We start from the raw sequence: 115,343 nt of genomic DNA, 5'->3' as shown, positions 1-115,343 counted from the left end.
AACCAGTTCGGGCGATTACGCCGGGGCAAGCGGTCGTTTTCTATGACGGTGAAGAATGTATAGGCGGCGCCACGATTGATACGGTTTGGAAAGCGGACGAACAATTGGATTATGTTGGCTAAAATAGAATTTTGAACGGGAAAGTTGCAAGTTAAGCGGCTTTCCTGTTTTTTATGTGCATCTCGTTATTTTTTGGCGAAAATATGGTAAAATATGAAGCGAACGTATGAAATGAGGGTGATTATGAAAAAGATAATTGGTTTTTCAAGTGTGGTCATTGTCGTGCTTCTCGCCATATGGGGCTATTTTTATTTTAATACAGCGCCAAATGAAGTGGCTGAAGAGGCGGCTAATCCTACCCAGGCCGTTAATGTGTTTGAGGAAAACAATACGCTCATTTTTGAACCGAAAAAGGAACAGGCGAAAACAAGCGTGATTTTGTATCCAGGCGCTTTTGTGAATGCACTTAGTTATGCGCCGCTTGCGAAAGAGCTTGCCGATTCTGGATATAAAACGTATGTCGTTGAAATGCCTTTAGACCTCGCGGTATTTGGAAAAAATAAGGCGGAGGCGATTATGAATGAAAATGCCGATGAACAGTTTGTAATTGGTGGTCATTCACTTGGCGGCGTGATGGCGGCTAGGTTTGCCCATGAGCATGCGTCTGATTTACGCGGCGTATTTTTCTTGGCGAGTTATCCAGATAAAAAAGGTTCTTTAAAACAAAGCGGTTTGCCTGTTTTATCGATAACGGCTTCTAATGATGGCGTTTTGAACTTTAAAAAGTTTGAGGAAAATAAAAAGTACTTATCAAATGAAGCGACTTTTCTTAACATAAACGGCGGAAATCATGCGCAGTTTGGTTCATACGGGAAACAAAGTGGAGACCATGATGCGAGCATTTCTGCGGCAAAGCAGACGGCTGAAACAGCAGAAGCGATTACGAATTGGCTTCAAAATTCTGTGAACTAGAAGGAGATATAAAATGGATAAAAATCAGCAAGGTATTGAGTTTATGCAGCAAGGGAAATTGGAAGAGGCTGTTCAAATGTTTACGGAGGTCATTGAGGAGCACCCGACTGATCCGGTTGGCTATATTAATTTTGGTAATGTACTCCTTTCGATGGATGATTTTGAGCGGGCGGAATTGTTTTTTAAACGTGCTACTGATTTAGATGCAACAGTTCCTGCGGCGTATTATAGTTTAGGGACGCTATACTTTGAGTTGGAACGTTACGGGGAAGCGATTCAGGCTTTTGAAAATGCCATCAGCCAAGGCATGGAAAATGCGGATGTGTTTTTCATGCTCGGAATTAGTTTTGTAAATGCCGACCAAAATTCGCTTGCACTTGCTTATTTGCTTCGCAGTACGGAGTTGAATCCGAAAGACGCGGAAAGTGTTTTCCAGTACGGGATTGCGCTTGCTAAGGAAGGGCTTTACGAAGAAGCGGAAATTCAATTGGAGCGTGTGCTGGCGCTAAAACCTGACGATGCGGATGCGCTCTACAATTTGGGGGCGGTGTATTTGGCTTGGCAAGGCGATATTGTCATCGCCAAAAATTATTTTGAGCGTGCGGTAGCCGCTGATGCCAATCATGTGCTGGCTCAAAACGCGCTTGTCGCAATATCGGATTTGGAGGAAAACGCGGAATAGGCGTTTAAACAGAAGTGGGGTGAAAAATATGGCGACACAGGAATCGCTTGCGCTTTTTCAACCAGAAAATGAAGAGTGGTTTATGAAGGGCACGGTGCTGTCGACGATTTTTCATAACCCGGACAATTTATTTTCGGTTGTGCGCTTGCTTGTGAAGGAAACGAATACGACTTGGGATGAAAAGGATATTATTGTGACGGGTGTTTTCCCGAAACTGCATGAGCAGGAAGTGTACATGTTTTACGGGAAAATCACGGAACATGCGAAGTTTGGGGAGCAATTTAAGGCGGAAAAATTTCGAAAAGAGATGCCGCAGACGAAAGCGGGCATCGTTCAATATTTATCAGGCGAGCTGTTTAAAGGTGTTGGGAAGAAAACGGCGGAAAACATTGTCGAGGTGCTCGGGGAAGACGCGATTTCGATTATGATGGCGGATCCAGATAGGCTTTCTGATGTGCCAAAACTTCCTAAAAATACGGCGGATACGCTGATTGCAACGTTGCGGGAAAATCAAGGCTTAGAGCATGTTATGATTGGCTTAAATGAATATGGTTTTGGTCCGCAACTTTCGATGAAAATTTTTCAAGTGTATAAAGAGAATGCGTTAACTATTTTGGAACAAAGTCCGTATAAGTTGATTGAAGACGTAAAAGGGATTGGTTTCCAGCGGGCAGACGATTTGGGGAGGAAACTTGGTCTTGGCGGGGAACATCCGGAACGAATTCGCGCCGGCTTATTGTACGTAATTGATACGGAATCAATTCGAAATGGTGACGTATATTTGGAACGTGCGGACTTAATTCGTGCGGCGCAAAGTTTGCTTGAAGAAAGCGACCCGTTACCGATTCACGAGGAAAACGTGGAGCGCGAAATTGAATACTTAAGTGATAGCGATAAAATCATTATTGAAAATTCGCGCGTTTATATGCCGTCTTTATATTTTGCTGAAAATGGTTTGGCGCACCATGTCAAACGACTTATGGGCCAGTCTGAATATGCGGAACAATTTCCAGAGTCGGAATTTTTGCTTGCGCTAGGCGATTTGGAGGAGCGCATCAATGTGTCCTACGGGGAATCGCAAAAAGAGGCGCTTCAAACGGCGCTCGAGTCGCCCATGCTCGTTTTGACGGGTGGACCGGGAACAGGGAAGACGACGGTTATTAAGGGCATTGTGGAGCTTTACAGCGAATTAAACGGCGTAAGTCTTGATCCGCATGCGTACAAAGATGGGAACAAATTTCCGATTTTGCTCGCGGCACCAACTGGACGGGCAGCGAAACGAATGAGTGAGTCAACTGGTCTCCCGGCGATGACGATTCACCGCTTGCTCGGCATGAATGGGCAGGAGCAGATGGACGATGATTCGGAGCGCTTAATTGATGGGCGGCTCTTAATTGTCGACGAGATGTCGATGGTGGATATTTGGCTTGCGAACCAATTGTTCCGCGCGCTTCCTAGTCACATTCAAGTCATTTTAGTTGGCGATAAAGATCAGTTGCCATCTGTTGGGCCGGGGCAAGTGTTAAAAGACATTTTAGAATCGAAAGTGATTCCTACAGTGGAATTAACGGATATTTATCGTCAAGAGGACGGCTCTTCGATAATCGAAATGGCGCATGATATTCGGGAAGGCTTCTTGCCGCAAGACTTCGCAAAAAATCGCAAGGATCGCTCGTTTTTCCATTGCCACGTCAACCAAATCGCTGACGTCGTGGAACAGGTTGTGCAAAACGCAAAATCAAAAGGGTTTCGCGCGAAGGACATCCAAGTTTTAGCCCCCATGTACAGAGGGCCTGCGGGTATAAATGTGCTAAATAAAAACTTGCAAGAGATTTTCAACCCTAACGATACGGGGAAAAGAAAGGAACTGACTTTCGGGGATATAAAGTACCGTGTGCACGACAAAGTGCTTCAACTGGTCAACCAGCCCGAAAAAAATGTGTTTAACGGCGATATTGGTGAAGTGGTTTCGATTATGTACGCAAAGGAAAATACGGAAAATCAAGATATGATTGTCGTACAGTTTGATCAAACGGAAGTGACGTATTATCGCCAAGAATTCAATCAATTGACGCACGCGTACTGCTGCTCGATTCATAAAGCCCAGGGGAGCGAATTCCCAATTGTGATTATGCCAGTTGTGCGCAGCTATTACCGCATGCTTAGGCGCGATTTGCTTTACACGGGCGTGACGCGAAGCAAGCAATTTCTTATTTTATGCGGCGAGGAAGACGCATTTCGAATGGGGATTGAGCGAACGGATGAAACAGAGCGACAAACGACGCTTTTGGAACGATTAACATCTGACGAGGCGCTTGAACTTGTGAGCAGCGTGAAGCGGCTTACGGAAGAGAATATGGCAGAAATTGATCCAATGATTGGAATGGACGATGTGACACCATATACGTTTATGTCAGCATGAAAAAAGCATACATTCAGTAATCAGGCCATTTAAAAATGGATTTTACTGGATGTATGCTTTTTTTATTTAAAGCTTATTACCTAAAAAGTGTGTCAACGAAATTTTTATTTAATGTGTAGATAACAGGATTCTTTTTAATTTTAGTAATGATGTTTTGTTGCTCAAGTTTCTCAAATTGAGCGTTTAACTTTCTTCTACCAATTTTTAACAATGCTTCTAATTCAGGTGCTGTAATTTGATTGTATTGCGACTGGAAAAGATAGCTTTGCGTAAGAAATCCTAATAATTCATACTCTAGCGCATCGCTAGTGACTGTTTTTAATTGTTCTAGCATGGAGTAGAGTAAAGCATTTTTTTCTTGTAAATCAGTCAAAATAGACATTTGCCCTTTTCGAATTAATTTTAACATGGCGAGCACGAAAAAGGTCATTTCACCTTTATTCATAAATGAAGAAGCTTCCTCAAAAGCTTGGTAATAGTCAGAGCGATTTCGGTTAATCATGTATGAAAAGGTGAATGCGCTATGTGGCCCTAACTTTTTCTGCAAGTTCTTACATAGTATATATCTACCCAGCCTACCATTTCCATCATAAAATGGGTGAATATATTCAAAAAGGTAGTGTCCAATGAGATATTTGTATAAATCGGGCATGTCATTTTCATTCAGTTGTAATAGTTTAGCAAGATGTAAAAAGATTTCATATTCTGGAGTCACACCAGTATGCCGTACCTTCATGCCATCTTTAACGAAAACAATTTCTTTTCTAAACATATCCCCATCAGGCTGGTCATCTTTCTTGATCTCATTTGCGACAAGTTTATCATAGATGCTCCTAAAATCCTCCACTTTCGTTATTTTTTCATCCTCTTCTATGCGATTATACAACTGAACGAGACCAAAGAATCTTTTGTGACTTATTTTATTTCCTTTTTCAATATCCGCCAAAATTTCAGCGAGCTCTTTTTTAGAACTATGAACGCCTTCAACTTCATTAGTGCTTTGCAATTCATTAATTAATATATTCTCCATGAATTTCCTTACAGAAATAGGAGGCATATCTTTTATTAAAAGTTGTATGGCTTTGCTATTTTCGATTACTTCTTCATTTATTTTAGCTAACTCAGGAATATTCACAATAAAAAGCGCTTCCTGATGCGACATCGGTTTACCATTATCCATTGGTTTGATTTCTATTCCGGTTGTATAGGTTGAAAAGCTGGAAATACGCCTTTGAAATTCCTCTAATTGAGCTTTTTCATTTTCCATATAACGTATATTTTTTAAAGGGTAATATTTATCCAATAGAAACAGCTCCTTTTTGTTAATATTAGCACTTTCAACCGAATAGAGCAATTATAAAATATAATAAAACAGCTTTTTCTGTAGAAAAAGCTGTTTTCTATACATCATTATCTCGATAAAACGGCAATCGAATCGTAAATGTCGCTCCGGCACCTGGCGAACTTTCTGCTTCAACAGTACCTCCGTGATTCTCCACAAGTTGCTTCACAATCGAAAGCCCAATGCCAGATTCCCCGAATGCCGTATTCGTCCGTGAAATATCCGCCTTATAAAATCGTTCCCAAATTTGCTCGAGTTCGTCTGTATTCATACCAATCCCCGTATCTTGGATTTGCAAAATCGTTTCCTTATAATCTTGGAAGCCGCGAAGCGTGATGGTACCATTTTCCGTAAACTGAATGCTATTTTTCACAATGTTCATCACAATTTGCGTCAGCCGGTCGTAATCCGCATAGACCTCTAAATCGAGCGGAGCTTCGACCACCAGTTTGTCATTTTTCTTGCTGGCTAAAGGCTCTAACTGTTCACTAAGCAAATCGAAAAAGGAATGAACACCGAATTTTGTTTGGTATAAAACGATTTTATTCGCTTGAATGCGTTCATAATCCAAGTTTTCATTGACAAGTTTCGTGAGCCGTTTTGCCTCCGTATCAATCAACTGAACCGCACGATTTGTTTCGCTCAGCGGAATAATATCATTGACAAGACCTTCCGTAAGTCCACTGATGGTTGTTAGTGGCGTGCGCATTTCATGAGAAACGTCCGCAATGAATTGCTGCCTGCGCCGTTCTTGCCGTTCAATTTCCTCGCGCGATTCTGCCAAGTTTTCCGTCATCTTATTAAAATCGTGAGCTAGTTCGCCGATTTCATCAAACGAGTTTTCCTTAAGCCGCGTCTCGTAATCACCACGCGTGACACGCTTCGTTGCATCACGCAATTTGTTAATTCGATTCACCTGAAATTTTGACATGAGCAAGCTTAAAATTAAAGCGACCGCAATCGAAATGAGAATCGTATAAAACATGTACTGGTTAATCGTGCCAATTACTTTCTCCGTTCCGCTAATCGGCGCATTTAAAATCACCGCACCAAGATAGGTGTCGCCGTTCATAATCGGCACATAGACAACAGACATTTCTTGATTAAAACGATTGTCCACTTTTATCGTGACGGTTTCACCTTTTTTCAGTTTTTCCATGTCCGCGTCTGAAATTTTGAAATCTGGTGGAAGAGGTCGACTAGTGTCTGGATAAATGGTTTGGTTGTCGTTGTTCATAATCGTATAGTGAATATTATTCACATCTAAAATCCGCTGATAGGAATTTAATACAGAAACCGTCTGATTTCCCGGCGCGTATTTAATATCATTTGAAATCGTATCCCCGTATTTCGATAAAACACCCACTTGTTCCTCAAAAAAATAGTCTTTTAAAAAGTGTGAAACGGACAAGCCAATCATTAAACAAGCAATAAGGAGAATGACAAATTGCGTTAAAAACAATTGATACATATATTTAAATTTCACGTTTATCATTCCGTTTCATCGAATTTATACCCGACACCCCACACAGTATGGAGGAAAGGGTGGTTTTCCGTCGCAATTTTTTGACGAAGACGTTTAATGTGCACATCGACCGTCCGTTCATCGCCATAAAATTGGTAGCCCCAAACGCGTTCTAAAAGCTGTTCTCTTGAGAAGACTTGACGCGGGTGTTGCATTAAGAAGTAAAGCAAATCGAACTCTTTTGGTGTAAGCGATTCTAAAAGTTTGTCGCCGTAAAAGACTTCCCGTGTCGTTTTGCTAATTTTAAAATAAGTTGTCTGTAAAATGGAGGCATTTTCACTTGCGGAACCAGACCCAGAATGGCCACGCCGAGCAACAGCTTTAATTCGCGCCATTAGTGTGAGCGGACTAAACGGCTTGGTCACATAATCATCGGCGCCAATTTCAAGCCCTAAAACTTGGTCGGATTCTGATTCTTTCGCAGTTAAAATAATAATCGGCACATCGCTCGTTTCGCGGATTTTCTTACATATCGTCATGCCGTCCATACTAGGCAGCATGAGGTCGATAATAATCATATCAAAATCTTCTTTTAAAAAAGTTTCATAGCCCAGTTTGCCGTCATGTTTAAAAGTTGCTTCAATATTTTCTTTCATAAAAAACATTTCAATCATCTGGCAGACACTTTCGTTATCTTCAATCATTAATAGTCTCACTTGAATCCACTCCTCATACAATAAAATTAGCCCAAAAAAGTGAATTTAGCAAGCATTTACAGAAAGTTTAAAAGTTTGTTCATATTTAGTTCACACACTTCAACTAATCTAGGGTTACTGGCAATGAATGGAGGAAAGAAGTATGAATTTTATTAAACGAGCATTTTTTAGTATGAAAGCGAGAATAGGGCGAGGAGCCTTACAACTTATTATATTTACAATCGTTTCCGTACTTATATTAGCTGGCTTTACGATTCAATCTGCTGCAAATAAAGCAAGTGAAATGGCAAAAGAAGAACTAGGCGGGACCGTAACACTTACGGTTGATCGTGAGAAACAAATGGAACAACAGCAAGCTAATCAGAGCGAGAGTGACTCTGGCGAAAGGACGCCTCCTTCGTTTGAAAGTACACCAATTTCTTTAGAAAACGCGGAAAGTTTAGCGAAATTAAATCATGTTGCAACGTACAACTATTACTCAAGCACGCAAGCTCTGGCGAAAGATTTCGACCCAGTAAAGTCTTCTGGAGATAGTTCAACTGGCGACAACAATGTACCGCAAATGGGCGGTCGGCAAATGACCCAAGCAGATTTAAGTATTAGTGGCGTGTTGGATTCTCAGACTTCAACGGATTTTGACGGCGGAACAGCGGAGCTAAAAAGCGGGCGCGCTTTAACGAGTGACGACGCGAACAAAAATGTCGTCCTAGTGGAGGAGACGCTCGCGGAACAAAATGATTTAAAAGTTGGCGACAAAATGAGCATTCAGTCGAGTGATGAGGAAACGACGGTCGAACTTGAAATTGTCGGCATCTATAAAACGAGCGATTCTGGAAGCGATATGGCGAGCAATTTCTCATTTTTAAATCCGTACAATAAATTGTATGTTCCTTATACGGTCGCTAATACGTTAAAAGGCTCAGACTATAAAGACACGGTTGATTCGGCTGTTTATACAATGGACGATGCCGCGAATATTTCAAGCTTTGAAAAACAAGCGAAACAAGTGGATTCAATTGATTGGGATACATTTAAATTGGACGCAAATGATGCGCTTTACCAACAAATGATTGGCCCTATTAACAATGTGGCTTCGTTTTCAAAAAATGTCGTCTATATTGTGACAATTGCGGGCGCGTTAATTTTAGCTTTACTCGTGATGATGCAAGTACGTGAACGCAAATATGAAATGGGCGTTTTACTAGCTATTGGCGAAAATAGAATGAAACTCGTCGGGCAGTTTTTCGTGGAAATTTTAACAGTTGCGCTAATTTCATTTATGCTGGCAGGATTTAGTAGTCACTACGTTGCCCAAATTGCCGGCAACCAATTGCTTTCGCAGCAAAATGAGACGGCGCAAACAACGACAGAACAAAATGGAAATCGTGGTCCAAGCGGCGGACCTGGCGGTGGCATGATGAGCGGCGGTTTTTCAAGCTTGACGCAAAACACCGAAGAAATTAAAGAACTGGACATTCAAGTAACGCTAGCGGATATGTTGAAGATGGGCGGAATTGGCGTAGGAATTGCTTTCATTTCGGTACTGCTACCTGCTGCTGCGATTTTACGAATGAATCCAAAAACGATTTTAACGAAACAGGAATAGAGGTGTAAGCATGACGAAAATTTTAGAATTTGAACATGTCGATTATTGGTACAAAACAAAAGAGGAAAGTATTTTAACGGATATTAATTACACATTTAAAGCAGGTGTATTTTATACGGTTGTAGGGAGTTCAGGCTCTGGGAAAACAACGTTCCTTTCCTTGGCTGGTGGTTTAGATACGCAAAAATCAGGCGATATTTTTTACAAAGGGCGCTCTTTAAAAGAACTTGGTTTGCCTGTATTTCGGAATAAATATGTATCCATCGTTTTCCAAAGTTATAATCTGTTAACGTATATGACGGCGCTCCAAAATGTGACGACAGCGATGGAAATTACGAAAGTGAAGCATTCGAATCGAAAAGAGTTTGCCCTAGAAATGCTCGAAAAGGTGGGTATTGATGAAAAAATGGCGAAGCAGCGCGTTTTAACACTTAGTGGTGGGCAGCAACAGCGTGTAGCCATCGCAAGGGCACTTTCCTGCGAAACGGATTTGATTGTGGCTGATGAGCCGACTGGAAATCTGGATGAACGCACAAGTAAGGAAGTGGTGCGTTTGTTCCAAGATTTAGCACACAAAGAAGGCAAGTGTGTGATTATGGTCACGCACGACCCAGAAATTTCCAAAGTTTCCGATGTGAAACTAACGCTTAAAAATGGACAGTTTGAATCAAAAGAACAAATGCAATTTAACGGTTGACAGATAAGGGCGGCTTCTCTATAATTTAAATGAATAAGCTAGACTTTGTAAGAATTTAATTTTAGAGATGCTTACTTAAAAAGAGAACTTTTCCTTGGCTGAAAGAAAAGTAGAAGCCTCTACAAATCGCTCTCTTACGTGAAAAAGTCCGTTCATCTGCGTTAAAGATGCTAAAGAGGTAATGATACAAGTCTTGTGTCGTTGCAAACAGGGTGGTACCGCGAGAATTCGTCCCTGTAGCAACGATTCACAAGGCTTATTTTTTTCGAGGAGGAAAATAAAATGAAGCAACTAACGAGCAGTGAAGTAAGACAAATGTTTCTTGATTTTTTTAAGGAGAAAGGCCATACTGTCGAGCCTAGTGCGCCACTTGTTCCTGTAAATGATCCGACACTTCTTTGGATTAACAGCGGTGTCGCGACAATGAAAAAATATTTTGATGGCTCTGTTATTCCAGATAATCCGCGCCTTGTGAATGCGCAAAAATCGATTCGAACGAACGACATTGAAAACGTTGGTAAAACAGCGCGCCATCATACGTTTTTCGAGATGCTTGGCAATTTTTCAATTGGCGATTATTTCAAAGAGGGTGCGATTGAATTCGCGTGGGAATTTTTAACGAGCCCCAAATGGCTTGGTTTTGACCCTGAAAAATTATATGTCACGGTGTATCCAGAAGATAAGGAAGCGAAAACAATTTGGAAAGAAAAAATTGGTTTGACTGACGAACATATCGTTGAAATTGAAGATAACTTCTGGGATATTGGCGGCGGTCCATGTGGTCCGGATAGCGAAATTTTTTATGACCGCGGCGAAGCATTTGGAAATGATGCGAATGACCCAGAACTTTATCCAGGTGGGGAAAATGAACGCTATTTGGAAATTTGGAATTTGGTTTTCTCGCAATTTAATCATAACCCTGATGGTTCTTATACGCCGCTTCCAAAGCAAAACATTGATACGGGAATGGGTCTTGAACGAGTGGTTTCCATTATTCAAGGTGCGAAAACAAATTTTGAAACGGATTTATTCATGCCAATCATTCGTGAAGTGGAGCTTATTTCTGGTGAAAAATATGGTGTGACGGACGAAAAAGATGTGGCTTTTAAAGTCATTGCGGATCATATTCGTACAGTTGCCTTTGCTACTGGTGACGGTGCGCTGCCATCAAATGAAGGACGTGGTTATGTTCTTCGTCGTTTACTTCGTCGTGCTGTACGCTATGCGAAACAACTTGGCATTAGTGAGCCATTTATGTTTAAACTAGTTCCTACTGTTGGCAAAATCATGAATGCATTTTATCCAGAAGTTGAAAAACAACAAGCGTTTATTGAAAAAGTGATTCGCAGTGAAGAGGAGCGCTTCCATGAAACATTAAATGAAGGCTTAGCCATCTTAGAAGATATTTTGCAAGAAGCGAAAAGCGGCAAGGGTATTATTTCCGGCAAAGACATTTTCAAATTGTATGACACCTATGGTTTCCCGGTTGAATTAACGGAAGAATACGGTCTTGATCACGGGCTGAAAATTGACCATGAAGGCTTTGAAGCGGAAATGAAATTACAGCGCGACCGTGCGCGTGAAGCACGTGCTGATGTTCAGTCGATGCAAGTTCAAGGCGAGCTACTTGCGAATTTGACGGATGAAAGTACCTTTGTTGGATACGGGCAAACGGTTGTGGACTCCATGATTTTGCATATCATTCAAGAGGACCAACTTGTGAGTGAGGCGGTAGCCGGGAGTGACGTTCAGGTTATGTTTAAGGAAACTCCGTTTTATGCCGAAAGTGGGGGTCAAGTGGCGGATCACGGAACGGTTCAAAGTGATGCGGGGCTAGCGTTTGTGAAAGATGTCCAAAAAGCGCCGAACAAGCAAAATCTGCACCAAATTTTGGTGAAAGAAGGCGTGCTCAAAGTTGGCGATAAGGTTCAGCTTACGGTGGACGAGTATGACCGCAAAAAGACGGTGAAAAACCATACAGCGACTCATTTACTGCATCGCGCGCTTAAAGATGTATTAGGTGAACATGTCAACCAAGCGGGCTCACTTGTCGCGCCTGATCGTCTGCGCTTTGACTTCTCGCACTTTGGGCAAATCACAGAGGAAGAACTGTCCAAAATGGAAACAATTGTGAATGAAAAAATCTGGGCGCAGCTTGCGGTCGATATTCGCGAAATGCCGATTGATGAAGCGAAAGCGCTAGGGGCAATGGCTCTATTTGGGGAAAAGTACGGTGATGTTGTCCGTGTTGTTAAAATTGGTGACTACAGCATCGAGCTTTGCGGCGGCGTCCACGTGAAAAACACTGCGGAAATTGGTTTGTTTAAAATTCAAAGTGAAACAGGTATTGGTGCAGGCACACGCCGAATTGAAGCGCTCACTGGTGAAGCGGCTTATCATTTTGTGACGGAACAGGAAAACACGCTAAAAGAAGTAGCGAAAATCTTGAAAGCGAAAGCTTCTGACGCGCCACAAAAAATGGAACAGCTGCAAAATGAACTTCGCGAAGTACGCCGTGAAAACGATTCGTTACAAGCGAAACTGGCAAGTGCCGCGAGTGCTGACATTTTTGCTGGCGCTGAAGAAATTGACGGCGTTAAGGTGATTCATAAGCAAGTGAATGCGAAAGACATGGCGAGCTTACGCCAATTTGCCGACAATTGGAAAGACAAAAAAATGGATGGCGTCCTCGTTTTAGGCGCGGTTTCTGGTGAAAAAGTCAACCTCATTGCGGCTGTTTCGAAAGAGGCGATTGAAGCGGGCTTACATGCTGGTAAGATTATTAAGGAAGTGGCGACAATTTGCGGTGGTAACGGCGGCGGCAAGCCTGATTTAGCGCAAGCGGGCGGAAAAGACCCAGCACTACTTGAAAAAGCGCTTGGCGCGGTGCCGGACATCATTCGTAAGCTTAAATAAGTGCAAGCAATTGGCAGTTTGCTTGTTTGACGTGTTGCTCCTCTTAAATGCTTTCGCGAACTCGCTTTAAACAATATTAAAATTGTGTTAAAGTATATAATTTCTTTGTCAATTCTGAACGGTTAGTGTAAAATAGGTGGAAGAGCGAAGGAATTGAGGTGTTTAGAATTATGGGTACTAAAGATCAAACAATGCATTATAATTTCGGTGACGGTTCCATTGAAGAAGATGTCAAAAAGATTATGAGCCAAGTCTATTCAGCGCTTGAAGAGAAAGGGTACAATCCTGTCAATCAAATTGTTGGCTATTTACTTTCTGGAGACCCTGCCTATATCCCGCGCCACATGGATGCCCGAAACTTAATTCGTAAACTGGAACGTGATGAAATCATCGAAGAATTAGTTCGCGCATATTTAAAAAACAACGAAATTGGTGGAAAATGAGAATAATGGGTTTAGACGTCGGCTCTAAAACGGTCGGCGTTGCGATAAGTGATGCACTGGGCTGGACGGCGCAAGGGATTGAAACCATTGCGATTAACGAGGAAGCAAAGCAATTTGGCTATAATCGTGTACAGGAACTTGCGACAGAATATGAGGTAGAAAAGATTATCGTGGGTTTGCCTAAAAATATGAACAACACGCTTGGTCCACGTGCTGAAAGCTCCGAGAAGTACGCAGAAGTTCTTGAAAATCGGACGGGGATAAAAGTCGAGCTTTGGGACGAGCGTTTAACGACGCAAGCGGCTGAACGCACGCTTTTAGAAGCAGATGTAAGTCGAAAAAAAAGAAAGCAAGTCATTGATAAATTGGCAGCTGTGATGATTTTGCAGTCCTACCTAGATGCAAATAATTAAATGAGGTGACGTATATGTCAGAAAACCATAATCACGAGGAAGAACAAAATTTTATTACGATTGTAAACGAAGAAGGACAAGAAGAGCAGTTTGAAATTTTATTTAATTTTGATTCAGAGGAATTTGATAAATCTTACGTGCTTTACTTCCCAGCAGGGGCAAGTGAAGACGAGGAAATCGAAATTTTAGCTTCTTCTTACATTCAAGATGAAGAAGGCAATCAAGGACAACTGATGCCAGTTGAAACTGATGAAGAGTGGGATATGATTGAAGAAATCTTAGCTACTTTTTTAGCGGACGAAGACGAAGAATAATCGAAAAAAGGTATCCCAATTTGGGATACCTTTTTTTAATTTCTTGCCCGCGCTTTTTTATTCCAAATCTTGTATGCAAGCCAAATGACAAAAATGATGCAGAGGGCTAAAATTCCATATGTAATGGGGCGCGTGTATTTTTCAACGATTGACCAATTAGCGCCAAGTGTGTAGCCGAGCCATGTTAAAAATAAATTCCAAGGAATACAGCCAAGAATTGTGTAGAGAATAAATTTTGAAACGTTCATTTTGGCAATTCCAGCGGGAAGTGAGATAAATGTGCGGATAACCGGGAGGATGCGGCCGAAAAAGACAGCACTTGCTCCGTAGCGATTAAACCAAATTTCGGCTTTATCAAGATGTTTGACGTTTAAGAAAATATATTTGCCGTATTTTAAGACGAGTGTTCGTCCGCCAGCTTTTCCGATGTAGTAGGCAATGAGTGAGCCGACTAAGTTTCCGGCGATACCCGCAAATACGACAAGCCAAAAATTGAGTTTTCCAGCTTCAGCCATAAAACCACCAAATAGCATGACAACTTCGCTAGGCAGGGGGATACAGACGCTCTCGATTAGCATCGCAAGGAAAATCCCGAAATGTCCAAAGGTATCAATTAAATACATGACAAAATCTTGAAGGCTTTGAATAATTGTATGTAACATAAAAAGACTCCTTCTAAATACAATAGTGACTTTGTTATTATAGCATAAGGAAATCATAACGCGTTATTTTTTATAAAAGAAAAGGTTTTTGTATGTTTTTTCGCGTAATCTTTGTTATGATAGTTTTATTCCAAAAATGAAAGAAGGGTTACCATGGAAAAATTTGTTGTGACGGTTCATATGGTGAGCGGGCGTACATACAGCAAAACAGTAGAGAGCGATTCGCAGAAAAAAGCGATTTCGGAGGCGTTAGTGCCAACAGGAGAGGGAACATTTTTACTGGATGATAATGAAGGTCGTTCGGTTAGACTATATAAACGCAATATTGAATCAGTGGAATCGATTGAAGCTTAAAGGTGCTGAAAATTCTGAAAGTGACTTCGCTTTCAGGATTTTTTTTATGAAATATTAAAATTTGTTAAAAAAAATAAATACGCATAGTAATGTGCGGAAAAAATCGGTATAATGGACTGGATAATGTAAAGAAACGAGGGGTCTACTTGAGTAAGTCTAAAGGTAAAAAAATGACCATTATTATTTCTGCCATCGTTCTAGTTCTTATAATTGCCACTTTTTCAGGATATTTTTATATCCAAAGTCAACTAGGTGCGAAAGATGCGGATAGTAAAGCGGAAGTTATTGTTGAGATTCCATCAGGGTCAAATGTGAAAGATATTGGCAATCTATTAGAAGAGAAAAACGTGATTAATGATGCGAGAGTTTTTTCATACTATGTTAAATATACGAATGAAAATAATTTAAAAGCAGGTAAATATCAACTCAGCCCATCAATGGATACGGATGAAATTGTGAAAGTCTTAAAAGAAGGCGATACAGTTGCTCCTGAAAAACTCGTCATTCCAGAAGGGTATGCACTGGATCAAATTGCGGAAAGAATCGTGAATTACCAACCTAACTTGAAGAAAAATGACGTTTTAAAAACGATGGATGACCCAAGTTTTGTGAAAGAAATGATTAAAAAATATCCTGACACGGTGACAGATGCTGTGCTGAATAAAGACATTAAACATCCGCTAGAAGGCTACTTATATCCAGCGACGTATACGTTTAAAGATGCAAATGCTAGTGCGGAGACGATTATCGAAGAAATGATTAAAGCAACGGACACGAACTTAGCGCCGTACCGTGCGGAATTAGCGAAGCAACAGAAGTCGGTTCACGAATTTTTAACGATGTCTTCCTTAATTGAAAAAGAAGCGACAGAAAATGTAGACCGCAAAAAAATCGCAAGCGTTTTTTACAACCGCTTGGACGAAAATATGCGCCTCCAAACCGATCCAACAGTACTTTACGCACTCGGAGAACATAAGGACAGAACCCTTTATTCGGATTTAAAAGTAGATTCACCTTACAATACTTATCGTGTGAACGGCTTACCGCCGGGCCCGATTGCAAATAGCGGTCAAAATTCGATGGAAGCAGCGCTCTATCCAGAAAAAACCGACTATCTATACTTTTTAGCGAATACAAAAACAGGGAAAGTTTATTTTTCAAAAACATTAGACGAACATAATCGCTTGAAAGAAGAGCATATTACAAGCAATCAAGAGTAAGAGGGGAAGTTTATGAATCAAACTATTCAAGATTACCTAGTTGCGCAAATTCCAAAACGATCTGTTTTCTTTACAAAAATGGAAGAGTTTGCGAAAGAAAATCATGTGCCTATTATGGAAGCAGATTCCTTGCACGCGATGCTACAAATTATGGCAATTCAACAGCCAAAGCGCATTTTAGAGCTTGGAACGGCAATTGGTTATTCAGCACTACGCATGCAAGACATACTCCCAAACGCTGAAATTGTAACGATTGAACGCGATGAGGAACGTCATCAGACGGCCTTGGAAAACATTGAACGCTACGGGGCGAACAATATTGATTGTGTGCTCGGAGATGCGCTAATTGACGCGGATAAGCTGCTTGAAAAGGGACCGTATGATGCCATTTTTATTGATGCAGCGAAAGCGCAATATGAAAAATTTTTCGCGCTTTATACGCCAAGTTTAAATCAAAAGGGCGTTTTATACAGCGATAATGTTTTATTTAAAGGACTCGCGCTTGATGAATCCGATGAGGTTAAGAAAAAGGCACGTGTTGCTCGTAAAATGCGAGATTTCAACCAATTTTTAGTGGAACAAGAAAATTTTGTGACGACAACAATTCCGCTGGGAGATGGACTTGCGATTACTAGAAGGAGCGAAATATCATGAAGAAAAAGCCAGTTGTTGTGGGAGTTACAGGTGGATCAGGCTCAGGAAAGACGAGCGTATGCAAAAAAATATTCGATCATTTTGATGAACATTCTATTTTAATGATTGAACAAGATTTTTATTACAAAGATCAAACGGAACTTTCTTTTGAAGAAAGACTTAAAACTAATTACGATCATCCACTCGCGTTTGATACCGACTTATTAATTGAACATGTTAAGCAGCTGCTCCGTTTTGAAGCGATTGATAAGCCCGTATATGATTATACGAAACATACGCGTTCAGATATGCTTATTCATCAAGAGCCACGCGACGTTATCATTTTAGAAGGTATTTTAATTTTAGAAGATCCTCGGCTGCGCGATTTAATGGATATTAAAGTCTATGTCGATACAGATGATGACATTCGCATTATTCGTCGTCTGTTGCGTGATATTAAAGAACGAGAACGCTCGCTTGATTCCGTTATTGAGCAATATTTAACGGTTGTCAAACCGATGCATAACGAGTTTATCGAGCCTACAAAAAAATATGCCGATATTATTATTCCAGAAGGCGGGCAAAATCATGTGGCGATTGATTTAATGACAACAAAAATAGCAAGCGTGCTTCAGGAAAATATGTAATAAGATTCGTTGGGCTTGTCAAAGTATCCAAATTACTGTAAAATTTGCGTTATGAAATGAAAGAGATTTGCTTACTACTTGAAAGAAAGAACGGTTATCTTTCTTGCGTAAAGTAAATATTCGATCATGGTGCGGGGATAGTCTCCGTACTTTTCTATACAAAGAAATGTTCAAAAAGGAGAGAAACTATTTTGGCAACTGAAAAAGTATTTCCAATGACCCTTGAAGGGAAAGCAAAATTAGAAAATGAATTACATGAATTAAAAACTGTAAAACGTAAAGAAGTTGTTGAGCGCATTAAAATTGCGCGTGGTTTCGGTGACTTATCCGAGAACTCGGAATATGATTCCGCAAAAGATGAGCAAGCATTCGTTGAAGGACGGATTACGACAATTGAAAACATGCTTCGTAACGCGCACATCATTGATGGCTCAGAAGTCGATAATGATACGGTTTCACTCGGCAAAAAGGTAACTTTTGCGGAAGTTCCAGGCGGCGATGAAGAAACGTACACGATTGTCGGTAGTGCGGAAGCTGATCCATTTGAAGGTCGTATTTCTAACGATTCTCCAATCGCTAAAGGTTTAATCGGCCATGCAATTGGTGAAGAAGTAAACATTCAAACGCCAGGCGGCGATATGACCGTTAAAATTATTAAAATTGAAGCATAATCCTGCTTTTGAACAAGGTGGTGAGACTCAAATATGGTGACAAAGCAAAATAAAAATCGCCGTGTGAAGCAAAATAGCGTGGAAGGATCCAGGCTCGAGTCGAACACGAAACGCAAAAAAACAAACTTGATTTTAAATATTTTGATCATCATTGTATCGCTTTTAATCGTTGCTTCGCTTTATTTTGTTATTTTGGCAACCGATAATTCTGATACACCAACAGAAACTAAAACGGCATCTTCTACAACGAAAAAAGAAGATGCCGCAAAAAGTGAGAAGGCTAAAAAAGCAGAAAAACAGGACGAGTCTGCGTCTAAAGACACGACTACGACCGAAAAAAGCGATGATCCAAATGTAAATCAAGTCATTACAAAAGACTGGAAACCTGTCGGAACGAAACAATCCGGTGAACATGTAAACTCTTACGATGCAACTAGCCGTGATTGGAAAGAAAAAATCCAAGCTTTTTCGGAAGCGACAGGAATAGACGCGAATAACATGACACTTTGGTTTGTAGGGCGCGGCGCAGATCCAGCTACAGAATCAATCGGAACAGTTTCAGATAAAAGCACACCTGATAAAGCGTATCGCGTATACATTGCTTGGCGTGACGGAGAAGGTTGGCAACCGATGAAAGTGGAAGAGTTAAAGCAAAACGATAAGCGATAAACGCTGGTAAATTTCCGGCGTTTTTATTTGGACAAAAAGGAGGTTTTCCTTGTGATAGGAATTATTGGCGCGATGGAAGAAGAAGTGAAAATTTTAAAAGAGCAAATGACGTTGCTGTTAGAAGAAGAAATCGCAGGAGCAAAATTTTACCGTGGGACAATTTCAGGTCAAGAAGTCGTGCTACTACAATCAGGAATTGGCAAAGTAAATGCCGCGATTTCAACCACTATTTTGTGTGACCATTACAAACCTGAATGCATCATTAATACTGGTTCAGCAGGCGGCCTAGGCGCGAATCTAAATGTGTCAGATGTCATTATTTCAAATCAACTTACTTACGGTGATGTGGATGCGACCGTCTTTGGCTATACATTTGGTCAAGTACCACAAATGCCAGCTGTCTATCAAGCAGATGCCAATTTGCTAAAGAAAGTTGAGAAAGTATATTTAAATCAATTAAAAGAAACCACGAGCAAAGTTGTATTCGGATTAATTGCCACAACGGATTCCTTTATTTCAACAGATGAACAACGCGAAAAAATCACTACACATTTTCCAGAAGTAAAGGCGGTCGAAATGGAGGCAACGGCTATAGCACAAGTAGCGCATCAGTTTGATATCCCGTTTGTGATTATCCGCGCGCTATCTGATGTTGCGGACAAAGAAGCCGCAATTTCCTTCGATGAATTCCTAGAAACAGCAGCAAAAGCTTCATCAGAATGCATTTTAGCCCTTCTAAAAGAATGGAATTAAAAAAGCGAGAATCCACTAGGATTCTCGCTTTTGTATTTATAAGTCTTCTGTTAGTTTAAGGAATTCAGAAACATCGTTCACGGTAATTTGAACGGCGCTTTCCCAGAAATCAGGTTTTGTTAAATCAACGCCGAGATGTTTTTTGGCAAGTTCTTCCGTTGTCATCGCACCAGTATCTTTTAAGAGTGCAATGTATTTATCTTCGTAGCTTTCGCCCTCTTGAATGGCTTTATTATATATACCAAGCGAGAAGAGGTAGCCAAATGTGTACGGGAAGTTGTAAAATGGCACTTCTGAAATGTAAAAATGAAGTTTGGAAGCCCAGAACTGCGGATGATATTCATCAAGTGCATCTAAATAAGCTTCACGCTGGGCTTCTTCCATTAAACGATTCAGTGCGTCTACAGATAAAATACCTGCTTTACGCGCTTCGTAAAAACGTGTTTCGAATAAGAAACGAGCATGGATATTCATGAAGAATGCCACACTGCGCCCAATTTTATCTTCAAGAAGCGTTATTTTTTCTTCTTTTGTGCTGGCTTCCTTCACAGAAGCATCGGCAATAATCATTTCAGCAAATGTAGAGGCAGTTTCAGCAACATTCATGGCGTAGCCAGTATTTTCAAAAGGCTCATCGCGAATCACGTATGAATGGAAAGCATGTCCCAGCTCATGTGCCAGTGTCGCAACGGTACTTGGCGCTCCGTCATAGGTCATAAAAATGCGACTTTCTTTAACAAGAGGGAAGTCTGTGCAAAAACCGCCTGGACGTTTATTGTCGCGATCTTCCGCTTCAATCCACTTGTTGGCGAAAGCATGTTCAGCGAAATGGGCCATTTTAGGACTGAATTTTTGGAACTGTTGAATGATGAAATCCGCGCCTTCTTGGAAAGAATATTTTTTCGTATCTTCACCGAAAACGAGGGGCGCTTCTACGTCATAAAAGCTAAGTTTTGGAACACCAAGTAATTTGGCTTTACGATCTAGGAAAGTGGTAAAGGTACTTTTATGTTCGCGAATCACGTTCCACATCGCGTCAAGTGTGCCTTGCTCCATTCGATTTATCGCAAGCGGTTCAGCGAGCACTTTATCCCATTTACGCATGTCATATGTAGCCAAACGAAAGCCTGCTAAATGGTTCAATGTGTCAGCGAATAGCCGCCCATTTTCCTGCCAACTTTTCGTATAAGCCTGAAAAACCGCTTGGCGGACGTCACGTTTTGGGTGGTTCAACATGTTGAGCGCTTGACCAGCTGAAAGGTCTTTTGTTTCACCGTCAATCTCGACTTTAACGCGAACTTTTGACACGATGGTATCATAGTGGTCAGACCAGCCACGGTAACCATCAACGGAAAGGGCGTTAATTGCGGCTTCCACTTCTTTCGTTCCTTTTTTCTTGCGATTTGTGCGCGCTTCATTTAAGACGAAAGCAATTTGTTCAAAGCCATTTTGTGTCAGGATTTCATTCCAAACGCGGTCCGAAATTTGCGCAAATTTTTCATGCCATTCGTCTTCTGCCGTTTGCAAAATAGATTGATGTTGGTAAACAAGTGCTGCCAGTTCAAGCGCGCGTTCATCGTTCACATTGGCTGAGGCTAAACATTCTAAATAAGAACTTGCGGTTAATAAAACGCGTGAAATATCGGCGTTTTGATTGATTAAAATGAGAAATTCTGCGGTGTCCTCTGTATTTTCTGGGATACTCCAATCCTGAATGTTTTGCACAAATTGATCGAGCTCTTGTTTGTTTTGTTGGAGTGCATCACGGAGTTCAGTTGAGCTACTGCCACCACTATAAATTGAATCGAGTTCCCAAATAAGAGAATAGTCTTTTGACATGTTTTTTCCTCCCTATCAAACGCATAATTGTAAGATTATTTCTTCATCATTATAGCATTAAACCATTCTTTTTTTGTAAAAAAAGCAGAAAGATGTTAAAATTTGTAGATTATCTTTGTAAATAACGGTATGATAGTATTTGCAGATTTATACTATATAAAATGGGGTGCGAAAGAGTGCTAAAGCAATTTTCACCAGATCGGATGTTAAATTCTCCGTTTGGAATTACGGCAACGCATATTAAAAGTTTAGGGAAAACAACAATTTTAACTGATTTAGATAATACACTTCTCGCTTGGGACGAAATGGACGCGACGCATGAAATTATTAACTGGTTCACACTGCTTGAAGCGGAAGGCATCAAAGTGATGATTTTATCGAATAATTCGGAGGAACGCGTTGAACGAGTTGCGCGCGCCACACGAATTCCATTTTTAGCCAAAGCCAAAAAACCACTTCGCAAAAATTTCCAAAAAGCGCTGCGCGAGCTTGACTCGACGCCTGAGGAAACGATTATGATTGGCGATCAAATTATGACGGACATTTTTGGTGGTAACAGGCAAAAATTGATGACAATTTTTGTGCGTCCAGTAAAGGAAACGGACGGACTTGCAACGAAATTTAATCGCTTTATGGAGCGAATTATTTTAAAACGGTTAGCGAAAAAGCAACCGATGGAATGGGAGGATTCACTTTGACCGAAGAATTAAGATGTATTGGGTGCGGCGCGATTATCCAGTCTGTGGACAAATCAAAACCGGGTTATGCACCAAAATCTTCACTGGATAAAGAACAAGTCATTTGCCAGCGTTGCTTCCGCTTAAAACATTATAACGAAATCCAAGATGTTTCTTTAACAGATGATGATTTTTTGAAAATCTTAAATGATTTGGGGGCTAAAAAAGCACTCATTGTTTACGTTGTCGATATTTTCGACTTCGATGGGAGCTGGCTGCCTGGACTTCACCGCTTTGTCGGAAGCAACCCAGTGCTTTTGGTCGGAAATAAAGCGGACTTGCTACCAAAGTCTTTAAAACGTGATAAATTAACGCGTTATATGCGCACGCGGGCGAAAGATTTAGGACTTCGCGCGGCAGATGTTGCCCTCATTAGCGCCGAGAAGGGCTACGGCTTTGAATCGCTGATGGAACAAATTGAGGACTTGCGCGACGGGGAGGACGTTTTTGTTGTTGGTTGTACAAACGTCGGAAAATCAACGCTAATTAATCGGATTATTAAATTTGCGACGGGTGAAAACAACATCATTACGACGTCACAATTTCCAGGAACGACGCTTGATAAAATTGAAATCCCACTTGAAGGAAACCGCGTGTTAGTGGACACACCAGGGATTATTAATCATCATCAAATGGCGCATTTTATCGGTCCAAAAACATTGAAACTCATTACACCGAAAAAAGAAATTAAACCCGTTGTCTACCAATTAAATAGTGCGCAGACGTTATTTTTTGGTGCGCTTGCACGTCTTGATTTCACGGAAGGTGGGCGCTCATCGTTTATCGTTTACATGTCGAACCAGCTTGAGCCACACCGGACGAAATTAGAAAAAGCAGATCACCTTTACGAAACACAAAAAGGCTTGATTTTAAGTCCGCCGAGTGAAGAAGACATGGCAGATTTACCAGAACTTGTTCCCCACACGTTTGTCATTCGCGAAAAAGCGGATATCGTATTTTCAGGATTAGGCTGGGTATGTGTGCCAAACGGCCATGTTAAAGTAACAGCATGGGTGCCAAAAGGCGTCAACGTGACGATTCGCGAACCGCTTATTTAGGAGGCATACGGAATGGAAAAATTTGCAGTAATCGGCAACCCAATTGCGCATTCGCTCTCGCCAGAAATGCATCATGCAGCGATTCACGCACTCGGTATGGAAGCCGTCTACACACGCCAAAAAATTGATATCGAACAATTTAACACGGAAATCCCTCTTTTTATGGAAAAAATGGATGGTTTTAATGTTACCGTACCGTTTAAAGAACGCATCATTCCTTTTTTAGATAGCCTCGATGAGTTTGCCGAAAAATGCGGGGCAGTCAACACGGTCGTTCGGAGAAATTCAAAGTGGGTAGGCTATAACACAGATGGTTTGGGCTATCTTGCTGGCCTAGCTGAAATCCACCCGCTACGCCCAACTGATTCAGTCTTAATCATCGGCGCGGGCGGTGCAAGTAAAGGCATTTATTTGGCGATTAAGGAAAAAATTGGAAGTCGCGTGGTGGTGGCGAACCGCACCATTTCAAAGGCGGAGCAGCTAATTCAAGGCTATCCCGAAGATGCTGCGCTCACCATTTCGGAGGCGGAAAAACAATTGGCGTCTTTTTCAGTTGTGATTCAAACGACCTCAGTTGGTCTCCTGAAAACCGCAAATGAAACGCCACTGTCATTAGCTAATTTGCGTCCGGGGACAATTGTTAGCGATATAATTTACAATCCGAAAAAAACGCCATTTTTAAAAGAAGCAGAAGAGAAGCAGGCAATCATTCAAAACGGCTTGCCGATGTTTATTCATCAAGGTGCACTTGCCTTTGAATTATGGACGGGGCAAAAGCCTGATACAGAAATTATGAAACAGGCGGTGCTTGCTTCATTATAGGAGGAAAACGATGTTAACAAACCCACAAAAACGTTATTTACGAAAAAATGCGCATTCGCTTCACCCGATTTTTCAAGTTGGAAAAGGCGGCGTGACACCAAATATGGTGATTCAAATTGCGGAAGCGCTTGAAGCTCGTGAACTCATTAAAATTTCCGTTTTACAAAATTGTGAAGTTCCAAAAGAAGAAGTGGCGGAAACAATTAGTGGCCGGGCCGGCGCCGAACTAGTTCAAGTGATTGGCCGCACTATTATTTTATATAAAGAATCGAAAACTAAAAAACAAATTGTATTACCTTAAATTTGAGGTGAAACTATGAAAAAGCGCGTTGGTATTTTAGGTGGCACTTTTGATCCGCCACATATTGCTCATTTGATTATTGCAAACGAGGTCAGGGTAGCGCTGAACTTGGAACAAATTATTTTCCTCCCAAATTCAGTTCCACCGCATAAAGAGAGCGGGAATGTTTCGGCTACAAACCGCGCTGAGATGTTGCAGCTTGCGATTTCTGATAATCCGCATTTTGCAATGGATACGCGGGAACTTTTGCGTGCGGGGAAATCTTTCACCTATGATACAATGAAAGAAATGGTGGAAGAAAATCCAGATACAGACTACTATTTTATTATTGGTGGGGATATGGTAGAATATTTACCAAATTGGTACAACGTTAACCAGTTAGTTCAGCTGGTTCAATTTGTTGGCGTAAATCGCCCAGAATATTGCCTTGAAACGCCTTACCCAGTTAAGAATGTGTTTGTGCCGGAAATGTCTGTGTCGTCTTCACTCATTCGTGAGCGCATGGCGAAAAAGATGCCAATTGACTATTTTTTACCGAAACAAGTTGTGCGGTATGTGAAGGAGCATCAGTTATATGAATCGTGATGAAATGCTTGAAAAAGTACGCCAAGCAATGCCTGAAAAAAGGTTTATTCATACGCTTGGTGTCGAGGAAACGGCCATAAAGCTCGCCAAAATTTATTTTGAATCGGAAGAGAAGGCAAGTATTGCTGCCATTTTGCACGACTATGCGAAATATATCGATGATGCGAAAGCACGCGATATCATCGTGCAAGAGAAGATGAATCCGGAATTTTTGCGCTATCAAAATGCGATTTGGCATGCACCAGTTGGGGCTTACTTGGCGGAGCATGAATTTGGCATTACCGATGAGGCGATTTTAGATGCCATTCGCTGGCATACGACTGGTACAGAAAACATGTCAACACTAGATAAAATTATTTTTTTAGCTGACTATACGGAGCCCGGTCGGGATTTCCCTGGCGTGGACGAAGCGAGAAAAATCACCGCGGCTTCTTTAGACAAAGGAATGTTGTTTGCTCTTGGTCGTACGATTGGCTATTTAGCGAGTAAAGAGCAGCCGATATTCCCAGATACATTTTTAGCTTACAATCATTATGCGTTTTTAATTAAAGAAGGAGATGTTTTGAAATTTGAATAGTTATGATGTACTCATGTTAGTTGCAAAAGCAGCTGACGACAAGCGTGCGGAAGATATTCTAGCACTAAATATGAAAGGTTTGTCTAGTTTTGCCGACTATTTTGTCATTTGTCATGGTAATTCTGATAAACAAGTCGAAGCCATTGCGCGCGAAATTAAAGAACAAGCACAAGAAAATGATGTCGAAGTGAAGCGTTTAGAAGGCTTAGAAGCTGCCCAGTGGGTGCTGATTGATTTAGGCGATGTTATCGTCCACGTATTCCACCGCGATGAACGTTCTTACTACAATTTGGAAAAACTTTGGGGAGATGCCCCGCTTGAAGATGTTTCAAAAGCGTTCACTTCATAAAGGAGATGTACGACTGTGAGCTACGAATTTTTTCCACAAGTGTATGATGAACTAATGGACGTGGAACTCTACGATGAGTGGGCTGATTTCGCACATCAAGTACTTCCAAAGGATAAAAAAACGTTGCTTGATTTGGCAAGCGGGACAGGTGAATTTGCTATTCGCATGCATTTTCAAGGCTACGACGTCACAGGTCTTGACCTATCAGAAGAAATGGTTCACGTGGCAGAAGCTAAAATGAACGCCACCAACCTACCCATTCCTTTTTTGGCAGAAAATATGACCAATTTTTCATTCCAAAAGAGCTTCGATGTTGTGACCTGTTTTTGTGATTCACTCAACTATTTAGAAACCGAAAAAGAGCTAGATGCAACGTTCGAGAGAGTTTATGAACATTTAAATACAGATGGAGCCTTCTTGTTTGATGTGCATTCCGTTTATAAAGTGGACGTTGGTTTTCAAAATTATAGTTACGGTGATAGCGATTTAAGCGTTTCAACGATTTGGAATTCATTTCCCGGAGAAGCGCCTCATTCGGTTGAACATGAGTTAACTTTTTTTGTTGAAAATAGCGATGGTTCTTACTTCCGGAAAGATGAACTCCATAAAGAAAGAACGTATCCGGTTGCGACATATGAAAAAAAATTAATTGCCGCCGGATTTAGCAAAATTAGCGTGTATGCAGATTTTTCGCTGGAAAAACCAGATGAAAAGAGCGAAAGAATCTTCTTTTTAGCAAGAAAGTAGTGTAAAAAACTGCTTTCTTTTTTTATGTCTTCATGAGGAATTTAGTTGCCAATGTCGAATAAGTAAAAATAAAAGGAGATAAAGTATGAAAGAACTGTATCAAAAGTATCCGAAATGGTTTTGGCTTTGCGGGGCAATTGTTTTGTGTATCATCGTAATAAGCTATGTTATGTTGCAACCAGCCACAAATAACGCGGCAAAAGCCGAACTTATTCCCAATGTGCCAAAAGAAGAAACTGCAGAGACCGAAGAAAAGTCGGGGAGTAAAACGGTTGTAGTTGATGTCAAAGGTGCTGTGAAAAATCCGGGCGTTTACGAAATCGCGTTTGATGGGCGTGTAAAAGATGCCATTACTATTTCAGGCGGCTTCACAGCTGAAGCGGACTTAAATGCTATCAATTTAGCAGAGAAATTAAAAGATGAAATGGTGATTACCGTGTATAAAAACGGTGAGGCAAAACAAATTGCATCAAGCGGATCCGCAGAAAATTCTAATGCAGGACAAAAAATAAATCTCAATCAAGCTTCAATCAGTGATTTACAACAAGTGCCGGGCATTGGTGCGGCGAAAGCAAAAGCAATTCTAGAATACCGTGAAAAAGAAGGTTTATTTCAAACGATAAATGACTTAAAAAATGTCAGTGGAATTGGCGAAAAGACCGTTGAGAAGTTAAAAGAGTATGTAGAGGTTTAAATTTTTGATTGACTCCCTAAAACATCAAATTTATACTTAAAGGTGAAAGTGAGGTAGAATCATGAAACGTATTGCTTGGGACCAGTTTTTTATGGCGCAAAGCCATCTAATTTCTTCGAGAAGTACATGCACACGCCTAATGGTAGGTGCAACAATTGTACGTGATAAACGCATTATTGCTGGCGGATATAATGGCTCTATCGCAGGTGGTGACCACTGCGCTGAACACGGTTGTTTAGTCGTGGAAGGTCACTGTATTCGAACCATTCATGCTGAAATGAATGCCATTTTACAATGTGCAAAGTTTGGCGCATCAACAGACGGCGCAGAAATGTATGTCACGCATTTTCCTTGTGTGGCATGTTGTAAATCCATCATTCAAGCGGGCATTAAAACGGTCTGCTACGCGGTAGACTACAAAAATCACGCCTATGCTGTCGAATTGTTCCAACAAGCAGGAGTAGAAGTGAAAAAAATCCCGTTTGATTCACATATTTTTGCGGGAGAAAAATTAAATAAAGAAGAGCTACTTGATGAAGTCAAGCAAGCTGCTATTTCCGAACAAATACCTGATGAATATATCCAAAAGCTCTATGCGAACTTAGAAAACAGACTATCTTAAGAAACGGAGTGAAGGCCATCGAACGATATACATTTTTTTCGGTTGTGGTTCTTATTTTTTCCATTTTAGGAGTCTTTTTGACTCCTCTTTTTTTAGCCATCAATTTCGCACTATGTCTCATATTAAGCATAAAAGATAAAAAGTGTATGCTCTTATTTTTTGTGGCAATTGCGACCTTTCTGTATATAACTACGGTAGAACAACGCAATGTAACCAAGTTAAAACCAGAAGAAATAAAAGTAGCTAATTTCATTCAATCCGAATTGAAAATTGATGGGGACAAACTGCAATTCATTTCCTTTTATCAACAAGAAAAAATTCTTGTCACATATAAAATCACTTCAAAAGCTGAAAAAGAACTTCTTCAAAAGTTAAAACTGGGTATGTCCTACACAGCTAACGCGACCTTAGAACGCCCTACACCCAATCGAAATGATGCCCAGTTTAATTACCAAAATTATTTAAAACACAAAGGAATTCACTATGTAGCGAAGGCTACAAATATTCAATTTGGGGAGTCGAAAAAGGAAAATTTCCTTCAAAAAGTTGAAAATATTAGACATTCGATTATCGACTACATCGAACGAACTTATGACGAAAAAGCTTCGCCGTACGTTGCGGCTTTAATTGTTGGCGAAAAAAGTTTATTTGATGATGATATTTTTAGCCAATATCAAAAACTCGGCGTTGTGCATCTTTTGGCTATTTCAGGCCTGCATGTTAGTTTGTTTGTATCGCTTTCTTTCGGGCTGTTCCTTCGTGCCGGTTTAACGCGTGAAGCAAGTCGAGTGCTGCTGCTCATTTTAATCCCATCCTACGCCTTATTAGCAGGATGTAATCCACCAGTTATTCGAGCCGCTGGAATGAGTTTTTTAGTTGTACTTTTTGCGAAGAAGCTATCTGCTTTGTCGGCTATTTCACTTACATTCATACTTTTTGTCCTCTTAAATCCGTATGTTGTTTTTGAAGTAGGATTCCAATTAACATATAGCGTCGCCTTTGCTATCATTTTATCAAGGAAGATTGTAAATCGAATAGCGAATATGTGGTTGAGTGGCCTTACCATATCGATTATTTCCACATTAGCATCTTCTATCGTAATGATGTTTCATTTCTATGAGTTTTCGGTTATTGGAATTTTGCTCAATATTTTTTACGTACCTTTATTTTCAGTCATCATTGTGCCACTTGTTTTTTTGTGTTTTTTCATGTCTTTACAGCCACTGTTTTTTGTCATTCCAAACTTCATACTTACACAGCTTCTTCATTTCACCGAGCAAGTGACACAAATATTAGCGGAGCTACCTTTTAAGAGTATTGTAACTGGCAGACCAAACGGGATTTTCCTATGTTTATTTATCATTATCCTATTTCTCTTTTTCATGTTACTTGAAAAACAATACTTTAAACGGGCATTTTTCATTTTTGTTGTTTATTTAAGTCTATGCAATTGGCAAAATTTCCCGCTTAAAGGGGAAGTCGTTTTCATTGATGTGTCGCAAGGGGATAGCATTTTGATACAGTTACCTCGAAATGCTGGAACCTTTTTAATCGATACTGGGGGAACACTCCCTTTTGCAAAAGAAGAGTGGCAGAGGAAACAAAAAGAGTTTTCGATAGGGACAAACGTGTTAGCGCCTAGTTTAAAAGCGCGTGGGGTTAAGCAGCTTGATAAAGTTTTTATTACGCATGCAGATGCGGATCATATGGAGGCGCTAGACGAGCTCGCTAAGGAAATGCGGATTGAACAACTTTATATTAGTGCGGGTTCTGGTCAAAAAGCGATTTTAGGAGCGACTCTTTTGGAGTTAAATGATATTCCTGTGGAGGAGCTTGTGTCAGGTGCGCATTTTAATTACGGGGAAAATAGTTTAACGGTTTTACACCCTGATGAAAAAGGCGCAGGTGCTAACGATGATTCGCTTGTCATAAAAGCAAATTTAGATGGTCTGACGTGGCTTTTTACAGGGGATATTGAAGCGCCAGCAGAAGAAGTGCTTCGCAACAAAGATATTCAAGCTGATATTTTAAAAGTTGCGCACCATGGAAGCAAAACATCGACAACCGATGCTTTTGTCAAGGCAGTTAAGCCGCGCTTAGGGCTGATTTCTTGTGGATTAAATAATCGTTTCGGGCATCCACACGCGGAAACGCTTAGGACTCTTGAAAAAAATCAAGTCGCAATTTTCCGAACGGATCAAACTGGAATGATAACATATATTTTTGGCGAAGGGTTTCATTTTACGCTTGAAAAGAAAGCTGGATTGGATTAGGATGGGAGAGAGGAGTGGTTGTTTTGATAGATGAGTGGAAGAAAATAGAACAAAAAAAGATTGCGCCTGTTTACTTAATTATCGGCGTGGAAGATTATATTATCAACGAAACGAAGAAACGACTGCTTGAAAATGTTCTTTCGGAAGAAGATACGGAGTTCAATTATGTCCATTTTGATTTAGATGAAATGCCTATTCAATCAGTGCTTGAAGAAGCGGAAACTTTGCCATTTTTTGGTGAGAAACGCCTTGTGTTAGCTAGCAATCCGACTTTTCTGACGACTGAAAAAAATAAAAGTAAAGTGGAACATCAAACGGAAAAACTAGAAGCGTATTTAAATGAACCGGTTGATTATTCCATTCTATGCTTCATTGCCCACGTTGAAAAGCTGGATGAGCGTAAAAAACTTACGAAGCTGCTGAAAAAAACAGCGACAGTTATTGAAGCGAAACGTCCAAATGAAAAAGAATTTATTGGCTGGATACAAAACAAAGTGAAGCAAAATGAATTCGAGATGAAACAAGATGCCATTTTGCGTCTATTTGAACTTACAAGCGGAAATTTGACTACGGCGATGAATGAACTAGACAAACTCATGCTTTTTAAATTTGAAGAAAAGCAAATTGGGTTAAGTGACGTTGATGATTTAGTCGTTCGCTCACTGGAGCAAAATATCTTTTTACTGCTCGACAAATTGATTGCCCAAGACATTTCAGGTGCACTTCGAATTTATTATGACTTATTGAAACAAAAAGAGGAGCCAATTAAAATTATGGCTTTAATTGGAAGTCAGTTCCGGCTTCTAAGTCAGCTTAAAATTTTAGAAAAAGAAGGCTATAGTTCGCAACAAGCGGCAGGCACGTTGAAAGTTCACCCATTTCGGGCGAAGCTAGCGGCAAAACAAGCACGTGGATTTAGTCAGGAAGAACTTAATTATGCTTTGCTACGTATTTCAGAGATTGATTTAGAGTTGAAAACGGGAGTTGGGAATAGGGGGCAAAAATTGGAATGGTTTTTGTTTGAGCTGGAGGACTATCGTAAAAGACAAAAAGACCTTATATAAGGTCTTTCAGCTTGTAGAAAAACGCTAAACGTAAGCCAAACAAAACGTACTAAGCACAATCAGACTGATGCCAAATGATGAGATTCTCACGCATTGCCGAGTACCGGAGCGGAGGCAAGAACTCCGAAGATTGTCGTTTATCATCAGTCTGGGGCTTTTTGTGCAAACAAAAAACACCACCGACAGTGATGTTTTCATCGATTATTTAACTTTAGCAGCTAAACGAGATTTGTTACGAGCCGCTTTGTTTTTATGAATCAAGCCTTTAGATACAGCAGAATCGATTTTTTTGCTGGCATCAACAAATAATTCTTGTTTGTTGTCAGCGTTAGTAGCAGCAGCTTCTTCTACTTTTTTAATGGCTGTACGCATTGCGGAACGTTGAGCAACGTTACGGCTGTTGCGTGTTTCAGTTGTTTTTACACGTTTAATCGCAGATTTAATATTTGGCATTCCATTCACCTCCGTCCAAACTAATGAGGTACTATTTATTTCAAAACATACCCTTTTTAAATTACATCAGAACAAATGTTATTATACATAAAGATTGTCGGATTTGCAATAATACTTTCCAATTTTTATTTAAAAATCATTTATTTTTGAAAGAAGTCATTGAATAATCGTGTTTCTACTGATATAATCAAGCTTAGCTTGCCATCTTATAAGGGATGAGCCAAAATCAGGAGCTGGGATAATGAATAAAAAAGAAATGCTAGAAAGACAAAAGAAAATAAGAAATTTTTCCATTATCGCTCACATTGATCATGGGAAATCTACGTTAGCTGATCGTATTTTAGAAAAAACGCATGCTTTGACGCATCGGGAAATGAAAGATCAGTTACTTGATTCGATGGATCTTGAAAGAGAGCGTGGGATTACAATTAAATTAAATGCGGTTCAACTTAGCTATTCTGCTAAAGACGGGGAAACCTACACCTTCCATCTTATCGATACTCCTGGGCATGTCGACTTCACCTATGAAGTGTCGCGAAGTCTTGCCGCGTGTGAGGGCGCTGTTTTAGTTGTGGATGCTGCACAAGGTATCGAGGCGCAAACGCTAGCAAATGTTTATTTGGCGCTCGATAATGATTTAGAAATCTTACCTGTTATTAATAAAATTGATTTACCTGCGGCTGACCCGGAGCGTGTTCGCGAGGAAATTGAAGATGTTATCGGGCTTGACGCAAGTGAGGCAGTGCTTGCTTCTGCTAAGGCGGGCATCGGCATTGAAGATATTTTAGAGCAAATTGTGGAGAAAGTTCCGGCGCCACAAGGGGATATTGACGCGCCTTTACAAGCGCTTATTTTTGACTCGGTGTTTGATGCGTATCGCGGTGTTATTGCGAACATTCGAATCGTTGAAGGTACAGTGAAAGCTGGGGACAAAATCCGTATGATGTCAAATGGCAAGGAGTTTGAAGTCACAGAGGTTGGAGTTTTTAAACCGAAAGCAACGGCTCAAGATGTTTTAATGGTTGGAGATGTTGGTTATTTGACAGCTTCGATTAAAAATGTTGGAGATACGCGTGTCGGCGATACTATTACGCTTGCAAATAATCCAGCGAAGGAAGCTTTGCCAGGATACCGGAAGTTGAACCCGATGGTGTATTGTGGTTTATATCCGATTGATTCTTCCAAATACAACGACTTGCGTGATGCACTTGAAAAATTGGAATTGAACGATTCTGCACTTCAATTTGAGGCGGAAACTTCTCAAGCACTCGGTTTCGGATTCCGTTCTGGATTTTTGGGACTTTTGCATATGGAAATTATTCAAGAGCGGATTGAACGTGAATTTAATATTGATTTGATTACAACAGCTCCAAGTGTTATTTATCATGTGAATTTGACGGACGGGGAACAAATTGTTGTGGATAATCCGGCGGAAATGCCAGAGCCAGGCGTTATTGAATCTGTGGAAGAGCCCTACGTGAAGGCGACGGTGATGGTGCCAAATGAGTACGTTGGTGCGGTTATGGAACTTGCGCAAAATAAACGCGGAAACTTTATTACAATGGAATATTTGGACGATATTCGGGTGAGCATCATTTATGAGATTCCGCTATCTGAAATCGTTTATGATTTCTTTGACCAGTTGAAGTCTAGCACGAAAGGCTATGCATCATTTGACTATGAAGTGCTGGGCTATCAAACTTCGAAGCTCGTTAAGATGGATATTTTACTTAATGGGGAAAAAGTAGATGCACTTAGCTTCATTGTTCACCGTGACTTTGCTTATGAGCGCGGTAAAATTATTGTAGAAAAATTACGCGAACTGATTCCGCGCCAGCAATTTGAAGTGCCGATTCAAGCTGCAATAGGGACTAAAATTGTGGCTCGCTCGACGATTAAAGCTTTGCGTAAGAACGTCTTAGCAAAATGTTACGGCGGGGACGTATCGCGTAAACGCAAATTGCTTGAGAAACAAAAAGAAGGTAAAAAGCGGATGAAGCAGATTGGATCTGTGGAAGTGCCACAAGAAGCCTTTATGGCTATTTTGAAAATGGACGACAATCAATAAAACAAAAGAGTTGCCACTCATTTTTGGCAGCTCTTTTTTAAAGAAAGAAGTGTGGCGTGTATGACGGCCGTGTATATTCATATTCCTTTTTGCGAACATATCTGTTATTATTGCGACTTCAACAAAGTGTTTCTAGAAGGGCAACCTGTGGAACGCTACGTTGATTTGCTCATTCAAGAAATGGAGATGGCGACAGCTTTGAAAAAGCTTGATACAGTGGAAACCGTGTTTGTCGGCGGAGGGACACCAACAACGTTAAGCGAGAACCAAATTGAGCGATTGTGTGAAGCAGTTCATCGGATTTTTCCACTTTCGCAAGATGTGGAGTTTTCGTTTGAGGCAAACCCAGGCGACCTTTCTGTTTCTAAATTAAATGCAATGAAACAAAGTGGGGTCAATCGGATTAGTATGGGCGTTCAGAGTTTTAATAATGACCTACTAAAGAAAATTGGTAGAATCCATACTGTAGCAGATGTGTATCAGTCTATTCAGAATATGGAAAAAGTTGGTTTTCGGAATGTTAGTATTGATTTAATTTTTAGTTTGCCGGGTCAAACGGAAGACGACTTTAAAGATACACTTCAAAAAGCGTTAGCGCTTGATTTACCGCATTATTCAGCTTACTCGCTCATTATTGAACCGAAAACGATATTTTATAATTTGATGCAAAAGGGACAACTTATTTTGCCAAACCAAGATGCCGAAGCGAACATGTATGATTTTTTGATGAGTGAGATGGAACGACGCGGGAAGAAGCAATATGAAATTAGCAATTTTGCTGAAGAAGGATTTAAAAGCCGCCATAATATAGTTTATTGGAGCAATGAGCATTATTTCGGCTTTGGAGCAGGCGCACATGGTTATTTAAATGATACGCGGTACAGCAACTTTGGTCCGCTGAAGCAATATATGACACCGCTTGAAGAGGGCAGGCTTCCCATTTTTCAAACAAAAGATTTATCTCTTAAAGAGGAGATGGAGGAAGAGATGTTTCTTGGGCTTCGCAAAGTTGATGGTGTCAGCAAGGTGAGGTTTTTTGAGAAATTTGACCGGGAGTTAGATGCTACATTTCAGAAAGCGATTGCTACGACAGTTGAAAATGGGTGGCTTGAAAATACGAAAGAATATGTAAAATTAACAAGAGAAGGTCGTTTTTTAGGAAATAACGTTTTTCGTGAGTTCTTATAAATCGCATGGTTGACCAATTTTGACCAAACAAGTCGGTCTTTAGTCTGAAATGAAGTGTTTTCAGTTGACTAGAGCTGATTTGTTTGGTAAATTTATACTTGTATTTAGCACTTGAACGATTTGAGTGCTAAAAAAAGAGGTGAAAGGTATGTTGACGGAAAGGCAGCTTCAGATTTTTCGAGCGATTATCGATCATTTCACTTGGACTGTTCAGCCTGTGGGTTCTAAAAATCTGCTAAAAGAAAGCGACCTTCCTTACAGCTCTGCGACAATTCGAAATGAAATGAGCGTGCTTGAAGAATACGGCTTTATTGAAAAGACGCATTCATCTTCGGGGCGAGTACCATCTGAGAAAGGTTACCGGTTTTATGTGGACTATTTATTAAAGCCAAAGGAACTTTCAAAAGAAGATCAAAAGGTGATTCAGTCGGTATTTCAAGCGGATTACGATGAGGCGGAAGAGCTGATTCAAAATTCGGCATCGCTACTTTCGGAATTGACAAGCTATACGTCCATTGTGCTTGGTCCACATTCAGCTGCAAATAGGTTGAGCGGATTTCGGTTTGTGCCGATTAGTCGCCAGCAAGCAATGCTGATTTTAATTACGGATCAAGGTCATGTGGACAATCATTTGGTGGCGCTCCCTGCTGGGGTTACACTTTCGGATATGGAGAGGACCGTGAACATTTTAAACGATCGCTTGGTCGGAGTTCCGCTTGACCATCTAGAGTTCCGTATCGCGCACGAAGTACAGGCGCTTCTCACCGAACATGTTGAAAATGCTGAGCACATGAGCGATATTTTGTTAAATACGCTGCATCGTGTGAATAAAGAACGCATTTATCTCGGGGGGAAAACGAATATTTTAAATCAACCTGAGTTTCATGATATTGCGAAAATTCGTGGTTTCTTGCAACTGGTTGAAGCGGAAGATGTCCTTTATGATTTATTCCGCGATATTCCTGACGGGATTGCGGTTAAATTTGGTCGCGAACTGAACAACGAATTCATGGACGATTTAAGTATCGTGACAGCGACCTACCAAATTGCCGATGAGCGCGTTGGCGGTATCGTCCTACTCGGTCCGACAAGAATGGAATATAGCCGAATGCTCGGGCTAGTCGATGTATTTAGTCGCGATTTAACAACCGTTTTAACAAAACTTTATCATGAGAACCAAAAATAGAAAGGGCTGAAGAAACGAACGTTTTTTCAGGAGGTGACACTTTTGTCTGAGAAAAAAGATAAGCAAGCTAAATTGGAAGAAGAGCTTCAAAAAGAAGCAGATGTTGAAACAAATGAAGTAGAAGTTGAGATGGAAGAGCAAGAAGCGGCAAAAGCTTTAGAAGCTAAAATTGCTGAGCTTGAAGAAGAACTTGCAAAACAAGAAAATCGCTATTTGCGTTTACATGCTGATTTTGAAAATGTCAAAAAACGTAACACGCTAGACCGTGAGGCGGCGATGAAGTTTCGTTCTCAAAGCTTAGCAGAAGATTTGCTACCAGCGCTTGACAGCTTTGAAAAGGCGCTTGATTCTGAATCGGATAACGAGGAAGTACAAGCGATTTTAAAAGGCATGAACATGGTGTACAGCCAAATTGTGACGGCTTTACAAAAAGAAGGCGTCGAGAGCATTAAAGCCTTAGGTGAACAATTCGATCCGAATTTCCATCAAGCGATTATGCAAGATCAAGATGAAAACGCGGCAAGCAATGAAATAACTGCAGAACTACAAAAAGGCTACAAGATTAAAGACCGCGTAATTAGACCTTCTATGGTCAAAGTAAACGAGTAAACAACTTTATTATATATATTCAGGAGGAATTTAAATTATGAGCAAAATTATTGGTATTGACTTAGGAACTACAAACTCAGCAGTCGCAGTATTAGAAGGCGGCGAAGCGAAAATTATCCCAAATCCAGAAGGTGCGCGTACGACACCATCTGTTGTCGGCTTTAAAAATGGTGAACGTCAAATCGGTGAAGTTGCCAAACGTGCGGCAATCACAAACCCAAACACAGTGAGCTCTATCAAACGCCACATGGGAACAGATTACAAAGAAACAGTGGAAGGAAAAGACTACTCCCCACAAGAAATTAGCGCGATTATTTTACAATATTTAAAAAGCTATGCAGAAGATTATTTAGGGGAAAAAGTAGATAAAGCAGTCATCACAGTACCTGCGTACTTCAACGACGCCGAGCGCCAAGCAACTAAAGATGCAGGTAAAATTGCAGGACTTGAAGTAGAACGAATTATCAACGAGCCAACTGCAGCTGCACTAGCATACGGCATGGATAAAACCGAGCAAGACCAAACCATTTTAGTTTTTGACCTTGGTGGTGGTACGTTTGACGTATCTATCCTTGAACTAGGCGATGGCGTTTTCGAAGTGCATTCCACAGCGGGTGACAACCATCTTGGTGGTGACGACTTCGACCAAAAAATTATTGATTATTTAGTCGCTGAATTTAAAAAAGAAAATGGCATTGACCTTTCTAAAGATAAAATGGCGTTACAACGTTTGAAAGACGCCGCTGAAAAAGCGAAAAAAGATTTATCTGGTGTAACAAGCACACAAATTTCCTTACCGTTCATTACAGCAGGCGAAGCCGGTCCGCTTCACTTGGAAGTTAGTTTAACCCGTGCGAAGTTTGATGAACTTACTCATGATTTAGTTGACCGTACAATCGGCCCAACTCGTCAAGCGCTTAAAGATGCAGGCCTTTCTGCTAGCGATATTGATCAAGTTATTTTAGTTGGTGGATCAACGCGTATTCCAGCTGTTCAAGAAGCGATTACGAAAGAGCTTGGTAAAGAACCGCATAAAGGCGTAAATCCTGATGAAGTAGTGGCAATGGGTGCAGCGATTCAAGGCGGCGTGATTACAGGTGATGTAAAAGACGTTGTTCTTCTCGATGTAACGCCATTATCACTTGGTATTGAAACAATGGGTGGCGTAATGACTGTCTTAATCGACCGCAACACGACGATTCCGACTTCTAAATCGCAAACATTCTCGACTGCGGCAGATAACCAACCAGCTGTTGATATTCACGTGCTTCAAGGTGAACGTCCAATGGCGAAAGATAATAAAACGCTTGGTCGTTTCCAACTTGCGGATATTCCACCAGCACCACGTGGTATCCCACAAATTGAAGTATCGTTTGATATTGACAAAAACGGTATCGTAACGGTTCGTGCGAAAGATCTTGGAACAGGTAAAGAACAAAATATCGTAATTAAATCTTCTTCAGGTTTAACAGATGACGAAATCGATCGCATGATGAAAGATGCAGAAGCAAACGCAGAAGAAGATAAGAAAAATAAAGAACATGCTGAACTTCGCAATAACGCAGACCAACTTGTCTTCACGGTTGATAAAACCCTTAAAGAGTTAGAAGGCAAAGTAGACGAAGAAGAAGTGAAAAAAGCAGAAACGGCACGTGATGAACTTCAAGAAGCACTTAAAGGTGAAGATTTTGAAGCAATTCAAACGAAAACAGATGCTTTAAATGAAATCGTTCAAAACTTATCTGTTAAACTTTACGAGCAAGCTGCAGCTGAACAACAAGCGGCACAAGGTGAAAATCCAGAAGCAGCAGGTTCTGATGATGTTGTTGATGCTGAATTTGAAGAAGTAAATGACGACGAGAAAAAAGAAGATAAATAAGTAAGCAGTAGAAAAGGTCAAAGTCATAGTGGCTTTGGCTTTTTCCGGCTTGTAGGCTGTTCTTATCAAAAGTCTTGTGATACAATACGTAAGGATAATGAAAAGGAGTGATGGCGGATGGCCAAACGCGATTATTATGAAGTACTTGGCGTTTCAAAGAGCGCTACGGCAGATGAAATCAAAAAAGCATACCGGAAACTGTCCAAAAAGTACCATCCGGATATCAATAAAGAGAGTGGCGCTGATGAGAAGTTTAAAGAGATTTCTGAGGCGTATGAAGTATTAAGTGATGAAAACAAACGCGCGCAGTACGATCAGTATGGACACGTTGATCCAAATCAATTTGGCGGCGGCGGTGGCGGTTTCTCTGGCGGCTATTCGAGCGGAGGATTTTCAGGATTTGAAGACATCTTTGATACATTCTTCGGAGGCGGCGGTGCGCGTCAAGACCCAAATGCACCGCGCCAAGGAAATGATTTACAATATACAATGCGCTTAAAATTTAAAGAAGCAGTTTTTGGAAAAGAAGCTGAAATTGAAATTCCGCGTGAAGAAGAATGCGATACTTGTCATGGTTCAGGAGCAAAACCAGGCACACATCCTGAAAAATGTTCGCATTGTGACGGAAAAGGTTCCATTAATGTGGAGCAAAATACACCATTTGGAAGAATCGTGAATAAACGTACGTGTAGTTACTGTAATGGCACAGGAAAAGAAATTAAAGATAAATGTTCTACTTGTCACGGTACAGGTCGCGTGAAAAAGACGAAAAAAATCAAATTGAAAGTGCCCGCTGGTGTGAATGATGGGCAACAAATGCGTGTTGCTGGCGAAGGGGAAGCTGGTATTAACGGCGGACCAAGCGGCGATTTATTCGTAGTATTTGTCATTATTCCAGACGAATTTTTCGAACGAGATGGCGATGATATTTTTGTAGAAGTACCACTAACATTCGTTCAAGCAGCATTAGGCGACGAAATTGATGTGCCAACTGTTCATGGTAAAGTGCGTCTTAAAATTCCTGCGGGTACGCAAACAGGCACGACTTTCCGTATGCGAGGTAAAGGTGTTCCACATCTTCGCGGCAGCGGCACAGGCGACCAACACGTGTCCGTGAAAGTTATCGTACCGAAAAAACTCGATGATAAACAAAAAGACATTTTACGTGAGTTCGGGGCGACAATAGGCGATAAAGTTGATGAGCAAACATCAGGTTTCTTCGACAAAATGAAAAAAGCTTTTAAAGGCGATTAAAAGAGAACCGTATGTTGACTAAAAGTAGGTTTTTCAACATGCGGTTTTTTACATAGGAGGAGTGAAAAAAGTGGAGTGGTCTGAGGTTGAAATCCATACATTAAATGAAGCGGTAGAGGCGGTCGCCAATCAGTTGACGGAATACGGGGCGAGCGGTGTTTCGATTACAGATGCCAGTGATTTTCACCGGGAGCGTGAGGATAAATTTGGCGAAATTTACGCGTTGAGTGCGGCTGATTATCCCGATGACGGTGTAGTGATTAAGGCATATTTTTTAAAAACGGATGAATTTATTGCCCAGTTACCTGACATGGAGCAAGCCATTCGCGATTTAAAACAATTCGATATTCCACTAGGCGAGCTTAGCTTTCACGTCAATGATGTGGACGACGATGACTGGGCGACGGCTTGGAAAAAATATTATCACCCTGTTCAAATTACGGAAAAGGTGACAGTTTCACCAACGTGGGAAAACTATGTGGGCAGTCAAGACGAGATTGTCATTGAACTTGATCCGGGCATGGCTTTTGGAACGGGGACGCATCCGACGACACAGCTTTGTATGCGGGCACTTGAAACATATTTGCAGGAAGATGACACGGTGATTGATGTCGGAACGGGATCTGGTGTGCTTTCGATTTTATGCGCGAAACTAGGCGCGAAGGAAGTGCTGGCGATGGATTTAGATGAGGTCGCTGTGCGAGCGGCACAGGAGAATATTAATCAGAATCAAGTGGACGCTATTGTGACACTCAAACAAAACAACTTGCTCGAAGGTTTGAACGAGCGGGTCGACCTCATTGTGGCTAATATTTTAGCCGAAGTTATCTTGCTTTTCCCAGAAGATGTGTATCAAACATTAAAACCAGGCGGCACATTTATTGCTTCGGGGATTATTGCGGAAAAAGCGGAAGTTGTTCGTGAAGCGATTGTGAATGCTGGAATGACGATTGTTCAAACGGAAACGCAAGGGGACTGGGTCGCGATTATTGCGAAACGAGGCGAAGCATAAGATGCAACGTTATTTTACAAGCCAAAAAGTAGATATGACAAAACCTTTTTCGATTTCTGGCGATGATTTTCATCATATGTCGCGTGTTATGCGCATGAAAACGGGGGACCAAATTTACGTGGTAGATTGCAGTGAAACAGCTTTTGTTGCGGAGCTTACGAATTTAGTGGCAGATTCAGCCGAGCTTCGCGTACTAAAAAAGCTTGAGCAAAGTCCTGAGTTACCTGCGCAAATTTCGATTGCGAGTGGTTTGCCAAAAGGAGATAAGCTGGAACTGATTGTGCAAAAAGCGACGGAATTAGGTGCGCATGCATTTATTCCGTTTGCTGCGGAGCGTTCGATTACGAAGTGGGAAGCGAAAAAGATGCGTAAAAAGCTCGAACGCTTAGAAAAGATTGCCAAAGAAGCAGCGGAGCAATCGCACCGGACACATATTCCAAGCGTTTCTTTTTGTGAAAATTTAACGGCATTAATGGCGACTTTTGCAGATTATGATTATGTACTTTGTGCGTATGAAGAAAGTGCGCGTGAACATGAAACGAAGACGCTCGTGGCTACTTTTGAAAAAATGCAACCTGGTGAGAGGCTGTTAGTTATTTTTGGTCCAGAAGGCGGCATGAGTGAAAATGAAGTAGCTCGGCTCGTAGAAGAAGACGCATCGTTAGCTGGTCTAGGCCCGCGAATTTTACGAACTGAAACAGCGCCGTTCTATGTTTTGGCTGCGGCCTCGTATCATTTTGAGCTTCGTTAAGTAGTCATTGGGCTAATTTTTTAATAAAGTTAACGATTTCATGTTGACGCAAAAACAGGTTTCATATATAATTTTAAATGAGTGAATGCTTATCCTGTTATGCTTTCAGAGTTTTGCTAACAGTTCGCTAGCATTCTGAAGCCTTATAAGGACTTTCACTAGTCCATGTAAGTGTCGGAGGGAGGGAAAGAGAGATGTCAAAAACAGTAGTTCGTAAAAACGAATCGCTTGAAGATGCTCTTCGTCGCTTTAAACGTACTGTTTCTAAAAGTGGAACTTTGCAGGAATCTAGAAAGCGCGAATTTTATGAAAAACCAAGCGTAAAACGTAAGAAAAAATCAGAGGCAGCAAGAAAACGTAAATTCTAAAATTAAAGGCGATGATATCGTTGACACTGCTTGACAAATTGAATGAAGATATGAAGCAAGCGATGCGTAACAAAGAAAAAGAAAAACTTTCTGTTATCCGCATGTTAAAAGCTGCTTTACAAAATGAAGCGATTAATCAAGGTGGCACTCTTTCAGGAGATGATGAAATCACTGTTCTCGCTCGTGAAATGAAACAGCGTCGAGATTCTTTGTCTGAGTTTGAAAAAGCTGGGCGGGAAGATTTAGCTGAAAAAGTTCGCGCTGAAATTGTTATCGTGGAGCACTATTCTCCGAAACAATTGTCAGATGAAGAGCTTGAAGAAATTGTAAAAGTAACGATTGCAGAAGTTGGCGCCTCGTCAAAAGCTGATTTTGGTAAAGTGATGGGGAAAATCATGCCGAAAGTAAAAGGCAAAGCTGATGGAAATGCAGTGAATAACTTTGTTAAAAAATATCTTTCATAAAATGCTAAAAAGGCTAGCCTAATGACTAGCCTTTTTTTTGATGCTGAAACTATGTGCATGTTTAAATGATGGCGCATTGGTCTGAGTTTTTATTATGCGGCATTTTCGTGTATAATAGAAGTGAAATTTAGTTTAAACGATAAGGGGTTAAAGCATGCAAAATGAGTCCTACAATGAAATCATTGAATTAAATGAAATGACCGATGGACGTGATTTATTCGGCAATAATGACGCAAACATCGATATTTTAGAAGATTCCTTACAAGTTAAAATTGTAACGCGTGGGGGAGATGTTTCCATCACGGGGACCGAGGAAGCCGTTTTGCAAACAAAGCATGTGATTGCAGCTTTGATTGATGTGCTTAAAAAAGGCGTGCATATAGACGGACGCGATGTGGCTCAAGCAATAAAAATGGAAAAAGGCGGAACACTTGAGTATTTCCCAACATTATTTGATGATGAAATCACGAAAAACGCACAAGGGAAACCAATTCGTCCCAAAACCTTTGGGCAGCGAAAATATATGCAAATGGTTCGGAAATATGACATTGTTTTTGGCGTCGGTCCAGCAGGAACAGGAAAAACATATCTTGCTGTTGTTATGGCCGTTGATGCTTGGAAAAAAGGAAAGGTAAGTAAAATTATCTTAACCCGCCCAGCGGTTGAAGCAGGTGAGAGTCTGGGGTTTTTGCCGGGTGACTTAAAAGAAAAAGTCGATCCATATTTGCGCCCCGTTTATGATGCACTATACGATATTTTTGGCGTCGAACACACAACGCGTCTGATGGACCGTGGCGTCATCGAAATTGCGCCGCTCGCTTATATGCGTGGTCGGACGCTAGATAATGCGTTTGTCATTCTTGATGAGGCACAAAACACGACGATTGCACAAATGAAAATGTTCTTAACGCGACTTGGTTACGACTCGAAAATGATTGTGAATGGTGACATGACACAAATTGATTTACCGAAAGGCGCGGTGAGTGGCCTAGTCAATGCTGAACAAGTTTTAAGCGATGTAAAAAATATCGGTTTTGTTTATTTTGAGCATCACGATGTGGTCAGACATCCGCTTGTGGCAGAAATCATTAAAGCGTATGAGCGAATTTAGCCAAGAAAGGCTGTGATTAGGTGAAGCAAAAATGGCAAGATGTCTATAGCAAACACAAAGAAAAGCTTTTCATCCCATTATTTATCGCAGTTCTTTTTTTCGCATCCTATTTCTTACTTATTCAAGTTACGAAGCCAGAGTCCTATCAAGCGAAGCTGTTTTCGGTTTCTGAGAAAACCATTCGTTCCCCTCAAACCGTTGTGGATACGAAAAAAACAGAAGAGGAGAAACGGAAAGCAAGCGACGAAGTGGAGGATGTTTATGTTTACAATCGTGAAACAGCGGCGAATCAAGTTGCCTTCACGGAATCGATTTTTGATTATATAAACGAAGTAAGAACGGAAACTGCCGATGCCGAGAAAGAGGCGAAAGCGGAAGCTGAGTCGAACAATAAGCCGGTGCCAAAGCCAGTAACAGACGCTAATAAACTTAAATCTTTTAAGGAAAAACTCGTTGGGGATCATGCTGAAAATATAACAGAAAATGTGTCGGACGCAACGTTTATTAATCTTTTGAACGCCACGCAAGCCGATTTAAAAGCAACAGAGGACGAAGTTATTTCAGAAGTGAAGCGTGCCATGGACGACCGCATTCGCGAAAGCAATTTAAATACAAAGAAAATTCAAGCGCGTGATGCAATCGAATTGTCCGCTATGCCGTCCAATTATAAAACAAGCGCGAAATCGCTCGTTTCAAATGCCATCATTCCAAATGAAACGGTGGATAAAGAACAAACAAAAGCGCGTAAAAAAGAAGCCGCAGACAATGTCGTCCCTGAAAAGATATTACAAGGTCAAGTCATTGTTCAAGAAGGGCAAATTATTGATAGAGAAACATACCGACAACTGGAGTTACTCAATTTAATTGATCAGAAAATGCCAATCAAACAATATACAGGATATGCATTTTTAGTATTAGCACTCTTTCTTTTACTTTATTTTTATACGAAGAAAAGAAAATATCCACCTAAAAAACGCCGTCAAACTATCTTGATTTTTACGAGTGTCTATGTGACAACGCTTGTGTTCTTGCTTGTGATACGCTGGCTTGAAGGTGCGAATATCATGAATATTGCCTTTGTTTTTCCAGCCGCGTTTATGCCAATGGTGCTAAAAATTCTTTTAAACGAACGATTTGCTTTCTTTGGCGTTATTGTCGTTGCCATCACGAGCTTGTTCGTGTTTGAATCAGACACGACGAGCATTATGAATGTGCTGATGGTCGCTTTCATTCTTTTAAGCGGGTTAACAAGCGTTGTCGCACTCAAAGATTACAGCCGCCGCATCGCAATTTTCCAAACAGGCATGATTGTGGGCGCGCTGAACGTCGTCTATGCGCTTTTGCTTCTCGGGATTAATAATTCCACTCTTCTTAGTTTAAACGCCGTCCAAGTCATCTTTTACGCGTTTTTAGGTGGAATAGGTTCATTTATGTTAGGCTTGGCGCTCATTCCTTTATTTGAAACGCTGTTTGGTATTTTAACAACGAGCCGCCTCATTGAACTCGCGAATCCGAATCACCCACTGCTGAAGAAAATTTTGATGAAGGCGCCTGGAACGTATCATCATAGTATGATGGTCGCCAATCTAGCCGAAACATGTGCTGATGAAATTGGCGCGAATAGTTTATTAGTGCGAGTCGGCTGTTTCTATCATGATATTGGTAAAACTTTGCGCCCGCCGTATTTTGTGGAAAACCAATTGCAGGGCATTAATCCGCATGATAGGTTGACACCGAAGCAAAGTCGCGATATCATTTTAGCGCACACAACGGACGGGGCAGAAATTTTAAAGGAAAACCATATGCCACAGCCAATTATTGATATTGCACTGATGCATCACGGCACGACAATTTTGAAATATTTTTATGTAAAAGAAAAAGAAAACCATCCTGACGTAAGCGAAAGCGAATTCCGTTACAGCGGACCGAAGCCACAAACGAAGGAAATTGCGATTATTAATATTGCAGACAGTGTGGAAGCCGCTGTTCGATCCTGCGATGTGCCAACGAAAGAAAAAATAAGTACCATTATTGATGGCATTATTCGCGAACGCATTTTAGACGGTCAATTTACAGAATGCGATATTACGTTGCATGAAATTGAAACGATTCGTGACACCTTAAAACGGACGCTAAACGGGATTTACCATCAACGGATTCAATATCCAGATGATTCGAAAGGGGAAAAAGAATGAGTGATTTGGAACTAGACTTATTCGATGAAACAGAGCAAGTTTCAGAAAAAGAACAAGCTTTTATTCGCGATATTTTAAATTTTTCTGTGGATTATTTAAAACTAGAAGGCATGATTGAAATGTCAGTCACTTTAACCGATAATCCCCGCATTCAAGAGATAAACCGTGAATATCGCGGAAAAGATCAACCGACCGATGTGATTTCCTTTGCGCTCGAAGAACTCGGCGAAGATGAAATGGAAATCATGTCAGAAGAAGAGCTACCACGGAACATTGGTGACATCATCATCTCGATTGAACGCGCAAAAGAACAAGCTGACGAATACGGACATACTTTCGACCGTGAACTTGGATTTTTAGCCGTACATGGACTGCTCCACCTGCTCGGATACGACCATATCGAGCCAGAGGACGAAAAGGAAATGTTCGGACTTCAAAAAGAAATGTTGGATGCTTATGGGTTACAAAGATAGAAAATATCAGCGGAATCGCAATTTATTTGAGTCTTTTAAACATGCTTTTACGGGAGTAAAAACGGCAGCAGCCGAAGAGCGGAATATGCGAATTCACCTCTTAGTCGCACTTGTCGTCTTGATTGCCGCCTTCGCATTTTCAGTGACTAAAACCGAGTGGCTTATTCTCCTTGTCTGCATTTTCGTCGTCATTCTTCTTGAAATGGTAAACACCGCGATTGAACGGGCAGTCGATGCGATTACAACTGATTTTTCACCCGAAGCAAAAAAAGCAAAAGATGTTGCAGCAGGCGCCGTTTTAATTGCCGCAAGCATGTCTTTTATCATCGGACTTATCATTTTTATACCATACGTGTTAGCTATTTTTTAAAGAGATAGGAGTTTAAAGTATGAAAGAAAGTAATTTTGTTGAACTTGCAAAACGTGCGCGTGATTTTGCTTACGTCCCGTATTCCAAGTTTCCAGTAGGCGCTGCGCTTGTTACAGCAGATGATGAAGTCGTATTAGGTTGCAATATTGAAAATGCCTCATTTGGGCTAACCAATTGTGCGGAGCGAACCGCGATTTTTAAGGCTGTGTCAGAAGGGAAGACGAATTTTAAAAAACTGGTTGTTGTGGCGGATACAGACGGACCAGTTTCACCTTGCGGGGCATGTCGCCAAGTTATAAGTGAGTTTTGCGACAAGGACATGCCGGTTGTACTAACAAATTTAAAGGGCGATGCAGTTGAAGTAACCGTTGAAAAGTTGCTTCCTGGCGCCTTTACGAGTGGAGATATGGATAATGAGCGATACGTTTAAGTCTGGTTTTGTTGCGATTGTTGGGCGCCCGAATGTAGGAAAGTCCACGCTTTTAAACCAAATAATAGGTCAAAAAATTGCGATCATGAGTGATAAAGCGCAAACGACCCGAAACAAAGTGCAAGGGGTTTATACGGAAGACGATGCGCAAGTAGTGTTTATCGACACGCCTGGTATTCACAAACCCAAACATAAACTTGGTGATTTCATGGTCAAAGTGGCCTTAAATACATTTCGCGAAGTCGATTTAATTTATTTTGTTATCGATGCGGAAGCTGGCTTTGGCCGCGGCGACGAATTTATTATTGAGAAATTAAAAAATGTGGAAACACCTGTTTTCCTACTTATCAATAAAATCGATTTAATTTCCAAAGAAAAATTAGTGGAGCTCATCGAAAAATATAAGGAGCTACTCGATTTTGCGGAAATTATTCCGATTTCAGCTTTAGAAGGCGACCAAGTGCCAAATCTACTAGCTGAAACGAAAAATTACTTAGATGAAGGTCCGATGTACTATCCAAAAGACCAAATCACTGACCACCCAGAGCGTTTCATCATCTCAGAACTTATCCGTGAGCAAGTGCTTCAATTAACACGTGAAGAAGTGCCACATTCGGTGGCGGTCGTAATCGAAGGCATCGAAAAAAATCCGAAAACGGAGAAGCTTACAATCATGGCCACAATTATTGTCGAACGCAGCACGCAAAAAGGCATTATTATCGGCAAACAAGGCCAAATGCTCAAACAAATCGGCATGCGCGCAAGAAAAGAAATCGAACTTTTAATGGGTTCCAAAGTATTTTTAGAAGTTTGGGTAAAAGTCCAAAAAAATTGGCGTGACAAAGAGCATTATTTACAGGATTATGGTTTTAATCAAGATGAATATTAATAGAAAATCGTAAATAAAAACACAAAAGCGTATGGGCTTCCTAAACTTTTAGGAGAAGCACCATTCACTTTTGTGTTTTTTCAGTTATTAGATTTAAAAAGTCTTTACGATTATTAATCTTGGAGAATTCAGTTATGCACATTGTCAGAGAGTATCAATCCATTTATGTACTCTTTCGCTTCTTCTAAAGAGACATGTGGTTGGTACTCACAAACTTTTTGAACTTCTTTTATTGTATTTTTTCTAAAAATTAAATATGAAATTTCAGTTTCCTGTTCTTTAGAAAAAGCTATTTTTTTATTGTTGACTCTTCAAAAGCATGGGGGAGGGGCACTTTAGAAAGATCCGACATACTTAAATTATCCACATATTTTTTGCAGTCGCTATTGACACCCCAGGTTGCCAATCCATAATCATCTTTACCGCTAAAATTTTGTTTTGCCGATAAATCAAATCCAATACTTCCATTTTCTGTGGCTCTGTTAAATTAATCATTACTGAATCTGTCGTTGTCTCTTGTTTTTGGCGTTTAAAACTGTTTTTGATTGCAATCGCCACTATTACGAAAAATGTAAAAAATACTACTATAGTCACACTTATGCCTATTGTCATGGCTAACATGTTCTCTCTCTCCTTGTTGTAAAAATTCAAATGCACTAAGCTCTATAATCTATACGAGAAACCAAACTCTTTTAGTTCCAAATTAAATTATCGTACTCCATTTCAAGAAAACCATCATCACCTAAATACTCGTAATAAATCGAAAAACTCACTGTCTTCCCAGGCTCAATCTTTTCATGAAAGTAATCTTTTTTTTCTATTTCTGCGTAGTCAGCCGCATCATATTGGAACAAATAAAAATCTTTAGCGGACACATAAATCGGTTCTTTACCATCGTTGCGCATTTTGACATCAACTTTATAGTATTTATCAATTCCACGCTCATCAACTTCATACGTCGTAGGCTGCTTAACAAGCACCGTCGCATCCTCACTAGATTTCCCCTCATCACCAAAAGAGAGCTCCATATAATCTTCATCATTATAATCATCTGTATAACCTTCATTATAATCACTTGAGATTTCTGTATCATTAGACGTATTCTGCTCGCTCACATAATAAATAAACGCGCTAAGTCCAATCAGGCAGCTAATTAGAAAAATAGCACCGCCAATGCTCGTAAATAAAATCCCCATAAGCTTCTTTTTCTTTAAAAGTAAGAGTGCGACACCCGTAATGGTGGCGGCAAACGAAATCAAGCAAACAAATCCAATGACAATCGAATAAATCATATGCGCGTCTCCTTTTTTTATACTACTAACATTGTACCATCTCCGCACAATTTAGAGAACTATAAATACACCAAAAAACCTGCCAAAACAAACTAGGCTAATTTTGTTGTAATATATTTAAATTGTTAATAGATTTATAGTCAATAAGAATGTTTGCCAGAATCCATAGACTCCACATAGGCTTCATGCTATAATTTTCACACATGTATGATAATAGGTGATATCCTGAACACCTCGCCAACTGGCGGGGAGACAAAGGAGGAAAATAGATGTCTTTTGAATTTGTACGTAAAAAAGGAAACACGTTTTATACTTTAGATGGACAAGAGGTCGGAAAGGTTGAAGCAGATTTAAAAATGGGGTTTCCTACAGAACTCAAACAATTTTATAATGAAGTAGGTTATGGATTTTTTTCTGGTAGTGAGTATAATATCAATAGATTAATGGATCCAGAATCTGTTCGAGATTTTCGTAAGCGAGCAGGAGACTTTGAGGTCTATCCAGATATAGAGATATATGATGAATATGAAGATGGTAAATTGATTTTTTTTGAAGCAAATGAATCAGCACTAATTTCAATTGGTATTCATGAGACGCAAGAAAATCCTATCTTTTATTATGATATTAAAATCGCTAACTCATTAAAAGAGTTCCTAGAAAAAATAATGAAAGACGATAATTATTATATTGATTTACCCAATTAGCTAGTGCCTCTTTACTAGGCAAAAAATATTTTTGGTTATTGTCGCTAAATGTGTCGTCTATAAAAACATACCATTCCCTTAATCGATGGTATGTTTTTTATATGGATTAAAGATAATAAGGAGCTTTTAGAATATGCCTTTTCCGTGTATAATAAAAGCTTGGGGAGGTGTTCTTTTTGGAAAAATGTGAAGGCATTGTTTTGCGTGCTAGCAATTACCGGGAGTCTGATAAAATCGTTGTCGTTTATACGCGTGAATTCGGGAAAATCGGAATGGTTGCGCGTGGGGCTAAAAAAGGACAAAGTCGTCTTGCCGCCGTGACACAACCGTTTACACAAGGAAGCTTTACTTTTTTCGGAAATAGAGGGCTCGTGACACTCCAGCAAGGTGATTTGATTCATAACTTTTCAGATATCCAAACAGATATTTTTTTAACCGCGTACGCCGCTTACGTTTGTGAGCTACTCGATAAAGCAGTAGAAGAGCGGAAACCAAACGCTTATATATACGAACTTGTTTCAGAGATTCTAAACGACATTGATGAAGGCTATGATGCGCAAATTTTAGTGCAGATTTTTGAAATGAAAATGTTGAATGTTTTAGGACTTTACCCCGTTATGGATAAATGTGCGATTTGTGGGGCTACTTCCGGACATTTCGATTTTTCAACGCACGCAGACGGTCTAGTTTGCCACCGCTGTTTTGAAAAAGACCATTATCGGTTGCATTTACCTGAAAATGTTGTGAAACTTTTGCGTCTATTTTATATTTTCAAGCTTGATCGCCTTGGCGAAATTAATGTGAAGCCAGAAACGAAGGCCTTGCTTGAAAAAACTATTGATACGTATTACGAGGAAAAAACGGGGCTATTTTTGAAAAGCAAGCGTTTTTTGCGTGATATGTCGAAGTGGGATCACATGTTAAAGAAGGAAGATAGCGATTGACAAAGCTAGAAAAATGAAGTATCTTGTAAATAAGATTTAAATAGGTACGTTGATGAAAAAAAGTAGAAACAAGCTCTTTATTTAGCGAACTTGGGTAGGTGAGAGCCAAGTGAAATCTTGTTTTGAAAAGGCGTTTCGGAGTACAGACGAAATCAAGGTGGGAATTTAACAATTCCAAGTAGGGTGGAACCGCGAGATAACTCTCGTCCCTATATGTTGTCATGGCATATAGAGACGAGAGTTTTTATATGGCCGTAAAACTTTGGAGGTGCTAAAAATGAATTTACAAAAAATGATTCGCACATTGCAAGATTATTGGTCAGAACAAGGTTGTATCATGCTACAATCCTATGATGTTGAAAAAGGAGCCGGAACGATGAGTCCGTATACGTTCTTAAAAGCAATCGGACCAGAACCTTGGAAAGCGGGTTACGTGGAACCATCGCGCCGTCCAGCTGACGGTCGTTACGGAGAAAATCCTAACCGCTTGTTCCAACACCACCAGTTCCAAGTTGTGATGAAGCCGTCACCAGACAATATTCAAGAGCTTTATCTTGGCTCGCTTGAAAAGCTAGGCATTAATCCGTTAGAACATGATATTCGCTTCGTTGAGGACAATTGGGAGAATCCTTCACTAGGCTGTGCTGGTCTAGGCTGGGAAGTATGGCTTGACGGGATGGAAATCACTCAATTCACTTATTTTCAACAAGTAGGTGGGTTGGAATGTTCGCCGGTCACATCGGAAATTACGTACGGCTTGGAGCGTTTAGCAAGCTACATTCAAGATGAGGAAAATGTTTTTGATTTGGAATGGACAGAAGGCATCACCTATCGCGATATTTTCTATCAAGCTGAATATGAAAATTCCAAATATGCGTTTGAAACGTCCAATACTGAAATGCTATTATCGCTGTTTGACACATATGAACGCGAAGCAGGCAACCAAATGGGCGAAGGGCTCGTTTTCCCGGCATATGACTACGTGCTAAAATGCTCGCACACCTTTAACTTGCTCGATGCAAGAGGTGTCGTATCTGTAACAGAGCGCGCGCAGTACATTGGCCGAATTCGAAATCTCGCAAGACGAATTGCACGCACCTTTTACGAGGAACGCGAAAAACTTGGCTTCCCTTTAATAAAGGAGGAACAAAACCATGAATAAAGACTTTTTACTTGAAATCGGGCTTGAAGAAATGCCCGCTAAATATATTACGGCTTCTGTAGAGCAGCTAAAAGAACGCGCTGCAGACTGGTTTAAAGAGAAAAAAATTGCTGTTGAAGCGATTCAAACGTATTCTTCGCCAAGACGCCTCACAATTTTGGCGAAAAACGTTGCCACGAAGCAAGAAGACCAAATCGAAGAAGCAAAAGGACCAGCTAAAAAAATCGCTTTCGATGAAAACGGTGACTGGTCCAAAGCCGCACAAGGATTCGCTAGAAGTCAAGGCGTTACGCCAGATGACTTTATTTTTCGGGAAATAAAAGGCGTCGAGTATATCTATATCAAAAAAGAAGTAAAAGGCCTTAAAACGCTTGATTTACTCTCTGAATTCCAAAAAATCGTAACAGACATGACTTTCCCGGTTAGCATGCACTGGGCAGACTGCGATTTGCGCTACATTCGGCCGATTAAATGGCTTATCGCGTTATTCGATACCGAAATTATCCCGTTTGAAGTGGCAGGTGTGAAAACGGGAAATGAAACGCGGGGGCATCGCTTCCTCGGCAAGTCTGCGGTTGTGAAAACGCCATCTGATTATGAAAAAGTACTCCTTGAACAATTTGTTGTAGTTGATGCGGAAGCAAGGAAAGATGCGATTCGCGAACAAATTGCGGAAATCGAAACTATTCAGAACTGGAAAATTCCGGCCGATGCGGATTTACTAGAAGAAGTCAACAATCTTGTCGAATATCCGACCGTTTTATTTGGTAATTTTGAAAATGAATATTTGGCGCTGCCAGAAGAAGTTTTAATTACAACAATGAAAGAGCATCAACGTTATTTCCCAGTATTTAGCGAGGATAACAGCTTGTTGCCGCATTTTGTGACGGTTCGTAACGGAAACCATGAAAACTTGGAAACCGTGCAAAAAGGAAACGAAAAAGTACTGCGCGCTCGGTTGTCAGATGCGGATTTCTTCTATCAAGAAGATTTAAAAATGACGATTGACGAGGCTGTTCATAAGCTCAAAAATATCGTCTTTCATGAACGTCTAGGCTCATTGACTGAAAAAATGAAGCGTGTTCAGAAAGTAGCATTACTGCTTGCTGATTACTTGGACTGGGCGGAAGAAGAGAAAAAAGATATTTACCGCGTGACGGATATTTACAAATTTGATTTAGTCACGAATATTGTCGGTGAGTTCCCTGAATTACAAGGCATTATGGGAGAAAAATACGCCAAGCTTCAAGGCGAAAATGATGCTGTGGCTACAGCAATTCGTGAACACTACATGCCAATTTCGTCTGAAGGAGAACTGCCACAATCAGATTTAGGTGGACTAATTGCTGTGGCCGATAAATTAGAAACGCTCGTTAGCTTCTTCTGTATTAATATTATTCCAACTGGTTCAGCTGATCCATTTAGTCTTCGCCGTAGCGCGTTTGGTGTCATGCGAATTATTCAAGCGAACGAGTGGAATTTGCCATTTGCAGAAGTACTTGCTGAAATTGTAGGCATTGAGCGCAAAGAAGGCTTCTCAGATTTACCGGGCGAAGAAGTTTATCAAGTGGCGCAAAACTTCATGAAAAACCGCCTACGTGCCATTTTACGCGGTCATGATGTGCGTCAAGATATTATTGAAGCGGTTGTCGGCGGTGAGCCAAATCGCATCCCAGAAGTAATCAACAGCGCAAAAGTATTAAATGAATCGGCGCAAGATGACTGGTTCCGACCTACTGTTGAGGCTTTAACACGTGTGACAAATATTGCGAAAAAATATGATGACCATGAACCCGTTAATCCAAACTTGTTTGAAAACGAGTATGAAAAAGAACTCTTTGAGAGCGTGCAAGAGTTAAAACATGATTATCCAAACATGACCATCGTTGAGCGACTGAAACGCTTTGCTAAAATTCGCCCGATTATCGATGCTTATTTTGAGAATACGTTAGTCATGAGTGAAAATGAGGCCTTAAAAGCAAATCGTCTAGCGCTCCTTGTTGAGCTTTCAACCTTTATCCGCGAATTTGCACAAATGGATGAAATTCAGGTAAAATAAATATATAAAATGAAGCAGGAATTTTTCTAGAAATGGGAGTTCCTGCTTTTTAAAGGAGACGAGTTTAATGACCCAACCAGCCGTTTATGTCGTTTCCGATTCAACTGGTGAAACTGCTGAACTTGTAACACGAGCTGCTCTTGCTCAGTTTGGACAAACCCCAAAATTCATTCACCGCTTTCATCATGTTGACTCGATTGAAATGATTGAAGAAATTATTGATTTAGTAGCTGTTAACAATGGCATCATTGTGCATACAGTCGTTTTAGAAGAAGTACGCACTCGGTTAAATGAAACCGCAGAAGCTTACGGGGTACCGATTATTGATATTTTCGGTCCACTTCTAGCACAACTTGAAAAAACGTATAAAATTAAGCCGCTATCTGAGCCAGGTCGCGTCCGCTCGTTAGATGAAGCTTATTTCAACAAAGTAGCTGCGATTGAATTTGCGGTAGAAAATGATGACGGGAGAAACCCGCGAGGCATCTTGCAGGCGGATTACGTTCTAATCGGGATTTCGCGAACATCTAAAACGCCTTTATCCCAATATTTAGCTTTAAAAGGGTTAAAAATTACCAATATTCCAATTGTGCCAGAAGCAAGCATTCCAGAAGAACTGTTTGAAATTGACCCGAAAAAAATTATCGGGCTTAAAATTAACAAGAAAAAATTAAATCAAATTCGTTCTGAACGATTAATTTCCATGGGGTTAAGCGGAAAAGGAATGTATTCCAGTGGCGACCGGATTGACGAGGAGCTCAAATTTTTCAAAAAGTTGACGGATAAATTGGGTTGTTTCGTACTCGATGTGACAAATAAAGCCGTTGAGGAGACTGCAAATGAAATTTTAAGTCACATTGGTCAACTTGATGAAGAAAAATTTGATTTATAAGAAGGAATTTTAACTTTTATGTCGAATATATATATTATACGCGATTTTTAAGCTTGAAAATAAGATTTTAATCGCGTATAATGCAATTTTGCTACATGTAAAATTGTTATGCATAAAAACGGGTTATCAGCTCGTTTTTTCGTTTGTCATCAGCTGAAAAGGAGGGAATGATTTGCCAAAAATAATTGTGGATGCAGATGCATGCCCCGTAAAGGCAGAAATTAATCAGCTCGCTAAAGATTTTCAGCTTGAAGTTATTTATGTCGCTTCTTATAACCATTATAGAAGCACAGAAACCGATGAAACTTGGATTTATGTAGATACAGAAAAGGAATCTGCAGATATCCGGATTGTCAATTTAGCTCAAAAAGGAGATATTATCGTCACGCAGGATATTGGGCTCGCAAGCATGTTGCTCACAAAATGTATTGTTTTTTCAAACCGAGGTGAGATTTACTTGGAAGAAAGAATGACGATGATGCTCGAACAGCGTAACGACAGACGCAAAGAGCGCAAACTTGGGAAGTATAGCAAAGGACCAAAAGCGATGACGGACCAAGATCATATTCGTTTTTACCAAAATGTTCGTGATTTTTTAGAAAATAAAGTGGAGTTGACGATAAAAAATGAAAAGGATTCCTGAAGAAACGATTGACCGCATTCGGAATCAGACGGATATTGTCGATATTATTGGTAACTACGTACAGCTTAAAAAACAAGGACGAAATTATATTGGCTTATGTCCTTTTCACGGGGAAAAAACGCCATCTTTTTCCGTTTCACCTGAAAAGCAAATTTTTCACTGCTTTGGTTGCGGAAAAGGCGGCAATGTATTTTCCTTTTTAATGGAACATGATCACTTAACTTTCACGGAAGCCGTTCATAAAGTGGCGGAACTAGGCCATATTGATGTGGATTTCCCCAAACTTACAAGCTATGAAACTTTGTCGGCACCTAAGGAAACAAGCGAAACACATAAAATGATAGATATGCATCAGCTTGCGGCTAAGCTTTATCATTATTTGCTTTTGGAAACCGAAGAAGGTTTAGAGGCTTTAAATTATTTGAAGGAACGCGGCATGAGCGAGGAACTCATTCAGACTTTTCAAATTGGTTTTGCGCCGAATCAACATGCGACGCTGACGTCTTTTTTTGAAAAGCGCGAGATGGATTTGCATTTGGCGGTAGCGGCTGGTCTGCTTTCTGAGCGCGATGACGGCAAAATTGTGGACCGCTTTCGCAATCGAATTATGTTTCCGATTACGGATGACAGAGGGCAGCTAGTTGGCTTTTCTGGCAGGTTATATAATCAGGAAGACGGTCCAAAATATTTAAATAGCCCGGAAACGCCCATTTTTAACAAAAGAAAGCTCTTGTATCATTTTTCAGAAGGTCGCCAGGCGATTCGAAAACACGAGGAAGTAATCCTTTTGGAAGGGTTTATGGACGTGATTTCGGTGAGTGAAGCGGGGCTTTTAAACGGTGTGGCTTCGATGGGGACCAGTTTGACGGAAGAGCATATTGGGCTGATTAAACGCGTGGCGAATCGTGCTGTTATTTGTTATGACGGAGACCGCGCGGGAATTGAGGCGGCTTTTAAGGCGGGGAATCTGCTTGCACAAGGCAGAATGGAAATTTTCGTCCTTAGTCTGCCGAGCGGAAAAGACCCAGATGAATACATTCGAACGTACGGAGCAGAAAAATTTAACACGCTTTATTTGCATGAGCGGCAAACCTGGACGGCGTTTAAATTGTATTACTTGAGCCGCAATCGTAACATGGCCAATGATACGGAACGCCTAGCGTACATCGATGAAGCACTTCTTGAAATCGGCAAAATTGACCAAGCTGTCGAACGCGAATTTTATTTAAAGCAGCTTTCCGATGAATTTGACATTACAATCCCAACTTTAAAAGAGCAACTTCAACGTGCGATGCAGGAATTGGCTCGAAAGAAACCACGCGAAACGCAGTTTGATGATTTTGCCAATTTGGCCCCGCCGCCTGATGATGATATGAGTTTTGTTCATGTGGGACCAAGAGAACAGCAAAAACGTGAGGCGCATTATGTGGCGGAACAACATTTGCTTAAGGCAATGATTGAAAACCAAGATGCCTTTAGCCAAATCCATCAGCTTCTAGAAGGACTTGTTTTTTATAATGATGATTTTCAGGCGCTGTATACGCATTTGATTGCCTACTATTTAGACGGAAATGAAGCAAGTGCCTCAAGGTTTATGGATTACGTGACGGATATGCGCTTAAAAAACGTTGTGTCCAGTCTCGAAATGTTGGAGTCGCCCGAAGAACAAACAATAGAAGCTTATTCAGACTATATTTTAAGCATGAAAAGATATCGTCTTGAAATAAAGATTAAACAAAAAGAACAGGAAGTATCTGAGAAAATACGCATGCAAGACCATGAAGGCGCCATAAAGGCATCTAGCGAAGTGATTTTGCTTCGAAAAAGTCTTGCCAACAAGGATTATGATTCTGCAAGTGATGAAACGTTTTAAAACCGCGAAATGATGGTAATGACTAATAGTTGGTCGTAACGCGGTATTTTGGGAGGAGGAAACAGGCAGTATGAGTGAAAAAGCACAAGAATTAAAACAAGAAACGATTGAACAAGCGAAAGAAGGCCTAGTTGAAGAAGGTAAAAAGACAGGGATTTTAACCTATAGTCGAGTAGCTGCTAGATTAGCTCCCTTTACACTAGATTCAGAGCAAATGGACGAATACTTGGAACAGCTCGGGGAAGCGGGGATTGAAGTCGTAGATGATGATGACGATGCAGATCCAGATGAAACTGAGCTTGTAAAAGAAGAAACTGAAGAATTTGACCTCACAGATATGAGCGTTCCTCCTGGTGTTAAAATTAATGACCCTGTCCGTATGTATTTAAAAGAAATCGGTCGAGTTGACCTTTTGTCAGCGGATGAAGAAATCGCGCTCGCAAAGCGCATCGAAGCAGGCGATATTGAAGCGAAAGGTCGCTTAGCTGAGGCGAACTTACGACTGGTTGTAAGTATTGCGAAACGTTACGTTGGTCGCGGTATGCTTTTCCTCGATTTGATTCAAGAAGGAAACATGGGCTTAATGAAAGCTGTTGAAAAATTTGATTTCAACAAAGGATTTAAGTTTAGTACGTATGCTACGTGGTGGATTAGACAAGCTATCACCCGTGCTATCGCTGACCAAGCACGTACAATCCGGATTCCGGTGCATATGGTTGAAACCATCAATAAATTAATTCGTGTGCAACGTTCCTTACTTCAAGATTTAGGACGCGATCCGTCACCAGAAGAAATCGGAGAAGAAATGGATTTGCCGACTGAAAAAGTTCGTGAAATCCTTAAAATCGCGCAAGAGCCAGTATCACTTGAAACGCCAATTGGTGAAGAGGACGATTCTCACTTAGGTGATTTTATTGAAGATCAAGAAGCGACATCACCGTCTGATCATGCGGCATATGAGCTTTTAAAAGAACAACTAGAAGATGTACTTGATACGCTTACGGACCGTGAGGAAAACGTACTTCGCTTGCGCTTTGGCCTAGATGACGGTCGCACGCGCACGCTAGAAGAAGTGGGCCGCGTATTTGGCGTAACGCGTGAGCGCATTCGTCAAATCGAAGCGAAAGCACTTCGGAAGCTTCGTCATCCAAGTAGAAGCAAACAGTTGAAAGACTTTTTGGAATAAAAATAAGAGGTTTGGACTGGGCTTTTTTATGCCTAGTTCCGGCCTCCTTTTTATAGGGAGTGTCATAATGAACGAGCAAAAACTATCAAACCGCCTCACTTGTGTGGCAAATTACATACCTAAAGGCAGCCGAATTGCTGATATCGGTAGCGACCACGCTTATTTGCCTTGTTACGCGATTTTAAATGAAATAGCAAGCTTTGCAGTGGCAGGTGAAGTCGCCAAAGGCCCGTTTGAATCGGCGCAAGAACAAGTCATAAAAGCGGAACTGTCAGGAAAAATTGACGTGCGTTTTGGTGATGGCTTGGCAGTCATAACGTCGGCGGATGCCATTGATACGGTCGTCATTGCTGGCATGGGTGGCACATTAATTCGGACGATTTTAGAAGCGGAACCACAAAAATTGACCTCCGTTAGGCGACTCATTTTGCAGCCTAACATTGGCGCTTGGCAAATTCGCGAGTGGGCGGAAAACAATTACTTTAAGCTTATTTCGGAAGCGATTTTACGCGAAGATAATAAAACGTATGAAATTCTTGTTTTAGAGAAAACAGAAAGGGCAGCGCGCTATACGGATAAGGAGCGTCTGCTTGGTCCATTTCTCTTAACGGAAAAAAATGATGTTTTTGTCGCAAAATGGCAACACGAGCTAGCGAATTGGCAACGGATTGTTGCAGGGCTTCAAAATGGGCAGGAAAGTGAACAAAATGCGGATAAAATGAAAGAACTTACCAAAAAAATACAATTAGTGGAGGAAGTGCTCAAATGAAAGTAGCAAATGGCTATGAATATGTCGCCATGCTGGAAGAAATTGCACCTAAAAAGCTTGCTATGGATAATGATCCCATCGGACTTCAATTAGGTGATTTATCCAAAAAAGTACGCAAGGTCATGTTTACTTTAGACGTTTTAGAGAGCGTTGTGGAGGAAGCGGTCAGCAAAAATGTGGATATGATTATCGCACATCACCCGTTTTTATTCCGACCGCTCAAAAAAATTGATATGGCAACTGCTGAGGGGCGCATGATTCGAAAGCTGATTAAGCATGACATTATCGTATATGCGGCGCACACCAATTTGGATATCGCGGACGGTGGGGTTAACGATATTTTGGCGGAACTTTTAGCACTCGAAAATACGGAAATCATTGTGCCTACACACAGCGAAAACTATATGAAGATTGCCGTTTATGTGCCCGAAGACAGCGCTGAACATGTGCGGTTAGCGCTCATGCATAACGGGGCCGGCAAGATTGGTGCAGAATACGAGGAATGCAGCTTCCGCACACTCGGAACGGGAGAGTTTAAACCAAGTGAAAAAGCGAACCCTACGATTGGTGAAAAAGGGGAGTTAACAGCCGTCTCTGAGGTCAAACTAGAAGCCGTAGTCCCTTCTAGCGCAGCTGACAAGGTCGTAAAAGCAGTACGCACTTCTCACCCCTACGAGGAGCCAGCGATTGATTTAGTTCACCTGCAAAACTTGCAGGAAACAAAAGGACTCGGCCGAATTGGTACGCTAAAAAAAGAAAAAAGCATCGAAGCTTTCATCGAAGATTTAAAAGGTGCACTTGCGATTGACCATGTTCGTTTCATAGGTGATCCTAGTAAGCTTGTTAAAAAAGTGGCTGTAATTGGCGGTGACGGAAATAAGTTTATTCATGACGTCAAGCGAAGCGGCGCCGATGTTTTCGTGACAGGAGATATTTATTATCATACAGGGCACGACTTACTTGCGATTGATTTACCTACGATTGATGCGGGGCATAATATTGAAAAAGTGATGAAACGTTATTTAAAAACGGAATTTGAAAAAAGGGCGGAAAATCTAAAGTATGAGGCTGATTTTATCATTTCAGAAGTCGATACTGATCCGTTCACGTTCTTATGAAAACGAAATTAATTTTTTAAAGCGGCAACTCAGGCAGTGGGAAAGCAACGCTCTTTCAATGTCATTAGAGTAAATTTTTAATTCAATCTGTCGATGTCTAGTAATGTGAAAATGCTGGGACATCGACAGAAATCCGGAATTCATTGCGGGAGAAGGGAAGATGGCGGAAAGAGAGACAATGACTTTCTTTTTCTACTCCATTTTTCTCCAAAAATCCGGGGGTCGACAGAAAATCACTTTTGAGCTATGATGGGAGTAAGAGTCACGAGGGTACCTGTTTTAATCTATGTATTGTGAAATGTAAATCGCCTGAGCGATTGGCCGTCGTTTCGATGCACCTGTGTTTTAATCTATGTATTGTGAAATGTAAATTCGTAAATATAGCTTAAATAGCGCTCCGCACTGTAGTTTTAATCTATGTATTGTGAAATGTAAATGTGGCTGGGCTAAAGATAAATAGATTGCCCATGTGGTCTTAATCTATGTATTGTGAAATGTAAATGTTGTTAGACCTGAATAGGCTACATCATCTTGAATGGAGTTTTAATCTATGTCCTATGAACTGTATGTTTAGCCAAATAAAAAGTTAAAGCACAATTAGAGCATATATTAAAACAAAACAAAAAGCATAAATCCAGTAGTGATTCCATTTCAGAAATGGTTTTTACTGGGTTTATGCTTATTTTTTATCGACCGCCGTTTTTTAAATGTTCTAATCGGGCGCGGCGTTTTTCTTCCATGTTTTTCTTTTTGGCACGCGGTAGAATGGCTTCGGCGCTTATTTGGTGGTGGCGTTCCCAAGTTGTGGGGTCATCTGGTTCGTACTGGTCTAAAAAGACGAGCACTTCTCGGATAATATGTGTTGGCGTGCTAGCACCAGCAGTTATCGCCACTTTTTTAGCATCTTTAAGCCAATCTAAATTAATTTCGCTCACATCGGCCACTCGATATGCGGGGACTAAAGCTTTTTCAATCGAAACTTGGGCGAGACGATTCGTGTTATTGCTCCGCGGGTCGCCTACAACAATTGTGACGTCAGCGCCGACAGCTTGTTCTGCAACGGCTTCTTGGCGTGTTTGTGTCGCCATACAAATTTCTTTATGATTTTCTGCTTGTGGGTACAAGGTTTGAATGTAGTCCATCAAATCGAGGACGTCCCACTGGCTCATTGTCGTCTGATTCGTTACGAATATTTTTTCAGAAGAAAGGTTTAAAGCATCAATATCGGCCGCTGTTTCAACAAGGTGAACGATGTCAGGGGCAGTCCCGTAGGCGCCTTCTGGCTCTGGGTGGCCTTTTTTACCGATATAAATAACGTGATAGCCTTCTCTTTTTTTCTCTAAAATGAGGTCATATGTGCGCATAACGTCAGGACAAGTGGCATCAATCGTTACAAGTCCCTTTTCTTGTGCGATTTTTTTTACGCGAGGGGAAGTACCGTGTGCCGTGAAAATAACAGTTCCTGTATCAATTTTTTCGAGAATAGCTTCCCGATTTTCTCCGTCAACCGTGTAGATTCCAATTTCTTCAAATGCATCGGTGACATGTTTATTATGAACAATCATACCTAAAATATGAATAGGACGTGGCAAATTTGGATCAAGCGAAGCGTTTTTAGCAATGACCATTGCATCGACAACACCGTAACAATAACCGCGTGGGCTAATTTTGATAATTTCCATTGAATCCTCCTAAACTAAAAAAGCAAATTCTACATCTATTATAACGAAGAATCTTTTTTTTTGCTAGAACGCGTTTTTCTATATTTTTTTGTCGCAGTCATGCGCTGTAGATGGTATAATGGCACAAGGAACTGAAACGGAGTGAAATGATGACTATGAAAAAGACAAGGTTTGAACAATTTGGTTTTCAGCCTTTTATCAATGTTGCGATTGAAAAATTAGGTTTTTATGAACCAACAGAGGTGCAACAAAAGTTAATACCGGGCGTCATGCGCGGAGAAAGCATTATCGGGCAGTCGCAAACTGGAACGGGAAAAACGCATACTTTTTTACTGCCGATTATTGAAAAAATTAATCCGCATAAAGATGTTTTGCAAGCTGTTATCACGGCGCCAAGTCGCGAACTAGCTACACAAATTTATAACGAAGTAAAAAAAATTACGAAATACAGCGAGAACGACATTAGCGCGCAATTAATTATCGGAGGTACGGATAAAAAACGCGCGATAGAAAAGCTTAAGAAACAGCCGCAAATTATTGTGGGGACACCTGGCCGTATTAATGATATGATTCGGGAAAACGCGCTACAAGTTTACACGGCAAATGTGCTCGTCATCGATGAAGCTGACATGACGCTTGACATGGGCTTTTTAAATGATGTGGACCAAATTGCTGGGAAAATGCCGCCTGAACTTCAAATGCTTGTATTTTCGGCGACTATTCCGCAAAAATTAAAACCATTTTTGAAAAAGTATATGGAAAATCCGCGTTATGAGCACATTACGCCAAATGTAGTGGCATCAAAATCAGTGACGTATGAATTAATTGCGGCCAAAAGTAAAAATAAACTCGACTTATTAAAAGATTGCTTGGTGACTTTCCAGCCATTTTTAGCCATTGTATTTACGAATACAAAGCAAACGGCAGATGAAGTTCATGCGGGGCTTGTTAGTCGCGGTTTAAAAGTGGCTAAAATTCATGGCGATGTGAATCCGCGCGAACGTAAACGGACGATGAAGGCCATTGAAAATATGGATTATCAATACATTGTTGCGACAGATCTTGCGGCAAGAGGGATTGATATTCAAGGCATTAGCCACGTTATTAATTATGAACTTCCAGACGATAATGATTTTTATATTCACCGTACAGGTCGGACGGGCCGGGCGGGGCACTCTGGTATTGCCCTTACCATTTTTGAACCAGCCGATGAGGATCGTTTAAATCAATTGGAGAAACTGGGAATTAGCTTTAAACATGTAGAGCTTAAAAAGGGCGAATTTGTTGAGGTTCAAGACCGCAATAAACGCGCGAAACGTGAGGCAAAGCGTGAGGCAGCTGATCCGCGTGAAATCGGCATGCGTAAAAAAGCGAAACAGAAGCGAAAACCTGGTTATAAAAAGAAAATCAACTACAAAATGGCGGAAATTAAACGCCGTGAAAATCGTAAAAAGAATCGAGGGAAAAAATGAGCAATTTAAGAATTGGTTCGCACGTTTCGATGAGCGGCAAAAAAATGTTGCTAGGTGCAAGCGAGGAAGCGGCTTCTTACGGTGCCAATACGTTTATGATTTATACGGGTGCTCCGCAAAACACGCGGCGCAAACCGATTGAGGAATTAAATATTGAAGCAGGACTTGAGCATATGGCTGACAATGAGATGCAAGATATTGTCGTGCATGCGCCGTACATTATTAATATTGGTAATGCAGTTAAGCCAGAAACATTCGAACTTGGCGTAAGTTTCTTACGTCAGGAAATCGAACGCACCGCAGCACTTTCGGCGAAGCAAATTGTGCTACATCCGGGCGCGCATGTTGGGGAAGGCGCTGAAGTTGGGATTAAGCAAATCATCAAAGGCTTAAACGAAGCGCTTGATCCAAGTGTTGATGTGCAAATTGCACTTGAAACGATGGCTGGAAAAGGAACGGAAATTGGACGTTCTTTTGAAGAAATTGCCCAAATTATTGACGGGGTGACACATAATGAGCTTTTGTCAGTAACATTTGATACGTGCCATACGCACGATGCTGGTTATGATATTGTGAATGACTTTGATGGTGTTTTAAATGAGTTTGATAAAATTATCGGCATCGACCGTTTAAAAGTACTTCACATTAATGATAGTAAAAATGTTTGTGGGGCACATAAAGATCGTCACGCGAATATTGGATTTGGTCATATTGGTTTTGATGCATTAAATTACATCGTGCATCACCCGAATTTAATGTCCGTTCCGAAAATTCTCGAAACACCTTATGTGGGTGAAGATAAAAATAATAAAAAACCACCATATCGATTTGAAATTGAGATGCTGCGCAAGCAAAAGTTTGATCCCGATTTAATCGAAAAAATTATGGCTGATGAATAAGGAGAGATAAATATGGAAAAAATGTTAGTTTTTGGGCATAAAAACCCGGATACCGACACAATTTGTTCGGCGATAGCCTTCAGCGAACTAAAAAAGGCAGAAGGTTTTGAAGTGGAAGCAGTTCGCCTCGGTGAATTAAATTCTGAAACGGAATTTGTTTTAAAAAGTGCAGGCATCGAAGCCCCGCGTTTAGTCCAAACGGTTGCAAATGAAGTAACTACAGTGTGCCTTGTCGACCATAATGAAGCGCAACAAAGTGCAGACGATATTAAAAACGTGACGGTACATACGGTCATTGACCACCATCGTATTGCCAACTTTGAAACAGCAGATCCGCTTTATTACCGCGCAGAGCCAGTTGGATGCACGGCGACAATCCTATTAAAACTTTTTGTAGAAAAAAATATTGAAGTTCCAAAAACCGTTGCCAAACTGATGGCTTCCGCAATTATTTCGGATACATTGCTATTTAAATCCCCAACATCAACGGCAGAAGATCAAGCTGCGGCAGAAAAGCTAGCAGACATTGCGGGCATTGATCTACAAGCTTACGGCATGGAAATGCTCCGTGCGGGCGCCGATGTAAGCAAAAAATCCGTCGCTGAACTATTACTTGATGCGAAAGAATTCGATATGAACGGTCATAAAATTGAAATCGCACAAATTAATGTCGTAGATGAAGAAGATGTGTTATCACGCATGAGCGAAGTGGAACCTGTTATCCAAAAAGCCATTGCAGACAAAGGCTTAGGCTTATATTTATTCATCATTACCAACATTTTAACAAATGATTCTGTTGGTGTAGCGATTGGTACAGAAACAAATGCTGTAGAAGAAGCGTATAACGTGAAAATTGTAAACGGCAAAGCACCACTTGCTGGCGTTGTATCACGTAAAAAACAAGTTGTTCCAGTGTTGACAGAGATTTTCTCTAAATAATAAAAAAGTGCCAAGCGAAATTACGCGCTTGGCACTTTTTTATTTATATTGCTTTAAACGGAACCAATTCAACATGAAAATCATAATCGCCATAATGAGCGCTGTATAGGCAACAAACGGTGCCAATGCGTAATCGCGAATGAAAATACCGATGAATGCCCAAACAAAAACGAGCGGCACAATAAAATCATTTTGCTTGTAACGAAATACGAGAACGAAGAAGCTTGCTAAAAGAAGTAAAATAATTGTTGCGCCAGATTGAAAGCTCACTAAGCCCAAGACATTGAAGTAATAACAAATGTTAGCAATTGTTGCCACGAAAATCCAGCCAAGATATACTGAAATTGGCACACGCCACAAACGTCGCTTTGAAATTTGCTTTTGATACGCATAAAATAATAGTAGCGAGAGAAGCAAGAGCAGCATCACAACGATGGATAAAAAAATCAAATTGAAATGCCACATAAAAATCCAAAGTGCATTTAAAAGGCTACTCGAAGTAAAGACAAACGCCAGTTGACTTGTCACGTGCTCACGTTTCACAGTCACGCCTACAAGCCAAACAAATAAGAGTAAGTAAATAAGACCCCAAATTGAAAACACATAACCGGCAGGTGTAAACAAGGTTTGATACCGATTGCTCACTTCGCCAGTCGTTACCCCGTTTAAAGGTAAAATATTGGCAAAAGCATTAACTGCCACCATTACAAAATACGTTATGTACATCCAGATTAAATTCATCTGTCGCACCCCCTGACAACTTATTTCCCTAAAGTACAAGAAAGTAATCTTTTTTCTTAATCAGATTCATTACGATTTACATTTTAACATAAATCCGCTATACTAGGAAAGTGCTTGAAAAGCTCAAAAAGGAGTTTTGAAAATGAAAGAAATCTTGGAAATAGCAGGGCTATCCTTTCATTATGATCATGAGGAAGTTCTTGAAAACATACATTTTTCTGTTAAAAAAGGAAGTTTTACAGGTATCATTGGGCCGAATGGCTCTGGCAAGTCAACGCTTTTAAAATTAATTTTAGGGCTTTTAAAAAATCAAAAGGGAAGTATTTCTTTGTTTGGCGAGAAACAGCAAAATTTTCGCCATTTCGAAAAAATCGGTTTTGTTTCCCAAAAATCAAACGCGTTCAATTCAGCGTTCCCGGCTACCGTGAAGGAAGTTGTGGCGAGTGGTTTAACCAAGAAAAAAGGGCTGTTTAAAATGTTAGGTAAAGCGGACAACGAAGCCATTTTCGAGGCGCTTAAAACCGTTTCAATGACGGACTTTTTAAACCGCAACATTGGCGAACTATCAGGTGGACAGCAGCAGCGCGTCTTTATCGCGAGGTCACTTGTCAGCAAGCCTGAAATGCTCATTCTGGACGAGCCAACTGTCGGCGTCGATGTAGAAAATGTTAAAGCGTTTTATGAGTTGTTAGGGAAACTCAATCAGACAAAAGAAATGACGCTAATACTTGTAACGCACGACATGCTTGCGATTAACAACTATGTCGACCATGTCATCAGCATCAACAAGCGAATTTTGTTCGATGGGAGTACGCGCGATTATCATCTTTATTTAGAAGAACGTGAAATCGAAGCGGCCACAGAAGGGCTAGAAAGAGAGGGAACGCATTGTGATTGCCACACTGTTTCAATATGATTTTATTCGCAATACCTTTATTGTCGGCCTTGTCATCGGCATTGTGGCACCGCTTCTAGGTAGTTTTATTGTCGTCCGCAAGCTGTCTCTTATGGCAGATGCGCTTAGTCACGTAACATTAGCCGGCATCGCCGTAAGTTTGTTTTTAAGTAAAACGTATGTACCGCTCGTCAGCTTAAATCCACTTTATTTAGGATTTGGCTTTGCGACAGTTGGTTCGCTCTTGATGGAAAAACTGCGCTCCGTCTATAAACACTTTGAAGAGCTCGCCATTCCAATTATAATGTCCGCCGGCATGGGATTTTCCGTCATTTTCATTTCGCTCGCAAACGGTTTTAACACAGATTTGTTTAGCTATTTATTTGGGAGCGTCAGCGCAGTAAGTAGAAGCGATATGTACACCATTGTCGGCATCGCTGCATTTGTTTTTATCGTGATTTTGCTTTTGTACAAGGAATTATTTTTACTTTCGTTTGACGAAGAATATGCACGCGTTTCAGGAATTCGTGCTAAAGCCTTCGATATTATCTTTATGGTACTTGTTGCACTCGTCATCGCGAGCTCCATGCGCATCGTTGGCATCTTGCTCGTATCGTCACTGATGACCTTGCCTGTTGCAGCGGCAATCCGTATCGCCAAAGGCTTTAAGCAGACGATTATTTTCGCGATTATTTTTGGGGAAATTTCCGTTATTGTTGGTCTTGTTAGCGCCTATTACTTAGACTTAGCGCCAGGTGGAGCCATCGTTTTATTATCTGTCATCATTTTAATTTTAACAATGGTTTATCAAAAAATCCGCATGCGCTTTATTCTTGCGAAAAGAGGTGAAAAAAATGGCATTATCAGCGAGTGAAGCACTCCTAAAAATGAAAGATTCCGGGTATAAACATACCGATAAACGCCAATTTCTAATTGAATTATTTGCACGTAAAAATTGCTATTTAACCGCAAAAGACGTTCTTGAAAACATGAAAGACGATTTTCCCGGCATTAGTTTTGACACCATTTACAGGAATTTATCGCTGTTTGTTGACCTCGGAATTTTTGAAGAAACAGAACTTTCGGGTGAAAAAAACTTCCGCCTAGCATGCTCACACGAACATCACCATCATCATTTCATCTGTCTAGGTTGCGGAAAAACAAAAGAAATTATGATGTGCCCGATGGATTTCCTAACCGAAGCACTTCCCGGATACGAAATTGAAGGCCATAAATTCGAAGTTTATGGAAAATGCCCTGATTGCTTAAAAAAAGCAGCCAGTTAACTAGAAAACAGAAATGAGACCCTCATTTCTGTTTTTTTTGTTCATATTTCATTCATAATTATGACGCAAACCTTTCAAAACTATCGTTTATACTAATTGAAGATAGTGAAAGAAAGGAAGTCGTACATGAAACTCAAACAAACTTTAATTGTACTAGCCGCAACAACAACACTCATTTTAGGAGGGTGTTCAAGCAGTGCCGTTGTTAAAACGGACGCAGGAAATGTTACAGAAAGCGAATTATATGAGGCGCTTAAAACGAGTTACGGAAGTGATGCCGTTCAGCAGCTCACTTTTGAAAAAATCCTCGAAAAGAAATATTCTGTATCCGACAAGGAAGTGAGTGCAGAATATAAAAAATATGCGGAGCAATATGGGGATAGTTTTGAATCAACACTTGCATCCAATAATTTAACGGAGGAAAGTTTTAAAGATAATATAAAATATAACTTACTCGTTCAAAAAGCAACGGAAGCAAACATAAAGGTGACGGATAAAAAGTTGAAGGAATATTATAAGACTTGGGAACCCGATATTACGGTTAGCCATATCCTTGTTGATGATGAGGCCACTGCGAAAGAAGTGAAGGAAAAACTTGATAATGGTGAAAAATTTGCAGATTTAGCCAAAGAATATTCAACAGACACATCCACTGCTGAAAATGGTGGTTTGCTTGATCCGTTTGGTCCAGGCGAAATGGATGAAGCCTTCGAAAAAGCGGCGTATGCGCTTGAAAATAAAGGCGATGTTAGCGAACCAGTAAAATCTTCTTACGGCTACCATATTATCCAGTTGGAAGAGAAAACGGAGAAAAAATCTTTTAAAGAAGACAAAAGTAAGGTGAAGGCTGCTTACATAGAGTCGCAAATGACATCCGAAAACATGACAAAAGCGCTTAAAAAGGAATATAAAGCAGCCAATATTAAAATCAAAGATAGCGATTTGAAAGATGCTTTTTCTGATTACACCGATTCGAGTACGGCTACTGAATAAAAGATAAATCCCGCAAAACTCCATTTTAAAAGATGGTATTTTGCGGGATTTATGCTTATTCGTTTTACTTTATACTTTGGCGAAATTGGCACCGTTAATTTGTCCGAAGCGGTAACCAATTGAGTTGATGAGTGCTGGGACGGTGGAAACTTCTTTGATTTCTGCGAGCTTTAAGACAATTTCTGCGGCGGCTTTTGAATCGTCAAGTGCGTTGTGGTGGTTAAAGTAAATGCCGAAGTAGTCCGCGACCTGGTTTAAACGGTGGCTTTTTAACGGCAAGATTTGCTGTGACAAAATGCAGGAGCAGAAATAGTCATTTTCAGGTAAAATCAATTGGTATTTCTCTGCTGATTTGCGGAAGACGCTAATATCAAAACTCGCGAAATGCGCAGTGACCGGTGTTGTGCCGATAAATTCGCTAATGAAAGGATAGATTTCTTGAAAGGTTGGAGCGCCCAGCACATCGTCAGGGTAGATGCCGTGGATTTCAATATTCCGCTTGTAAAATGGTTCTTCGGGATTGATTAGGGAATAAAATGTATCGCGAATTTGGCCATTTTCGACTTTTACAATGCCAATCGAGCAAGGACTTGTTCGGCTTCCATTCGCGGTTTCAAAATCAAGCATACAGTAATTAAGTTGGTTCATCAAATACCTCCTAGAAGAAAAATCGAAGTGCGGCCATTGAAATGATGCCAATCACAACGACCCAAAGTAAGTTTTTAGTTAAAATAGCAGTCAGAATAGTTGGTAGAGCAGCCAAAAATGGTAAAAGATCGATAGACGGAAAGTTACCATCATGTTCCGTGAGCAAGCTTTGTATAAATAAGGCTGTCAAAATGCATAACGGGACATAGGAGAGGTAACTCATAAGCAAATCTGGTAGTTTCATTTTTCTAACAAAAAGAAAAGGCAATACGCGCGGGATAAACGTGACGATGGCGCAACCGATTATCGCGAGGAAGGTGTATGTGCTGATGGCCATTTGTCTAAAATCACTCCAATCAAACAGCCTAATAGTGTCGCGCTAAGAACGGCGAGCTCAGGTGTCATAAAGCGCATGAACAAGAAAACAAGTAGCATAACCGTTGCCATGACAAGTAGCGACGTTTTGATTTTCTTACTTTTATCACTGATAAGCTGTAAATATAGTAGGCCAATAAACATGGCGGTTAAAGCAAAATCAAGACCAAACATTTCAGGATTAGGTAACCAACTCCCAATAATAGCGCCGAATAAACAAGCTAAAATCCAAGTGGCGTAAGCTGTTACGTTTAATCCGTGCATCCACATGACGTTGATGTTTTTTTTATTCCCAATTTGGTTCATAGCGACGGCAAAGGATTCATCTGTTAGAAGAGCACCAATCCCGATATTATGTAAAATCGAGGCTTTTTTAAAACTTGGGGCTGTTGCCATGCTCATCAGGAAATGCCGCGAATTAATAAGAAAAGTGGTTGTGACAATGGCTGAAATAGGACTTTGAAGTAATAATAACCCGCAAATGATAAACTGAGCTGCTCCCGCATAAACAAGTGCAGAAAGAAGTGTAATCTCAAGGAAGCTTAAGTGGGAGGCTTTTCCAACAACGCCTGCAGCAATCCCGATACCAACATATCCTAAAACAGTTGGTAAGCAAGCTTTTACGCCATCTAGAAAAGTTAATTCTTTGTTCATTTAAATCTCCTTTTTTATAACTCATCATAGCATAATTTAAGATGTTTAGGAATAAAATAAATGCAGGTGCAATTTTTAATCGCACCTGCATTTATGAGTGTTACTTTGCCGCAGCTTCTTCAGCTGCCTTTTTAGCGAAATATTCTTCAGCCAAAATGTCAATTTCTTTTTTAAGTTCATCGACCATGATATCCTCAGGCACTTTGCGCACAATTTTACCGTGGCGGAAGAGGAGGCCTTCACCTTTAGCTCCCGCGATACCAATGTCCGCTTCACGCGCTTCGCCAGGCCCATTTACGGCACAGCCAAGCACAGCCACTTTAATGGGCGCTTTAATTGTAGAAATATATTCTTCAACTTCATTCGCGATGCTGATTAAATCGATTTCAATTCGGCCGCAAGTTGGGCAAGAGATTAACGTTGCAGCATTGGAAGAAAGGCCGAATGATTTTAATAATTCACGCGCGACTTTCACTTCTTCAACTGGATCGGCACTAAGCGAAACGCGGAGAGTATTACCAATTCCGCGGCTCAAAATGGCGCCAAGACCAGCAGCACTTTTAATGCCTCCAGCAAATTGTGTCCCAGATTCAGTGATTCCAAGGTGGAGTGGATAATTAAATGCGCGACTCGCCTTATCATAGGCCTCAATGGCTAAGTTTACATCGGAGGCTTTTAAAGAAACGATAATGTCGTGAAAATCTAAATCTTCAAGTATTTTTATGTGGTGCAAGGCACTTTCAACCATACCGTCAGCAGTTGGATAGCCATATTTTTGAATAATTTTCTTTTCAAGGCTACCAGCATTGACACCAATACGAATTGGAATGCCTTTCGCTTTCGCCGCATTCACGACTTTTTCAACGCGTTCACGGCGACCAATGTTACCAGGATTAATGCGGATTTTATCCACACCCGCTTCAATCGCTTTAAGCGCCAAACGGTAATCAAAATGAATGTCAGCAACAAGAGGAATATGGATGCGTTTCTTTATCTCGCTAAGCGCATCAGCAGCTCGCTCATCAGGACAAGCAACTCGAACAATTTGGCAGCCCGCCTCTTCCAATCTTAAAATTTCAGCAACCGTTGCCTCAACATCATGTGTTTTTGTCGTCGCCATACTTTGGATAAATAATTCATTACTACCGCCAATGGTCAGATTTCCAACTTTTACAGGGCGTGTTTCCGTACGTAATATTCTCTCGTTCAAGGACAATTCGCTCCTTTATAGTGTTTTTCACCTAGTATCATACCATTTTTTTAGGGTTAAAGCACGATTTCTAGTATGAGAATTTGATAAGAAAAATGCGACTTGCTGCGTTTTATTCCTGCTCTTTCGTTTTTTGGGGCAGCGATCTAATCGCGAGAAAGAGAACAATTAACGTAACAACCAAATTGATTTCCATACCATAAGGAACCGCTATTTGAAGCCATTCCATAATCATCGTAAACGTTGCAGAAAGCGTAATTGCATAAGTCGCCATCATCCAGTTTTCCTTGTAAGAAATGCCGTTTCGGCCAAAGCCAGTTAAAATGTATCCAAACAATCCGTAAAGACCAACTCGGAAAAATGTTGATCCAAGTGCAAATAAAAAGATAATCAATAAAATAATCGGGATGAAAACTTTGGACATATCAGTGATTGACGCATACAGACTTAAAACATCATCTTTATCTTTAATCCCAAGTGTGTCATAGCTGACAGATTGTGAAGTGCCAGCAGCCGTCACATAAATTTCTTTAGACAAGAAAGCAAATGCTCCGTCATAAGAGCCGATTTTATTATCGACAGCATCTTCATCTAGTGTTCCACTCGCATCAAAATAAACATGCAAGTTCCCTTCATCAATTGAAATCGGCAGGTCGTCTTTGGAAGGATCTTTCGTAACAAGTTTACCACCTTCAATTGTAAAATCAGGAATTTCATTTTTTAACGTGCTTTCGCCAACTTTGAGCCCATTGTTTATAGTCGTTGTTGTGAAATAGGCGAGCGGGAGAAACATGACGAAAGTTAAAACGATGATGTAGAAAATACTTGAACCTACTTTATCTTTTCGGAAGGAAGCAATATCTGCAGGAGAAAAAAGGCTTTTCCAAAAACGTTTAAAAATATTCATTTTTTTCGTAAGCACCTCACAGCTTGTTTTAAATTTTTCGAAAAGGGAAGAGAGAACTGTGTGTACATATTCTCAACTTCTTTCGCTATTTCATCATAGCTTTATTTGAACTGAAAATCAATTCAAGCAGAAAAATTGCATGTGATTTCGGAAAGTGCTAGTCTAAAAGATGTAAGCGAGAGGATAAAATGGTACGGGTGAAGCTGTTTTTTGGAAGAAAGCTAAGTCTATTGGCATAGTCTGATTTGTTTACGCACAATCAAAATTATTTTCAAGGAGGAATTTTAAATGACTTATGAATTACCAAAACTACCATATACTTACGATGCGTTAGAACCTAACTTTGACAAGGAAACAATGGAAATCCATTACTCAAAGCATCATAATACGTATGTTACAAAATTAAACGACGCTTTAAAAGGTCACGACGATTTAGCGAGCCTTCCTGTAGAAGAATTAGTTGCTAAATTAGATACTGTACCTGAAAATATCCGCACGGCTGTCCGTAATAATGGCGGCGGTCATGCAAACCATACATTATTCTGGTCCATTTTAAGCCCAAGTGGCGGCGGCGAACCTGCTGGCGAATTAAAAGCAGCTATCGATGCTAAATTTGGAAACTTTGCTGATTTCAAAGCAAAATTTGCTGATGCCGCAACTACTCGCTTTGGCTCTGGCTGGGCTTGGCTCGTTGTTAAAAATGGTGAGCTTGAAATTATCAGCCTACCAAACCAAGATTCCCCATTAAGCGATGGCTACACACCAGTTCTTGGCTTAGATGTTTGGGAACACGCTTACTACCTTAAATTCCAAAATCGCCGCCCAGAATACATCGATACTTTCTGGAACGTAGTAAATTGGGATGAAGTTGCAAAACGCTTTGCAGCTGCTAAATAAGTTTAATATCTAAACTTTTAAACCGTGATTGGTTAGTGACCAATCACGGTTCTTTATTTTTTCTTATACTATTTTTAATTAAATTCTAACTTGCAGAAGGTGGAAAGTTTGTTAGTTTTCGGCTACAATGTAAAGAGGCATTATCTTTTAAGAGAGGGTTTGTGATAGGTGAAACTGAATTTTAGAAAAAAGAAAGATAAATCAAAGAAAAAAAAGCGTGCCGTCATACCACTCCGACTCAATATTCTTTTCTTCGTCATCTTTATTTTGTTTTCTGTACTCATTCTACGCCTTGGCATTGTCCAAATTGTTCAAGGGGATACGTATAAAAGACAACTAGAAGAAACTGAAAATGTTACAGTCTCAAAAAATGTACCACGTGGTGTTATTTATGACCGCAATTATAATCTTTTAGTTGGAAATACAGCAGTAAAATCGATTACGTATACAAGAAGTCAACAAACAAAACCATCTGAAACTTTGCAAGTTGCGCAAAAGCTCGATAAGATGATTAAAGTTGAACCTGAAAAATTAACAGAACGCGATTTGCAAGATTATTGGATTTTAACAAATGAACAAGAATCGCTTAGCCGATTAACAGCCAAAGAACAAGCACTTGATGCTTCTAAATCTTATAAAATCCAAGTTGAAAAAGTAACAGATAAAGATTTAGCGAGCTTAACAGCGGATGATAAACGTATCGCTACGATTTATAAAAAAATGACAAGCGGTTATGCAATGACCGAAGCGGTTGTGAAAAGCAAAGATGTCACAGATCAAGAAATCGCTAGAGTTAGTGAAAATTTAGAAAGCTTGCCAGGCGTTGATACAACCACAGACTGGAATCGCTTTTATACGTATGATGAAACACTCCGCTCAATTTTAGGATCGGTTTCATCAGCAAAAGAAGGGCTTCCAAAAGAAAAAGCAGAATATTACTTATCGCAAGGCTATAGCCGAAATGATCGTGTCGGAAAAAGCTATCTAGAAGCAGAATACCAAAACGTTCTCGCTGGACAAAAATCGCAATCAGAAAGCGTACTTGACAGTCAAGGAAATATTATCGAAACGGTACAAAAAAATGAGGGCTCAAAAGGAAAAGACCTCGTTTTATCCGTAGACGTTGAATTCCAAAATGCTGTAGAAGAAATTTTGCGAAATAATATTAAAAAAGGTAAGTCTTCTGGTGGATCTGATTTGCTTGATCGCGCATTTGTCGTCGCGATGGATCCATACAGTGGTGAAGTTTTAAGTTTAGCTGGACAAAAAATAAACGACAAAGGCGAATTTGAAGATTATTCCCTTGGAACGTTTACAACCGCCTATAATATGGGGTCAGCTGTAAAAGGTGCCACGGTTTTAAGTGGGATTATGAGCGACGCCATCACAAAAGATACAGTTTTTGTCGATCAGCCAATTGTTTTCAAAGGTACAAAACCAAAAAGTTCTTGGTTTAATAGAAACGGGGAGCGCTCGCTTGCGCTTAACCCAGTTGGCGCACTTGAAATTTCGTCAAACTCCTACATGTATCAAGTTTCCATGAAAATGGGGGGCGCGAAATACGTGCCAAACGGTCCGCTTCGTGCGCCGCTTTCAACTTTCGATGAAATGCGTTATTATTACAATCAATTTGGCTTAGGCGTCCGAACAGGTATTGATTTGCCGGGCGAACAAGTTGGGTATAAAGGTCAAGATGATACAATCGGTAAAATTCTTGACTTTGCAATTGGACAGTATGATTCTTATACGCCGCTTCAACTTGCGCAATATGCGTCAACGATTGCAAACGGCGGTTCACGTATTCAGCCATCTATGGTGAAGGAAATCCGCAATCCAAGTACTTCAGGCGACACCGTTGGAACGGTTGCATCTAGCAACGAACCAAAAGTGTTAAACCGTTTAGGTGTTACGGAGGCGGATATTAAAACAGTACAAAATGGTTTTTACCAAGTAACACACGGACCAAATGGTACAGCGCGTACTGTTTTCGGTTCTGCGGACTATGATGTAGCAGGAAAAACTGGTACGGCCCAAGGTTTCTATGATGGACCTAAAACAGCTTCAAAAATGGCCGAAGTTTGGAATACGACTTTTGTTGGCTATGCACCTGCCAAAAAACCAGAAATTGCTATTGCCGTTGTTGTCCCGTGGGAATATCGCGATGGATATAGTGACAGCAAAATCAATATGAGTATTTCAAAGGAAGTCTTAGATAAATATTTCGAACTGAAGAAGAAACGTTCGGAACAGAAAAAAGAAACTTCAAATGTTGACCAACCTATTAATAATCTGCAAGCAGCACGAGCGGCACAATCGAAACAAACGGAAAAATAATAGGTAAGGCCTTGTCTGAAAATCAGGCGAGGTCTTTTTTTCAAAAAAAGTGGAAAAGAACTGCGAAATAGTGCGTTTTATGATATGATAAATAGAGTTTAAAGTGAACGATCACTTTGATGAAAGCAAAAATGAAGGAGGAATAATGAATGACAAAAAGCTATCATGTTGCCGTTGTCGGTGCGACTGGCGCAGTAGGAACACAAATGATTCAGTTATTAGAAGAGGCGGCGACGTTTAAGATTAAGCAAATTTCTTTCTTATCTTCCGCACGTTCTGCAGGACAAAAACTTACTTTTAAAGGAAAAGAAGTTATCGTGCAAGAAGCTACACCTGAGTCTTTTAATGGTGTTGATATAGCTTTATTTAGCGCAGGTGGCTCGGTTTCGAAAAAGTTTGCCGAGGAAGCCGTGAAGCGTGGCGCTATTGTGATTGACAATACAAGTGCATATCGCATGGATGAAAATGTTCCACTCGTTGTCCCAGAAGTGAACGAAAGAGCGCTAAAAAAACATCAAGGTATTATTGCCAACCCAAATTGTTCGACCATTCAAATGGTGGCGGCACTTGAACCTATTCGCAAAGAATGGGGCTTAAATCGGATTATTGTATCCACATATCAAGCGGTTTCTGGTTCTGGCGTTTCTGCCATTCAAGAACTGAACGAACAATCACGCGCGGTGTTAGATGACAAACCTTTTACGCCTGAAATTATGCCCGTCAAAGGTGACAAAAAGCATTATCAAATCGCGTTTAACGCGCTACCGCAAATTGATGTTTTCACCGAAAATGACTATACATACGAAGAGATGAAAATGATCAATGAAACGAAGAAAATCATGGAAGATGCTTCTATCAAAGTAGCCGCAACGTGTGTGCGAATTCCCGTTGTTTCTGGACATTCTGAATCCGTTTATATTGAAGTTGAAAAAGAAACAGACGTGGCGAAAATTAAAGCTTGTTTGAAAGAGGCTCCAGGCGTTGTTTTAGAAGATGATCCAGAAACGCAACTTTATCCGCAAGCGGCAAATGCGGCTGGGAAAAAGGAAGTTTTTGTTGGACGAATTCGTCGCGATTTAGATAATCCGCTAGGTTTCCACTTATGGATTGTATCGGATAATTTACTCAAAGGAGCGGCTTGGAACTCCATTCAAATTGCAGAGAGCCTAGTTAAATTAGAAATTATTTAGAGGTGCAAGGAATGAAAATGATAGTTCAGAAATTTGGCGGGACGTCGGTGCAAAGTCCGGAAACACGCGAAATGGCATTTAAGCACATTAAACGTGCCGTTTCTGACGGCTACAAGGTCGTTGTGGTTGTGTCAGCAATTGGGCGTTACGGCGATCCTTATGCGACTGATACGCTACTTGAATTGATTGGCGCTAAAAAGACGAAGCTTTCAAAACGTGAACAAGATATGCTGCTTTCTGTTGGGGAAACAATTTCCTGTGCAGTTTTTACGAACATGTTGAAGGAATCTGGCGTGTTGGCAGAAGGGTTTTCAGGTGGGCAGGCTGGTATTCGCACGACGCCTAATCATTTGAATGCGAAAATCTTGGAAGTGGACACCGAACGAATTACAGCTGCTTTAGAAAAAAATGATGTTGTCGTAGTTGCAGGTTTTCAAGGCGTTGATGAGCATCATGATGTGACGACGCTTGGTCGCGGCGGTAGTGATACGTCTGCTGCGGCTCTTGGTGTTGCGCTTCATGCGGAATATGTCGATATCTTTACGGACGTCGATGGCATGATGACAGCAGACCCGCGCATTGTCGAACACGCGAAAAGCTTACGGCAGGTGAGCTACAATGAAGTGTCCAACATGGCATATCAAGGGGCGAAGGTGATTCACCCGAGAGCTGTTGAGATTGCGATGACAGCAAAAATTCCGATGCGCATTCGCTCCACTTATTTGGACGGAGAAGGCACGCTGGTCGCTAGCGGAGAAGCAGGGCACTTTGATGTGAAGGAGCGCCTCGTAACAGGCATTGCTCACGTAACGGATTTAGTACAAGTTTCCGTGCAAACAGATGCCAAAAGAACGCAGGAATCAGCTTTTGCACTTTTAGCAGACGGCGGAATTAGCCTTGATTTTATCAATATTTCGGCCACGAATATCGTGTTTACCGTTCCAGAAGAAAAAAAAGAAACCGTTGAAAAACTTTTAAAAGCAAAAGATTTTTCGGTTATGTCTAAAACGGAGTGCGCGAAAGTTTCAATTGTTGGCGCGGGCATCACAGGAGTACCAGGTGTCACAGCGAAAATTGTACGCGCACTTGCCCAAAAAGGCATTCAAATTTTACAATCCGCAGATAGCCATACGACCATCTGGGTTTTAGTCAGCGAAGACGATTTAATTCCAGCAGTTAATGCTTTACATGATGAATTTTGTCTTGATTTTGAGTAATTCCCTACTATTTAGGAGGAATAAAAATGAACTTTGGGAAAGTGATTACGGCGATGGTAACGCCGATTCATCCAGAAAAAAATGTAGTCTGCCGCAAACGAATTCATGCTTTAGTGAATTACTTGATTGAAAATGGAACGGACGCGCTTGTTGTTTCAGGAACAACGGGCGAGTCACCAACTTTAAGCCACGATGAAAAAATCAAATTGTTTACAGAAGTGGCGAAAGCAAATGATGGCCGCGCGAAACTAATTGCAGGTACAGGATCAAATAATACCGACGAAACAATTCGGTTCACAAAAGAAGTGGCCGACCTTGGCGGCTATGACGCCGCACTAATTGTGGCGCCGTACTACAATAAGCCAAATCAAGATGGGCTTTATGCGCATTTTAAAGCAGTTGCTGAAAATTCGCCGTTGCCGGTGATGATTTATAATATTCCGGGTCGTTCTGTCGTTAATATCGAGCCAGAAACCATCATTGAACTCGCGAAATTAGACAATATCGTTTCTGTTAAGGAATCCAGCGGGAACTTAGATAATATTTCCAAAATTATTGAAGAAACAGCAGCTGATTTCTCCGTTTATAGCGGAGATGATAGCTTGACGTTGCCTATTTTAGCTGTTGGCGGGCACGGCGTGGTATCTGTTCTTAGCCATGTAGCGGGTCCTGAAATGCAAGAAATGATTCATTCGTTTGAAAATGGGGAAGTGAGAAAGGCGGCCGCGATTCATCGGAAGTTGCTTCCGCTCATGACTGGTATTTTTGCCGTTCCAAACCCAGCTCCAACGAAGTTTTTACTACGAAAATTAGGGGTTGATGTTGGCCCTGTTAGACTTCCTCTTGTCGATTTGAATGCTGTGCAAGCGGAAAAATTGCAATCTATTTATAAACAAGCGAAAAAAAGCTAAAGGAGGTTTCCGCTTTGACAATTAAAAAAGCGAAACAGATAAAAATCATTCCTCTTGGTGGAGTGGCTGAAAGCGGAAAAAACATGTATGTGGTAGAAGTGGACGATGAACTTTTCGTCCTTGATGCGGGGCTGATGTTCCCAGAAGATGAATTGCTCGGCATCGATGTGGTCATTCCCGATTTCCGCTATTTGGAGGAAAATAAGGACCGTGTTAAAGCGATTGTACTATCGCACGGACATGAAGATGCGATTGGCGCCTTACCGTACTTACTTCAAAAAGTAAAAGCGCCAGTTTACGGGACGGAGCTTACGATTGAACTTGCGAAAGCTTCTGTAAAAGAGTATAAAAAAGTGCGCTTTAAAAATTTCCACGTGATTGATGAAGATAGTGTCATTGAATTTAAAAAAGCAAATATTCGTTTCTTCCGGACAACACATACGATTCCTGATTCCGTTGCAATCGTTGTTGATACTAGTGAAGGCGCGATTGTTTACACAGGAGACTTTAAAATTGATCAATCGGCGAAAGATGGCTATGAAACAAGTTTGAGTGCCATTGCTGATATTGGAGAGTCGGGCGTTCTCGCGCTTCTTTCCGACAGTTCTGAAGCGGAACATCCTGGGACAACTTCTAGCGATAGCGACATTGAGGAAGAAGTGCGTCACGCTTTCCGCACAGCAGAAGGACGAATCATTGTGGCATGCGTAGCCTCAAACGTCATTCGCTTGCAGCAAGTTTTAGATGCTTCTGCCGCAACAAAGCGTAAAGTCGTTATTGTTGGAAAGGAATTGGAACGAGTAGTAGAGATAACAAGACGCCTTGATAAACTTATTGTCGAAGATGATTTGATTATTTCTCATAAAGACATGAAGAAATACAAAGATCATGAAATTACGGTGATTGAAACGGGGAATCTAGGCGAGCCCATTCAGTCGCTGCAACAAATGACAAGAGGTAACCATCCGCAGCTTAACATTAAAGCGGGCGATACGGTTTATGTCACTACGACACCAAGTCCTTCGCTTGAAACGATGATGGCGAAAACAATGGATATGCTTTACCGGGCGGGCGCTCGTGTTCTGACAATGAGTCGCAATTTATTCATTTCTGGTCACGGGAGTCAAGATGATTTAAAATTGGTCTTAAACTTGTTGAAACCGACGTATTTTATTCCCGTTCACGGAGAGTATCGGATGCTCATTAGTCATGCTAAATTAGCTTATAGTGTCGGCATTCCGAAAACGAACGTTTTTGTCGCTGGGAAAGGCGATGTGGTAGAATATAAAGCAGGCAAAATGACAATGGGCAATCGTGTTTATGCTGGCAATACGCTCATTGACGGTTTAGGTGTTGGCGATGTTGGTAACATTGTCTTGCGCGACCGCAAATTGCTTTCAGAAGATGGTATTTTCATTGTGGTTGTAACATTAAACCGCAAATCGAAAACAATTGTGTCGGGTCCTGAAATTATTTCGCGTGGCTTCATTTATGTGCGCGAATCGGAACATTTGATTGAGGAATCGGCCAAAGTGGTGAGCAAAATTGTTTTAGACAACTTACAAGAAAATGAATTTGAATGGGCGAAACTAAAACAAGATATTCGTGATAAATTAAATCGTTATTTGTTTGAGCAGACTAAACGTAGACCGATGATTTTACCGATTATTATGGAAGTTTAACAAAACTGCAAAGCCAGCGATGGTTTTGCAGTTTTTTGCCTCCCTGTTCAATAAATGATATGATAAACACAATATTTCATTAAAAAAGGAGACATAATATGGTATTTTGGATTTTTGGTGGAGTCATCTCCTTTATCTTATTCATTATAGGAGTGGTCATCCTCTTTTTCCCGAAAAAAAGAAAAGTGGGTGCCATTATTCTTGGAAGCAGCACAGTTTTGATGATTGCTTCGATAATTGGGATTATTGTGGCGTTTAAGAATTTCCAAGACGTGCAAGATAGCGTGCGTAATTTCTCAATGACCAATGATTCAGGGGAAAGCTCGGCAACGGAATCGAAAACATATCCTGTGAATTTTAAGCAGACGGACAACCAAATTGAAAGCAAGATTACGAGTATCAAAGTGGAGAAAAAAGCGATTTATTCTTCGCTTGAAGACAAAGAATTGCCGGGAAGTGTGACGGTAGCGCTTGAAATCACGAATCATGGGGACAAGAAAGTGACCACATATCCGAATCAAGGGGAATTGAAGACACCGAAAGAAAGTGTGAATGGCGGCGATATGCTCCTTTCAACTTTCGATGATAGTGAAATCGAAAAAGGAAAAACGATTTCTGGTGAGCTAGTTTTCCCGATTAGCAAAATTGATAAAGTCAGTGATATCAAGTGGATTTCTTTATCGTGGCTTTCTTATGTGGGCGATTCGCTTTCGCCTATTACGATAGATACGGGTCAAATTACTTTAAAATAAGAAACGGGGCAGATGATGGATTATATCAATTGGATTCGTTCAAAAGTAGGGCATGAAAAAATTATTTTGACATTCGTTGTAGGCGTTATTGAGAACGGGAAAGGTCAGATTTTAATGCAACGCCGCGGAGATAGCAATCTTTGGGGATTAACGGGTGGGGCAATGGAACTTTCTGAGAAACCTGAAGATACACTTCGACGTGAGATTTTTGAAGAAACAAGTATCGAAAAGTTTTCGGTTAGGGACTTTCAAGGTGTTTATACGACGCTTGAACAGCACTATCCAAATGGTGATGTTGCGCAGTGCATCGATTTAGTCTATCAAGTTGTTGTATCAGAAAACGTTGATTTAAGCTTTAACAATGAAGAAACGTTGGAACTGAAATGGGTGGGGCAAAACGAGATTCCGCCGCTTTTCAATCCAACGCATATGGAAATTATTGAAGATTACTTTAAAAAAGCGTGAATCCAACCGGATTCACGCTTTTTTATCAGTCATTCACTTGCATGACTTCTGCTAAATAGCCGTCATAACTAATTTCTTTATTGTAGAAATTATCTTTAGAAAGGTTCACAATTCGCGTTGCTATACTTTCAAGTAGTTGATGGTCATGTGAAGCTAAAATCATCGCGCCTTTAAAGCCAAGTAGGCCGTTATTTAGAGCGGTAATCGACTCCAAGTCCAAGTGGTTAGTAGGCTCATCAAGCAGTAGTACGTTGGAACCTGAAAGCATCATTTTCGACAACATACAGCGTACCTTTTCGCCCCCAGAAAGTACTTTCACTTTTTTTAGCACTTCGTCACCGCTAAAGAGCATGCGTCCAAGGAAGCCGCGCAGGAACGCTTCGGAATCGTCTTGCGGAGAATATTGGCGCAGCCATTCCACGAGATTTAGATTGTTTTCTGTGAAAAACTCAGAGTTATCTTTCGGGAAGTAGCTTTGGCTTGTTGTCACGCCCCAGCGGAAAGTCCCGGAATCCGGCTCCATTTCACCAGCTAAAATCTGGAATAGCGTCGTTTTCGCAACTTCATCGTCACCAACGAGCGCCACTTTGTCATCGCGATTAATCGTGAAGGAAACATTATCTAAAACCTTAACCCCGTCAATCTCTTTGGTTAAATTTTCTACGGTTAGGAGGTCATTGCCGACATCCCGGTCAGGCTTAAATTGAATGAATGGATAGCGCCGACTTGATGGCTGAATATCTTCTAGCGTAATCTTTTCAAGCATTTTCTTACGGCTAGTCGCCTGTTTTGATTTGGAGGCATTCGCACTGAAACGCGCAATGAAGTCCTGAAGTTCTTTCATTTTCTCTTCTTTTTTCTTGTTGCGGTCGCTCATCATTGTTTGCGCCAGTTGGCTCGACTCATACCAGAAATCGTAGTTTCCGACATAGAGTTTAATTTTGCTGAAATCAAGATCGGCAATATGCGTACATACTTTGTTTAAAAAGTGACGGTCATGTGATACGACAATAACCGTGTTCTCAAAGTTGATTAGAAACTCCTCTAACCAATGAATCGCCCGAATGTCCAAGTGGTTTGTTGGCTCATCGAGTAGCAAAATGTCAGGTTTACCAAATAAGGCTTGTGCAAGTAACACTTTCACTTTTTCAGAACCTGTTAAGTCTTTCATCATTTTACCGTGAAGTTCAGATGGAATGCCAAGACCGTTTAAAAGGACAGCTGCATCTGGCTCAGCTTCCCAACCGCCAAGCTCACCAAATTCGCCTTCGAGTTCAGCCGCACGGATACCATCTGCATCGCTGAAATCCGGTTTCATATAAATTGCGTTCTTCTCTTCCATGATGTCATAAAGCGTTTTATGCCCCATAATGACGGTGTTTAAAACGAGTTCATTATCATATTGGAAATGGTCTTGTTGAAGCACAGCCAGGCGCTCGCCAGGCGTGATATGCACATTTCCTGATTGCGAATCCACTTCACCTGATAGAACTTTCAAAAATGTCGATTTACCGGCCCCGTTTGCGCCAATTAAACCGTAACAATTACCTGGTGTAAATTTAATCGATACATCTTCAAATAGCTTTTTATCGCCATATCGAAGTGCGACGTTATTCACTGTTAACATTATTTTCCTCCTATAAAAAAGCACATTATCCCTATTTTACCATGCTACCGCTCGTAAATAAAGCTTTTCACGTGTTATACTAAAAAAAGAGGTGGGGCAAATGGAATTTGAATTAGAACGAATAAAATGGGTTGCCTTTTGCGAGTCCTTACAAGGAGCAAAACTGACTTTCCCGTTTGGAAAAGAAGCAAGCGTAATGAAAGTTGGCGATAAGATGTTTGCGCTTATTCATCGTCACCAAGATATTCTGTTCATTAGCGCAAAATGTGAGCCTGAACGGGCGGAACGTCTAAAGGAAGAGTATCAGGCGATTGTGCCGGGCTATCATTTGAATAAGACGCACTGGATTTCGGTGATGATTTCGAGCGATTGCGATGTGCCAGATGAACTGCTTTCTGCCATCTTGGAAAATAGCTATAAGCTGGTTTTTGCGAAGCTTAGTAAGCGAAAACAAAACGCGGTGCTTTTTTCAGGAGAAGAATAGGGTTTACTTTTTTTCTTGGCATGGTATAATAGGTTTTGTTAAGAATTTCATATTACGTTACCACAGGGGGGGCTTTAAGCTGAGATTGAGTGTTTCACTCTGACCCTTTGAACCTGTTCGTTAATACGAGCGTAGGGATTGTGGCGATTGCATTTTTCATATTGAAAACTGCTTTCTTCTGCGGTGCGTGTATGTCCAAAAGAAGAAGGGAGTTTATTTTTTATGGCAAACAAACGTTTAATTGTGTTACTGGAATGTGCAATTTTTGCAGCGATTGCGATGATACTAAGTTTTATACCACTTGATATCGGTTCGAGCTTTTCGATTTCGCTCGGCATGATTCCCATGTATGTAGTAGCAATTCGAAGGGGCTTTTTAGCTGCTGGATTTGCTGGACTTCTATGGGGGTTGCTTCATTTTTTAACAGGAAAAGCTTATATTTTAATGTGGAATCAGGCGCTCATTGAGTATGTGCTTGCTTTCGCTTTCATTGCTTTTTCTGGAATTTATTCTAAAAAAATCAGAGCCTTTTTAACTGAGAAAAACTTTAAAAAAGCCATCACTTTTGCGTGGGTGGCGATGTTTGCGGGAGGTATTGCTAGGTATTTCTGGCATTACCTTGCTGGTGTTCTATTTTGGGGAGCGTATGCATTCGCTGGTTGGAGTGCCCAACTTTTCTCCATTGTAATGAACGGACTAAGCTGCCTTGCGACAATAGTTGTTTGTGGCTTGGTGATTACCGTGATGATGAAAATGAAACCGCAGTTGTTTCTGCCGAAATAAATTAGGAAACTCTTTGTAGCGCCATCTACAAGGAGTTTTATAGTGCTTAGAAGTTAGATATGTTGCGTTTTGCTAGGCACAAGTATATACTTTTTATATAGTCTCCTTATAGATAGTTCTATAAGGATTTTTTGTTTAGACGCCTAGAAAATAGGGAACTTGACTAAAGATTGGTTAAAATAGAAATACATATGGAGGTGTTCTTCGTGTTAAAGTTTGAACACGTTACGAAGACGTATAAAGGTGGGAAAAAGGCGGTTAGTGACTTAAACCTGAATATTGAAAAGGGTGAATTTATTTGTTTTATCGGACCAAGTGGTTGTGGGAAAACGACTACGATGAAAATGATAAATCGTTTGATTGAACCTTCTGAAGGTAAAATTTTCATTAACGATAAGGATATTTTACAAGAAGATCCAGTAAAACTTCGCCGTTCAATTGGGTATGTGATTCAACAAATTGGTTTAATGCCGCATATGACGATTCGCGATAACATCGTTTTAGTCCCAAAGCTTTTGAAGTGGTCGGATGAAAAGAAACATGAACGCGCTAAGGAATTGATTAAACTGGTCGACTTGCCAGAAGAATATTTAGACAGATATCCATATGAGCTTAGCGGTGGACAGCAACAGCGTATTGGCGTACTTCGTGCCTTAGCAGCTGACCAAACGCTCATTTTAATGGATGAACCGTTTGGGGCACTTGACCCGATTACGCGTGATGCACTTCAAGAGGAATTTAAAAGCTTGCAGCAGGAACTTGGAAAGACAATTATTTTTGTGACGCATGATATGGACGAAGCTATCAAACTAGCGGACCGAATTGTCATTATGCGTGACGGAAAAGTTGTACAATTTGATACACCAGATGAAATTTTGCGTAATCCTGCTGATTCGTTTGTTGAAGATTTCATTGGAAAGGATCGCTTGATTGAGGCACAACCGAATGTAACAATCGTTAGTCAAATTATGAATCCAAAACCAGTTTCCATTACGGCAGATAAATCTTTACAAGCTGCGATTCAACTTATGAAGGAGCGCCGAGTAGATACGCTTCTTGTTGTTGACGAACGCAATATTTTGAAAGGTTTTATCGATGTCGAGCAAATTGATTCTAACCGACGAACAGCAACATCTGTTGTGGATATTTTGGAAAAAAATGTATTTTACGTGAAGGAAGACGCGCTGCTTCGTGACACCGTGCAACGGATTTTAAAACGTGGCTATAAATATGTGCCCGTTGTAGATAACGATAAGAAACTCGTTGGGATTGTAACGCGAGCAAGTCTTGTTGATATGGTTTACGATTCTATCTGGGGCGATGATGATATGGCTTCTACTTCGGAGGAAAAGAAAGGCGAAGAACTTGCGCACAGTAGTCAGGGGGGAGAATAATGGATGCGATTACGCAATTTTTCCAAGAAAATGGGCATAACTTGCTTGTTCAAACTTGGCAGCATCTTTACATATCGCTTGCCGCTGTTATTTTAGGCATCATTGTGGCTGTTCCTGTCGGCATCTTGCTGACGCGTTCACCGAAAGTGGCGGATTTTGTAATCGGCGTTGTGAGTGTCTTGCAGACTGTCCCTTCGCTCGCGATTCTTGCGTTTATTATTCCAATTTTAGGTGTTGGAACATTCCCTGCGATTATCGCACTATTCATTTATGCGCTCTTGCCAATTTTACGGAACACGTTTATTGGCGTGCGTGGTGTGGATAAAAACTTAATTGAATCAGGGCGCGGCATGGGTATGACAAGTTTCCAGCTTATTATAAATGTGGAAATTCCCAATTCGATTTCCGTCATTATGGCGGGCATTCGGCTATCGGCTGTGTATATCATTGCATGGGCAACGCTCGCATCATATATTGGTGCCGGTGGGCTAGGCGACTTTATTTTTAACGGTTTAAATTTGTATCGCCCAGATTTAATTTTAGGCGGTGCAATTCCAGTTACGATTTTGGCGCTGCTCGTTGAATATTTCCTCGGTAAGCTCGAAAATGTGTTAACACCAAAACCACTTCGCGATGCGAGAAACAACGGTTAGGAGGGACGGAAAATGAAAAAAATTACAACTTTAATAGCTGTTTTATGTGCGTCTTTCGTCCTTTTAACAGGCTGTTCATTACCTGGTTTAGGCGGGGGTTCAAGCGATACCATTCGAATTGGTTCGATGTCGACAACAGAATCGCAAATTGTTGCAAATATCGTGAAACAAATGATTGAACATGACACGGATTTAAAAGTAGAAATGGTAAATAATTTAGGCTCATCTGTCGTGCAACACCAGGCGATGATGAACGGAGATGTGGATATTACCGCGACAAGATACACGGGCACGGATTTAGTTGGCCCACTTGGCGAAGAGCCGATTAAAGATCCAGAAAAAGCGCTTGCGGCAGTTCAAAAAGGCTTCGAAGATAAATTTCAGCAAACTTGGTTCGATTCATATGGATTCGCGAACACATACGCATTTATGGTGCGACAAGACACCGCTAAAAAATATAATTTAAACACGATTAGCGATATGCGTCCGGTTCAAAACGAGCTTACAGCTGGGGTAGATAATTCTTGGATGGAACGTGCCGGTGACGGGTATAAAGCTTTTTCAAAGGAATACAACATCGACTTCAAAAAAATATTCCCGATGCAAATTGGTTTGATTTATACGGCGCTTAAAAATGACCAGATGGACGTGGCGCTCGGTTACTCCACAGATGGACGGATTCCAACCTATGATTTGAAGATTTTAGAGGACGACAAAAAATTCTTCCCGCCATATGACGCGTCACCTGTAGCTACAGACGAGATTTTAAAAGAACACCCAGAACTTAAAACAACTTTAAACAAACTGGTTGGAAAAATTTCGACAGAAGAAATGCAGAAGTTAAACTATCAGGCTGACGGTAAATTGAAAGAACCGTCTGTTGTTGCAGAAGAGTTTCTTCAAAAAAATAACTATTTTGAGGATGAAGGCAAATGAATACGTTTAATCAATTAATCGACTATTATGCGACCAATGGGGCATATGTGGCAGAAGCTTTTTGGCGACACTTTTTGATGAGCATCTACGGTGTGCTTTTCGCAAGTATCGTGGCGATTCCACTTGGCATCTATATCGCGCGTAAACGCCGTCTTGCCAATTGGGTCATTCAAATTGCGAACATCATTCAAACCATTCCAGCGCTTGCAATGCTCGCTGTCTTAATGCTGATTATGGGACTTGGCACAAACACCGTCGTACTCTCACTCTTTTTATATTCACTATTACCTATTTTAAAAAATACGTATACGGGTATACAAAATGTAGATGGCGCTTTGCTCGAATCAGGCAAAGCCATGGGGATGACAAAATGGCAAGTTTTACGCATGATTGAGTTGCCACTCGCACTTTCCGTCATTATGGCCGGCATTCGTAACGCACTCGTTATCGCGATTGGCGTTGCAGCCATCGGAACATTCGTAGGCGCTGGGGGACTAGGCGATATTATCGTTCGGGGGACAAATGCGACCAATGGAACAGCCATTATTTTGGCTGGCGCTATTCCAACCGCGCTCATGGCTATCATCGTCGACCTCGTACTCGGATTTATCGAACGTTCGCTAAATCCTGTTAAAAATAAAAAGAAAAAACTTACAGAAGCACTTTAGAAACAAACTGGCAAATGTGGTGTACGTCTAGCTACATTTGCCTTTTTGGTACAAAAAGAGGAGGGATGCTTTTGAAAAAGGAAAAGCAAGCTTGGCGCCGCAAAGAATCAGACTCGTCACTAAGCGAAGTGAACAACACCGTTAAAGTACCTCAAAATGCCACTTTTTTCAGAAAACTTCTTGCGTTTATGGGCCCAGGGGCACTGATTGCCGTCGGCTACGTAGACCCAGGGAACTGGGCAACGAGCATTGCCGGCGGATCTGAGTTTGGCTACACACTCCTGTCAGTCATCCTCATTTCAAACCTCATGGCGATTTTATTACAGTCACTTGCCTCCAAACTTGGCATTGTCACCGGCCGCGATTTAGCCCAAGCCTCACGAGATAGCTTTCCAAAAGGCGTGTCATTCGTTTTATGGATTTTAGCAGAATTAGCCATCATTGCAACCGATATAGCAGAAGTCATTGGGAGTGCCATCGCATTAAATCTCCTTTTTGGGATTCCACTCATTTGGGGCGTCTGCATTACATCGCTCGACATCTTTCTTGTTTTACTCTTACAACATCGTGGTTTTAGATACATCGAAATTATCGTCATTACGCTGATGGTAACCATTTTAGTTTGTTTTGGCATTGAACTTATCATGAGCCATCCAGATATGGCCGCAGTTGCGAAAGGGTTTGTCCCTCAAAAAGAAATCGTTACGAATCCAGCAATGCTCTATATCGCGCTTGGAATTCTAGGAGCAACTGTCATGCCGCATAATCTTTATTTACATTCCTCTATTGTGCAAACAAGACAGTATGAACGAAACTTAAAAGGCCGGAAAGAAGCCATTAAATTTTCATTTATCGATTCTACTTTTTCGTTAACAATGGCTCTTTTCATTAATGCCGCTATTTTAATTTTATCGGCGGCCGCGTTTTATTATACTGGGCATAGGGAAGTTGCTGGGATAGAAGATGCATATAAATTGCTTGATCCAACACTTGGAAGCAGCATTGCGAGTACGCTTTTCGCAGTGGCGCTACTCGCATCTGGGCAAAATTCGACGCTTACAGGAACGCTAGCAGGACAAATTGTGATGGAAGGCTTTCTGAATATACGTTTAAAACCATGGCTACGAAGACTGCTTACGAGACTATTAGCCATTATTCCAGCCGTCATAGTAACGGCGCTTTACGGAATAGAAGGAACCAATGATTTACTCATTTTGAGCCAAGTTATTTTATCTATGCAATTATCATTTGCTGTTATCCCACTCGTTTTATTTACAGGAAATAAAAAGAAAATGGGAGTATTTGTGAATGCCAAATGGTTGCAAATACTATCATGGACAGTGGCCATTTTCATTGCATTGCTGAATATTTACCTCCTCATTCATACATTTGTTTAACGATAATAAGATTATGTAAACTATAAATTAGAAACATCTTAATATTTTCCCTCGAATTTTTCACCTAGATTCGTTATAATTAAATTATCAGAATAAGCGTAGTAAAGGTGTTGATTATAATGGCTAGCAAAATGTTGAAACCACAGAAAAAACTTTTAGAGCAAGACCATGTGTTACCTTATAAAATAGATGCACAAGATCAATTATTTCAAGTTGTCATTTTTACAAAACTAGGAAAGATCTCCGGCATCACAGTGCTAAGAAGTGAAGATGAATTAGCCAGCCGAGAAGAGGCTCTAGCGGTTGTTCAAAAATTACAGAAGTACAATTTTTATTTTGAATATTTGACAAAGCGGGCAAGTATTGTGAAAGAGCGGGACAGTATTGTGGCCGAACGAATTGAACAAGCTCAACTCATTTTAAACAATAACGTTCTGTTTGGAGAAGAACTTCAGCCGACAATCGACCAACTTAGTTTGGCTCTTGAAGTATACAAACAACAGCAACATAAAATGGATATTTATCAAGAAGATATTGCGTTACTTAATGAAAAAATTAAAGAACAAGGGCTTATTAAACCAGAAGACTGGAAATCAGCAGAAGATTTATCGATTGCTTTCATGAAGGCTGCATATGCACAAACCATTTATTTAGAAGCAACAAGAGAAAATCGGGTGGCACTTGCTAAATGGTATCATAGCCATCAAAAACAACTCCCTTCTGAAGAACGAAAAGCGCTTGCTAAAATGGTAACCGTTTTAAGCGATACAAATGGCGGTTTAGTCTTTGATCAAATTATTTCGCTACTTCCACTTGTAGAAGAAGGGCTATTAATTGATAAAACAAACCCGCTGCCAAAACGTGCACAAGAGTTTAATATGGAATACGAAGCACATTGTCGCTTCTATAAACCAAATACGAATAAAATCATAGAACTTATTCGAAATGAATGAGAAAAACGGATACTAAAAGCAATGAGCTCTTAGTATCCGTTTTTTTATTTTTTAAGAATGTTTTCTTTGATTAAAAAGGCACGTGCGACTTCTTCGGCAGATTTTCCATTTACATTAACTTCATAGTTCATTTTCCGCATTTCGGCATCCGTAATTTTGCCAGCAAGCTTATTGAGTGGCGCCCTAATTTCTGGGTACTTCTCAATCGTTTTAGTTAGCATTAGCGGAGCACCTTGATAAGGCGGGAAAAATTGTTTATCATCTTCTAAAACTTTCAATTTATACTGCGCGAGCTCACTATCTGTTGAATACGCATCAAGCAAATTAATATCATTCGCTAAAATAGCATTGTAGCGCAGTTTTGGTTCCATCGTTTTGACATTATCAAATTGTAGGCCGTACGTTTTTTGAATGCCTTTATAGCCATCATCACGGTCATTGAATTCCAACGTAAAACCAGCTTTAACAAGATTTTGGACGCCAGGTAAATCGGAAATTTTCTGCAAATCATTTTGTTTCGCGAAATCATTTGATACCGCGAGGGCATACGTATTGTTGTATTGCATCGGTTTTAAGTAAGTCATGTTAAATTGCTTAGCAAGTCCGTCCCGTGCTTGTTCGTACACTTGATTCGCGTCATGCGATTTAGCAGGGTCGTTTGTAAAGGTTTCTAAAACGGTGCCAGTAAACTCAGGATAGATATCGATATTGCCGGATTTAAGCGCGTTAAACAAGAAACTGGTTTTCCCCATATTTGGCTTTAAATTCACCGTTAAGTCCGTTTCATCTTCAATGACTAGCTTATACATATTGATGAGTATTTCTGGCTCTGCACCAAGTTTACCTGCAATGGTAATTTCCTTTTTGTCGGTCGTGAAGAGCGGGACAATAATTAGGGCAGCAGTCAGCAGGACGCCGATAGACACCGTTATAATTGTACTTCTGAAACTGGCTTTTTCCAAGAAGCGTAAGAGGACATCAAATAAAATCGCGAGAAGCGCTGCGGGAATGGCTCCGAGCAAGATTAAACTATTGTTGTTGCGGTCGATTCCGAGCAGGATTAAATCCCCGAGTCCACCAGCACCAATTAGCGCAGCAAGCGTTGCGGTTCCAATAATTAGTACCATCGCCGTGCGAATGCCGGCCATAATAACAGGCATGGCAAGCGGCAGCTGAACTTTGTAAAGGCGACGCCATTTGTTCATTCCCATTGCACGCGATGCTTCAACGAGAGCCGGGTCGACTTCATTGATCCCCGTGTATGTATTTCGCAAAATCGGGAGAAGCGCATAAATAACAAGCGCGATAATCGCTGGAACAATCCCAATTCCAACAAGCGGAATCAAAAGACCAAGAAGAGCTAAAGACGGTATGGTTTGAAAAATAGCCGCGACTTGGATAATCGGTTCAGCTATTCGCTTATGTCGAGTTAAGTAGATGCCAAGCGGGAGGGCAATTAAAACCGCAATGAAAAGGGAAATGAATGAAATTTGAATGTGCTGAACGAGCGCCGTCCAAAGAACATCTTTTCTTTCAACGAACGTATTAATGAGCGTATTCATTTCGCATCACCAACCTGTTCTAATTGACTAGCTAAAAACTTCGTCAAATCTTGATGTGTCACAACATAAGTTTTCCCGTCATCATTTTGAATTTGCACCGCATTGTTCCCTGAAAGTGCCACAATCATTTCGCTAATCGCCGCATCGCTTTTTAAAACAGGTAAATTTGGCGTATTTTTTTCCTCTATAGTTAAAAGCTCTATAATATCTTTGGCTTTTTTATTTTCAGGCAATAGATGAGGCTTCGCAATATTTCCAGAATCAAGGAAATGTCTAACAAAATCATTTTTCGGGTTTTTGAGAATATTAGACGGCGTATCACATTGAACGATTTCTCCGTCTTGCATGAGGCAAATTCGGTCACCAAGTGCCAGAGCTTCTTGCATGTCGTGTGTCACGAAAACAATCGTCTTTTTAATTTTCTTTTGAAGGAGAGAAATATCTTGTTGTAATTTTTGACGAGTGATAGGATCAAGTGCGCTAAATGGTTCATCCATTAAAATGATACTGGGGTCGGCTGCTAGTGCTCGCACAACACCAACACGCTGCTGTTCGCCGCCTGAAAGTTCTTTCGGTTTACGGTCGCGATAAGATGCTGGATCAAGGCCAACCATTTCAAGTAGTTCTGTTGTACGGTTATAAATCTTTTCTTTGTCCCATTTTTTAAGTTCTGGTACAATCGCGATATTTTCAGCAATCGTCATATGCGGGAAAAGGGCAATTTGTTGTAATACATAGCCAATATCAAAGCGAAGCTCATGAATATTGTAGTCACTAATACGTTTTTCGTCGATGTAAATCGTTCCAGTAGTAAGTGGAATGAGACGATTAATCATTTTAAGTGTTGTTGTTTTTCCACAACCACTCGGTCCAATGAAGACAAAAAATTCACCGTCTTTTATATCTAAGTTAAGTTTATTAACAGCAACGTTATCGTCAGTATAGTTTTTAGTGACATCTTTAAAGCGTATCATAAGGGCCTCCAATCTTTTAAAACAAAAAAGCGAATATTTGTTCCTACAATTTACCATTTTTTTTTATGAAAAACAATTATTTTACATTATTTTGTAAAAAACAGGCTTCGTGGTAAAATAGAAGAAGTGAAACTTACAACGTGAATGGAAGGTTTATAAAATGGAAAAAGTAGCGAAAAATTTAAGTGAAGTCTTACCAGAATTAATCATTAAAAAACAGGAAAGTCTTGCTAACTATACATATACAAAAACTGGTGGTCATGCAGATTTATTTGTGATGCCAAAAACAAAAGAAGAAGCGCAAACCGTTGTGAAATTTTGTCATGATGAACATGTGGCACTCACAATTTTAGGTAACGGTTCGAATTTAATTGTAAAAGATGGCGGTATCCGAGGTATCGTCTTGTATTTAGATTTATTAAATAAAGTGGAGCGACGGGAAACAACGATTTATGCGGGGAGCGGTGCCAAATTAATTGACGTATCACGTTTTGCACGCGATGAGAGTCTGACAGGACTTGAATTTGCTTGCGGGATTCCTGGTTCAGTTGGCGGTGCACTTTATATGAATGCTGGGGCATATGGTGGCGAAATTAGCGATTGTTTAGAAGGCGCAACAGTTTTAACAATGGCTGGCGAATTGCTCCACTTAGAACGTTCAGAATTAGCGGCGAAATATCGCCATAGTACCATTGCAGAAAAGAAATTGATTGTGCTTGAAGCTGAGTTTAAACTGGCGCTCTCGGAAAAACAGCCAATTGAAACGAAAATGGCCGAATTAACCGAGGCACGTGAATCCAAACAGCCACTTGAGTATCCTTCATGTGGCAGCGTATTTAAACGGCCACCAGGATATTTTGCCGGTAAACTTATTCAGGATAGTCAGTTGCAAGGGTTTCAAATTGGTGGTGCACAAGTTTCTAAAAAGCATGCCGGCTTTATCGTAAATGTTGGCGAGGCAACCGCGACAGATTATATGAAGGTCATCAAACACGTACAAGCAACTGTAAAACGCAATTTTGACGTCGATTTAGAAACAGAAGTCCGAATCATTGGGGAAGATTAAAGTGTCAGACTTGCGATGTATCTTTTAAAAAGATGGCTGTTTGCGGGGAAGTTATTTGTTACAATGGGATTGTTACTATTGTATGGGAGGACTATATTTGGAAAGTTTATTTGATTTTTTCAACAAAAAAAGCACGCGACGTGTGTTAGTTTTTATGTTAGTCGTTTTTGTTTTGTATTTGCTCCGCAGTATGATGGATATTATCCTATTAACATTCATCTTTTCATTCTTAATTACAAGACTAGAGAACTTTATTTTAAAACGGATTTCCATTTACCGACAAATTATTGTGCTCATTTTATATGCCTTAATTGCGCTCGGGCTCACATTTGTTGTAGTCAAATACATACCAGTTCTAACCGAACAAATTGGGCAACTGGTGAAATTTGCTAATACTTTCTTTACACAGGATTCAAACAATGATTTCATTAACTATATCGTTACGATGGCGAATCAAATTGATATTATGAAATATACAGAGCAAGGCGTTCAAATGGTTGTCACGTATTTAACGAATATAAGCGTGGTTGCCTTTAACGTATTCATTGCCCTTATTTTAAGTCTGTTTTTCTCTTTAGGAAAAGATCAATTAATCACCTTCACCAATCAATTTGCGACCAGTAAAATTTCGTTCGTGTATGATGAGATAAAGTACTTTGGTACAAAATTTGTTGGCACTTTTGGTAAGGTGATTGAAGCACAATTTTTGATTGCCGTTGTGAATTGTGTCCTGACGACAATTGCTTTATGGATTATGGGATTCCCACAACTATTAACGCTTTCGATTATGGTGTTCTTATTGGGCTTAATTCCGGTTGCCGGTGTCATTATTTCGATGATTCCGCTCACCATTATTGCTTATACAGTTGGTGGTTTCCAATACGTCTTTTATATTTTAATTGTGGTTGTGATTATTCATGCGCTTGAATCTTACGTTTTAAACCCTAAATTAATGTCTGCTAAAACGGATTTACCGGTGTTTTATACATTCATCATTTTGATTTTTGGAGAGCACTTCTTTGGCGTTTGGGGACTAATTGTTGGGATTCCTGTCGTGATGTTTTTCCTAGACGTATTAGGGGTTACCGACCAAGCTGAACATTTACTTGAGAAGAAACCGAAAAAAGCGGATAAAACCTAGGCTATGTGTCTAGGTTTTTTTATTTGTTTTTGATACAATGGGAAAAGAAAGAGGTGCGTAGTATTGGATAGACATTTGTTTATAATTTCTTTTGATGCTTTAGGCGCAAAAGATTTGGAAGATATTGAAAGTTTACCAAATTTTAAAAAGATAAAGGAACAAGGCGCTCACGTTAAAAAAGTTCGCTCAGTTTATCCTTCACTTACATATCCAGCTCATACCTCAATTATAACGGGGCATTATCCGCTCGCTCATGGCATTGTAAATAATACAAAAATTCAGCCTGATAAAGCTTCGCCTGATTGGTATTGGTACAAAGATGCTATTAAAGTTCCGACATTATATGAACTGGCGAAAGCGAAAGGATATAAGACGGCTTCTTTTTTATGGCCTGTTGCTGCACATAGCGGTATCGATTATAACATCGCGGAAATTTTCCCAAATCGTTTTTGGTTAAATCAAGTGATGGTCTCTCTTTGGGGGAGCTCGCCACTTTTTCTTTTAAATATGAATAAAAAATACGGTCATTTGCGAAATGGGATTGAACAGCCGCAATTGGATGATTTCATAACGGCTTCAGTCATTGATACGATTCAAACGAAGAAACCGGGTCTTTTAATGGCGCACTTTGTTGACATGGACAGCATGCGGCATCGCTACGGAGTGACTTCAGATGAGGCGAAATCAGCGTTACAAAGACACGATAAACGATTAGGGGAAATCATTGAAGCTACCAAAGAGGCTGGTATTTTTGAAAAAAGTGTTTTTGCGGTTTTAGGTGACCACTATCAAATTGACGTCGACACGATTTTGCGCCTTAATATTTTGTTCGCGGAGTATAACTGGCTTAGCGCTGGCAATGACAATAAAATAGAGACGTGGCAAGTATATGCGAAAAGTTGTGATGGATCTGCTTATATTTACATAAAAAATCCAGAACTTGAAAGTCAAGTTTTCGAAGTACTGCAAAGTTTACCAGGGATTGAGAAAGTATACAATTCAACGGAAATCATTCGCTTAGGTGCAGACGCGGAAGCGACATTTATGGTAGAAGGGATTCCTGGCTGTTATTTCATGGATAACATCGACGGCCCACTCGTTGAAGAAGTGACACCAGAGAAAATCGGGCAGCCAGATTACTACAACGCTGTGCATGGGTATCACCCGCAGAAAAAAGATTACGAAACGACTTTACTTCTAAGCGGTCCGGGAATAAAACGCGGAAAAGAAGTGGAGCAAGCCAGTTTAATTGACGAGGCGCCAACCTTTGCAAGAATTTTGGGCTTTAAGATGCCAAAAGTCGAAGGGCAAGTCATCACAGACATTTTTGAGGGAGAATAAGTGAATGTTTACAAAAGAGGAGAAAAGTTGGATACTTCAAGATTGGGCGAATTCCGCCTATTCCATTATGATTACGACGGCGATTTTGCCGATTTATTTTAAAAGTTTAGCATCTAGTGCTGGAGTAAGCGATCATATGTCAACGGCTTACTGGGGGTATGCGAATTCAATTGGGACTTTGCTCATTTCTTGTTTGGCACCGATTCTTGGGACGATTGCGGATTACCAGTTTTTCAAAAAAAGATTCTTTAATATTTTTACGCTTTTAGGGGTTTTATGTACGGTTTCATTCGTTTTTGTGCCAAACGATGGCTGGCTTATTTTGCTTGGGCTTTATGCGCTATCTCTAATTGGTTTTTCGGGCGCGAATATTTTTTATGATAGTTTTTTAGTTGATGTGACGACGAATGACCGGATGGACCGGATTTCGTCAGCAGGCTATGCGTTTGGCTATTTGGGAAGTTCGATTCCATTTGTGATTTTTATCATTTTAAAAGCAACAGGAATACTGCCCATTAGCGAAGTGGCTTTAGTGAACATCGGTTTTCTACTTACAGCGATTTGGTGGCTTGGTTTTACGGTTCCTTTCTTTAGAAATGTTCATCAAAAGCATTTTCTGGAGCGAGTGAAAAATCCAGTACGCACGAGTTTTAAGCGTTTATTTACGACACTTCGGCAAATTAGCCAATACCGCACGATAGCGCTATTTCTAATCGCTTACTTCTTTTATATTGATGGTGTGGATACCATTTTTCGAATGGCGACATCATACGGTATTGATTTAGGGATTACGGACACAACGTTAATCATCATTTTGTTGGTCACGCAACTGATTGCTTTCCCGTTCACTATTTTTTACGGCTTTTTAGCCAAGCACTTTGGGGCGAAAAAGTTGATTCTCGTCGCCATTTTCGTCTACCTTATCATTTGTGTTTATGCAGTGTTCATGAAAACAACGCTTGATTTTTGGATTTTAGCAGTGCTTGTAGGAACAAGTCAAGGCGGTATTCAAGCACTGAGTCGTTCTTTTTTCGGGAAAATTATTCCAAAAGAGCGGTCAAATGAATTTTACGGTTTCTACAATATATTTGGTAAATTCTCCGCAATCATTGGCCCTGCACTAATGGGTATCATCACACAACTGACTGGAAATACCTCTTATGGTGTTGCCAGCTTAATCGTACTATTTTTAATTGGTGGGATTTTATTTTTATTTGTACGTGAGGAACGAATTTAAATTTTCTTTAAATCCTTTTAACGAATTGTTTATAAGTTAGCGCTATACTAATATAAACCATTCAAGTTAGGAGGAAACAAAATGAAAAAAATAGCTTCTATCGGAATCTTACCTTTTGTTTCCGTAGCGCTAGCGCTTTATCTTTACGTCTATTATTTTAAAGGCTGGCTATTATTTTACTTACATCACATTATGGAAATATATAGTTTTGTAGATTACATCGTGATTGGACTAACGGCACTTTTTATTTATCTCATCGGCGTACAGCTGATCGAATGGAAATTTAATAAGAAGTTAACGATTTTAGCCTATATGTTATATTTTGCTAGCTTGATTGTCCTATTATTTGGTAAAGCTAGTCATGTTCAAGGCTTTTCTTTTGAAACTTTTGATTTTATTTTTCCATTTTTAGAAGGGAATTTACGCGTCATTACGACAGGGAATATTTTAGCTTTTATTCCAATCGGCTTTTTATTTTATAAATGGAACTTTATTAGCACTTTACTAACAGCCATCATCTTAATTACGTTAGTCGAAAGCACTCAATTTATACTCGCCGTCGGTTTTTTTGATACAGGGGATATCTTTTTAAATGTGCTAGGCATTATGACTGGATATTCATTAATTCGTTTAAAAGTATTTATGACAATGAAAAAGAAAATCATAAAAAGTCAATGAAACTATTGGCTTTTTTTTTGCGTATAAATGGCATAAGAAGCCCCTTTTTCGTGAGAGCGCTCTTTTTTATAAAAAAATTTAAACAAAAAGTGTTGACTAACCCACTACTTTGTATTACTATATAGTTGTACCTAGTAATACAAAGTAGAGAGGTGGACCTTATGAAAGGATTGACAGAACTGTTAAAAGGTGTCTTAGAAGGCATGATCCTCCAGAAAATTTCTAAAGGAGAAACATACGGTTATGAAATCACTAAGTATTTGAATGATTTAGGTTTTGATGAAATTGTCGAAGGTACTGTGTATACGATTTTAATGCGTGTAGAAAAGAAAGGCCTTGTAGAAGTTGAAAAGAAAAAATCCGATGTAGGACCTGCTAGAAAGTTTTACACGTTAAATGATACGGGTAAAGAAGAATTAGCAAGTTTTTGGAAACGTTGGGATTTTATTGCAGCTAAAATGGTAGAGGTAGAAGGAGGGGAAGCGAAATGATGAATTGGTATAAAAAATACCGCGAGGAAAAGCGTGCCTATAAAGCTTATAAAAAACGTGTTGATGCCTTACCAACTGAGTATCGCCGTGTCATGGAGGGCATTCAAACGTATTTATGGAATTTCGCAAAAGGCTCAGGCATGATGGATATTTTAACGAGTGTTCTTGAAATGTTTGAAAGTGCCGTAGAGGACCAGCTAGATGTACGCGATGTTGTTGGTGATGATTTGGCAGAGTTTGCAGACAATTTATTAAATGAATTTCCAGAAGAAACTTGGATGGAAAAACAACGGAATGCACTTAGAAAAACGCTTAAATAGAAAGGAGAGGCTATGATGCCTATTATCGATATTCGGAATATTAAGAAAAATTTCAAAAAACAAACAGTTTTAGAAGATGTGAGCATTCAAGTAGAAGCAGGTAGTATTTATACATTGCTTGGTGCAAATGGTGCTGGAAAAAGCACATTGCTTAAAATTGTGACAGGGCTTTTAAATAGCGACGGAGGGAAAGTTGAAATTGACCAACTACCAGTTGATAAAGACCCGCGCGAAGCACAAAAAGTGTTTAGTTACAATGCCCAGCATGCAAGTGTTGACGAGGTATTAAGCGGTCTAGAAAATTTAGTACTGATTGGTAAGCTACGACACGTTTCAAATCCTAAAGCCGTTGCACTCTCCCTTTTAGAGCAATTTGGCTTGTTAGATGCGAAAGACAAAATTGTTTCCACGTATTCAGGGGGAATGAAACGAAGACTCGACTTGGCTATGAGTTTAGTAGGAGATGCTAAAATTTTATTTTTAGATGAACCTACAACAGGTCTTGATCCAAGTAGCCGCCTTGATTTGTGGAAAGTAATTCGGGAACTCCAAAGTAGTGGGAAAACCATTTTCTTAACGACGCAATATTTGGAAGAAGCCGATCAATTGGCAGACACCATAGGCTTTTTGAAAGATGGAAAGATTATTGCAACCGGAACGCCTAAAGAAATGAAACGCTTGGCGGGTGAGAACAGACTACATTTGACTTTCTCCCCAGAGGATTTAAAGCAAGCAAAAGAAGTTTTGATAGATTTCGAACCAAAAGTGCTTGCCCCTGAACTAATTTCTATTGAACTGACTGAAGAAATGACAACTATTTTGAATATTTTAAAAGTGTTGAACGACCATCACCTTGAGCCGACTGATTTTGAGACAATCCGTCCTACGCTTGACGATGTATTCGTGACACTGACGAAAGGGTGAACAATAATGAAAGAGTATTTCAGTGATATTTTCGCGCTATCAGGGCGCATTATTAAACACAACTTACGTAGTATTGATACGATGATTACAGTTGTGATTATGCCAATTATGATTATGCTAGGTATGGTATATATTTTCGGTGGTTCCGTGCAGATTCAAGGTTTATCCCATCAAGATTATGTGGATTACATTATGCCAGGGATTTTGCTTATTACAATTGCGTCAAGCTCAGCCTATACATCGCTTCGAATAAATCTCGATAAATCGGCAGGAATGTTTGAACGTTTTAAATCAATGCCAATCGCGAAGTCAGCAGTTTTAGGTGGACACGTGTTAGCATCTGTTATTTTTATGATGATTTCCTGTGCAGCAGTTCTTTTAGTAGGACTACTAATTGGTTTCCGTTCAGATGCAAACTTCGGAGAATGGCTACTCATTATTTTACTCCTTGTTTTATTCGCTTTTATGTTAACATGGCTCTCAGTCCCGTTTGGCTTAATGGCAGGGAGTATTGAAGGCGCAGGCGCATTCTCTTATGTCATCTTAATGCTCTTATTCGTTAGTTCAGCATTCGTTCCAGTTGAAGGAATGAACAAGTTTGTACGGATTTTTGCAGAAAATCAGCCGATGACACCAATTATTCAGACGTTGCGTGACCTATTTAACGCCCAGCCGCTTACGAGCGATGCTTGGCTATCACTTGCTTGGATTGCTGGTTTACTTGTTATTTCTTACATCGCAGGTATGAGAGTTTATCGGAAAGTATAATTAAATCGTGAGAAAAACCATTCCAATTGGAATGGTTTTTTTTATGAATAAATTAACTATATTGTCATAGAATTTTAAAATCTATACGCTAAGCTAAAAATACTGAAGTGGCAAGGAGGAATTGTAATGAGGAAAAAATCGCTTATTTGGACAATTATCATGTTAATAGGGCTAAGTAGCATCGTTTGCGCCTATCTCTTTTCCCAAAGTCTTAAAGCAGAAGCTGATCAAAATGAAGATAAAAAAACAAAATTTAGTTTATCGGTTGCAACTTCAAAAGATGTAGAAGTACTTGATTATAGTAATATCGGAATAAACGCCTATCAAGATATTTTCAATACGGATAAACAAGCACAAATTGCTCAATTAATTGCAGCAAAAAAAGCAGCAGGTCACTATAAATTCCCTCAAATTTTAGCATTATCAAATCCGTATTTAACGAATACAACGAGTGTATACATATATTTTGAAACTGAGAAAGTCAGTAAAGTAAGTTACCAAATATCTGCAGCAGGTTATCCCGATTTTGCAGGAGAGGCAAATAGTTCAGAAAATGAATACGAAACAAAACATGAATTCCAAGCGATTGGCTTTGTAGCAGGTGTTAAAAATACCATTACCTTAACAGTAACAGATACGGAGGGAAATGAAACGGCAAAAACATTAACCTATACACCTCCAAAATTAGTAAGTAAAGATAAAAACACATTAAAAGTCACTGATGGGACAAGCGAAAAAGCCTTAACAAGCGGTTTGTACACGGTGTTTGGTGATAAAAATGTATCACAAAGAGCCACTTACTTAGTGGATAACGACGGTATCATAAGAGGCGAATATCCCATTCTTTCTTACAACTCTATGCGTTTTGTTTTTAATGAGCAGTCCATGTATTACGGAATTTCAGCAGAAAAAATCGCTCGAATTAATCAGTTAGGGCAAGTTGAACAAGTTTATGATGTAGGAAGCGCGGGCTATAACTTACACCACGACTTTACTTTGGATAAAGAAGGCAATTTATTAGCGCTTGCAACAAGTGAAGAAGCAGAAGAAAAAGACAATTTGGTAGAGGACAGAATTGTTCAAATCAACACTAAAACAGGTAAGGTCAAACAAATTGCTGATTTTAAAGCGTTGCTACCTGATTTATACCAACTGGCAACCGGAATTGAGACTATCACAAGCTATGCAGGTAAATGGGATCCCATTCATTTAAATACAATTCAATATGTTGAAGATGGTAGCATTATTGTTAGCTCACGAGAAACTTCTACAATTATGAAGCTCAGTAATATCGAGGACGCCTTGTCAATCGATTACTTTATTTCAGATGAAAGTGTGTGGAAAGGTGTAGGGAATTATTCTAACTTTGTACTGGAAAAAGAAAGCGATTTTGTTTCACAACTCGGTCAACATTCGGTGACATATGTTGAAGATGCCACATTGGAAGAGGGGCAGTATTATTTATATATGTTTAACAATAATTCAAAAATAATGGATTCCCGAACAAATTTCGATTGGTCGGCATATCCTGATAGCTTCTCTGACCAAAGTACTGATGGTGATTACAGTCGCTATTCTAAATATTTAGTTGACGAGAATAAAGGCACGTATGAACTGGTCGACTCATTAGAAGTCCCGTACTCTGCCTTTGTGAGTAGCGTTCAAGAAATGGGGGATAATCTACTCGTGAATCCAGGATTACAAGGTATATTTACTGAATATGACAAAAATCATCAAGTTATTCGTACTTATCAATTAAGCGGAAACGGAGTAACCTCTTATCGCGTGTATAAGTATGATTTTAAAGGATTTTATTTTAAATAAACTAAGCAAGCGTATGACTGTCGTTAATCGAGAGTCATACGCTTTTTAGCAATTACTTTTCAGAAAAATACATAAAAAGTGTATAAATTCACTGTATATGTGGTCGTTTAAGACGAAAAATGGGGTTTCTGGGGAAGTTTACGTTTTTGACACTTAATTTGTGATATAGTGAACATGATTCATCAACATCACGGTGAATCAATTTATCATCTTTTGGGATGATGAAAACAAACTCAAAGAGAGCCTTTTGGAAGGGGCTCTTTTTGGGGTTCCATTATTGTAAAATTACGTAAATGATGTGGTATAATAGCAAAGTGCCCAAAACAGGGCGAGCTGTTTAAAATAAGGAGAGATCAACACTAAATGACACATGCACTTGAAATAAAAGACTTAAGAAAAGTATACGCAACTGGCGTAGAAGCTTTACGTGGAATTAATTTAGTTGTAGAAGAAGGTGATTTTTACGCTCTACTAGGTCCAAATGGTGCCGGAAAATCAACAACAATTGGGATTATTACATCACTTGTCAACAAATCATCAGGCAAAGTGAATGTATTCGGTTATGATTTAGATACAGAATTAGTTCGTGCCAAGCAACAAATCGGTCTAGTTCCACAGGAATTCAACTTTAATCCGTTTGAAACGGTGCAACAAATTGTCGTAAACCAAGCTGGTTACTACGGAGTTTCCCGCAAAGAAGCGCTTAAACGTAGTGAAAAATATTTAAAACAATCCGATTTATGGGAAAAACGCAATGTACGCGCCCGTATGTTATCAGGTGGTATGAAACGTCGCCTAATGATTGCCCGTGCACTCATGCATGAGCCTCGCTTGCTTATTTTAGATGAACCAACTGCCGGTGTGGATATCGAACTTCGACGTGAGATGTGGAAGTTCCTGAAAGAGCTGAACGAGCAGGGAACAACGATTATTTTAACGACACACTATTTGGAAGAAGCAGAGATGCTTTGCCGTAACATCGGGATTATTCAGACAGGCGAACTAATCGAGAACACCAGCATGAAATCGCTACTCGCGAAACTCCAATTTGAAACGTTCCTTTTTGATCTGGCACCTTATGATAAAAAGCCTGAAATTGCTGGCTATAAAAGTTTTTTCGAAGACGAGTTAACACTCGCTGTTGAAGTGGAACGCAATCAAGGAATCAACGAAATATTTGAACAGCTCTCGAAACAAGGGATAAATGTTCTTTCGATGCGAAATAAATCCAATCGCTTGGAAGAACTGTTTTTGAAAATCACAGAAGAAGAGCACCGAGTGGAGGAGAAACATGTTTAATCTATATTATACAGCCTTAAAAAGCTTAGCCGTAAAAGAAACGAACCGTTATATGCGTATTTGGGTGCAAACCTTAGTACCACCAGTCATTACGACATCGCTTTACTTTGTCATTTTCGGCAATTTAATCGGTGGAAGAATCGGGGAGATGGGGGGATTCTCCTACATGGAATTTATCGTGCCTGGCCTAATCATGATGTCAGCCATCACAAGTTCCTATTCAAACGTGTCATCTTCCTTTTTCTCACAAAAATTTCAAAAAAATATTGAAGAATTGCTAATCGCGCCAGTGCCCACACATGTTATCATTTGGGGCTTTGTCATTGGCGGCTTAGGGCGAAGCATCCTCGTGAGCGCACTCGTTACCATGATTTCCCTTTTCTTCGTACCTTTACAAGTGTATTCTTGGTCTATTATTATCATTTCACTTCTGATGACGGTTATTTTATTCTCATTGGCAGGCTTATTAAATGGTATTTTCGCTCAATCTTTTGATGATGTATCTATTGTACCAACCTTCGTCTTGCAGCCATTAACGTATCTTGGCGGGGTATTTTATTCCGTTGCTATGTTACCACCGTTTTGGCAAGCAGTTTCAAAAATCAATCCCATTGTTTACATGATTTCAGGATTTAGATATGGTTTTCTTGGAAAAACCGATGTATCACTTTGGGTTTCAGTGGGCATTCTTGTGCTCTTTATCGCCGTGCTTTACTCGATTTGCTGGTATTTGATTGAAAAAGGGCGCGGGTTGCGAAGTTAAACAATTTGGAGCATCTAGAAAAGCAATTCTAGATGCTCTTTATTAGTTCATGTGTAAAACACCCATTTTTATACCTAATTAATGTGCAATTTTCGTATTTTGTTCACAGCTTTTACGATATAAAATATGCTATTATATAAGTATTCACCAGGCGTTGCAAGACAGTTACCAACTCATTTCTGTCACGAAAAACCGACTTCTTACATTAGAAGTCGGTTTTTCTATTGTTACATTAAATAATTTGTTTTATTTATAAGTATTAGTGGAATAATTTACATATTAGGTGAGGAGTTGAAAGAATGAAGGGGAAGAAGATAATCTGGTTCGTTGTTAGCGGCTTTTTGATGCTAGTTGTTTTAGTTTCAGTTGTATTAGTAAAACATCAAGAAGCTGTGCAGGCAGTAGAAGAAAAAGAAGAGGCAAGAAAAGTGGCATTGGAGCAAGAAATGGCATTAGAAAAAAATGCGACTTCTGCAGTGGAACGCTTATTTGCATCTGAAACTGAAGAGTTATTGAGTGACACGTATTCCGAAGATCTTAAAACGAAGGCTGAACAACTTGTGCAACAATTGGCTAATAAAAAAATGAAAGCCAATTTAAAAGGAAAATTAACTCGCGTAGATAAGTTTGTCAGCCAGATTTCTGCAAACCAATTGAAAGTGAATGCGTTATTTTCAAATGAGCAGAAGAAAACATTAGCGCAAAATGTAACTCGTGAAGACATTAATAGTGTGAAAAAAGCTGTGACTAATGGGACTTTACAGACTAAATCAAAAAAAGAACAGCTGGCAGATGTACAAAAAGCGTATGATTTACTTATTCGGAACGAAGAATTGCAAAAAGCAGCTACAAGTAGTTCAGCTGAAAGCCAGGCAGACAAAAATTCGAATGATGTTCAATCTTCGGCCAAAGAGTCTGCTACAAGTGTCCAAGAAAGTCCGGAATCGAAATCAAGTAAATCGAATTCCAATAATTCTTCCGGTGCACCATCAGCATCAAGCACGAACATACCGACTGTTGCAAAAATGAAGCTTGCTTCACAAACGAATCAGATTATTACTGTCGTAGCCAGTGGAACGAGTGCAAATGTGAAATTTTGGGAAAAATCAGGCGAAACATGGAAGCAAGTATTTTCTACTTATGGCCAAGTCGGTTCGCAAGGCGTTGGTTCTGCGGATGAATACCATAGCAGGACACCTAAAGGGGCTTACTCCCTTGGTTTTGCTTTTGGAACAAGCAATCCGGGTACATCTTTAGCATTCAGACAAATTACCAATCAAAGTTACTGGATTTCAAATGTAAAGGATAATCAGTACAACACTTGGCAAGAACGAAATTCATCTAGCAATGCTGATGAACATATGGCAAGCTATCCGGCGCAATATCGTTATGGCGTTGTGATTAACTATAATACAAGCCGAACAAAAGGCGCAGGATCAGGTTTTTTCTTGCATTGTAGCAATGGTGCGCCAACTGCTGGCTGTGTCGCTATACCAACAAGTCAAATGGCAACAGTTTTACAAAAATTGCATAGCGGCGCTTATATCGTAAACGTAACTAGTGAGCAAGAATTATTGCAGTATTGAAGTACAAATTTATTTTTACTTTTTAATCAAATAAGATGTTCAGCATGACTTATCATATAGGCTTGGAGTGGTGTATCATTTTCAGGTAATGAAAAAAGATAACCATTCCAAGCTTTTAATATCAAGTTTTCTAGTTTACATAACATATATTATAGGAAGTATCAAATTATTGTAAACAAAAACGCCTTCTAAAAAGAAAACGTTTTTTACTGTTTATTCCATTGCTTCAACGGCATGTTCTACAGGTTGTACTTTCAAAAATAAAATGCCCATGCCAACAATTGCTAAAACGGCAGCAATTAAAAATGGATAACTTGTTCCGAATGCTTCGCTAATGATGCCTGAACATAGCGGCGCAAATGCAGCGCCTAACCAGCGAATAAAATTATATGCACCACTTGTTACGCTACGTGCATATGGTGAATGTTCTATAACGGTTGTGGTAAACAATGCGTTGTTTATTCCTAAAATTAAGCCTGAGATGACGATTAAGACGATTCTAACCCATAGAATGTTAATAAGGCCTAATAAAATTAAGATGATCGCACAGGCTATTAATGTGAACTTTAATATGGTTTTAGAGTTGTATTTGGATTCTAAATCGTGCGCAACTTTGGCGGAGCCAAATGCAAGGCATAAACCCCAGGCGAAAAAGACAAAACCAATTTTGATTGCAGATAATCCAAGGACAAGTGGTGAAAAAGCGAGAATCGTAAAGAAACAATAATAATAGAACATCCCACTTAACGAAATTTGTAGGAATGGTTTATAGGTAAACAAATGCAACATTTGCTTAATTGGAACTTGCTTTTTATCGACCGTGGCTGTAGTGTTTTTTGGCGCTTTTACTTTAAATAAAATGAGCAAACATGCGATGAAAATTAAAATAGCTGTTGCTAAAAATGGATAACGCCATGAAAGATTCCCTAAAACACCACCAAGCAATGGACCAAATGCCATTCCGAGCCCCATCGCCGATTCATATAAGCCAATGGCGTGTGAGGTTGTATGAGAAAGTGAAATTAAAAGCGTCATAGCGGTCGCTAGAAACATCGAATTTCCGAATCCCCACCCTGCCCTAAAAATGGATAAAGCACCAATGCTATTTGAAAAACTACATAAGAGTGCAAAAATTGTTACTAAGAAAAGACCACCAACTATGAGCTTCTTATCTCCTACTTTACTGGCAATAATCCCGATTGGAATCATCATGATGGCCATTGTGAAAATATAGGCTGTAAACAGCATTTCAACTTGTGAATGTGTGGCACCAATACTTGAAGCGATACTCGGTAAAATTGGATCGACAATGCCGATCCCCATGAAGGCAAGTAGCGAAGCCGCAAAAGTAATCCACTTACCAGTATTTTTCTGTTGTTCAGTTAACATGTTCGTTCAACTTCTTTCTATTTTTTTCGACTTTATTAGTGTATCGCTATTTTATTTATATGTCAATATTTACATATGTTATTTTTGGCGAATTCTTTGCACAAATCTGCGAAATAGATTACAATGAGCAAGAAGAAAGCTACGAGAAAGGAAGTAAATTTTGTGAAGTCAAACATTAATTTGCTCGGCTATACTTTGCTTGAGATGATTGCCCGTGAAGCTTCAAGCGGCTATGACCTCGCTAATCGCCTGCGCATCATGCAAAATACAAATCACAGTCAGATTTACCCAATGCTCGCAAGGCTCGAAGATGAAGGCTATTTGACCGTTCACACGCAGCTGCAAGAAGGTAAACCAAATAAAAAGATTTACGCCATCACAGAAAACGGCATTTTTTTATTAAAAGAATGGTCCGAAACGGCACTTAAAATACCAGTGACGCGTGATGAATTTATTATTAAACTGCAACTGGATTGGCTGAACCCTGAACGAACGGCAATTCTTTTAGAAGAACGCATGACCTATTTAGAGGGCCAACTGCGATTGACAGAAGATAGTTTAGTCCATTTCGAGCAACTTTTAGGATTAGCCACAAAAAATGATTTTGTAAATAACATGTCCTACCAAATTTATTTGCGAAAACGCGACTTAATTCGCGCTGAAATCGATTGGTGCCGGGATATTTTAAAACATAAAAAATAAGCCTCCTATAGCGAAGGCTTATTTTTTATGCGTATGTGGCCGTTTTTAAAATCTCATTGGCCATTTTAATCGTTTCCTCATCAGGTGGTTCAATTCCTTCAAGCGGATAACGAATACCAAGTTCTTTCCATTTATAGACGCCCATCGTGTGATATGCCAACACTTCAACGCGTTTTACGTTTGGCAACGTATCGATAAAGTCGCGTAAAGAAGTTAAATCAGCAGGATCATCTGTTTTTGTTGGGATTAAGACGTGGCGCACCCATATGGGTTGATTTTTATCGCGTAAATAATGCGCAAAATCTAAAATGGGGGCATTGGGTTTCGTTGTAAGTTTTAAGTGCTTCTCAGGATTCATTTGTTTGATGTCAAGCAAGATTAAATCGGTCACTTCCATGAGCCGGTCTAACTTTTCAATGAATTCGGGTTCTCGTGTGAAACAACCACCACAACTATCGATGGTCGTATGAATCCCAGCTTTTTTACATAAAGTAAAGAACTCAATCAAGAAATCAATTTGCAGAAGTGGTTCACCACCACTCACAGTAACACCGCCGTCTGAAGCCTCCCAAAATTCACGGTATTTAATGGCCTCATCAAACACGTCTTGTGCGGAACGTTCTGTGCCTGTGCCAATTTTCCAAGTATCGGGGTTGTGACAGAACTGGCAACGCAGCAAACACCCCTGCATAAAAACAATAAAACGGATTCCCGGACCGTCAACCGTCCCCATTGATTCAACTGAATGTACGCGTCCCATTACTTCTGACATTACTAACCTCTTCCTTTCGATTGGCTTTAAAAAGGGGGATGCTGCTTCTCGCCTAGCATCCCCTTTTTTGAAATCTAATGTTTTAATTACATGCTTTCGTGCATTGTACGGTGGATAACGTCTAGTTGTTGTTCACGAGTAAGTTTGATGAAGTTAACTGCGTATCCAGAAACACGAATGGTTAATTGCGGATATTTTTCTGGGTGATCCATTGCATCCATTAACGTATCACGATTGAATACGTTGATGTTTAAATGATGCCCCATTTTACTAGAATAACCGTCTAACATCGCAACTAAGTTATTAATTTGAGATTCATCTTCGCGACCTAGTGCTTTTGGTACGATAGAGAATGTGTTAGAAATACCATCTTGACCATATTCATATGGTAATTTTGCTACGGAAGAAAGGGAAGCAAGTGCTCCTTTAGTGTCGCGTCCGTGCATTGGGTTCGCACCAGGTGCAAATGGTTCGCCAGCACGACGTCCGTCTGGTGTATTACCAGTTTTCTTACCATAAACAACGTTCGAAGTGATTGTAAGAACAGAAGTTGTATGAACAGAATCACGGTAAGTTTTGTGTTTTTTAACTTTTGTCATGAAGCGTTTTAGTAAGTCAACTGCAATTTCATCTACACGGTCATCATTGTTACCATATTTAGGGTATTCACCTTCGATTTGGTAATCTGTTACGATACCATCTTCGTCACGAATTGGCGTTACTTTAGCATATTTAATTGCAGAAAGTGAGTCAGCTGCAACAGATAAGCCGGCAATGCCAGTTGCCATTGTACGTAAGACATGTGTATCATGTAAGGCCATTTCAATGCGTTCATAAGAATATTTGTCATGCATATAGTGAATAACATTTAATGTATTAAGGTAAAGTTCTGCAATCCATTCCATCATCGCATCATATTTTTCCATTACTTCGTCGTATTCAAGAACATCGCTCTCGATTGGACGGAAAGCTGGGCCAACTTGTGCTTTTGATTTTTCATCAACGCCACCGTTAATTGCGTATAGCAATGTTTTCGCTAAGTTCGCACGAGCGCCAAAGAATTGCATTTGTTTACCAACACGCATGGCAGATACACAACATGCGATTGCATAGTCGTCGCCCCATTTAGGACGCATAACATCGTCATTTTCATATTGAATAGCAGATGTTTTAATCGACATTTTTGCACAGAATTTTTTAAATCCTGATGGAAGTTCAGTAGACCAAAGTACAGTTAAGTTTGGTTCTGGAGCTGGTCCTAAGTTGTCTAATGTATGCAAGAAACGGAAAGAGTTTTTCGTTACAAGCGGTAAACCATCTTCGCTAATTCCGGCGATGGATTCAGTTACCCAAGTAGGATCTCCAGAGAATAAGTCATTATAGTCAGGTGTACGAGCAAATTTAACAAGACGAAGTTTCATGATGAAGTGATCCACAATTTCTTGTGCTTCTTCTTCAGTAAGAACGCCGTTGCGCAAATCACGCTCTACATAGATGTCTAGGAATGTAGAAGTACGTCCTAAACTCATTGCCGCACCATTTTGTTCTTTAATTGCTGCTAGATAGCCCAGGTATAACCATTGGAACGCTTCTTGAGCAGTTTTTGCTGGCTTAGAAATATCAAAACCGTGTTTTTCCCCTAAAACTTTAAGTTCTTGAAGAGCACGAATTTGTTCGTTGATTTCTTCGCGTAAACGAATGATATCATCGCTCATAGTGCGAAGACCTGTGTTATTTAAATCTTGTTTCTTTTGGCTAATTAAGTAGTCAACGCCGTAAAGAGCTACGCGACGATAGTCCCCGATAATACGACCACGGCCATAAGCATCTGGTAAACCAGTAATAACCCCAGATTTACGAGCAGCACGCATTTCAGCAGTGTAAGCATCAAATACACCTTGGTTATGTGTTTTACGATATTCTGAGAAAATATGGCTGATTTCTTCATCAACTTTAAAGCCATAAGATTCTGCAGCTACTTCCGCCATACGGATACCACCGAATGGTTGTAAACCACGTTTAAATGGTTTGTCCGTTTGGAAACCAACAACTTTTTCTAAGTCTTTGTTTAAGTATCCTGGGTCATGTGAAGTGATGGTCGATACGATTTTTGTATCCATATCCAAAACGCCGCCGTTTTCACGTTCTTGCTTTGTTAAGTCCATAACTTGATCCCATAACTTGTTTGTTGCGTCTGTTGGGCCAACTAAAAAGCTGTCGTCCCCTTCATATAAGCGATAGTTTTTCAAAATGAAATCTCGTACGTCTACTTCTTCTTGCCAGTTACCACCAGTAAATTCATACCATTGTTCAGTCATTATGGAAACCCTCCTGTTATTTTGCTCATCTTCGAGCGTTTGTTAGTGAGCAAAGTTAGTTATATTTATACTGTTATCATAACATAAAATAAAAAAAATGCTACAGTTTTGTGCATCTTTTTTCAATCTTTTCTATTACATTTATGTTACATAATGCACAAATGGCTTTATTATCACTTGTTTTAAAGGTGTTTTAACTTTAGTGGAAAAAAATATTTTTATTTTAAAAATGATTTTAATTTGCCTGTATTAGTAAAAAGCACCATTTTTGTTATAGTACAGTTTTAGAAACCGCTTTCTGTTTCATATAATTGTTTTTCATGAAAACAACTACAGACTGATGACGAGGTAAAGCTTCCCTTTGTCATCAGTCTGATACGATACGCATTAGTTTAGAGTTGTTTCGTCCATAATTCTTTATTAGAAGTTGTAATTGCAGTCGCGCCAGCAGCTAAGACGGCATCAATTTGGCTTTGCCGTTCAATCAATCCGCCAGCAATAATGGGAATTTGAAGCTTTTCATGCATGTTTGCAATTTGTTCAGGTAAAATCCCTGGCAAAAGTTCAATCGCATCAGGCTGCACTTTTTCAACCAATTTCATGCCTTTTTGGTAGGCGCTTGAATCAATCATGAATAAACGCTGAATGGCCAGGACTTTATGTTGTTTGGCCTTTAAAATGACATTTCCACGTGTGGAAATAATGCCATCTGGACGAATTTGCTGGCAAATAAAATCAACCGCATAGTCATCATTCTTCAAACCATTAATTAAATCCGCATGGAGCAATACTTTTTTTCCCGTAGACTTCGCAAAATCAACGAGTGATTTCACTTGTGCCACATGTGTTTCAAGCATTACCATATACTGCACAGATTGCTCAGCGATTTTTTCAATATCGCGTTGATGATGAGCAGCCGGAATAATTTTTTGTCCGCCAAATAATTCCTTCACATTGTTCTCCTTACATGACCCGCTTAAACATTTTTTCAAGCTCATAGGTCGTATATTTAATAATAACAGGTCTCCCGTGCGGACAAGTAAACGGATCACTAGCCTCGCGGAGCGTATCAAGCAGTGCTTCCATATCAGCGGTCGTCAAATAGTGATTCGCCTTGATGGATTTTTTACAACTCATCATAATCGCAGTGTCTTCACGGAGCTTATGAATGCTAATGTTTGGAGCATGGAGCGCCTCATCCACAATTGCCCGAAGCGTCTCCTCCTCTTCTCCTTTTGGAAACCAGGTTGGATGAGCGCGAATAATAAAGCTATTTTGGCCGAAAGACTCTAAGAAAACGCCGACTTCTTTAAGCCGCTCCGTTTCAGCACTTAGACGAATGTATTCATCATTGGAAAATTCTAAGACAATCGGGACGAGCAATTCTTGTAGCTCGCGTTCCACCTCACCAATTTTCTCACGGAAAAATTCGTACTTAATGCGTTCTTGCGCCGCATGTTGATCGATGATAAAGAGCCCCTCTTCGTTTTGCGCCAAAATGTACGTCGCATGCATTTGCCCAATCGGATACATTTTTGGAATGCGCTCCTTCTTTTCTTCTGGCACAGGGGCCGCGTCCGTCACGTACTCTTCAGGCGGTTCTTTTAAAATCGAATCCCAATTCTCAACACCTTTTTCTTCAGGAATAAAGTCTGGGACATTTGGCTTTTCAAACAAAGTGGGTGGTTCTTGGCGCTTCGGTTCGCTTTCTGCTTCAAAGTCAATCTGCGTTTGTTCCGAAATGAGCTTCTCGCGTTTGGACACGCTCCCGTCTGGAATGAGCTGTAGCTTATGAAAAGCCTCTTTGATGGCCGCTGTAATCAGCTGACCGAGTTCCTTTTCTTTGCTTAGGCGGACTTCCAATTTTGCGGGGTGCACATTGACGTCAATGATAATCGGATCCATTTCAATTTGCAAAACAATAATCGGAAAACGCCCAATTGGCAATAGCGTATGGTAGCCTTCCTGAATGGCTTTCACAAGTGCGAAATTTTTAATGAAACGTCCGTTAATTATCGTTGAAATATAATTGCGATTCGAGCGATTGACTTCCGGTAAAACCCCGTACCCGCTCACTTTAAAGTCGAGTGATTCAGCAGAAATCGGCACAGTTTTCTTGGCAATTTGCACGCCATAAATCGCCGCAATGACTTGGCGTAAATCATTATTGCCGCTCGTATTTAAAAGTGGCTTGCCATTATGACTCAGGCGGAAACTAATTTCAGGATGCGCAAGCGCTAGACGGTTGACAACATCTGTAATGTTTCCGAGTTCAGTTGGCAAACTTTTTAAATATTTTAAGCGCGCTGGCGTATTGTAGAAAAGATCGCTTACTTCAATTTGCGTCCCGCGCCTTGCCGAATCACTATGCTTTTCTTTTTCGCGACCACCTTCGATGACAATTTTTGTCCCAGTTTCCCCCGTTGAAGTTGTCATTTCAACGCGTGCCACAGAAGCGATACTCGGAAGAGCTTCTCCTCTAAACCCTAGCGTGTGCACACGGAATAAATCATTTTCGTTTTTTATTTTGCTCGTTG

The 115,343-nt window shown here is 40.2% G+C and carries 115 protein-coding genes and 1 riboswitch (2 of these 116 running past the window's edge); of the genes, 92 read left to right on the top strand and 23 right to left on the bottom strand.

Features of this window, described 5'->3' with window-relative positions:
* From mnmA to recD2, 4 genes are all read left to right on the top strand, one after another.
* Window positions 1-122: the end of a tRNA 2-thiouridine(34) synthase MnmA gene (gene mnmA, locus CFT42_RS02515; RefSeq protein ID WP_117584599.1), read on the top strand. Its footprint begins 997 nt before the window's first position; the window shows 122 of its 1,119 coding nt (coding positions 998-1,119); its start codon lies off the left edge, out of view; its stop codon occupies window positions 120-122.
* 121 nt (window positions 123-243) lie between these two features.
* Window positions 244-972, top strand: coding sequence for an alpha/beta hydrolase (locus CFT42_RS02510; RefSeq protein WP_088809052.1), 729 nt, complete (start codon window positions 244-246; stop codon window positions 970-972).
* A gap of 13 nt (window positions 973-985) precedes the next feature.
* The gene (locus tag CFT42_RS02505) at window positions 986-1,654 is read left to right on the top strand and encodes a tetratricopeptide repeat protein (protein WP_088815301.1); all 669 of its coding nucleotides are present in this window, start codon (window positions 986-988) and stop codon (window positions 1,652-1,654) included.
* Window positions 1,655-1,682: 28 nt separating this feature from the next.
* The gene (recD2, locus tag CFT42_RS02500; protein ID WP_088815300.1) at window positions 1,683-4,076 is read left to right on the top strand and encodes an SF1B family DNA helicase RecD2; all 2,394 of its coding nucleotides are present in this window, start codon (window positions 1,683-1,685) and stop codon (window positions 4,074-4,076) included.
* Between the two features lie 76 nt (window positions 4,077-4,152).
* On the opposite strand, the gene CFT42_RS02495 is transcribed toward recD2, so the two are convergent.
* The 3 genes from CFT42_RS02495 to pieR all read right to left on the bottom strand — a co-directional run bounded on the left by CFT42_RS02495 (window position 4,153) and on the right by pieR (window position 7,599).
* A complete protein-coding gene (locus tag CFT42_RS02495) occupies window positions 4,153-5,379 on the bottom strand; it encodes a Fic family protein (protein WP_088815299.1) in 1,227 nt (408 codons plus the stop codon).
* Window positions 5,380-5,476: 97 nt separating this feature from the next.
* Entirely contained in the window at window positions 5,477-6,913 is a 1,437-nt protein-coding gene (pieS, locus tag CFT42_RS02490; protein ID WP_088815298.1) for a two component system sensor histidine kinase PieS, read from the bottom strand.
* On the bottom strand, window positions 6,910-7,599 hold the full coding sequence (pieR, locus tag CFT42_RS02485; protein ID WP_088815297.1) for a two component system response regulator PieR: 690 nt from the start codon (window positions 7,597-7,599) through the stop codon (window positions 6,910-6,912). Before pieR ends, pieS begins: the two co-directional genes overlap by 4 nt.
* Window positions 7,600-7,741: 142 nt before the next feature.
* On the opposite strand from pieR, the gene CFT42_RS02480 reads away from it, so the two are divergent.
* The 6 genes from CFT42_RS02480 to CFT42_RS02455 all read left to right on the top strand — a co-directional run bounded on the left by CFT42_RS02480 (window position 7,742) and on the right by CFT42_RS02455 (window position 13,988).
* Complete coding sequence (locus tag CFT42_RS02480; protein WP_088815296.1) at window positions 7,742-9,205, top strand: ABC transporter permease; 1,464 nt, start codon at window positions 7,742-7,744, stop codon at window positions 9,203-9,205.
* A gap of 10 nt (window positions 9,206-9,215) precedes the next feature.
* Window positions 9,216-9,902 carry an ABC transporter ATP-binding protein gene (locus CFT42_RS02475; protein WP_088809045.1) on the top strand — a complete coding sequence of 229 codons (687 nt, stop codon included), beginning with the start codon at window positions 9,216-9,218 and terminating at the stop codon, window positions 9,900-9,902.
* A gap of 282 nt (window positions 9,903-10,184) precedes the next feature.
* Window positions 10,185-12,818: an alanine--tRNA ligase gene (gene alaS / locus CFT42_RS02470; protein WP_088815295.1), complete on the top strand. Its 2,634-nt coding sequence runs from the start codon at window positions 10,185-10,187 to the stop codon at window positions 12,816-12,818.
* Window positions 12,819-12,988: 170 nt separating this feature from the next.
* Entirely contained in the window at window positions 12,989-13,261 is a 273-nt protein-coding gene (locus CFT42_RS02465) for an IreB family regulatory phosphoprotein (protein ID WP_088809043.1), read from the top strand.
* The gene (gene ruvX / locus CFT42_RS02460) at window positions 13,258-13,674 is read left to right on the top strand and encodes a Holliday junction resolvase RuvX (RefSeq protein WP_088809042.1); all 417 of its coding nucleotides are present in this window, start codon (window positions 13,258-13,260) and stop codon (window positions 13,672-13,674) included. Before CFT42_RS02465 ends, ruvX begins: the two co-directional genes overlap by 4 nt.
* Window positions 13,675-13,688: 14 nt before the next feature.
* Entirely contained in the window at window positions 13,689-13,988 is a 300-nt protein-coding gene (locus CFT42_RS02455) for a DUF1292 domain-containing protein (RefSeq protein ID WP_088815294.1), read from the top strand.
* Window positions 13,989-14,023: 35 nt separating this feature from the next.
* On the opposite strand, the gene CFT42_RS02450 is transcribed toward CFT42_RS02455, so the two are convergent.
* The gene (locus CFT42_RS02450; protein ID WP_088809040.1) at window positions 14,024-14,650 is read right to left on the bottom strand and encodes a DedA family protein; all 627 of its coding nucleotides are present in this window, start codon (window positions 14,648-14,650) and stop codon (window positions 14,024-14,026) included.
* 153 nt (window positions 14,651-14,803) lie between these two features.
* Between CFT42_RS02450 and CFT42_RS02445 the strand changes: the two genes are divergently transcribed.
* From CFT42_RS02445 to CFT42_RS02415, 7 genes are all read left to right on the top strand, one after another.
* Window positions 14,804-15,004, top strand: a complete 201-nt coding sequence (locus CFT42_RS02445; RefSeq protein WP_088809039.1) for a hypothetical protein — start codon at window positions 14,804-14,806, stop codon at window positions 15,002-15,004.
* Between the two features lie 146 nt (window positions 15,005-15,150).
* Window positions 15,151-16,224 carry an endolytic transglycosylase MltG gene (gene mltG / locus CFT42_RS02440; RefSeq protein ID WP_088809038.1) on the top strand — a complete coding sequence of 358 codons (1,074 nt, stop codon included), beginning with the start codon at window positions 15,151-15,153 and terminating at the stop codon, window positions 16,222-16,224.
* Between the two features lie 12 nt (window positions 16,225-16,236).
* Window positions 16,237-16,878, top strand: coding sequence for an O-methyltransferase (locus CFT42_RS02435; protein WP_088809037.1), 642 nt, complete (start codon window positions 16,237-16,239; stop codon window positions 16,876-16,878).
* Window positions 16,875-17,504 (top strand): uridine kinase, encoded by a 630-nt coding sequence (gene udk / locus CFT42_RS02430; RefSeq protein ID WP_088809036.1) that lies wholly within the window; start codon window positions 16,875-16,877, stop codon window positions 17,502-17,504. The genes CFT42_RS02435 and udk overlap by 4 nt, the downstream gene beginning before the upstream one ends.
* Window positions 17,505-17,695: 191 nt before the next feature.
* A complete protein-coding gene (gene greA, locus CFT42_RS02425) occupies window positions 17,696-18,175 on the top strand; it encodes a transcription elongation factor GreA (protein ID WP_088809035.1) in 480 nt (159 codons plus the stop codon).
* Between the two features lie 33 nt (window positions 18,176-18,208).
* Window positions 18,209-18,844, top strand: coding sequence for a YrrS family protein (locus CFT42_RS02420; protein WP_088815293.1), 636 nt, complete (start codon window positions 18,209-18,211; stop codon window positions 18,842-18,844).
* Between the two features lie 51 nt (window positions 18,845-18,895).
* Window positions 18,896-19,597: a 5'-methylthioadenosine/adenosylhomocysteine nucleosidase gene (locus CFT42_RS02415; protein ID WP_088809033.1), complete on the top strand. Its 702-nt coding sequence runs from the start codon at window positions 18,896-18,898 to the stop codon at window positions 19,595-19,597.
* 36 nt (window positions 19,598-19,633) lie between these two features.
* Here the strand turns inward: CFT42_RS02415 and CFT42_RS02410 are convergent, their stop codons facing one another.
* Window positions 19,634-21,436 carry a M3 family oligoendopeptidase gene (locus CFT42_RS02410; protein ID WP_088809032.1) on the bottom strand — a complete coding sequence of 601 codons (1,803 nt, stop codon included), beginning with the start codon at window positions 21,434-21,436 and terminating at the stop codon, window positions 19,634-19,636.
* 176 nt (window positions 21,437-21,612) lie between these two features.
* Here CFT42_RS02410 and CFT42_RS02405 point away from each other — a divergent pair, with 176 nt between their 5' ends.
* The 12 genes from CFT42_RS02405 to holA all read left to right on the top strand — a co-directional run bounded on the left by CFT42_RS02405 (window position 21,613) and on the right by holA (window position 31,265).
* Window positions 21,613-22,134 carry a YqeG family HAD IIIA-type phosphatase gene (locus tag CFT42_RS02405; RefSeq protein ID WP_088809031.1) on the top strand — a complete coding sequence of 174 codons (522 nt, stop codon included), beginning with the start codon at window positions 21,613-21,615 and terminating at the stop codon, window positions 22,132-22,134.
* On the top strand, window positions 22,131-23,231 hold the full coding sequence (yqeH, locus tag CFT42_RS02400) for a ribosome biogenesis GTPase YqeH (RefSeq protein ID WP_088809030.1): 1,101 nt from the start codon (window positions 22,131-22,133) through the stop codon (window positions 23,229-23,231). Before CFT42_RS02405 ends, yqeH begins: the two co-directional genes overlap by 4 nt.
* Window positions 23,232-23,243: 12 nt before the next feature.
* Complete coding sequence (gene aroE, locus CFT42_RS02395; protein ID WP_088815292.1) at window positions 23,244-24,053, top strand: shikimate dehydrogenase; 810 nt, start codon at window positions 23,244-23,246, stop codon at window positions 24,051-24,053.
* A 10-nt stretch (window positions 24,054-24,063) separates the two neighbouring features.
* Complete coding sequence (yhbY, locus tag CFT42_RS02390; protein WP_088809028.1) at window positions 24,064-24,354, top strand: ribosome assembly RNA-binding protein YhbY; 291 nt, start codon at window positions 24,064-24,066, stop codon at window positions 24,352-24,354.
* 15 nt (window positions 24,355-24,369) lie between these two features.
* A complete protein-coding gene (locus tag CFT42_RS02385) occupies window positions 24,370-24,939 on the top strand; it encodes a nicotinate-nucleotide adenylyltransferase (protein WP_088815291.1) in 570 nt (189 codons plus the stop codon).
* Complete coding sequence (gene yqeK, locus CFT42_RS02380; protein WP_088809026.1) at window positions 24,929-25,516, top strand: bis(5'-nucleosyl)-tetraphosphatase (symmetrical) YqeK; 588 nt, start codon at window positions 24,929-24,931, stop codon at window positions 25,514-25,516. The genes CFT42_RS02385 and yqeK overlap by 11 nt, the downstream gene beginning before the upstream one ends.
* Window positions 25,509-25,865, top strand: a complete 357-nt coding sequence (gene rsfS, locus CFT42_RS02375; RefSeq protein ID WP_088809025.1) for a ribosome silencing factor — start codon at window positions 25,509-25,511, stop codon at window positions 25,863-25,865. Before yqeK ends, rsfS begins: the two co-directional genes overlap by 8 nt.
* Before the next feature lie 15 nt (window positions 25,866-25,880).
* Window positions 25,881-26,612 (top strand): class I SAM-dependent DNA methyltransferase, encoded by a 732-nt coding sequence (locus CFT42_RS02370; RefSeq protein ID WP_088809024.1) that lies wholly within the window; start codon window positions 25,881-25,883, stop codon window positions 26,610-26,612.
* An 85-nt stretch (window positions 26,613-26,697) separates the two neighbouring features.
* Window positions 26,698-27,306 (top strand): helix-hairpin-helix domain-containing protein, encoded by a 609-nt coding sequence (locus CFT42_RS02365; protein ID WP_088815290.1) that lies wholly within the window; start codon window positions 26,698-26,700, stop codon window positions 27,304-27,306.
* Window positions 27,307-27,367: 61 nt separating this feature from the next.
* Window positions 27,368-27,928 (top strand): ComE operon protein 2, encoded by a 561-nt coding sequence (locus tag CFT42_RS02360; protein WP_088809022.1) that lies wholly within the window; start codon window positions 27,368-27,370, stop codon window positions 27,926-27,928.
* Window positions 27,929-27,936: 8 nt separating this feature from the next.
* On the top strand, window positions 27,937-30,201 hold the full coding sequence (locus CFT42_RS02355) for a DNA internalization-related competence protein ComEC/Rec2 (RefSeq protein ID WP_341864822.1): 2,265 nt from the start codon (window positions 27,937-27,939) through the stop codon (window positions 30,199-30,201).
* A gap of 23 nt (window positions 30,202-30,224) precedes the next feature.
* Window positions 30,225-31,265, top strand: coding sequence for a DNA polymerase III subunit delta (gene holA, locus CFT42_RS02350; RefSeq protein ID WP_088815288.1), 1,041 nt, complete (start codon window positions 30,225-30,227; stop codon window positions 31,263-31,265).
* 201 nt (window positions 31,266-31,466) lie between these two features.
* On the opposite strand, the gene rpsT is transcribed toward holA, so the two are convergent.
* The gene (gene rpsT / locus CFT42_RS02345) at window positions 31,467-31,718 is read right to left on the bottom strand and encodes a 30S ribosomal protein S20 (protein ID WP_088809019.1); all 252 of its coding nucleotides are present in this window, start codon (window positions 31,716-31,718) and stop codon (window positions 31,467-31,469) included.
* 241 nt (window positions 31,719-31,959) lie between these two features.
* On the opposite strand from rpsT, the gene lepA reads away from it, so the two are divergent.
* The 16 genes from lepA to era all read left to right on the top strand — a co-directional run bounded on the left by lepA (window position 31,960) and on the right by era (window position 47,965).
* The gene (gene lepA / locus CFT42_RS02340; RefSeq protein ID WP_088809018.1) at window positions 31,960-33,786 is read left to right on the top strand and encodes a translation elongation factor 4; all 1,827 of its coding nucleotides are present in this window, start codon (window positions 31,960-31,962) and stop codon (window positions 33,784-33,786) included.
* A 60-nt stretch (window positions 33,787-33,846) separates the two neighbouring features.
* Entirely contained in the window at window positions 33,847-34,974 is a 1,128-nt protein-coding gene (hemW, locus tag CFT42_RS02335) for a radical SAM family heme chaperone HemW (protein WP_088809017.1), read from the top strand.
* 148 nt (window positions 34,975-35,122) lie between these two features.
* A complete protein-coding gene (hrcA, locus tag CFT42_RS02330; RefSeq protein ID WP_088815287.1) occupies window positions 35,123-36,160 on the top strand; it encodes a heat-inducible transcriptional repressor HrcA in 1,038 nt (345 codons plus the stop codon).
* Window positions 36,161-36,202: 42 nt separating this feature from the next.
* A complete protein-coding gene (gene grpE / locus CFT42_RS02325; RefSeq protein WP_088809015.1) occupies window positions 36,203-36,769 on the top strand; it encodes a nucleotide exchange factor GrpE in 567 nt (188 codons plus the stop codon).
* Between the two features lie 37 nt (window positions 36,770-36,806).
* Window positions 36,807-38,648 (top strand): molecular chaperone DnaK, encoded by a 1,842-nt coding sequence (dnaK, locus tag CFT42_RS02320; protein ID WP_088809014.1) that lies wholly within the window; start codon window positions 36,807-36,809, stop codon window positions 38,646-38,648.
* 117 nt (window positions 38,649-38,765) lie between these two features.
* Window positions 38,766-39,902, top strand: a complete 1,137-nt coding sequence (dnaJ, locus tag CFT42_RS02315) for a molecular chaperone DnaJ (protein WP_088809013.1) — start codon at window positions 38,766-38,768, stop codon at window positions 39,900-39,902.
* Window positions 39,903-39,972: 70 nt separating this feature from the next.
* A complete protein-coding gene (gene prmA, locus CFT42_RS02310; protein WP_088815286.1) occupies window positions 39,973-40,914 on the top strand; it encodes a 50S ribosomal protein L11 methyltransferase in 942 nt (313 codons plus the stop codon).
* Window position 40,915: 1 nt separating this feature from the next.
* A complete protein-coding gene (locus tag CFT42_RS02305) occupies window positions 40,916-41,665 on the top strand; it encodes a 16S rRNA (uracil(1498)-N(3))-methyltransferase (protein ID WP_088809011.1) in 750 nt (249 codons plus the stop codon).
* 194 nt (window positions 41,666-41,859) lie between these two features.
* Window positions 41,860-42,033, top strand: a complete 174-nt coding sequence (rpsU, locus tag CFT42_RS02300) for a 30S ribosomal protein S21 (RefSeq protein WP_003719762.1) — start codon at window positions 41,860-41,862, stop codon at window positions 42,031-42,033.
* A gap of 20 nt (window positions 42,034-42,053) precedes the next feature.
* Complete coding sequence (locus CFT42_RS02295) at window positions 42,054-42,497, top strand: GatB/YqeY domain-containing protein (RefSeq protein WP_088809010.1); 444 nt, start codon at window positions 42,054-42,056, stop codon at window positions 42,495-42,497.
* Between the two features lie 154 nt (window positions 42,498-42,651).
* The gene (locus tag CFT42_RS02290) at window positions 42,652-43,608 is read left to right on the top strand and encodes a PhoH family protein (protein ID WP_088815285.1); all 957 of its coding nucleotides are present in this window, start codon (window positions 42,652-42,654) and stop codon (window positions 43,606-43,608) included.
* 20 nt (window positions 43,609-43,628) lie between these two features.
* Window positions 43,629-45,803 (top strand): HD family phosphohydrolase, encoded by a 2,175-nt coding sequence (locus tag CFT42_RS02285; RefSeq protein ID WP_088815284.1) that lies wholly within the window; start codon window positions 43,629-43,631, stop codon window positions 45,801-45,803.
* The gene (gene ybeY / locus CFT42_RS02280) at window positions 45,800-46,276 is read left to right on the top strand and encodes an rRNA maturation RNase YbeY (RefSeq protein WP_088809007.1); all 477 of its coding nucleotides are present in this window, start codon (window positions 45,800-45,802) and stop codon (window positions 46,274-46,276) included. The genes CFT42_RS02285 and ybeY overlap by 4 nt, the downstream gene beginning before the upstream one ends.
* Window positions 46,254-46,646: a diacylglycerol kinase family protein gene (locus CFT42_RS02275; protein ID WP_088809006.1), complete on the top strand. Its 393-nt coding sequence runs from the start codon at window positions 46,254-46,256 to the stop codon at window positions 46,644-46,646. Before ybeY ends, CFT42_RS02275 begins: the two co-directional genes overlap by 23 nt.
* Window positions 46,647-46,665: 19 nt before the next feature.
* Window positions 46,666-47,076: a cytidine deaminase gene (locus tag CFT42_RS02270; RefSeq protein WP_088809005.1), complete on the top strand. Its 411-nt coding sequence runs from the start codon at window positions 46,666-46,668 to the stop codon at window positions 47,074-47,076.
* Window positions 47,060-47,965: a GTPase Era gene (gene era, locus CFT42_RS02265; RefSeq protein ID WP_088815283.1), complete on the top strand. Its 906-nt coding sequence runs from the start codon at window positions 47,060-47,062 to the stop codon at window positions 47,963-47,965. The genes CFT42_RS02270 and era overlap by 17 nt, the downstream gene beginning before the upstream one ends.
* A 354-nt stretch (window positions 47,966-48,319) precedes the next feature.
* Here era and CFT42_RS02260 read toward each other — a convergent pair whose 3' ends face one another.
* Together CFT42_RS02260 and CFT42_RS02255 are read right to left on the bottom strand one after the other, a co-directional pair.
* Window positions 48,320-48,586: a hypothetical protein gene (locus CFT42_RS02260; protein WP_088815282.1), complete on the bottom strand. Its 267-nt coding sequence runs from the start codon at window positions 48,584-48,586 to the stop codon at window positions 48,320-48,322.
* Window positions 48,587-48,657: 71 nt separating this feature from the next.
* Complete coding sequence (locus tag CFT42_RS02255) at window positions 48,658-49,257, bottom strand: DUF4352 domain-containing protein (protein WP_088815281.1); 600 nt, start codon at window positions 49,255-49,257, stop codon at window positions 48,658-48,660.
* 269 nt (window positions 49,258-49,526) lie between these two features.
* Here CFT42_RS02255 and CFT42_RS02250 point away from each other — a divergent pair, with 269 nt between their 5' ends.
* The 10 genes from CFT42_RS02250 (at window position 49,527) to CFT42_RS02205 (ending at window position 60,607) form a co-directional block, all read left to right on the top strand.
* A complete protein-coding gene (locus CFT42_RS02250; protein WP_088815280.1) occupies window positions 49,527-49,961 on the top strand; it encodes an SMI1/KNR4 family protein in 435 nt (144 codons plus the stop codon).
* A gap of 176 nt (window positions 49,962-50,137) precedes the next feature.
* A complete protein-coding gene (gene recO, locus CFT42_RS02245; RefSeq protein WP_088815279.1) occupies window positions 50,138-50,905 on the top strand; it encodes a DNA repair protein RecO in 768 nt (255 codons plus the stop codon).
* Window positions 50,906-51,182: 277 nt separating this feature from the next.
* The gene (gene glyQ / locus CFT42_RS02240; protein WP_088808996.1) at window positions 51,183-52,067 is read left to right on the top strand and encodes a glycine--tRNA ligase subunit alpha; all 885 of its coding nucleotides are present in this window, start codon (window positions 51,183-51,185) and stop codon (window positions 52,065-52,067) included.
* The gene (gene glyS / locus CFT42_RS02235) at window positions 52,060-54,126 is read left to right on the top strand and encodes a glycine--tRNA ligase subunit beta (RefSeq protein ID WP_088815278.1); all 2,067 of its coding nucleotides are present in this window, start codon (window positions 52,060-52,062) and stop codon (window positions 54,124-54,126) included. Before glyQ ends, glyS begins: the two co-directional genes overlap by 8 nt.
* Window positions 54,127-54,193: 67 nt before the next feature.
* Window positions 54,194-55,018, top strand: a complete 825-nt coding sequence (locus tag CFT42_RS02230) for a pyruvate, water dikinase regulatory protein (protein ID WP_088815277.1) — start codon at window positions 54,194-54,196, stop codon at window positions 55,016-55,018.
* A 172-nt stretch (window positions 55,019-55,190) separates the two neighbouring features.
* Window positions 55,191-55,661 carry a YaiI/YqxD family protein gene (locus CFT42_RS02225; protein WP_088808993.1) on the top strand — a complete coding sequence of 157 codons (471 nt, stop codon included), beginning with the start codon at window positions 55,191-55,193 and terminating at the stop codon, window positions 55,659-55,661.
* Window positions 55,645-57,534: a DNA primase gene (gene dnaG, locus CFT42_RS02220; RefSeq protein WP_088815276.1), complete on the top strand. Its 1,890-nt coding sequence runs from the start codon at window positions 55,645-55,647 to the stop codon at window positions 57,532-57,534. Before CFT42_RS02225 ends, dnaG begins: the two co-directional genes overlap by 17 nt.
* 70 nt (window positions 57,535-57,604) lie before the next feature.
* Entirely contained in the window at window positions 57,605-58,720 is a 1,116-nt protein-coding gene (rpoD, locus tag CFT42_RS02215) for an RNA polymerase sigma factor RpoD (RefSeq protein WP_088808991.1), read from the top strand.
* A gap of 67 nt (window positions 58,721-58,787) precedes the next feature.
* Window positions 58,788-59,489 (top strand): tRNA (adenine(22)-N(1))-methyltransferase, encoded by a 702-nt coding sequence (locus CFT42_RS02210; protein ID WP_088815275.1) that lies wholly within the window; start codon window positions 58,788-58,790, stop codon window positions 59,487-59,489.
* Window positions 59,486-60,607: a Nif3-like dinuclear metal center hexameric protein gene (locus CFT42_RS02205; RefSeq protein WP_088815274.1), complete on the top strand. Its 1,122-nt coding sequence runs from the start codon at window positions 59,486-59,488 to the stop codon at window positions 60,605-60,607. Before CFT42_RS02210 ends, CFT42_RS02205 begins: the two co-directional genes overlap by 4 nt.
* A gap of 686 nt (window positions 60,608-61,293) precedes the next feature.
* Here the strand turns inward: CFT42_RS02205 and CFT42_RS02200 are convergent.
* A complete protein-coding gene (locus CFT42_RS02200; protein WP_088808988.1) occupies window positions 61,294-62,289 on the bottom strand; it encodes a 4-hydroxy-3-methylbut-2-enyl diphosphate reductase in 996 nt (331 codons plus the stop codon).
* A gap of 155 nt (window positions 62,290-62,444) precedes the next feature.
* Here CFT42_RS02200 and CFT42_RS02195 point away from each other — a divergent pair, with 155 nt between their 5' ends.
* Genes CFT42_RS02195 through CFT42_RS02185 form a run of 3 tightly spaced genes read left to right on the top strand, consistent with a single transcriptional unit; the run spans window position 62,445 to window position 65,599 of the window.
* Window positions 62,445-63,761, top strand: coding sequence for a DEAD/DEAH box helicase (locus tag CFT42_RS02195; RefSeq protein ID WP_369821454.1), 1,317 nt, complete (start codon window positions 62,445-62,447; stop codon window positions 63,759-63,761).
* Entirely contained in the window at window positions 63,758-64,660 is a 903-nt protein-coding gene (locus tag CFT42_RS02190) for a deoxyribonuclease IV (protein ID WP_088808986.1), read from the top strand. Before CFT42_RS02195 ends, CFT42_RS02190 begins: the two co-directional genes overlap by 4 nt.
* 12 nt (window positions 64,661-64,672) lie before the next feature.
* Window positions 64,673-65,599: a manganese-dependent inorganic pyrophosphatase gene (locus tag CFT42_RS02185; RefSeq protein ID WP_088808985.1), complete on the top strand. Its 927-nt coding sequence runs from the start codon at window positions 64,673-64,675 to the stop codon at window positions 65,597-65,599.
* Between the two features lie 39 nt (window positions 65,600-65,638).
* Here CFT42_RS02185 and CFT42_RS02180 read toward each other — a convergent pair whose 3' ends face one another.
* Window positions 65,639-66,340: a tryptophan-rich sensory protein gene (locus tag CFT42_RS02180; protein ID WP_088808984.1), complete on the bottom strand. Its 702-nt coding sequence runs from the start codon at window positions 66,338-66,340 to the stop codon at window positions 65,639-65,641.
* Window positions 66,341-66,482: 142 nt separating this feature from the next.
* On the opposite strand from CFT42_RS02180, the gene CFT42_RS02175 reads away from it, so the two are divergent.
* The 4 genes from CFT42_RS02175 (at window position 66,483) to CFT42_RS02160 (ending at window position 69,514) form a co-directional block, all read left to right on the top strand.
* Window positions 66,483-67,256, top strand: a complete 774-nt coding sequence (locus tag CFT42_RS02175) for a metal ABC transporter ATP-binding protein (protein ID WP_088808983.1) — start codon at window positions 66,483-66,485, stop codon at window positions 67,254-67,256.
* Window positions 67,231-68,109, top strand: a complete 879-nt coding sequence (locus CFT42_RS02170) for a metal ABC transporter permease (RefSeq protein WP_088815272.1) — start codon at window positions 67,231-67,233, stop codon at window positions 68,107-68,109. The genes CFT42_RS02175 and CFT42_RS02170 overlap by 26 nt, the downstream gene beginning before the upstream one ends.
* The gene (locus CFT42_RS02165) at window positions 68,090-68,521 is read left to right on the top strand and encodes a Fur family transcriptional regulator (protein ID WP_088808981.1); all 432 of its coding nucleotides are present in this window, start codon (window positions 68,090-68,092) and stop codon (window positions 68,519-68,521) included. Before CFT42_RS02170 ends, CFT42_RS02165 begins: the two co-directional genes overlap by 20 nt.
* Before the next feature lie 126 nt (window positions 68,522-68,647).
* Window positions 68,648-69,514: a peptidylprolyl isomerase gene (locus tag CFT42_RS02160; RefSeq protein WP_088808980.1), complete on the top strand. Its 867-nt coding sequence runs from the start codon at window positions 68,648-68,650 to the stop codon at window positions 69,512-69,514.
* Window positions 69,515-69,583: 69 nt separating this feature from the next.
* Here CFT42_RS02160 and CFT42_RS02155 read toward each other — a convergent pair whose 3' ends face one another.
* The 5 genes from CFT42_RS02155 to CFT42_RS02135 form a co-directional block, all read right to left on the bottom strand.
* Complete coding sequence (locus tag CFT42_RS02155; RefSeq protein ID WP_088815271.1) at window positions 69,584-70,162, bottom strand: 3'-5' exonuclease; 579 nt, start codon at window positions 70,160-70,162, stop codon at window positions 69,584-69,586.
* A 10-nt stretch (window positions 70,163-70,172) separates the two neighbouring features.
* A complete protein-coding gene (locus CFT42_RS02150; protein WP_088815270.1) occupies window positions 70,173-70,499 on the bottom strand; it encodes an AzlD domain-containing protein in 327 nt (108 codons plus the stop codon).
* Window positions 70,466-71,191 carry an AzlC family ABC transporter permease gene (locus CFT42_RS02145; protein WP_088815269.1) on the bottom strand — a complete coding sequence of 242 codons (726 nt, stop codon included), beginning with the start codon at window positions 71,189-71,191 and terminating at the stop codon, window positions 70,466-70,468. The genes CFT42_RS02150 and CFT42_RS02145 overlap by 34 nt, the downstream gene beginning before the upstream one ends.
* A 100-nt stretch (window positions 71,192-71,291) precedes the next feature.
* Window positions 71,292-72,401 carry a flavodoxin-dependent (E)-4-hydroxy-3-methylbut-2-enyl-diphosphate synthase gene (ispG, locus tag CFT42_RS02140; protein ID WP_088808976.1) on the bottom strand — a complete coding sequence of 370 codons (1,110 nt, stop codon included), beginning with the start codon at window positions 72,399-72,401 and terminating at the stop codon, window positions 71,292-71,294.
* 112 nt (window positions 72,402-72,513) lie between these two features.
* Window positions 72,514-73,308, bottom strand: coding sequence for a DUF1189 domain-containing protein (locus CFT42_RS02135; protein WP_088808975.1), 795 nt, complete (start codon window positions 73,306-73,308; stop codon window positions 72,514-72,516).
* Between the two features lie 288 nt (window positions 73,309-73,596).
* On the opposite strand from CFT42_RS02135, the gene CFT42_RS02130 reads away from it, so the two are divergent.
* The 8 genes from CFT42_RS02130 to CFT42_RS02095 all read left to right on the top strand — a co-directional run bounded on the left by CFT42_RS02130 (window position 73,597) and on the right by CFT42_RS02095 (window position 82,756).
* Window positions 73,597-74,205, top strand: coding sequence for a superoxide dismutase (locus tag CFT42_RS02130; RefSeq protein WP_088808974.1), 609 nt, complete (start codon window positions 73,597-73,599; stop codon window positions 74,203-74,205).
* Between the two features lie 168 nt (window positions 74,206-74,373).
* A complete protein-coding gene (locus CFT42_RS02125; protein WP_088808973.1) occupies window positions 74,374-76,539 on the top strand; it encodes a peptidoglycan D,D-transpeptidase FtsI family protein in 2,166 nt (721 codons plus the stop codon).
* A gap of 149 nt (window positions 76,540-76,688) precedes the next feature.
* Window positions 76,689-77,729 carry an aspartate-semialdehyde dehydrogenase gene (locus CFT42_RS02120; RefSeq protein WP_088808972.1) on the top strand — a complete coding sequence of 347 codons (1,041 nt, stop codon included), beginning with the start codon at window positions 76,689-76,691 and terminating at the stop codon, window positions 77,727-77,729.
* 11 nt (window positions 77,730-77,740) lie between these two features.
* Complete coding sequence (dapG, locus tag CFT42_RS02115; RefSeq protein ID WP_088815268.1) at window positions 77,741-78,946, top strand: aspartate kinase; 1,206 nt, start codon at window positions 77,741-77,743, stop codon at window positions 78,944-78,946.
* A 26-nt stretch (window positions 78,947-78,972) separates the two neighbouring features.
* Entirely contained in the window at window positions 78,973-79,857 is an 885-nt protein-coding gene (gene dapA, locus CFT42_RS02110; protein ID WP_088815267.1) for a 4-hydroxy-tetrahydrodipicolinate synthase, read from the top strand.
* A gap of 14 nt (window positions 79,858-79,871) precedes the next feature.
* Entirely contained in the window at window positions 79,872-81,539 is a 1,668-nt protein-coding gene (locus tag CFT42_RS02105) for a ribonuclease J (protein WP_088808969.1), read from the top strand.
* 98 nt (window positions 81,540-81,637) lie between these two features.
* Window positions 81,638-82,291 (top strand): DUF4352 domain-containing protein, encoded by a 654-nt coding sequence (locus tag CFT42_RS02100; protein ID WP_088808968.1) that lies wholly within the window; start codon window positions 81,638-81,640, stop codon window positions 82,289-82,291.
* A 12-nt stretch (window positions 82,292-82,303) separates the two neighbouring features.
* Window positions 82,304-82,756 carry an NUDIX hydrolase gene (locus CFT42_RS02095; protein WP_244169917.1) on the top strand — a complete coding sequence of 151 codons (453 nt, stop codon included), beginning with the start codon at window positions 82,304-82,306 and terminating at the stop codon, window positions 82,754-82,756.
* A gap of 25 nt (window positions 82,757-82,781) precedes the next feature.
* On the opposite strand, the gene CFT42_RS02090 is transcribed toward CFT42_RS02095, so the two are convergent.
* A complete protein-coding gene (locus CFT42_RS02090) occupies window positions 82,782-84,383 on the bottom strand; it encodes an ABC-F family ATP-binding cassette domain-containing protein (protein WP_088808966.1) in 1,602 nt (533 codons plus the stop codon).
* A 100-nt stretch (window positions 84,384-84,483) separates the two neighbouring features.
* Between CFT42_RS02090 and CFT42_RS02085 the strand changes: the two genes are divergently transcribed.
* From CFT42_RS02085 to CFT42_RS02050, 8 genes are all read left to right on the top strand, one after another.
* Window positions 84,484-84,867, top strand: coding sequence for an MmcQ/YjbR family DNA-binding protein (locus CFT42_RS02085; RefSeq protein ID WP_088808965.1), 384 nt, complete (start codon window positions 84,484-84,486; stop codon window positions 84,865-84,867).
* A gap of 55 nt (window positions 84,868-84,922) precedes the next feature.
* Window positions 84,923-85,023, top strand: a riboswitch (TPP riboswitch).
* 66 nt (window positions 85,024-85,089) lie between these two features.
* Window positions 85,090-85,650, top strand: a complete 561-nt coding sequence (gene thiT, locus CFT42_RS02080) for an energy-coupled thiamine transporter ThiT (RefSeq protein WP_088808964.1) — start codon at window positions 85,090-85,092, stop codon at window positions 85,648-85,650.
* Between the two features lie 206 nt (window positions 85,651-85,856).
* Window positions 85,857-87,044 carry a betaine/proline/choline family ABC transporter ATP-binding protein gene (locus tag CFT42_RS02075; protein ID WP_088808963.1) on the top strand — a complete coding sequence of 396 codons (1,188 nt, stop codon included), beginning with the start codon at window positions 85,857-85,859 and terminating at the stop codon, window positions 87,042-87,044.
* Window positions 87,044-87,697, top strand: a complete 654-nt coding sequence (locus CFT42_RS02070; protein WP_088808962.1) for an ABC transporter permease — start codon at window positions 87,044-87,046, stop codon at window positions 87,695-87,697. Before CFT42_RS02075 ends, CFT42_RS02070 begins: the two co-directional genes overlap by 1 nt.
* 12 nt (window positions 87,698-87,709) lie before the next feature.
* The gene (locus CFT42_RS02065; RefSeq protein ID WP_088808961.1) at window positions 87,710-88,633 is read left to right on the top strand and encodes an osmoprotectant ABC transporter substrate-binding protein; all 924 of its coding nucleotides are present in this window, start codon (window positions 87,710-87,712) and stop codon (window positions 88,631-88,633) included.
* Complete coding sequence (locus CFT42_RS02060) at window positions 88,630-89,301, top strand: ABC transporter permease (protein ID WP_088808960.1); 672 nt, start codon at window positions 88,630-88,632, stop codon at window positions 89,299-89,301. Before CFT42_RS02065 ends, CFT42_RS02060 begins: the two co-directional genes overlap by 4 nt.
* A gap of 65 nt (window positions 89,302-89,366) precedes the next feature.
* Window positions 89,367-90,698 carry an Nramp family divalent metal transporter gene (locus tag CFT42_RS02055; protein WP_088808959.1) on the top strand — a complete coding sequence of 444 codons (1,332 nt, stop codon included), beginning with the start codon at window positions 89,367-89,369 and terminating at the stop codon, window positions 90,696-90,698.
* A 119-nt stretch (window positions 90,699-90,817) separates the two neighbouring features.
* Window positions 90,818-91,651 (top strand): hypothetical protein, encoded by an 834-nt coding sequence (locus tag CFT42_RS02050; RefSeq protein ID WP_088808958.1) that lies wholly within the window; start codon window positions 90,818-90,820, stop codon window positions 91,649-91,651.
* 44 nt (window positions 91,652-91,695) lie between these two features.
* On the opposite strand, the gene CFT42_RS02045 is transcribed toward CFT42_RS02050, so the two are convergent.
* Together CFT42_RS02045 and CFT42_RS02040 are read right to left on the bottom strand one after the other, a co-directional pair.
* Window positions 91,696-93,213, bottom strand: coding sequence for an ABC transporter permease/substrate-binding protein (locus CFT42_RS02045; RefSeq protein WP_088815266.1), 1,518 nt, complete (start codon window positions 93,211-93,213; stop codon window positions 91,696-91,698).
* Window positions 93,210-94,187 carry an ABC transporter ATP-binding protein gene (locus tag CFT42_RS02040; protein WP_088808956.1) on the bottom strand — a complete coding sequence of 326 codons (978 nt, stop codon included), beginning with the start codon at window positions 94,185-94,187 and terminating at the stop codon, window positions 93,210-93,212. The genes CFT42_RS02045 and CFT42_RS02040 overlap by 4 nt, the downstream gene beginning before the upstream one ends.
* Before the next feature lie 160 nt (window positions 94,188-94,347).
* Between CFT42_RS02040 and murB the strand changes: the two genes are divergently transcribed.
* The 13 genes from murB (at window position 94,348) to CFT42_RS01975 (ending at window position 107,625) form a co-directional block, all read left to right on the top strand.
* The gene (gene murB, locus CFT42_RS02035; protein WP_088808955.1) at window positions 94,348-95,253 is read left to right on the top strand and encodes a UDP-N-acetylmuramate dehydrogenase; all 906 of its coding nucleotides are present in this window, start codon (window positions 94,348-94,350) and stop codon (window positions 95,251-95,253) included.
* A gap of 97 nt (window positions 95,254-95,350) precedes the next feature.
* Window positions 95,351-96,394, top strand: a complete 1,044-nt coding sequence (locus tag CFT42_RS02030) for an AI-2E family transporter (RefSeq protein ID WP_255378412.1) — start codon at window positions 95,351-95,353, stop codon at window positions 96,392-96,394.
* Window positions 96,395-96,457: 63 nt separating this feature from the next.
* The gene (locus CFT42_RS02025; protein WP_088815264.1) at window positions 96,458-97,735 is read left to right on the top strand and encodes an alkaline phosphatase family protein; all 1,278 of its coding nucleotides are present in this window, start codon (window positions 96,458-96,460) and stop codon (window positions 97,733-97,735) included.
* A gap of 4 nt (window positions 97,736-97,739) precedes the next feature.
* Entirely contained in the window at window positions 97,740-98,972 is a 1,233-nt protein-coding gene (locus tag CFT42_RS02020) for an MFS transporter (RefSeq protein ID WP_088815263.1), read from the top strand.
* 81 nt (window positions 98,973-99,053) lie between these two features.
* Window positions 99,054-99,650: a VanZ family protein gene (locus CFT42_RS02015; protein WP_088808951.1), complete on the top strand. Its 597-nt coding sequence runs from the start codon at window positions 99,054-99,056 to the stop codon at window positions 99,648-99,650.
* Window positions 99,651-99,811: 161 nt separating this feature from the next.
* Entirely contained in the window at window positions 99,812-100,141 is a 330-nt protein-coding gene (locus CFT42_RS02010) for a PadR family transcriptional regulator (protein ID WP_088808950.1), read from the top strand.
* Window positions 100,138-100,461 carry a DUF1048 domain-containing protein gene (locus tag CFT42_RS02005; protein WP_088815262.1) on the top strand — a complete coding sequence of 108 codons (324 nt, stop codon included), beginning with the start codon at window positions 100,138-100,140 and terminating at the stop codon, window positions 100,459-100,461. The genes CFT42_RS02010 and CFT42_RS02005 overlap by 4 nt, the downstream gene beginning before the upstream one ends.
* A gap of 12 nt (window positions 100,462-100,473) precedes the next feature.
* The gene (locus CFT42_RS02000) at window positions 100,474-101,385 is read left to right on the top strand and encodes an ABC transporter ATP-binding protein (RefSeq protein ID WP_244169915.1); all 912 of its coding nucleotides are present in this window, start codon (window positions 100,474-100,476) and stop codon (window positions 101,383-101,385) included.
* A 6-nt stretch (window positions 101,386-101,391) separates the two neighbouring features.
* On the top strand, window positions 101,392-102,153 hold the full coding sequence (locus CFT42_RS01995) for an ABC transporter permease (protein WP_088808947.1): 762 nt from the start codon (window positions 101,392-101,394) through the stop codon (window positions 102,151-102,153).
* Window positions 102,154-102,279: 126 nt separating this feature from the next.
* The gene (locus CFT42_RS01990) at window positions 102,280-103,977 is read left to right on the top strand and encodes an aryl-sulfate sulfotransferase (protein WP_088815261.1); all 1,698 of its coding nucleotides are present in this window, start codon (window positions 102,280-102,282) and stop codon (window positions 103,975-103,977) included.
* A 363-nt stretch (window positions 103,978-104,340) separates the two neighbouring features.
* Complete coding sequence (locus CFT42_RS01985; protein WP_088808945.1) at window positions 104,341-105,276, top strand: ABC transporter ATP-binding protein; 936 nt, start codon at window positions 104,341-104,343, stop codon at window positions 105,274-105,276.
* Window positions 105,269-106,039, top strand: coding sequence for an ABC transporter permease (locus tag CFT42_RS01980; protein WP_088808944.1), 771 nt, complete (start codon window positions 105,269-105,271; stop codon window positions 106,037-106,039). The genes CFT42_RS01985 and CFT42_RS01980 overlap by 8 nt, the downstream gene beginning before the upstream one ends.
* A gap of 299 nt (window positions 106,040-106,338) precedes the next feature.
* Window positions 106,339-107,625 carry a toxin Cry1Ac domain D-VI-related protein gene (locus CFT42_RS01975; RefSeq protein WP_088815260.1) on the top strand — a complete coding sequence of 429 codons (1,287 nt, stop codon included), beginning with the start codon at window positions 106,339-106,341 and terminating at the stop codon, window positions 107,623-107,625.
* A gap of 213 nt (window positions 107,626-107,838) precedes the next feature.
* Here the strand turns inward: CFT42_RS01975 and CFT42_RS01970 are convergent, their stop codons facing one another.
* On the bottom strand, window positions 107,839-109,014 hold the full coding sequence (locus CFT42_RS01970; protein WP_088815259.1) for an MFS transporter: 1,176 nt from the start codon (window positions 109,012-109,014) through the stop codon (window positions 107,839-107,841).
* Between the two features lie 204 nt (window positions 109,015-109,218).
* Here CFT42_RS01970 and CFT42_RS01965 point away from each other — a divergent pair, with 204 nt between their 5' ends.
* The gene (locus CFT42_RS01965) at window positions 109,219-109,716 is read left to right on the top strand and encodes a PadR family transcriptional regulator (RefSeq protein ID WP_341864823.1); all 498 of its coding nucleotides are present in this window, start codon (window positions 109,219-109,221) and stop codon (window positions 109,714-109,716) included.
* Window positions 109,717-109,741: 25 nt separating this feature from the next.
* On the opposite strand, the gene pflA is transcribed toward CFT42_RS01965, so the two are convergent.
* The 4 genes from pflA to mutL form a co-directional block, all read right to left on the bottom strand.
* A complete protein-coding gene (gene pflA / locus CFT42_RS01960) occupies window positions 109,742-110,488 on the bottom strand; it encodes a pyruvate formate-lyase-activating protein (protein WP_088815257.1) in 747 nt (248 codons plus the stop codon).
* Between the two features lie 86 nt (window positions 110,489-110,574).
* A complete protein-coding gene (pflB, locus tag CFT42_RS01955) occupies window positions 110,575-112,806 on the bottom strand; it encodes a formate C-acetyltransferase (RefSeq protein WP_088808919.1) in 2,232 nt (743 codons plus the stop codon).
* A 392-nt stretch (window positions 112,807-113,198) separates the two neighbouring features.
* Window positions 113,199-113,759, bottom strand: a complete 561-nt coding sequence (locus tag CFT42_RS01950) for a glycerol-3-phosphate responsive antiterminator (protein ID WP_088808918.1) — start codon at window positions 113,757-113,759, stop codon at window positions 113,199-113,201.
* A 10-nt stretch (window positions 113,760-113,769) separates the two neighbouring features.
* On the bottom strand, window positions 113,770-115,343 hold the 3' portion of the coding sequence (gene mutL, locus CFT42_RS01945; protein WP_088808917.1) for a DNA mismatch repair endonuclease MutL. 229 nt of this gene lie beyond the right edge of the window; the window shows 1,574 of its 1,803 coding nt (coding positions 230-1,803); the start codon falls outside the window, past its right edge; it ends in the stop codon at window positions 113,770-113,772.

Origin of the sequence: Listeria goaensis (assembly GCF_900186125.1) — a bacterium.
GTDB lineage: Bacteria > Bacillota > Bacilli > Lactobacillales > Listeriaceae > Listeria > Listeria goaensis.
This window is presented reverse-complemented; position numbering and strand designations above follow the sequence as displayed.

Coding starts and splice junctions, on each gene's coding strand:
- CFT42_RS02145 (WP_088815269.1), bottom strand. CDS start 71,191: ATGAACAAAGAATTAACTTTTCTAGATGGCGTAAAAGCTTGCTTACCA.
- pieS (WP_088815298.1), bottom strand. CDS start 6,913: ATGATAAACGTGAAATTTAAATATATGTATCAATTGTTTTTAACGCAA.
- CFT42_RS02475 (WP_088809045.1), top strand. CDS start 9,216: ATGACGAAAATTTTAGAATTTGAACATGTCGATTATTGGTACAAAACA.
- CFT42_RS02155 (WP_088815271.1), bottom strand. CDS start 70,162: ATGAACCAACTTAATTACTGTATGCTTGATTTTGAAACCGCGAATGGA.
- CFT42_RS02065 (WP_088808961.1), top strand. CDS start 87,710: ATGAAAAAAATTACAACTTTAATAGCTGTTTTATGTGCGTCTTTCGTC.
- CFT42_RS02100 (WP_088808968.1), top strand. CDS start 81,638: ATGGTATTTTGGATTTTTGGTGGAGTCATCTCCTTTATCTTATTCATT.
- CFT42_RS02190 (WP_088808986.1), top strand. CDS start 63,758: ATGAGCAATTTAAGAATTGGTTCGCACGTTTCGATGAGCGGCAAAAAA.
- CFT42_RS01975 (WP_088815260.1), top strand. CDS start 106,339: ATGAAGGGGAAGAAGATAATCTGGTTCGTTGTTAGCGGCTTTTTGATG.
- CFT42_RS02180 (WP_088808984.1), bottom strand. CDS start 66,340: ATGAATTTAATCTGGATGTACATAACGTATTTTGTAATGGTGGCAGTT.
- CFT42_RS02230 (WP_088815277.1), top strand. CDS start 54,194: ATGACCCAACCAGCCGTTTATGTCGTTTCCGATTCAACTGGTGAAACT.
- CFT42_RS02130 (WP_088808974.1), top strand. CDS start 73,597: ATGACTTATGAATTACCAAAACTACCATATACTTACGATGCGTTAGAA.
- CFT42_RS02445 (WP_088809039.1), top strand. CDS start 14,804: ATGGAAAAATTTGTTGTGACGGTTCATATGGTGAGCGGGCGTACATAC.
- CFT42_RS01980 (WP_088808944.1), top strand. CDS start 105,269: ATGTTTAATCTATATTATACAGCCTTAAAAAGCTTAGCCGTAAAAGAA.
- yqeK (WP_088809026.1), top strand. CDS start 24,929: ATGAATCGTGATGAAATGCTTGAAAAAGTACGCCAAGCAATGCCTGAA.
- CFT42_RS02120 (WP_088808972.1), top strand. CDS start 76,689: ATGACAAAAAGCTATCATGTTGCCGTTGTCGGTGCGACTGGCGCAGTA.
- CFT42_RS02200 (WP_088808988.1), bottom strand. CDS start 62,289: ATGGAAATTATCAAAATTAGCCCACGCGGTTATTGTTACGGTGTTGTC.
- CFT42_RS02290 (WP_088815285.1), top strand. CDS start 42,652: ATGCAAAATGAGTCCTACAATGAAATCATTGAATTAAATGAAATGACC.
- CFT42_RS02260 (WP_088815282.1), bottom strand. CDS start 48,586: ATGTTAGCCATGACAATAGGCATAAGTGTGACTATAGTAGTATTTTTT.
- CFT42_RS02085 (WP_088808965.1), top strand. CDS start 84,484: ATGGAATTTGAATTAGAACGAATAAAATGGGTTGCCTTTTGCGAGTCC.
- dnaK (WP_088809014.1), top strand. CDS start 36,807: ATGAGCAAAATTATTGGTATTGACTTAGGAACTACAAACTCAGCAGTC.
- CFT42_RS02060 (WP_088808960.1), top strand. CDS start 88,630: ATGAATACGTTTAATCAATTAATCGACTATTATGCGACCAATGGGGCA.
- CFT42_RS02010 (WP_088808950.1), top strand. CDS start 99,812: ATGAAAGGATTGACAGAACTGTTAAAAGGTGTCTTAGAAGGCATGATC.
- CFT42_RS02205 (WP_088815274.1), top strand. CDS start 59,486: ATGAAAGTAGCAAATGGCTATGAATATGTCGCCATGCTGGAAGAAATT.
- CFT42_RS01965 (WP_341864823.1), top strand. CDS start 109,219: ATGATTGCCCGTGAAGCTTCAAGCGGCTATGACCTCGCTAATCGCCTG.
- CFT42_RS02175 (WP_088808983.1), top strand. CDS start 66,483: ATGAAAGAAATCTTGGAAATAGCAGGGCTATCCTTTCATTATGATCAT.
- CFT42_RS02210 (WP_088815275.1), top strand. CDS start 58,788: ATGAACGAGCAAAAACTATCAAACCGCCTCACTTGTGTGGCAAATTAC.
- hrcA (WP_088815287.1), top strand. CDS start 35,123: ATGTTGACGGAAAGGCAGCTTCAGATTTTTCGAGCGATTATCGATCAT.
- rpsT (WP_088809019.1), bottom strand. CDS start 31,718: ATGCCAAATATTAAATCTGCGATTAAACGTGTAAAAACAACTGAAACA.
- dnaJ (WP_088809013.1), top strand. CDS start 38,766: ATGGCCAAACGCGATTATTATGAAGTACTTGGCGTTTCAAAGAGCGCT.
- rpsU (WP_003719762.1), top strand. CDS start 41,860: ATGTCAAAAACAGTAGTTCGTAAAAACGAATCGCTTGAAGATGCTCTT.
- alaS (WP_088815295.1), top strand. CDS start 10,185: ATGAAGCAACTAACGAGCAGTGAAGTAAGACAAATGTTTCTTGATTTT.
- CFT42_RS01995 (WP_088808947.1), top strand. CDS start 101,392: ATGAAAGAGTATTTCAGTGATATTTTCGCGCTATCAGGGCGCATTATT.
- CFT42_RS02270 (WP_088809005.1), top strand. CDS start 46,666: ATGAAAGAAAGTAATTTTGTTGAACTTGCAAAACGTGCGCGTGATTTT.
- CFT42_RS02040 (WP_088808956.1), bottom strand. CDS start 94,187: ATGATACGCTTTAAAGATGTCACTAAAAACTATACTGACGATAACGTT.
- CFT42_RS02160 (WP_088808980.1), top strand. CDS start 68,648: ATGAAACTCAAACAAACTTTAATTGTACTAGCCGCAACAACAACACTC.
- CFT42_RS02435 (WP_088809037.1), top strand. CDS start 16,237: ATGAATCAAACTATTCAAGATTACCTAGTTGCGCAAATTCCAAAACGA.
- CFT42_RS02195 (WP_369821454.1), top strand. CDS start 62,445: ATGAAAAAGACAAGGTTTGAACAATTTGGTTTTCAGCCTTTTATCAAT.
- CFT42_RS01970 (WP_088815259.1), bottom strand. CDS start 109,014: ATGTTAACTGAACAACAGAAAAATACTGGTAAGTGGATTACTTTTGCG.
- lepA (WP_088809018.1), top strand. CDS start 31,960: ATGAATAAAAAAGAAATGCTAGAAAGACAAAAGAAAATAAGAAATTTT.
- dapA (WP_088815267.1), top strand. CDS start 78,973: ATGAACTTTGGGAAAGTGATTACGGCGATGGTAACGCCGATTCATCCA.
- CFT42_RS02165 (WP_088808981.1), top strand. CDS start 68,090: ATGGCATTATCAGCGAGTGAAGCACTCCTAAAAATGAAAGATTCCGGG.
- CFT42_RS02465 (WP_088809043.1), top strand. CDS start 12,989: ATGGGTACTAAAGATCAAACAATGCATTATAATTTCGGTGACGGTTCC.
- ybeY (WP_088809007.1), top strand. CDS start 45,800: ATGAGTGATTTGGAACTAGACTTATTCGATGAAACAGAGCAAGTTTCA.
- CFT42_RS02455 (WP_088815294.1), top strand. CDS start 13,689: ATGTCAGAAAACCATAATCACGAGGAAGAACAAAATTTTATTACGATT.
- CFT42_RS02150 (WP_088815270.1), bottom strand. CDS start 70,499: ATGGCCATCAGCACATACACCTTCCTCGCGATAATCGGTTGCGCCATC.
- recD2 (WP_088815300.1), top strand. CDS start 1,683: ATGGCGACACAGGAATCGCTTGCGCTTTTTCAACCAGAAAATGAAGAG.
- CFT42_RS02095 (WP_244169917.1), top strand. CDS start 82,304: ATGATGGATTATATCAATTGGATTCGTTCAAAAGTAGGGCATGAAAAA.
- CFT42_RS02045 (WP_088815266.1), bottom strand. CDS start 93,213: ATGAATACGCTCATTAATACGTTCGTTGAAAGAAAAGATGTTCTTTGG.
- CFT42_RS02015 (WP_088808951.1), top strand. CDS start 99,054: ATGAAAAAAATAGCTTCTATCGGAATCTTACCTTTTGTTTCCGTAGCG.
- CFT42_RS02090 (WP_088808966.1), bottom strand. CDS start 84,383: ATGTTAACAGTGAATAACGTCGCACTTCGATATGGCGATAAAAAGCTA.
- CFT42_RS02480 (WP_088815296.1), top strand. CDS start 7,742: ATGAATTTTATTAAACGAGCATTTTTTAGTATGAAAGCGAGAATAGGG.
- CFT42_RS02410 (WP_088809032.1), bottom strand. CDS start 21,436: ATGTCAAAAGACTATTCTCTTATTTGGGAACTCGATTCAATTTATAGT.
- pflA (WP_088815257.1), bottom strand. CDS start 110,488: ATGTCAGAAGTAATGGGACGCGTACATTCAGTTGAATCAATGGGGACG.
- CFT42_RS02275 (WP_088809006.1), top strand. CDS start 46,254: ATGCTTATGGGTTACAAAGATAGAAAATATCAGCGGAATCGCAATTTA.
- CFT42_RS02250 (WP_088815280.1), top strand. CDS start 49,527: ATGTCTTTTGAATTTGTACGTAAAAAAGGAAACACGTTTTATACTTTA.
- glyQ (WP_088808996.1), top strand. CDS start 51,183: ATGAATTTACAAAAAATGATTCGCACATTGCAAGATTATTGGTCAGAA.
- pflB (WP_088808919.1), bottom strand. CDS start 112,806: ATGACTGAACAATGGTATGAATTTACTGGTGGTAACTGGCAAGAAGAA.
- rpoD (WP_088808991.1), top strand. CDS start 57,605: ATGAGTGAAAAAGCACAAGAATTAAAACAAGAAACGATTGAACAAGCG.
- CFT42_RS02420 (WP_088815293.1), top strand. CDS start 18,209: ATGGTGACAAAGCAAAATAAAAATCGCCGTGTGAAGCAAAATAGCGTG.
- CFT42_RS02020 (WP_088815263.1), top strand. CDS start 97,740: ATGTTTACAAAAGAGGAGAAAAGTTGGATACTTCAAGATTGGGCGAAT.
- thiT (WP_088808964.1), top strand. CDS start 85,090: ATGGCAAACAAACGTTTAATTGTGTTACTGGAATGTGCAATTTTTGCA.
- CFT42_RS02185 (WP_088808985.1), top strand. CDS start 64,673: ATGGAAAAAATGTTAGTTTTTGGGCATAAAAACCCGGATACCGACACA.
- CFT42_RS02505 (WP_088815301.1), top strand. CDS start 986: ATGGATAAAAATCAGCAAGGTATTGAGTTTATGCAGCAAGGGAAATTG.
- CFT42_RS02305 (WP_088809011.1), top strand. CDS start 40,916: ATGCAACGTTATTTTACAAGCCAAAAAGTAGATATGACAAAACCTTTT.
- hemW (WP_088809017.1), top strand. CDS start 33,847: ATGACGGCCGTGTATATTCATATTCCTTTTTGCGAACATATCTGTTAT.
- CFT42_RS01985 (WP_088808945.1), top strand. CDS start 104,341: ATGACACATGCACTTGAAATAAAAGACTTAAGAAAAGTATACGCAACT.
- glyS (WP_088815278.1), top strand. CDS start 52,060: ATGAATAAAGACTTTTTACTTGAAATCGGGCTTGAAGAAATGCCCGCT.
- murB (WP_088808955.1), top strand. CDS start 94,348: ATGGAAAAAGTAGCGAAAAATTTAAGTGAAGTCTTACCAGAATTAATC.
- CFT42_RS02450 (WP_088809040.1), bottom strand. CDS start 14,650: ATGTTACATACAATTATTCAAAGCCTTCAAGATTTTGTCATGTATTTA.
- CFT42_RS02055 (WP_088808959.1), top strand. CDS start 89,367: ATGCTTTTGAAAAAGGAAAAGCAAGCTTGGCGCCGCAAAGAATCAGAC.
- CFT42_RS02070 (WP_088808962.1), top strand. CDS start 87,044: ATGGATGCGATTACGCAATTTTTCCAAGAAAATGGGCATAACTTGCTT.
- ruvX (WP_088809042.1), top strand. CDS start 13,258: ATGAGAATAATGGGTTTAGACGTCGGCTCTAAAACGGTCGGCGTTGCG.
- CFT42_RS02385 (WP_088815291.1), top strand. CDS start 24,370: ATGAAAAAGCGCGTTGGTATTTTAGGTGGCACTTTTGATCCGCCACAT.
- CFT42_RS02365 (WP_088815290.1), top strand. CDS start 26,698: ATGAAAGAACTGTATCAAAAGTATCCGAAATGGTTTTGGCTTTGCGGG.
- CFT42_RS02135 (WP_088808975.1), bottom strand. CDS start 73,308: ATGAATATTTTTAAACGTTTTTGGAAAAGCCTTTTTTCTCCTGCAGAT.
- yhbY (WP_088809028.1), top strand. CDS start 24,064: ATGTTAACAAACCCACAAAAACGTTATTTACGAAAAAATGCGCATTCG.
- aroE (WP_088815292.1), top strand. CDS start 23,244: ATGGAAAAATTTGCAGTAATCGGCAACCCAATTGCGCATTCGCTCTCG.
- era (WP_088815283.1), top strand. CDS start 47,060: ATGAGCGATACGTTTAAGTCTGGTTTTGTTGCGATTGTTGGGCGCCCG.
- CFT42_RS02510 (WP_088809052.1), top strand. CDS start 244: ATGAAAAAGATAATTGGTTTTTCAAGTGTGGTCATTGTCGTGCTTCTC.
- dnaG (WP_088815276.1), top strand. CDS start 55,645: ATGAAAAGGATTCCTGAAGAAACGATTGACCGCATTCGGAATCAGACG.
- CFT42_RS02360 (WP_088809022.1), top strand. CDS start 27,368: ATGAAACGTATTGCTTGGGACCAGTTTTTTATGGCGCAAAGCCATCTA.
- CFT42_RS02000 (WP_244169915.1), top strand. CDS start 100,474: ATGATGCCTATTATCGATATTCGGAATATTAAGAAAAATTTCAAAAAA.
- CFT42_RS02050 (WP_088808958.1), top strand. CDS start 90,818: ATGGCTAGCAAAATGTTGAAACCACAGAAAAAACTTTTAGAGCAAGAC.
- CFT42_RS01990 (WP_088815261.1), top strand. CDS start 102,280: ATGAGGAAAAAATCGCTTATTTGGACAATTATCATGTTAATAGGGCTA.
- CFT42_RS02005 (WP_088815262.1), top strand. CDS start 100,138: ATGATGAATTGGTATAAAAAATACCGCGAGGAAAAGCGTGCCTATAAA.
- CFT42_RS02255 (WP_088815281.1), bottom strand. CDS start 49,257: ATGATTTATTCGATTGTCATTGGATTTGTTTGCTTGATTTCGTTTGCC.
- udk (WP_088809036.1), top strand. CDS start 16,875: ATGAAGAAAAAGCCAGTTGTTGTGGGAGTTACAGGTGGATCAGGCTCA.
- dapG (WP_088815268.1), top strand. CDS start 77,741: ATGAAAATGATAGTTCAGAAATTTGGCGGGACGTCGGTGCAAAGTCCG.